The 89475-nt window shown below is 33.4% G+C and carries 78 protein-coding genes and 1 pseudogene (1 of these 79 only partly in view); 40 read left to right on the forward strand and 39 right to left on the reverse strand.

Annotated features, from left to right (window positions below):
* From Q0910_RS15645 to Q0910_RS15665, 5 genes are all read left to right on the forward strand, one after another.
* Positions 1-964 carry the 3' portion of an RNA-binding domain-containing protein gene (locus Q0910_RS15645; RefSeq protein ID WP_299218424.1) on the forward strand. Its footprint begins 488 nt before the window's first position, so only the last 964 of its 1452 coding nucleotides appear in the window; the start codon falls outside the window, past its left edge; the stop codon is at positions 962-964.
* 156 nt (positions 965-1120) lie between these two features.
* Positions 1121-3025: an AAA family ATPase gene (locus tag Q0910_RS15650; protein WP_299218426.1), complete on the forward strand. Its 1905-nt coding sequence runs from the start codon at positions 1121-1123 to the stop codon at positions 3023-3025.
* Positions 3026-3056: 31 nt separating this feature from the next.
* Positions 3057-3482 carry a hypothetical protein gene (locus tag Q0910_RS15655; protein ID WP_299218429.1) on the forward strand — a complete coding sequence of 142 codons (426 nt, stop codon included), beginning with the start codon at positions 3057-3059 and terminating at the stop codon, positions 3480-3482.
* Positions 3483-3502: 20 nt separating this feature from the next.
* A complete protein-coding gene (locus Q0910_RS15660) occupies positions 3503-6220 on the forward strand; it encodes an AAA domain-containing protein (RefSeq protein ID WP_299218431.1) in 2718 nt (905 codons plus the stop codon).
* Positions 6217-7125 (forward strand): 2OG-Fe dioxygenase family protein, encoded by a 909-nt coding sequence (locus Q0910_RS15665; protein WP_299218433.1) that lies wholly within the window; start codon positions 6217-6219, stop codon positions 7123-7125. Before Q0910_RS15660 ends, Q0910_RS15665 begins: the two co-directional genes overlap by 4 nt.
* Here the strand turns inward: Q0910_RS15665 and Q0910_RS15670 are convergent.
* Entirely contained in the window at positions 7117-8412 is a 1296-nt protein-coding gene (locus Q0910_RS15670) for a hypothetical protein (protein ID WP_299218435.1), read from the reverse strand. The genes Q0910_RS15665 and Q0910_RS15670 overlap by 9 nt on opposite strands.
* Before the next feature lie 8 nt (positions 8413-8420).
* Entirely contained in the window at positions 8421-9305 is an 885-nt protein-coding gene (locus tag Q0910_RS15675; protein WP_299218438.1) for an rRNA adenine N-6-methyltransferase family protein, read from the reverse strand.
* Positions 9306-9482: 177 nt separating this feature from the next.
* On the opposite strand from Q0910_RS15675, the gene Q0910_RS15680 reads away from it, so the two are divergent.
* Entirely contained in the window at positions 9483-10772 is a 1290-nt protein-coding gene (locus tag Q0910_RS15680; protein ID WP_299218440.1) for a T9SS type A sorting domain-containing protein, read from the forward strand.
* A 242-nt stretch (positions 10773-11014) separates the two neighbouring features.
* On the opposite strand, the gene Q0910_RS15685 is transcribed toward Q0910_RS15680, so the two are convergent.
* From Q0910_RS15685 to Q0910_RS15710, 6 genes are all read right to left on the reverse strand, one after another.
* On the reverse strand, positions 11015-11560 hold the full coding sequence (locus Q0910_RS15685; protein WP_299218442.1) for a 3'-5' exonuclease: 546 nt from the start codon (positions 11558-11560) through the stop codon (positions 11015-11017).
* Positions 11561-11615: 55 nt separating this feature from the next.
* Entirely contained in the window at positions 11616-12161 is a 546-nt protein-coding gene (locus Q0910_RS15690) for a tetratricopeptide repeat protein (protein WP_299218444.1), read from the reverse strand.
* A gap of 4 nt (positions 12162-12165) precedes the next feature.
* Complete coding sequence (gene prfH, locus Q0910_RS15695; protein ID WP_299218446.1) at positions 12166-12861, reverse strand: peptide chain release factor H; 696 nt, start codon at positions 12859-12861, stop codon at positions 12166-12168.
* Between the two features lie 81 nt (positions 12862-12942).
* Positions 12943-14334: an RtcB family protein gene (locus Q0910_RS15700; RefSeq protein WP_299218448.1), complete on the reverse strand. Its 1392-nt coding sequence runs from the start codon at positions 14332-14334 to the stop codon at positions 12943-12945.
* A gap of 988 nt (positions 14335-15322) precedes the next feature.
* Positions 15323-18457 carry a carboxypeptidase regulatory-like domain-containing protein gene (locus tag Q0910_RS15705; RefSeq protein ID WP_299218450.1) on the reverse strand — a complete coding sequence of 1045 codons (3135 nt, stop codon included), beginning with the start codon at positions 18455-18457 and terminating at the stop codon, positions 15323-15325.
* Positions 18458-18708: 251 nt separating this feature from the next.
* Positions 18709-19398, reverse strand: coding sequence for a DUF2064 domain-containing protein (locus tag Q0910_RS15710; protein ID WP_299218452.1), 690 nt, complete (start codon positions 19396-19398; stop codon positions 18709-18711).
* A gap of 200 nt (positions 19399-19598) precedes the next feature.
* Here Q0910_RS15710 and Q0910_RS15715 point away from each other — a divergent pair, with 200 nt between their 5' ends.
* Positions 19599-20729: a DUF6569 family protein gene (locus tag Q0910_RS15715; RefSeq protein ID WP_299218454.1), complete on the forward strand. Its 1131-nt coding sequence runs from the start codon at positions 19599-19601 to the stop codon at positions 20727-20729.
* 130 nt (positions 20730-20859) lie between these two features.
* Entirely contained in the window at positions 20860-21285 is a 426-nt protein-coding gene (locus tag Q0910_RS15720; protein WP_299218456.1) for a hypothetical protein, read from the forward strand.
* Positions 21286-21349: 64 nt separating this feature from the next.
* Here Q0910_RS15720 and Q0910_RS15725 read toward each other — a convergent pair whose 3' ends face one another.
* The 16 genes from Q0910_RS15725 to Q0910_RS15800 form a co-directional block, all read right to left on the reverse strand.
* Positions 21350-22231 (reverse strand): aldose 1-epimerase family protein, encoded by an 882-nt coding sequence (locus tag Q0910_RS15725; protein ID WP_299218458.1) that lies wholly within the window; start codon positions 22229-22231, stop codon positions 21350-21352.
* Positions 22232-22304: 73 nt separating this feature from the next.
* Positions 22305-22967, reverse strand: a complete 663-nt coding sequence (locus Q0910_RS15730) for a hypothetical protein (RefSeq protein WP_299218460.1) — start codon at positions 22965-22967, stop codon at positions 22305-22307.
* Positions 22964-23176 carry a phosphate ABC transporter substrate-binding protein gene (locus tag Q0910_RS15735; protein ID WP_299218462.1) on the reverse strand — a complete coding sequence of 71 codons (213 nt, stop codon included), beginning with the start codon at positions 23174-23176 and terminating at the stop codon, positions 22964-22966. Before Q0910_RS15735 ends, Q0910_RS15730 begins: the two co-directional genes overlap by 4 nt.
* Positions 23177-23242: 66 nt before the next feature.
* Entirely contained in the window at positions 23243-25810 is a 2568-nt protein-coding gene (locus tag Q0910_RS15740; protein ID WP_299218464.1) for a polynucleotide kinase-phosphatase, read from the reverse strand.
* Positions 25800-26486 carry a hypothetical protein gene (locus Q0910_RS15745; RefSeq protein ID WP_299218466.1) on the reverse strand — a complete coding sequence of 229 codons (687 nt, stop codon included), beginning with the start codon at positions 26484-26486 and terminating at the stop codon, positions 25800-25802. Before Q0910_RS15745 ends, Q0910_RS15740 begins: the two co-directional genes overlap by 11 nt.
* Positions 26487-26493: 7 nt before the next feature.
* A complete protein-coding gene (locus Q0910_RS15750) occupies positions 26494-27885 on the reverse strand; it encodes a 3' terminal RNA ribose 2'-O-methyltransferase Hen1 (RefSeq protein ID WP_299218467.1) in 1392 nt (463 codons plus the stop codon).
* A 174-nt stretch (positions 27886-28059) separates the two neighbouring features.
* A complete protein-coding gene (locus Q0910_RS15755; RefSeq protein WP_299218469.1) occupies positions 28060-28851 on the reverse strand; it encodes a hypothetical protein in 792 nt (263 codons plus the stop codon).
* Positions 28852-28866: 15 nt separating this feature from the next.
* A complete protein-coding gene (locus tag Q0910_RS15760) occupies positions 28867-29925 on the reverse strand; it encodes a nucleotidyltransferase domain-containing protein (RefSeq protein ID WP_299218471.1) in 1059 nt (352 codons plus the stop codon).
* A 147-nt stretch (positions 29926-30072) separates the two neighbouring features.
* Entirely contained in the window at positions 30073-30810 is a 738-nt protein-coding gene (locus Q0910_RS15765) for a nucleotidyltransferase domain-containing protein (protein ID WP_299218473.1), read from the reverse strand.
* A 129-nt stretch (positions 30811-30939) separates the two neighbouring features.
* Positions 30940-31578, reverse strand: a complete 639-nt coding sequence (locus Q0910_RS15770) for a hypothetical protein (protein ID WP_299218475.1) — start codon at positions 31576-31578, stop codon at positions 30940-30942.
* A 314-nt stretch (positions 31579-31892) separates the two neighbouring features.
* On the reverse strand, positions 31893-32456 hold the full coding sequence (locus Q0910_RS15775; RefSeq protein WP_299218477.1) for an RNA polymerase sigma factor: 564 nt from the start codon (positions 32454-32456) through the stop codon (positions 31893-31895).
* 517 nt (positions 32457-32973) lie between these two features.
* A complete protein-coding gene (locus Q0910_RS15780) occupies positions 32974-33639 on the reverse strand; it encodes a response regulator (protein WP_299218479.1) in 666 nt (221 codons plus the stop codon).
* A gap of 12 nt (positions 33640-33651) precedes the next feature.
* On the reverse strand, positions 33652-33858 hold the full coding sequence (locus Q0910_RS15785; RefSeq protein ID WP_299218482.1) for a hypothetical protein: 207 nt from the start codon (positions 33856-33858) through the stop codon (positions 33652-33654).
* Between the two features lie 39 nt (positions 33859-33897).
* Positions 33898-35880, reverse strand: coding sequence for a tetratricopeptide repeat protein (locus tag Q0910_RS15790; protein ID WP_299218484.1), 1983 nt, complete (start codon positions 35878-35880; stop codon positions 33898-33900).
* Positions 35881-36024: 144 nt separating this feature from the next.
* Positions 36025-36180, reverse strand: coding sequence for a hypothetical protein (locus Q0910_RS15795; protein ID WP_299218486.1), 156 nt, complete (start codon positions 36178-36180; stop codon positions 36025-36027).
* Positions 36181-36653: 473 nt separating this feature from the next.
* Positions 36654-36884: a hypothetical protein gene (locus Q0910_RS15800; protein WP_299218488.1), complete on the reverse strand. Its 231-nt coding sequence runs from the start codon at positions 36882-36884 to the stop codon at positions 36654-36656.
* Positions 36885-37250: 366 nt separating this feature from the next.
* Here Q0910_RS15800 and Q0910_RS15805 point away from each other — a divergent pair, with 366 nt between their 5' ends.
* Complete coding sequence (locus Q0910_RS15805) at positions 37251-38261, forward strand: WYL domain-containing protein (RefSeq protein WP_299218490.1); 1011 nt, start codon at positions 37251-37253, stop codon at positions 38259-38261.
* 4 nt (positions 38262-38265) lie between these two features.
* On the opposite strand, the gene Q0910_RS15810 is transcribed toward Q0910_RS15805, so the two are convergent.
* From Q0910_RS15810 to Q0910_RS15830, 5 genes are all read right to left on the reverse strand, one after another.
* The gene (locus Q0910_RS15810) at positions 38266-39507 is read right to left on the reverse strand and encodes a sodium:proton antiporter (protein ID WP_299218492.1); all 1242 of its coding nucleotides are present in this window, start codon (positions 39505-39507) and stop codon (positions 38266-38268) included.
* A gap of 5 nt (positions 39508-39512) precedes the next feature.
* Complete coding sequence (locus tag Q0910_RS15815; protein WP_299218494.1) at positions 39513-40259, reverse strand: hypothetical protein; 747 nt, start codon at positions 40257-40259, stop codon at positions 39513-39515.
* A 37-nt stretch (positions 40260-40296) separates the two neighbouring features.
* Entirely contained in the window at positions 40297-41907 is a 1611-nt protein-coding gene (locus tag Q0910_RS15820; RefSeq protein WP_299218496.1) for a glutamate synthase-related protein, read from the reverse strand.
* A gap of 106 nt (positions 41908-42013) precedes the next feature.
* Positions 42014-45547: a metallophosphatase gene (locus tag Q0910_RS15825; protein WP_299218499.1), complete on the reverse strand. Its 3534-nt coding sequence runs from the start codon at positions 45545-45547 to the stop codon at positions 42014-42016.
* Positions 45548-45563: 16 nt separating this feature from the next.
* On the reverse strand, positions 45564-46244 hold the full coding sequence (locus Q0910_RS15830; RefSeq protein ID WP_299218501.1) for a Crp/Fnr family transcriptional regulator: 681 nt from the start codon (positions 46242-46244) through the stop codon (positions 45564-45566).
* A gap of 271 nt (positions 46245-46515) precedes the next feature.
* Here Q0910_RS15830 and Q0910_RS15835 point away from each other — a divergent pair, with 271 nt between their 5' ends.
* Positions 46516-47016: a nicotinate-nucleotide adenylyltransferase gene (locus Q0910_RS15835; protein WP_299218503.1), complete on the forward strand. Its 501-nt coding sequence runs from the start codon at positions 46516-46518 to the stop codon at positions 47014-47016.
* 42 nt (positions 47017-47058) lie between these two features.
* On the opposite strand, the gene ssb is transcribed toward Q0910_RS15835, so the two are convergent.
* Positions 47059-47391 (reverse strand): single-stranded DNA-binding protein, encoded by a 333-nt coding sequence (gene ssb / locus Q0910_RS15840; RefSeq protein ID WP_299218505.1) that lies wholly within the window; start codon positions 47389-47391, stop codon positions 47059-47061.
* 230 nt (positions 47392-47621) lie between these two features.
* Between ssb and Q0910_RS15845 the strand changes: the two genes are divergently transcribed.
* The 12 genes from Q0910_RS15845 to Q0910_RS15900 all read left to right on the forward strand — a co-directional run bounded on the left by Q0910_RS15845 (position 47622) and on the right by Q0910_RS15900 (position 57848).
* Positions 47622-48077, forward strand: coding sequence for a DUF1572 family protein (locus Q0910_RS15845; RefSeq protein WP_299218507.1), 456 nt, complete (start codon positions 47622-47624; stop codon positions 48075-48077).
* 55 nt (positions 48078-48132) lie between these two features.
* Positions 48133-48738 (forward strand): hypothetical protein, encoded by a 606-nt coding sequence (locus Q0910_RS15850; protein WP_299218509.1) that lies wholly within the window; start codon positions 48133-48135, stop codon positions 48736-48738.
* Positions 48739-48794: 56 nt separating this feature from the next.
* The gene (locus Q0910_RS15855; protein WP_299218511.1) at positions 48795-49385 is read left to right on the forward strand and encodes a Crp/Fnr family transcriptional regulator; all 591 of its coding nucleotides are present in this window, start codon (positions 48795-48797) and stop codon (positions 49383-49385) included.
* Positions 49386-49460: 75 nt separating this feature from the next.
* Positions 49461-50762 carry an amidohydrolase gene (locus tag Q0910_RS15860; protein WP_299218513.1) on the forward strand — a complete coding sequence of 434 codons (1302 nt, stop codon included), beginning with the start codon at positions 49461-49463 and terminating at the stop codon, positions 50760-50762.
* A 101-nt stretch (positions 50763-50863) separates the two neighbouring features.
* Positions 50864-51709: a hypothetical protein gene (locus tag Q0910_RS15865; protein ID WP_299218515.1), complete on the forward strand. Its 846-nt coding sequence runs from the start codon at positions 50864-50866 to the stop codon at positions 51707-51709.
* Positions 51710-51737: 28 nt separating this feature from the next.
* On the forward strand, positions 51738-52187 hold the full coding sequence (locus Q0910_RS15870; RefSeq protein ID WP_299218517.1) for a GNAT family N-acetyltransferase: 450 nt from the start codon (positions 51738-51740) through the stop codon (positions 52185-52187).
* A 118-nt stretch (positions 52188-52305) separates the two neighbouring features.
* Positions 52306-54585 carry an aminotransferase class III-fold pyridoxal phosphate-dependent enzyme gene (locus tag Q0910_RS15875; RefSeq protein ID WP_299218519.1) on the forward strand — a complete coding sequence of 760 codons (2280 nt, stop codon included), beginning with the start codon at positions 52306-52308 and terminating at the stop codon, positions 54583-54585.
* A 13-nt stretch (positions 54586-54598) separates the two neighbouring features.
* Complete coding sequence (gene modA, locus Q0910_RS15880; RefSeq protein WP_299218521.1) at positions 54599-55366, forward strand: molybdate ABC transporter substrate-binding protein; 768 nt, start codon at positions 54599-54601, stop codon at positions 55364-55366.
* Positions 55366-55767: a TOBE domain-containing protein gene (locus Q0910_RS15885; protein ID WP_299218522.1), complete on the forward strand. Its 402-nt coding sequence runs from the start codon at positions 55366-55368 to the stop codon at positions 55765-55767. Before modA ends, Q0910_RS15885 begins: the two co-directional genes overlap by 1 nt.
* On the forward strand, positions 55767-56438 hold the full coding sequence (gene modB / locus Q0910_RS15890; RefSeq protein ID WP_299218601.1) for a molybdate ABC transporter permease subunit: 672 nt from the start codon (positions 55767-55769) through the stop codon (positions 56436-56438). Before Q0910_RS15885 ends, modB begins: the two co-directional genes overlap by 1 nt.
* Positions 56435-57313 carry an ATP-binding cassette domain-containing protein gene (locus Q0910_RS15895; protein ID WP_299218524.1) on the forward strand — a complete coding sequence of 293 codons (879 nt, stop codon included), beginning with the start codon at positions 56435-56437 and terminating at the stop codon, positions 57311-57313. Before modB ends, Q0910_RS15895 begins: the two co-directional genes overlap by 4 nt.
* Before the next feature lies 1 nt (position 57314).
* Complete coding sequence (locus Q0910_RS15900) at positions 57315-57848, forward strand: DUF2867 domain-containing protein (RefSeq protein ID WP_299218526.1); 534 nt, start codon at positions 57315-57317, stop codon at positions 57846-57848.
* Here the strand turns inward: Q0910_RS15900 and Q0910_RS15905 are convergent, their stop codons facing one another.
* The 4 genes from Q0910_RS15905 to Q0910_RS15920 all read right to left on the reverse strand — a co-directional run bounded on the left by Q0910_RS15905 (position 57849) and on the right by Q0910_RS15920 (position 60546).
* Positions 57849-58976, reverse strand: a complete 1128-nt coding sequence (locus tag Q0910_RS15905; protein ID WP_299218527.1) for a T9SS type A sorting domain-containing protein — start codon at positions 58974-58976, stop codon at positions 57849-57851.
* Between the two features lie 89 nt (positions 58977-59065).
* Entirely contained in the window at positions 59066-59671 is a 606-nt protein-coding gene (locus tag Q0910_RS15910) for a DUF4230 domain-containing protein (RefSeq protein ID WP_299218528.1), read from the reverse strand.
* Between the two features lie 91 nt (positions 59672-59762).
* Entirely contained in the window at positions 59763-60293 is a 531-nt protein-coding gene (locus Q0910_RS15915) for a DUF4136 domain-containing protein (RefSeq protein ID WP_299218530.1), read from the reverse strand.
* 82 nt (positions 60294-60375) lie between these two features.
* Positions 60376-60546, reverse strand: a complete 171-nt coding sequence (locus Q0910_RS15920; protein WP_158597013.1) for a DUF5522 domain-containing protein — start codon at positions 60544-60546, stop codon at positions 60376-60378.
* 28 nt (positions 60547-60574) lie between these two features.
* Between Q0910_RS15920 and Q0910_RS15925 the strand changes: the two genes are divergently transcribed.
* From Q0910_RS15925 to hemL, 4 genes are read left to right on the forward strand one after another with little or no spacing between them, the layout of a single operon-like run.
* Positions 60575-60901: a hypothetical protein gene (locus Q0910_RS15925; RefSeq protein WP_299218532.1), complete on the forward strand. Its 327-nt coding sequence runs from the start codon at positions 60575-60577 to the stop codon at positions 60899-60901.
* A 6-nt stretch (positions 60902-60907) separates the two neighbouring features.
* Complete coding sequence (locus Q0910_RS15930) at positions 60908-61849, forward strand: pyridoxal-phosphate dependent enzyme (protein WP_299218534.1); 942 nt, start codon at positions 60908-60910, stop codon at positions 61847-61849.
* 1 nt (position 61850) lies between these two features.
* A complete protein-coding gene (locus tag Q0910_RS15935; protein WP_299218536.1) occupies positions 61851-62717 on the forward strand; it encodes a glucosaminidase domain-containing protein in 867 nt (288 codons plus the stop codon).
* Between the two features lie 6 nt (positions 62718-62723).
* Positions 62724-64010: a glutamate-1-semialdehyde 2,1-aminomutase gene (gene hemL, locus Q0910_RS15940; protein ID WP_299218538.1), complete on the forward strand. Its 1287-nt coding sequence runs from the start codon at positions 62724-62726 to the stop codon at positions 64008-64010.
* Between the two features lie 93 nt (positions 64011-64103).
* Here the strand turns inward: hemL and Q0910_RS15945 are convergent, their stop codons facing one another.
* Positions 64104-66080 carry a tetratricopeptide repeat-containing sensor histidine kinase gene (locus Q0910_RS15945; RefSeq protein WP_299218540.1) on the reverse strand — a complete coding sequence of 659 codons (1977 nt, stop codon included), beginning with the start codon at positions 66078-66080 and terminating at the stop codon, positions 64104-64106.
* A gap of 251 nt (positions 66081-66331) precedes the next feature.
* On the reverse strand, positions 66332-66583 hold the full coding sequence (locus Q0910_RS15950) for a GrpB family protein (RefSeq protein ID WP_366142670.1): 252 nt from the start codon (positions 66581-66583) through the stop codon (positions 66332-66334).
* A 143-nt stretch (positions 66584-66726) separates the two neighbouring features.
* Here Q0910_RS15950 and Q0910_RS15955 point away from each other — a divergent pair, with 143 nt between their 5' ends.
* Positions 66727-67881, forward strand: coding sequence for a glycosyltransferase family 2 protein (locus Q0910_RS15955; RefSeq protein ID WP_299218543.1), 1155 nt, complete (start codon positions 66727-66729; stop codon positions 67879-67881).
* 79 nt (positions 67882-67960) lie between these two features.
* A complete protein-coding gene (locus Q0910_RS15960; protein ID WP_299218545.1) occupies positions 67961-69262 on the forward strand; it encodes a hypothetical protein in 1302 nt (433 codons plus the stop codon).
* Here Q0910_RS15960 and Q0910_RS15965 read toward each other — a convergent pair.
* Complete coding sequence (locus Q0910_RS15965) at positions 69259-70755, reverse strand: hypothetical protein (protein ID WP_299218547.1); 1497 nt, start codon at positions 70753-70755, stop codon at positions 69259-69261. The genes Q0910_RS15960 and Q0910_RS15965 overlap by 4 nt on opposite strands.
* 180 nt (positions 70756-70935) lie before the next feature.
* Here Q0910_RS15965 and yiaA point away from each other — a divergent pair, with 180 nt between their 5' ends.
* From yiaA to Q0910_RS15990, 5 genes are all read left to right on the forward strand, one after another.
* Positions 70936-71412 carry an inner membrane protein YiaA gene (yiaA, locus tag Q0910_RS15970; RefSeq protein ID WP_299218549.1) on the forward strand — a complete coding sequence of 159 codons (477 nt, stop codon included), beginning with the start codon at positions 70936-70938 and terminating at the stop codon, positions 71410-71412.
* Between the two features lie 123 nt (positions 71413-71535).
* Positions 71536-71922 carry a hypothetical protein gene (locus tag Q0910_RS15975; protein ID WP_299218551.1) on the forward strand — a complete coding sequence of 129 codons (387 nt, stop codon included), beginning with the start codon at positions 71536-71538 and terminating at the stop codon, positions 71920-71922.
* Positions 71919-73217, forward strand: coding sequence for a DUF2157 domain-containing protein (locus Q0910_RS15980; RefSeq protein WP_299218553.1), 1299 nt, complete (start codon positions 71919-71921; stop codon positions 73215-73217). Before Q0910_RS15975 ends, Q0910_RS15980 begins: the two co-directional genes overlap by 4 nt.
* Positions 73214-73765: a GDYXXLXY domain-containing protein gene (locus Q0910_RS15985; protein WP_299218555.1), complete on the forward strand. Its 552-nt coding sequence runs from the start codon at positions 73214-73216 to the stop codon at positions 73763-73765. Before Q0910_RS15980 ends, Q0910_RS15985 begins: the two co-directional genes overlap by 4 nt.
* Positions 73766-73835: 70 nt before the next feature.
* Positions 73836-74180 carry a DUF6515 family protein gene (locus Q0910_RS15990; protein ID WP_299218558.1) on the forward strand — a complete coding sequence of 115 codons (345 nt, stop codon included), beginning with the start codon at positions 73836-73838 and terminating at the stop codon, positions 74178-74180.
* A 288-nt stretch (positions 74181-74468) separates the two neighbouring features.
* Here Q0910_RS15990 and Q0910_RS15995 read toward each other — a convergent pair whose 3' ends face one another.
* A complete protein-coding gene (locus Q0910_RS15995; protein ID WP_299218561.1) occupies positions 74469-75086 on the reverse strand; it encodes an SPOR domain-containing protein in 618 nt (205 codons plus the stop codon).
* Between the two features lie 420 nt (positions 75087-75506).
* Here Q0910_RS15995 and Q0910_RS16000 point away from each other — a divergent pair, with 420 nt between their 5' ends.
* From Q0910_RS16000 to Q0910_RS16010, 3 genes are all read left to right on the forward strand, one after another.
* Positions 75507-79883 carry a T9SS type B sorting domain-containing protein gene (locus Q0910_RS16000; RefSeq protein WP_299218563.1) on the forward strand — a complete coding sequence of 1459 codons (4377 nt, stop codon included), beginning with the start codon at positions 75507-75509 and terminating at the stop codon, positions 79881-79883.
* A gap of 35 nt (positions 79884-79918) precedes the next feature.
* Positions 79919-80917: a type IX secretion system membrane protein PorP/SprF gene (locus tag Q0910_RS16005; RefSeq protein ID WP_299218565.1), complete on the forward strand. Its 999-nt coding sequence runs from the start codon at positions 79919-79921 to the stop codon at positions 80915-80917.
* A gap of 148 nt (positions 80918-81065) precedes the next feature.
* Positions 81066-82796, forward strand: a complete 1731-nt coding sequence (locus Q0910_RS16010; RefSeq protein WP_299218567.1) for an alkaline phosphatase D family protein — start codon at positions 81066-81068, stop codon at positions 82794-82796.
* A gap of 133 nt (positions 82797-82929) precedes the next feature.
* Here Q0910_RS16010 and lysS read toward each other — a convergent pair whose 3' ends face one another.
* Positions 82930-84639 (reverse strand): lysine--tRNA ligase, encoded by a 1710-nt coding sequence (lysS, locus tag Q0910_RS16015; RefSeq protein ID WP_299218569.1) that lies wholly within the window; start codon positions 84637-84639, stop codon positions 82930-82932.
* A gap of 655 nt (positions 84640-85294) precedes the next feature.
* On the opposite strand from lysS, the gene Q0910_RS16020 reads away from it, so the two are divergent.
* The 4 genes and pseudogenes from Q0910_RS16020 to Q0910_RS16035 form a co-directional block, all read left to right on the forward strand.
* Complete coding sequence (locus tag Q0910_RS16020; protein WP_299218571.1) at positions 85295-86383, forward strand: hypothetical protein; 1089 nt, start codon at positions 85295-85297, stop codon at positions 86381-86383.
* Complete coding sequence (locus tag Q0910_RS16025) at positions 86376-87551, forward strand: tail fiber protein (protein ID WP_299218573.1); 1176 nt, start codon at positions 86376-86378, stop codon at positions 87549-87551. The genes Q0910_RS16020 and Q0910_RS16025 overlap by 8 nt, the downstream gene beginning before the upstream one ends.
* 9 nt (positions 87552-87560) lie before the next feature.
* Positions 87561-88604 (forward strand): tail fiber protein, encoded by a 1044-nt coding sequence (locus Q0910_RS16030; protein ID WP_299218576.1) that lies wholly within the window; start codon positions 87561-87563, stop codon positions 88602-88604.
* A gap of 296 nt (positions 88605-88900) precedes the next feature.
* Positions 88901-89475, forward strand: a pseudogene (locus tag Q0910_RS16035) (hypothetical protein); the annotation flags it as partial.

The raw sequence follows: 89475 nt of genomic DNA on the forward strand, positions 1-89475 counted from the left end.
AGTTGCTAAAGAAAATATTGATGCAGATTCAGTAGTTTCTTTTTTAGATACCCAAAGTTATTTTGATTTATTGAAATTACCTTATCCGTCTAATAGACAAGGTGTAATAGATAAATTTATTTCCGAAAATCTAATTGAAAAAAAACAATCTAATTTTTCTATTACAAATTTAGGAGCCATACTTTTTGCTAAAAAGTTAGAAGACTTTCCAGAACTAAAGAGAAAGGCAATTAGAGTTATTGTTTACAAACATAATAACAAGATTGAAACTATACGTGAACAAATTGGAGGCAAAGGGTATGTTTCTGGTTATCAGGGATTAGTTGATTGGGTAAACAGTCAATTGCCTGCAAATGAGGAAATAGGAAAAGCATTCAGAGATGATAAAAGAATGTATCCTGAAATAGCTGTTCGAGAATTGCTAGCAAATGCTATAATTCATCAAGATTTTGAAGAAAAAGGATTTCCAATGGTGGAAATATTTTCAGATAGGATTGAAATAACAAATCCAGGAATTCCATTAATAACTCCAGAAAGATTTATTGATGAATATCAATCCAGAAATGACACTTTAGCTGATTTAATGAGAAGACTTGGTATTTGCGAAGAAAAAGGAAGCGGAATTGATAAAGTTATTTTCTACAACGAAATGTATCAATTACCAGCACCTGATATACTTATCCAAGAAAAGCATACAAAAGTTATAATGTATTCTTATAAATCGTTGAATCAGATGGATAAAAAAGATAAAATAAGAGCTTGTTACCAGCATTGTTGTTTGAAATATGTGTCAAATGATAAAATGACAAATCAATCTTTGAGGGATAGATTTCAGATTGAAAGTAAGAATTCAGCTATTGCATCTAGAATTATAAAAGAAGCTCTTAATGAAGGTGTTATTGAAGAAGATGATCCAGAAAGTAATTCAAGAAAATATAAGAAATATATCCCTTTTTGGGCATAATTCTTATTTGACGGTTATTTGATAATAGACTTAGAGTAAAATGTAAGTTGCTTAAAAACAAAGCATTGTTATTTGATTAATTGTTATAAAATATATTAAGAATAGACATTAGAATTTGAATAATTCTAGTCTTATTATTTTGAATTTTAAAAAACCATGACCAACAGAAAATACCATAAAGCCACAGATCAGTTTTTTTCAAAATTAACTCAAGAAGATAAAGCTTCTTTTTTTAAAGGAAAATCAGTCAATCCATTAAAGATACTGTCTATTTCTTCTGCGTTTCCGACGTTGAGAATTAAAGATGAAGATTTGTTGGTGTTGTATTCTTTAAAGGAGTCAATTGACGAATTGGATTTTATTATCACTACACAACATATTCATATTTCGGAAAGTAAAATTCCACTAGCTACAGATGTTTTTCAGGATGTGAAATTTAGTGCTTTTCCAAAAAAACATGTCTCTTTATTAAATGATTTGATAGATGATTTGTTGTTGACAAAAAAAGACGAAAAAAAGAGTCTATCCGATTTTACGAATAAGTTTAAGGATTTTGTAAACCAAAAAGAAGATACTACTCAGGAGTTTGATATTGACTATGAGTTTCTTCAGATATTAAAAAATGAAGGCGAAAAGATTCAGAATCTTGCTGAAGATCTGAACAATAACAAACGGTTTTCTAATACAATCAATGCTATAGTTCATAAAACAGATGATGCATTAGAGTTTAAAGCAGAACATGTGATTCTTCAGGATATCATTAGGGTATTCAATATGATTTATCCATTGAGTGATAAGAAGAATACAGTTTCCGATGCTAAAGTGAAATTTCTTCTAGCCTTTATGTTCGAGAAGTTACAAGGCAATGACATCATAGCTTCTCTTTCTATAGAACGGATTAATAAGTTCGTGCAGTCAGACAAGTTTGATGAAAATATTGAAGTAATCAAAACAGCCAGTCTTTTTGATTTAGGTGAGGAATACAAAAATGAATTTTTGCTGCCATCGCTTTTAAAGCGATTGGATAGCCAGCATTTTGCTAATTCAGCTTCTTTCTTATACCGAATAGCTTCTTTAATAACCAAAGCGGATGGTACTATTTCTGAAGAAGAAACCACACTCCTAAAGAAGATCAATGGTAAGTTGCAACATCCTAAAGAAAAATTAGAAGGAGTCAAACAAACAGAGATCGATGAGAATGAGACATTGGATGATGTGATGGATGAATTGAATGAACTCATAGGTTTAGACAATATCAAAACTGCAGTAAAAGAGCTGTCTAATTTTCTTAAAGTTCAAAAGCTAAGAGAAGAAAAAGGACTGAAGAATGTAAATAACTCACTACATTCAGTTTTTATGGGACCTCCAGGAACAGGTAAAACAACCGTTGCACGCTTGGTTTCTAAAGTATACAAACACTTAGGATATTTAGAAAAAGGACATTTGGTAGAAACCGACAGAACCGGAATGGTGGCGGGATACGTTGGTCAAACTGCTCTAAAAGTAGAAGAAGTTATAAAGACTTCATTGGATGGAGTATTGTTTATTGACGAAGCATATTCCTTAGCGAAGGATAATAAAAAGGATTTCGGAAACGAAGCAGTAGAGGTATTACTGAAGAAAATGGAAGATCACCGAGATCAATTAGTGGTGATCGTTGCGGGATATCCTGATGAGATGGAGGAATTTATAGAATCTAATCCAGGACTACAATCACGATTTAATAGATACTTTACTTTTGATCACTACAAGCCCAAAGAACTGATAGGAATCTTTGAATTGTTTTGTTTGAAAAATGATTTTGTATTGGCAGGCGAAGGAAAAGAAAAGCTAGAATTCATCTTTGATAAGTTATACGAAAAAAGGCATAAGAGTTTTGGGAATGCAAGAGTTGCCAGAAACTTATTCGAAAAAATAATCGAATATCAGGCCAATCGTATAGTCTCCATAACACCACTCACAGAAGAGTTACTAAAAACGATTGTTGAAGACGATATTCCTCCGGTAAATCAAACTGTAGATGATTATTTAAGGTTTCAGAAAGACGAGGAAGAGGTCTAATTTACTGATGTCATATAAATCCATTGGAAAAATGAAAAGTACATCTTTGGTAATATTCCTTTTAATTGGATTAATGGGAAATGGAATAGCTCAAGAAAAAATCGATCAAAAAGAAATGATTGGGTTTGCCTGTTTCTTTGGAGGAATGCCCACTGATCCGGTATTAAAAGTGACTAAAAAACTTTACGAAAAAAAGTATAAAACTATTGCCAAAATGCTTCAATCCAAAAATAATGCGGAACGATATATGGCAGCAGTGACTTTAGAGAAATTAGAGGAATCAAATAAATACACCCTTTCGGAAAAAGATAAAACAGAAATAGAAAAGATAAAACAATCTTCAGAAGTAGTTTCTGTTTGTTCTGGATGTTCATACTTTGATGTTATTGAGTTAAAAAAGATGTTTTCCACCGAAATGAAATTGGGCACAGAGCGTTGGTTGGACAAACATTTTTGATAAAAAGGAGAAGCTAGTATATGCACATAGAAAAAGTCTTATCGTATTATCAGGATTGTTATAAACAAGAATTCAGAGATAATGATGTACTTAATTTTTTAGGTACCAAAGTTCATAAACGTTTTTTCTTAAATGACGTTTCTAGCTTATATAGAGAAGAGGATACAACTTTTATGAAAACCGATTTTGGTGAAGAGTTGTACAAGTATCTTGAGATACACAGAAAAGAGAAAACATTCATAGCTTGTAGTTTTTTTATTACTGGGAAACTTACTTTTCTAGGAAAAAAGAGAACGATCTGCGCTCCTCTAATCGTTACACCTGCCACATTAGAAATCAATAGTGAAGCACTGTATCATATCGATTATAATTTTGATGAGAATAGGGCGAATGACGCTTTATTAAATCTATTGAAATCTAATTACAATCTTGATGATTCGTTTGTTCTGGAGATGAAATCATTGATCAATGATCAGGAACCTGGCAAACAAGATATAAGAGCAATTGCCAGAAAGCTCAAAGAAAATATAAAAATAGATACCATTGCTCTAGAAGAGTTACCAGAGCTTATTTCTGGAGAAAAACTAAGAAGTCATCTAAAATCTACGGCTCTAAAATTGCTTCCTGCGATAGCCTTAGGGATCATCGAGAAATCAAAATCAAGTCGTAACGTATTGCACGAAATCGATGAGATAAAAGAAAGACACTTATTTAATAATACGCTTCAAGGATTTTTTTCGAGAAGAAAAATAGAAATCAATTCAGATAGAAAATCAAAAGAGACAGTATATGTTCCTTCTAACCTTAGTGAGTCGCAGTTAGCTATTATTCAGGCAGTAAAATCAAATGATGTCACTGTTGTGATCGGTCCTCCGGGAACTGGTAAATCATATACAATTGCATCTTTAGCCTTAGATCAAGTATATCACAATAAAAGTGTATTGATATGTTCTAAATCGGACCAAGCAGTAGATGTTCTGCAAGATAAAATTGTAAACGATTTAGGTGTAAAAGGACTTTCCATAAGAGCTGGTTCCGGACGAAGTCATCGGGCTACTTTGAGAAAAAAAATAGAATCTATTACTAGATTCAGAAAAGCTGGTGGTGATTATTACATTCCTAAGAAGCAAAGCGAAATTGACTATGCACAGGATAAGATTAAGGAAATAAGTGAAGAAATAGAGGAAAGAGAGCATCGTGAAATCAAAAATGCGGAGCTATTCCTGGATCATAAACCTTCTTTTTTCAAAAGATTAAAGCGTAAGTATGTATCCAGACAGGTACTAAAAGAGTATCCTTTTTGGCAATTGATTGAATTACTAGATCATTATATTCATCAGAAAAACAAATTGATTAAAGAGATCATTTCCCTAAAATATCAGGATAAGATTTCTAATCTGTTGCAAAAAGACCAGACGTTTTCTCAATTATTAAAGCTGATCAAGACAAAAGATGTTGTAGAACGAGAACGGCTGTTTCAAGCTATAGATTTTCCATCGTTGTTACAATGTTTACCTATTTGGATTACAAAGTCGACCGATGTAAGTGACGTGTTTCCTTTAGAGGATAATATTTTTGATGTAGTAATTATTGATGAAGCTTCTCAATGTGATATTACAACCATGATTCCGGTATTGGCGAGAGCTAAAAAAGTGGTGGTAGTAGGAGATCCAAAACAACTAAGGCATGTTTCTTTTTTATCCAGACAGCTAATGGAGAATACGGCTAACAGCTATGGTTTGCTAAAAGGTGAGGACGTGATGAACTATAGAGAGACCAGTTTCTTAGATTATGCGATGGAACGATTACCTTCTCAAAGCAATGTACACTTTCTGGATGAACATTACCGCAGTGTACCGAGTATTATACGATATAGCAATCAGAAATTTTATTTTGATAAGCTAAAAGTAATGTCGGACTTACAGATTCATAACAAATCATCAGCTGTACACTGGGTTTTTTGTGAAGGTGAGAAACTAAAAGATGGTAGAAATCTAAAAGAAGCTGATAAAATATTAGAAGATGTACAAAAAGTAATTGATAAAGAACTTCAGGTAGCTTCTAGTGTGGCGACTACAATTGGGATTCTTTCTCCCTTTAGGGATCAGGTAAATTATCTAAAGGATAAGATAGAGGAATACGATCTTTCTGCCATAAAAAAGCATAGAATCGCTGTAGGAACTCCTTTCGAATTTCAGGGTGAGGAACGAGATCAGATGTATATTACGTTTACCATTGATAATGATATTAGTACTTCAGTATTTCAATATTTGGATAGAGAGGATGTCTTTAATGTGAGTATCACACGTGCGAAACACAAACAATTTTTATACTATTCTTTTGACGCGAAAAACTTTAAGAATAAACATTTGTTGATCGATTATCAGTCTGAAACAAGAATACATCATCAACATAGTATGACTGAAGAGCATGTTGATAATTTTGCAACAGAAGTACACGAAGAATTGATCCAGTTGGGGGTAGAAGAAGAAGATATTATTGTTAATTATCTGTTAGCAGGATATGTAATGGATATTTTATTAACTTATAACCAAAGAACAATCTGCATCGATTTGGTAGGATATCCGGGAGCATTGGAAAAGACATTTTCTATTGATCAGTACAAAACATTGTTTAGGACAAAGGTTCCTATCATAACGATACCTTATGCATATTGGTTGTTTAATAAAAATGCTTGTTTAGAACATATTAGTAAAAAAGTAAGAATCAAAAAGTGATCACAGAAAAAAGCATATCTAAATCCTTAGGTCGACCTATTAAATCTCCAATTCGAGTGGGGAGTGTTGCTGATTTAGGAATAGATATAAAGTCTTTTTTACATTTTTTTAAACCTTTTTTCCAGGAATTACAAGATGATGTATATCTGGTAAGAGGAAAACAAATTACTTTTTTAAAAGAAACGTTTCCTTCAGATTCAATAGCTATTGAAAAGCTGCATAAACCTTATTTTGAAGGCACAAGAACAATAGACGCATTAGCGTATTGGATACAGCAATTAGATGCGAATCAAAAACAAGAATTTGGTCGATTATCTACCGTTACCAGACAACGAAATATTTCCTCTTTTTTAATCGAGATATGGGATGATCAATATTTTGTAGAAAGAATGGTACAGCAAGGTTTTGAACAGGATGTAGATGATTTTAGAGTATGGAAACGCGTTTTTAAGCAAGCAACAAGGGAAGCTGTAGAGAATGACTTATTTTTTGAGTTGCTTAAAAAAATGGCAGGCCTTGTCAAAAAAATACACCCAGAAGTTCGAAAGATTCAGATTACGAGTCATTTTATGAGAACGATTTCTAAGGAAAAAATAAAAGGAGAAAATGCTCCAGAAGGAGTGCATGAAGATGGCGCTCAATATATCATGTCAGCATTGGTGGTGAATCGCCAAAATATTACAGGTGCTGAAAGCCAGGTTTATGAGAAAACAACTTCGGATACTAATGAACTCATCTATAAAAAAGTACTAAAGCCAGGAGAATTTATTTTTCAGGCAGATACAGGTGAGGAGTTTACTTTTGGTAATGACCTTTGGCATTATGTGACTCCTATTGAACCAGAAGATATTACAAATCCCGGAATACGAGATATTATAGGATTTGATATGGATATTTTAGAATAATGGCGTTCCAAAATGTTCTTCTCGCATTTTTGAATGCATTAAAATTTCTTTTTTGATGCCTTTATAGGTTGTTTCTTGGTAGAGTTTTTTGAGTGCTTCTTTTCCTTTTTCATCATATTGATAGGCCAGCGTATATATACAAAGTTTACCTAAGGACTGAGACGTTTCTCCTAATCTAAGAGCATTCGCATTAGAAAAAGAACGTTCCGTGATTTTTATAAGATGCGGAATTGCGCTTTTTTTATTATTAAAAGTTGCAATGGATAAAATCATGCTTTTTAAAACTGCAATGTTTTCTTTTTTTATGTATTGACAATTGTATTGAACTTCATAGCCGGTATTATAGGTTACTTTTTCAACCCTTAGATTACTCATTTTGGGTTTAAATAATGAGGCTTTTTTAATGAAGTCTAATACTTGTTTTTTATAATCATTTTCTCCAATATTATCTATATGTTTTTGAATAAGTACAGATAGTTTAAAAGGGTTAAGGAAGTTCTTATTCGTATCAAAAGTTTTTAATATTTCACAATAAGCATCTTGCTCTTTTTGGTTAATACTTCTAAGATATTTATTGATATAGTCTGCAAAAGGATCTGAAATAAGTAGAAAAGAAGGTTGATGTTCGTTGTTATTGTTAGCATGAAGGTGAAGTATTCTTTGTATCGTATTTCTTGGAGTTTTGTAATAATTGTAGAACTCATTATGGAAATTCGGATTCTTCAGAACCTTTTTTAAAAAAGTATATAATTCTTCGCCGATTCCATCCTTTTTTACTTTCTGTCGGAGTCTTGATGTTAGTGAACCTAAGGTTATATACGTTGGATGTTTTACCCAAAAATTTATAAAATATATAAAATCCTCTTCGGTGAAATAAAGGTTAGATCTTAATGTAAGGTTTAAAATTTCCTGTAGATACTGAGCTTTTTGATTATTGGAATTTACCCCTTTCTTAGCATTGAATTTAATGATTTCTTTTGTGATCCAGTATGTAAAATCTCTCTTAAAAGCGACCTGTTGTTCTGATAGAAACTTATAAGAATCAAGGCTTGTGAATTTAGGAGCCCAATAATTATACCTGTTAATTTTAAATTTTTTAGTCGCTTCTTTAAAAATAGTATCTGATAATCCTTCAAAACTATCTTTAAATAGAGGAGTGGTATCTACATTAATAGCCTCTTCATTGTTATCAATCTTATCAGATATTTTTTCTAATTCTCGTTCAGTAATCTGAAAATTAGATTTTTTAATACCAAATATAAAAGAAAGAAATTTGTCGAATTTCATGATATTATTTAAGACAATACACAACTAATATCATCCAAAGAAGAACCGTAATCAAAACTAAAATCAATATGAACTAAATCTCCTGCTTTTACTTCTTGCGTGTTGGTTGTTTTTAATACTGTTGGAGGCATTAAACTATCCGTACCGGTAAAATTAGATCCCTCCGTAATTTCCACATAAGACTCTAGATATAGGGCATTCACCGTTCCTGAGAAGAGCACCGGAACAGAAAAACTAAGTTTTACACCTTGTTTTTTTTCTTTTAATAGCTCAATTTCATTAACCAAAAATTGCTGGGTTAAAAACATGGGTTGATGTCTGGTAAAATTAACCGGATAATGATGAACATCTGCATCAATTTCTGCTTCACAAAGTCTCGCAAAATTTACAATACGATTAGGGAATAATTTCCCACCAGGTTTTAAGAATTCTCGCATATGCTGAAAAATCTGTACCTGAAATTCATTGGCGCAATAGATGCTCATTAATTCTCCTACTACAAAATCTACTTTTTCTGGTAAATCTACGGTCAATGCATCGGCATAGATAACCTCTACTTTATCTGCCCAAGGATATTTAGCAATCTCTTTATTAATAAAAGGAATCAGATCAGGATTATTTTCAATTAAATATGCTTTTTTTACAAAAGGCATGTATAATTTAGTAAGAGGAAGTGTTCCTACACCAATTTCACAAACGGTAGCATCTTTAAAATTATTATTGAGTTGAAATGCTTTATGAAAGGCATCCACACGTTGCTTGTCGGTTTCCATAATCTTATAATAGATTTCAGGAAAACCAAAATGTGATTCATCAAATGTTTGTGCTTTTAACAGGCTGTATTTTAGCGCATCGTAATTGTCAATTACTTCCTCAAATAATTTGTCTTTCATTCTTTTAATGATTGTTTTAGTAAATATAATAATTATGAGTGTTATAGATATGAATAGGGATAAAACTTAAAAACGAAAAAAAACTTGCAAAAACAGGAATGGAAGGGTAGGGTGTTTTTAATTTTATGCGTTCTAACATAAGGAGGTCTTATAAATTGGATCTAAAAGATGTGTGTTATGAATCTGAAAATTACTAAAACTCATTTAAGAAACATTTTTAATTCTACGCTAACATTAGTACTGTTATTATGTTGTCAAGTAGGTTCTTCTCAGACAAATAATAACTCTTATATTTTTGGACATAGTTTGGTAAATCATAGCGCCAATCAAGCTACCCAGAATAGAAGTAATATTCCTGATTGGATGTATTTGCTTGCTCAGCAAGCTGGCAATGACTATTCTGTTGATGGTCAGTTTGGGTTTTTACCGCTTCAACAATTACCACCTACATTTCAATGGGGTTTTATCAATGCGCCTAACACCAGAACAAATGAAGCCAATGAAGATTTTGGCAGCTGGGATTATAATAATGTGATTATTACTTTGGCCAATTTTATACAACAGACTTCAACTCCTTCACAGAACGCATTTTGTGATCAACAATATATAGAGGATTGTAATCTAGATCCTAATGCACTGAGTTCTGTAGAAGCAGTTGTTCGAATTTTGGATTATGCAAGAACTGAAGAATCAGGTATTGATTTTTATATTTATGAAAACTGGCCAGAATTTAACGGAACTTTTCCTACTGTTTCTGAAGAACAAGAAGCACAAGAATTTGGAGCATATTATGGATATACAAAAGGAGAGTTTCACGACTGGTGGATCACGCTTCAGGATGAGGTATTAGCAGCAAGACCTGATTCTAATGCAAAATTGATTCCAGTTGGTCCAATTCTAGCCGATTTACTCTCGGATGCAGGAATTTTATCAGATATCCCTTCCAATGTTTTGTATGAAGATGGAGCACCTCACGGATATCCTGTTATATATTTTCTAACGGCATTGATACACTACTCTGTTATATATGGAGAGCAACCTCCTGCTAACTTCCAGTTTCCAGATGCTGATTTAGCAGCGCCTATTCGAATCCCTGATACTGTAAAAAATAACTATACCGCTATTGTAGATTTTATCTGGAATAGCTTACAAACATATCTGTTTAATAATGGCGAAAGTAGAGTGTTTTTACCAAGTCAGGTGTTATCCGTAAATGACATAACAGTAAATATCCCAAAACCAATACTATATCCGAATCCCGGAAACGGTATTTTTAATCTTGAGCTACCAAATTCGACGATTTTTCCGGTAGAACTAAAGGTTATAAATACGATCGGTCAAGTGATCGATGTTGTTTCCATTACTGATCATCAATCAACGAAGTTTAATTTAGATAAAAAAGGGACGTTTTTTCTAAAAATTATTGGTGATCAGTATTCGGATATTGTAAAATTAATAGTGAAGTAAACTTTACGTATTAAAAAAATAATCATGCTGAGCTCATTGATGAATTTGTGTTAGACTATTTTATTTGGGAAATAGTTTTCAATGAGCCGTAGCATGATTTTTATTAGTGAAACTCTGTTTTGAAAAGTTGCATAGCAATGCATTCAAAATAGATAGTTGAACTAATCCCGCTTTTTCTGCGGGATCTCAGGTTTAATACCTCGAAGCTTGTCTCGAGGTAGTTTATTAGTGACTACTTTTGGTTAAGTATTTAAGCACCAATCCAAAATTTTAGCAATGTTTTTGGCATCATCAACACCTCTATGATGCGTTCCTTCTAAAGAGATGTTCAATATGCCTAAGGCGCCTTTCATTCCGACTTTTTTACGTAAACCTTTGGTCTGAGTAAAAAGCTCTTTTACATTGATATGGTTTTGTGATAATGGATACTCTATTTCTCTGAAATTGCATTGTTGTTTCATCATATTCAGATCATATTGACCATAACTCGCCCACGTATGCTGATGTCCTTGATATTCAGTTCTTAAAATTTCGCAAGCTTCTGTAAAAGAACCCCCTTCTTGATCCAGCAATTCTTGTGTAATAGTCGTCAATTCTGTGCAGAAAGGACTTACTTCAGACCGTTCTGGTTTGATCAGGATTCCTTGATTTTTAGAAATCTCTCCGGTTTCTGTAGTTAATAAACAGATACCTATTTCTATAATTTCGTTTACTTGTCCTTTTGGAACAGAACCATTCCAGCAAGTAGCTTCCAGATCTATAATTATAATTGTATTTGTTGTTTTCATGTTATTATTTTTTAGACCTACCAGTCTGCCAAGGCAGACAAACGAGTCTGGTTGTTTACTTCTTTTTGTTTTTTGACTTTTTAGAAGATTTCTTGTCTTTTTTAGACATTCTTTTTTTCTTTTTAGGCATTTTGTCTTTTATCCTTTTTTCGTCACCTTCGATATCGCTTATGAAATAGTTGTTATATGCATATACCTTAGCAGTTTTTAAGACTTTAAGTGCGGCTTTATATTCTTTTTTTTGTTCAAAAAGAATTCCTTTTTTCAAATACAACACTGCTTTATCGGTTCCTTTTAAAGTCAAGGCAAAGTCAATTAGCTTTTCTGCTTCGTCATAATCTTCATTCCAAAGCAATACATTGATATATTTAGGATATACATCCAAACTATACATGTCTTCTGCTAGTGCTTGCTGGTAATATTCTTTTGCAGTTTCATAATTTCTAAGGTTTTCTGCATAGATCTGTCCCATTAAACAAAGCGCAATTGGATTTTTATCATCGTACGACAATGCATAGTTCAATGATTCTACAGCTTCTTCCAGGTTATAAGGATACGCATCCAATGCCTGAAATAGATATTTATCTAATAAATTTCCCATGATACTAGTTTTTTAATTCGTTGCGCAAATCTTTTTTTAATTGTTGTCGATTGGACGCATACGATTGTTTTTTATGATTTTTTTTAAAATCAGTACCCTTAAATGTTCTGATTGGGTTACCACGCTGAATATTTAAGTGATTTTCCCATTGATCAGATAACGATTTTTGTAATTTGGTAAGCTGACTTTGATGTACTTTTTCTTTTAATCGTTCTATTGCGATTTTTTTGTTTTGATGTTGTGATCTGCTATCCATTACTACTACTTGATCACCTGTTGGATTATAAGTAGCGCGAACAGCAGAGTTTACTTTGTTTACATTTTGGCCTCCAGGACCGGAACTTCGCATTGCCTGAAAGGAAATATCTTTTTCCTTTAGAGCGACCAGTTGAGTCTGTTTGACTTCATACATTCCGATAAACCAGTTTTTTCGTTTATGGTGCTTCCGAAATTTAGAAGTACCAATCCACTGAATGGTTCCTAGCCACGACGCTAAAAAAGTGTCTATTTCTTTCCCTTTTAGTTGTATGGTAACAGATTGTACGGTTCCATTTTCAGAACCTTTATCTCTCTGCAGTATGTCATAAGTAAATCCGCTATTTTTAATTTCTTCTAGAAATAGCTTCAGTACTTGGGCTACTACCCAGCAACATTCTGCAGGCCCTCTTCCGGCCGTAATTTGAATTATTTTAGTTTTCATTGTTTTTACTTTTTGGCAATTAGCTTCTAGTAATTAGCTTTTGAAAAATTAAAAGCTAATTGCTGATAGCTTATGGCTCTTCTACTTATCCATTCGCACGATTTTGGGTGTGAATGTTCCAACTACCTCAACCAATTCTTGTTGATTTTCCATTACTTTATTAATATCCTTGTACGCCATAGGTGCTTCATCAATTCCTCCGCCAATCAGCGTGACATCATTTGCTTTTAATTGCTTTTTGATATCACTTTTGGTGAATTTCTCTTTACACTTTCTTCTGGAATGTAATCGTCCAGTTCCGTGTGATGCGGATTGCAAACTTTCAGGGTTTCCTAATCCTCTCACTATAAATCCTGGAGCTGTCATAGATCCCGGAATAATTCCTAATTCGCCTTTGGCAGCAGGAGTTGCTCCTTTTCTATGAACAATACACTCTTCGCCACTTACTTCTTGTTTCCAAGCAAAATTGTGATGGTTTTCAATTTTGGCAACAGGTCTCGATCCTAATAATTTTCCGATTCTGGCGTGAATATCATCGTGACACGCTTGCGCATAATCTCCGGCAAGATTCATTGCCAACCAATATTCCTGACCATCGTGTGTATTTAGATCCAACCAAGCTAATTGTTGTACATGCTTTGGTAAAGGGCATTGTTTGGTTGCCAAATAAGTATAGTGTTTTGCAATATTGGCTCCCAATCCTCGAGATCCACTATGTGATAATACACCTATATAGGCTCCTGCATCCAATCCCCATTCATTCTTCGTATCTGTAATATCAACGGTTCCAAATTCTACAAAATGATTGCCACCACCAGAGGTTCCCAATTGCTTATACGCTTTATCTTTTAATCTTTTTACCAAAGGAATATTTTTAAACTCCTCTCGTTCAAAGATTTCATGATCATGCTTTATTTTGTGGGTTTCATACATTCCGAATTTGGTGTGTTCAGACAATATGTTCTCCAATTGATGTTTTTTCCCTTTCAGATAAGAGACCGCAATTGGATAGATGGTCAAACACATTCTACATCCAATATCTACTCCTACACCATATGGAATCACTGCATTTTTTGTAGCAAGTACTCCACCAATTGGTAAACCATAGCCACTATGTGCATCTGGCATTAATGCTCCTGCAACTGCTACTGGTAATTTGAGAGCATCGTACAATTGGTATTTTGCCTGTTCATCGATTTCATTTTCTCCATAGATCTGAAACGGTGATCTGGTGGTTTTTAAAGCGTGTTTTTTTACTTCCACAGGCTTTAGTAAACTCTCGGCAATCTTACCCCAGATTCCATCACCTTGATATGCTTCTGGATTTAATAATACTTTTTTGGCTTCTATTAATATTTGTTCTTTTTTTACTCTTCTTTGATATCGATTAATCTGACCTAGTGTCACATTAATACTATTGTTTTTTGGAAAGCCTAATTTGATTAAGTCTTTTCCGCTTAATTTCTTTCCCATGATATTGGAATTTGGGCGTTTTCCGCCGCGGCGGATCGGGCTTTCGCTCATACTCCTCGATAGTCTACACTTCGACAACACTTCGGTAAGCTCAGTGTAGCAGCTCAGTGTGACAATCTGCGGGGTAACCGCTCTATCCCTAACGCGATATATGATTTATTGGAAATATTTCGGAACACTCTAAATTGATATGCTTTACAAGAATATAGATCCCGCTTTCTGCGGGATTAGTTCAACTTGTTATTTTGAATGCCAGCCAAAAGACTGTTTTCAAAAATAGAGTTTCACTAAAAATCCGAAACTTTTTTCTGGCTTCGGACTTTAAATCAAACTGTTGTAATCAGTTTATGAGTTATAGAAGTCCCGAAGCATACGCATAAAAGAACCTGGTTCTCTTAGTGTATCTGTGTATATGTTTGTAAAGGTCATAGTACTTCGGTTATTAATAGTTATTATTATGTTCTGTTACACTTCGACAATGCCTGTCCTGAGCTTTCTCCAAAGGCGGACACGTGTCGAAGGGCTCAGTGTTGATATTGCGGTGCAAATATGAAATCTATTTTTTAAGTATGCAAATTATTTTTTAATTTATTTCACTGATTATCAGTTGGTTATATTTGAGTTTAGACAAAGGAATTCCTGTCCGTTTCATAACGAATATTGATCTATTAGGTAACTAACTGTAGTTCTTATGAGTATCGTTCAAACAACATTTTATTGAGTGTTCATAGTTTCTAAAAAATAATACATAAAAAAAGCGTCCAATTTTTTTGGACGCTCTTTAGAATATATCTTTTCTAGTTTTTTATCTATGCTTTCGATTTGAAAACAGCTTTACAGCGTCCTTTTTTATGTGTACAAAATAGATTCATGGATACTTAAAACTTGTTTTTGGTTCTTATTTATATTGCAAATATGAGTTTTATATTAAATAAGTTCCAAATTTTATGAATAATTCATTTTGATTCTGAATAAGTAATTGGTTTTTTTAAAACCCATATTTAATACCAATTTGGGCTCTCCACCTAGAATTTTGTAAATCTATGTTCCAGGGCTGCTCATCTGGATCAACATTAAATTGATATTGTGGTTGTTCATTTTCTATCCCTACAAAATTGAGTAAACTAAAACTAGAGTTCACTACATTAGGCACAAATACCAGGCGTCCCCAATCACGATTAATAAAATTAAATACATTGAGCATATCTAAAGAAAGTGTGATACTATGTCCATTTTTTAGTTGTTTTCCATATTGCAATTTCATATCTAATTCATGATTCCAGGGAGTTTTTGCTCCATTCCTTTCTACATAATTACCTCTTCTACTTCTTAAATAAGAATTGTTTTTTATATAATTATTCAATTGTTGCCATTGCTCATTTGCAGTGCTTGTAACCAAACCATTACTGTCTACAATATCTACTAGCTGTATTTCTGATTGATCTCGAGGTACGTATATCAGATCATTTCTAGATGAACCGTCTTGATTAGGATCTCCTTGATAAACAAATGAGTATGGACTTCCGGAGCGACCATTATATAAAAATGAAATTGATGCGGTATTGATTTTCCCAAAATTGATATCATAAGAATGTGTAGATATAATCTTATGCCTTAGATCAAAATTAGAAAAAGAAATAGCAGGTTCATTCCCAAAAATAGTCTGGTTCCATTCGAAGTTAGCAGCAGGAGAACTTCTAACTGTACTGGAAATATCTTTACTTTTACCATATGTATAGCCTATGGCTCCTCTGTAATTTCCTATTCTTTTAGAAACATTTGCTGTTATATTGTAACGGTATCCCTTATCAGTATTGGTTAACAGAAACACGTTGGTGAAATTTGGATTGATTTTTATATCCTGACCTGTTTGCAAAAAGTAAGGGCGATTATCTGGGCCGGCAAAATTTCCAAGTTCATTTCTTCGATTAATAGATTGAAAAAATAATCCATTTAATACTTCGGTATATGTTCCTTCTAAGTTAACGGTCCATTGATGAGGTAGTTTTGCTTCTAACGCGAGATTCGTTTTCCATTCTCTAGGTAATGTAAAATCATTATCAATTAAATTAATTTCGGTTAGATTTGGTTGTACACTTCTCAGATCAGCGAGGTTTTCGGTAAGCGGAGTAGTATCTGTAGGTCGTAAATCAATATTAAAATATTCTGTTCCGGAGATATATTCTACATAAGCAAACCATAAATAAGGGATTCTACCAGAAAATAATCCAGTACCTCCACGTAGCTTATAGTTGTTATCAGTATCTAGTGAATAGTTAAAACCTATTCTTGGGTTAAATTGAGGGGCATTGGATATTTTGTTATCAAACTGACTAAATTCTGGTGTATTTATTACTTCTCGACTAATTGGTAAATCACTTGGTAGAAACTGTGCATCGAGTCGAATACCTGCGGTAACAGAAAATCGGTTAGAAATCCTAAATTGATCTTGTAGATAAAGCGCTGTTTCTATAATCGAAACCGTTGCTGATGGTCGACTAGTTACAAAATCAAAATCATTATTATTGATATTATACACTCCTCGTACACGACTAGGGGTGTCGTCTAGAAAGTCTTGCACAGATCGGTATTCCCAACGTCCATTCCAGGCAGATAAAAAACCATAATCTACATCATGAAATTGAGCTAATCCACCCGCTGTTATTGTATGTCTTTGTGAAGTGTACGATATTTTATCTGCTAATTGTAGTGTAGAGAAATCAGTACTATATACTGAAGCTTCTCGATAGGTTCCCGCAAATATGCGATTACTAGAATTAGAAGCTATCTGAATATGTGGAAATACACGACCATCAAAATCTCTATCTTCTTTCACTGTATTATATCCTAATGTAAGTTGATTGTTAATTCCATTACTAAGATTGGATTTCAATTCTAGTGCCAAGCTATTAGCAATACTATTGTGACGATATCCTTGATTTCCAAAGTTAAATATAGAAGAACTCCATTCTAAATTATCTGCAAAACTATTTACATAATTGTTGCGTAATGTAATTTTGTGCTGATCCGACAAATTATAATCCAGTCGAGCAAATATTTTAGTACTTGCAGTTTTAATGGAAGCATCTGTAAAAGAACCAGGGTCATAATTATATGCTGAGATTAAACGATCCGAAATTAATTGTACATCTTCTGCGGATATATTAGAAGTAGAGCTTCCAGGGGCATTCAATACAGGATTATCAGAAAGTGCTTGTTCGACATTTACATAATAAAACAATTTATCCTTTATAATTGGACCTCCGATTCCACCTCCAAACTGAACGTCATAAAAATTAGAACTTTCCTGCTTAATCCCGTCCGCATAGTTTCCTAATAAGATCTGATTATTTCCGTAACCATACACTTCTGCTTTTGTGGTATTGGTTCCATTTTTAGTTACTAAATTAATACTTGCACCACTAAAATTACCGATACTTACATCAAACGGAGCTAATTTTACCGATAGTTCTTTTACAGCACCCAGACCAATAGGTTGTGTTCTTGACAGACTTCCTGGTGTTCCGTTGGCAGATGATCCAGCTGCTCCACTAGCAGGTTCTTGAAAACCTATCACATCATTATTAGCGATACCATCGATATTGAGATTATTAAAACGATTACTAGCACCACCAAAAGAATTAAGATTGTTTTCGGTTAGATTTTTAGTAAGATCTTGAATACTTCTACTGATTGTTGGGGTTGTCCTGAGTTCTCGTTTTCCTAGTAAGGTTTCGTTACCGTTTTTTTGACTTTTAGAAGAACCATTTACCACCACAGTTTCTAAGGATACACTATCCTCGGACATCACAAAATTTTTAATCGTTGTATTTCCTAATTGGATAGTAATATTTTCTTCTATGATGGTTTGATAACCAACAAATGAAATTTGTACCTTATAAGTGTTAGAAGGAGATAGATTGGTAATATTATAAAAACCATTTTCTTCAGAAATAGTTCCGTATTTATAATTAGTAGAGGTATCAATACATTGAATAGTTGCGAATGGTATTGGGTTGTTCTGAGTATCTGTAAGTGTTCCTTGAAGCGTTCCAGTAGTTTCTTGAGCAATTGCTATATAGGGAATTAAGCATATAAAAATGACTTTAAGAAAAAGTTTCATCTGTTTGTATTTATTGTTTTTAATTGTCAGATGGAATTCGCCAATAATCTTCTCGGTAAGTACCAACAAAGTTTTTATGGCTCATTTCATAAATTAAAATATAATTGAGTGTATAATTATCCATATGAGATAGGTGTTTACCGAAACGCTCAAAAAGGATTCAAACGGATCAGTACACTATATTTCCCATAGAAAAATTAGTATTGTTTTTAATTAAATAAGAATGGATGATATTGAACAAATATCTTTAACTAGTTGATGGGACTAGGAGATCCTTTGTTGTAATATATTTGCGAAGAAATGTAAGATTGAAGTACTTGTAGCTTAGCAACTGCCTTTTTTCCTTTTTGAAGTATTCTTTGAAGCTCACTTCTTAATTTTTTAAATAGAAATGGAAGTGTTTTATAGATACAAATGATATCAGAAAACCGATCTAAATCGTGTAAAAAATCTAATTGAAAAACGGCTTTCTTGTTTGACTCCAGATAGGTATAAAGTTCTTGTCTTACTTTAGAAGTATTCCAGGAAAATTGAGCAAATTCTTTTTTATGAAAAGTCTCTTTATGAATTCCTAAAAGATAGAAACCTCCATCATAAGAAGGGCCAATTGCAGCGTGTCCTTTTTGTATGGTTTCAACTGCTTTTAATAGGTGTGTTTTGTTCAGATTAGGAGTGTCATTTCCTACAGAAATTACTGCATCATATCCTTTTTCGTAAATATCATTAATTGCATTCGAATAACGCTCTCCAAAACTAGTTCCTAATTGTTGCTGTTCACTGTATATAAAGTAATCTAGTCCCGTTTTTTGAACAGTAGTAATAGTTTTTGAAGTAAGATCTGATTGTAATGAACTGTTCTTTAGAAAAGGTTTTCTCTTTATTTCTTCTTCTTGCGAAAGCGCAAAAACCAGAATCGCAATATTTCTTTTATTACAGATCAAAGAGGTGCTTTAGGGTATTAATTGTCATACTCAGTCAAGATAAAGAAATAAAACTTACAAAAGAATGTGGATTATTTTTTTAATGTGTTTCTTTTATGAGTTGCCTCAACCGTAAAAGTAATTCCCTAAATGAAAAGGTCATCTCACTCGATACGTGTTGAGGATTGTCGTTTAACTAGATACTTTTGAAAAAAACAATCATGAAGGCATACTCAATTATTTTATCCGTTTTTAGTATTTGTATTCTATTACTTGGTTTCAAAAAAATCGAAGTTTCAGAAAGCCAAAAGATTACTGGTGATCCAAGTAATGAACGGATTACAGAAGGAATTAAAATTAAGGAAGGAATACGTGTTCAGAACCTTACGCTATTTATGATTACAGGTGAAGAAAAAATATCTGGTGATATTTATAAAACGTTATCTGAAGCAATGAATACAAGAGAAGTGACGGTAAAAGAAACAGGAAATGTAAATCAATTGCTATTGGATAATAATAGTGATGATTATATATTTATTCATTCTGGAGATATTGTAAAAGGGGGAAAACAGGATAGAACAATAAGTTATGATGTAATTATTCCTCCAAAGGCTAAGAATGTAGAATTGCAAAGCTTTTGTGTAGAACAAGGCAGATGGAGACAACGTGGTAATGAAACTCTTTCTTCTTTTGCATCTAATACCAAAATGTTATCATCGAGAGAATTAAAACTTGCTGCAAGACACGAAAAAAATCAGAGTAAGGTTTGGGGAAAAGTAGCGGAACAGCAAGATCGTTTAAACGATAACCTTTCCAGAAAAAATGGAAAAACGGTAAATGTAGCCAATAACGCATCCAATACGAGCTTGCAATTAGCACTAGAGAGTGATGAATTGGATAGTGCAAAAAAAGAATACTACAATAAGCTTAAGGACCTAATAACAACGGACAATACAATTGGATATGCATACGCAATCAATGGAGAAGTTTACGCAGTAGAGATCTATAATAATCAATGTCTTTTTAAGAATTTGTGGGATAAAATATTAGAATCGATTATTGTTGAAGCTATTAGCGAACAAAACGATAAAGATTATGAGGCTTGTACAGTAACAGATGTAACGACATTTATGGATGCAGTTAAAACCGAAAATAAAGGTGTGGTTAAAAACATCAATAAAACAACCAATTTCAGAACTGTTGAGAATAACAAAGGAAATATCGTTTTTACTACGGAAGATACGGATAAGAAAAAATGGATCCATAAAAGTTATATGAAAAATGAAAAGACAAATGCTGCTCAATCTAAAGAAGATCTTCCTTATAGAAGAATACAACAACGCAATCGTTAGGTGTTTAGCTATCTTTAGTTGTATTGAAATCTGGATTGTAAAATAGCAATAGTTAGTATAAAACTTTTGTAGAATTTACCGCAACCAATTGGATAAGGTTTCATCTATAAAGTAACATAGAACCTTAATCATGAAAAATATACTTATCCTTTTGTTAATCACAATTACAATTTTGAATTGTTCAAATGATGATGATACTGTAAATCCAAACAATTGTGATTTTACAACTTTAATAAGTGCTTCGGAATATACGAATGCACCTTCAGATCAAGTAACCATTAATAGTATAACAATAGCTGATAACTGTTTGAAAATTAATTTTGGGGCGTCAGGTTGTGATGGAAATACGTGGGAACTAGTTTTAATTGATTCTGAGAATGTATTTGAATCCAATCCACCACAAAGAAATTTAAGATTGTCATTGAAAAATGAAGAAGCTTGTCAAGCTTTTATTACCCAAGAATTGGATTTCGATGTTTCTAATCTACAAGTTGCAGGAAATCAAGTCTTGCTGAATATTACGAACTCTGACCAAACTGTTTTATACGAATACTAGAAGGTTTTAAAGCAATTTTAGCAATGATTGATACAGATTAGTTGATACTAATATTTACTTTATATCATTTGCAATTGGTTATGGCAATTGTATAACTACTGTTATGTGTTTTTCCTTCATCTAGCTTTTGAATTCCTTCTTTTTCTTCAATATTTTGTGTGGTTTCCTCTACATCAGCATATCCTAACCAAGGTTCTATGCAGACATAAGGAGCTTTGGGTTTTGCCCAAATTCCAAGATCTGGAAAGTCGTTAAAATCCATAGATAAAACTGGACCTTTGGTTTTATGGGTAAGTGTTGCTTTTTTGGCATGTATATTTTTGAAAATTAAAGCGTCTTGATCAAATAAGGTATCGTTTAACCATATTTTATGATCATTTATGACTGAAATAGTATTCTTAGAAATAAGTCCTTGATCATTTAGAACGTAGCTTTTAGAGTTCTCTACATTTTCTAGCTCGATATAATAATCTTCATAAGCTTCATATGAATTCAGAGGACAATTAAAAGCCGGATGCCCTCCAATCGAAAAAAACATGTGCTGTGAATCTTTATTCTCTATGGTATGAGAAACAATGAGCTGATTATTGATAAGCTCGAAGATTATAGTAAAACTAAATTCAAATGGATAACCATCCAATGTCTCTTCTGAGGAGGATAGTGTACATGAAGCTTTAGTCGCTGAATGTTGAGTTCCAACTATATTCTTATTATACCGTATAAATCCATGTTTTGGAAGTGAATAGCTCTTTCCTTTATAAGTATACGTTCCATTTTTTAGTCCACCAATAATTGGGAAAAGTACTGGTGCCTGACTTGCCCAGATGGCTGGATCTCCTTGCCATAAAAATTCTCTGTTATTTTTTTTGGTTTTGATACTTGTGAGTTCTGCTCCTGTAGTGTCAATACGAACTATTAATTCATCGTTTTCTATGGTATGGATCATTGTGAGTATTGGAATGGTTAATGGTCAATGGTTAAGACAAAGGTATAGAAAGATGCTGCTAAAGAACATCAATCTATAAAAAAGGTTCTAAAAATCCAATTAACTTTGTTCCTGTTGCATTCCATCGGATGCCGTGTCCAGTGGGAACTCGAATTTCATATACCAGTTCGTGTTTATAGTGATAAAAGATATTCCACCAGGTCTTGTTTTCTATGATTTCCAGAATACGTTTTTTTACTTTTTCTTCTTTCTCGTTTGGATTGCCTTTCATTTCTCCCCAAAAATCATCTTCTGATCTTCCGATGTGCTTTTCCCAGGCTCTTGTTGCAATACAGATTTGATCATTAAATGGTGTAAAACAACTATCCAATAAGGTTTGTTTTAGAGGAGGAATTGCTTGCTCATTTTTTAAGGTTGCTGAGGTCCATCGTTGTCCAATCAATATCAAAAGATACTCGAACGGAGTTGTTTCGATAGCTTTTGCCCAATCTTTTGGTGTTGTGTTTTTATCCACCAATAACCCTTCGAAATTCATGAATGCTTCAGATAATGTTGGTGTTATCTCTTCGTCAAAATGAGGTAGTGGATGTGTGTCAGGAACTCCAAACTGATGATAGTGCTCTAGATTTTTGGCAAGAACCACTAGATGTTCTTCATGTAAAAAACCAACATACTGTTCCTTCCAGGAATCTGAAAGGAATGCTTTACTGTTTTGTATGGTTTCAAATAAATTCATTTCCACTGTTTTTTTCTTTGACTTTTCCAGTTTCGTTCTGGAATGGTGCAATTGATTGTTTCATATCCGTGTGGAAAGCACCAGGAACAACCTGATTCTTCACCAATTTTGATTCTGGAAATTCGAATTCCTGATATCTTTTTCGGAAAATCAATCATTTCAAGTTTGTTTAGTCCGAATACTTTTTTGAAGCGTTTGAACTTTTTCATCTGTATTAAATTTTGAATTAAAAACTTAATACAGGGTTCCTTTTCTTGTTGCCATTTTAGTTGTTTTTATAGTCTAGGATCTACAGGTTCACTTTCCATTGCCAGCACCCCAAAAACACATTCATGAACATCTCTCAATGGAGCTTTATTCACAAATCTATCCAGCGCTTCAAGACCTAAACTAAATTCTTTAATTGCCATAGAACGCTTTTTAGATAATCCTCTATTGCGAAGGTTTTTTAAATTCTGTTCTGTATCATAATCTGCTCCATAAATAATTCGCAAATATTCTTTACCTCTACATTTGATTGCAGGTTGTATTAACCCTTTCTTTCCTTTAGTAATAAATTCAAAAGGTTTTACAACCATTCCTTCTCCACCTTTTTCGGTAAGTTGTACCCACCAATCTATAGCATCCATGATTTCTTTTTTGTTATCCAAATGAATCACTTTATATGGTGTTGCTATTAATAAGCTGTCCTTAATCGCTATATCTGCAATGGTATCCATATGCCATTGATGATCTTTATCTGTATGTACTTTTCCTTCAGTTGCCAAAAGATGAAAAGGAGCAATCTTATAATCCTCTATGGATTTTACATCCCAACAGTATTGATTATATGCTTTCCTAAATTTAGCATTCAAATTTGAATGCTGCTTTGTTTTGTTCAATAAATCATTTAATTCAGGATGCTTTGACACTCCATTCTCTAATTGCCTGGAAATAGCTTTTATAGCAATTTCACCGGCAGAACCTACTGCTGCATATTGATCTTCTATTAATTGCATTGCTTTTGCAGACCAAGGCATTAATTCGCAATCAAAAATTGCCCAATCAGAACTAAATGTATTCCAAAAATCACTTTGGTTCATTGCATCTCTAAACCTTCTGAGAATCGCTTGTTCTAATTCTAAATCCGTAAAAAAATCTCTTCCAGTTCGAGTATATATTTTCCCAATTCCTTCTCCAGTAATGCCGAAACCTTTGGCAATAGTGTTTTCATCCTTACCCACAACAAATACTGCTCGAGATCCCATATGCTTTTCTTCGCAAACAATTTTATGTACACCTCTGGATTGATAATATTTGATGGCTTCTTCAGGATGTTCAAGATAATCCGAAATAGTACTCGTTTCGCTTGGTGACATTGTAGGTGGTAAATACGCTAGCCACTTTGGGTTTACTGCAAATCGACTCATCACCTCTAATGCTGCAATACTGTGTTCTTCTCTTATCGTAATGGTTTCATTATACTTAGTTTTGATATGTCTTTTTCCAGATACATCTTTAATATCAATGATATCATCATTTTCATGTTGTGCAGATAGATTGTTTGTTTCTGGAACTAATGGTTTTTTAGATTCAGCATAGGCTTTGTTTGCTTTCACTTCTACCAATTCTCTTTCTGGATATCTCAGCGCAGTAAGTTTCCCTCCAAAAACACAACCTGTATCAATATCAATTGTTTTGTTCAACCATTCTGCTTCTGGCACTGGAGTATGGCCATAAACAACCATTGCCTTGCCTTTGTAATCTTTTGCCCAATCTAATCGAACAGGTAGACCAAACTCATCAATTTCTCCTGTAGTATCTCCATACATGCAGAATGATCGTACAGCTCCTGATCCTCTACCTTGCATTTCTTCTTTTAACCCGGCATGAGCTACAACTAATTTACCATCATCAAAAACATAATGACTGATCAATTTATCTAAGAATGTTTTTAACTCGTCAATAAATTTCTGAGGTTCATTTTCTAATTGTTCCAAAGTCTCTGCCAAGCCATGTTTGATTTGCACATTTCTACCAATTAGTTTCTTGTATAGTTTACTATCATGGTTTCCACAAACAACATAAGCTTGATCATTTTTGACCATAGACATTACTAACCTCAATACCTCATTGGATGCTGGACCTCTATCTACTAGATCACCCACAAAGATTGCTTTTCTATCAGCTGGATTACTAACAGTATATCCATAATTCTTATCTCTATCTTTATGCTTAGTGATTTTATAATCTAGTTTTTCCAATAATTCTTTAAGCTCTGTAAAACATCCGTGAACATCTCCAATGATATCAAAAGGTCCTGTGATATGTTTTTTATTATTCCATAATTTATCTTTGACAATTTCAATCTGTTCTATCTCTTCCGGAGAGTTAATAACATGGATATATCGAAAACCTTCTCTTTTTAATTGTCTTAATGATCTTTTTAATTGACTGTGCTGGTTTCTAATCACATGGCCACCAAAATTTCTATCTGGACGTTCTACATTTCTTTCTTGACAAATCTTTTTATCAATATTTAAAACAATCGCTACAGGAAGTGTATGGAACTCTTTGGCTATTTGCAACAATGGTTTTCTGGCATCTGCCTGAACATTGGTTGCATCCACAACCGTAAGGTTTCCTCTTTTCAATCGCTTTTTGATGATATAATGCGCCAATTCAAAAGCATCACCCGTGGCTTCCATACTATTTTCATCATCAGAAACTATTCCTCTACAATAGTCGGAAGAAACTGTTTCTGTTGGTAAGAAGTTTTGTTTTGCAAAAGTAGATTTACCAGAACCAGAGGTTCCAACTAATACCACTAATGATAATTCTGGGATATGTATTTTATTTCTCATTCTTAGTATAATATTCTTTTTTAAAGTCTAGTCTTACATCAATATTTTTAGTTATTGTATAAATACTCTTGAAATATGTGTAAGCAATAGATTTTGAATGATCTTCTTGGATTAAGGCTTGAATTCCTAATTCTTGAGTAGATATATTAAGCTCCTTACCTTTTGGTACAGTAGCAGTATTAATAATACTTTTTTGAACTTCATTTATGTTAAAGGAAAACATTTTTATTCTTTCGGGCTTTCCTTTATTTATTTTATCCATTTGAGCGTGTGAAAATGCATTTCTTATATCATCCCTTACTTTATTGATATAGTTGAATTCATCCTTATTTATTATGTCTATTTCTAAAGCACTATCAATCGATTGTTTTAATGTCTTATCATCATATTTCTTGTATGCTTCCTTTAATTTCAAATTAAGTTCATCAGAATCGGAAAACTTTAAACCTTCAATATATTTAGAGATCAAAGCTGATTTCAACATCTTTTCAAGAAAGTGATTTGTTATTGTAATTGAAGCTTGAAATTGCTCAATCATCAAACAATTAATTATCTCATATTTAACTGATTTCAGATTGGACAATATGTGGAGGTTATCGTTTATGAAAAAACTGAGCTCATCATAATTTTTATTCACTCTCTTTTCATACTGTATTATATACTCTTCTTTTTCCATATTCTCATTAATCTTTTCTCATTTTAAAAATCGCCATTTGACTTGGGCCTCCGTACTTCTCATTAACTTCTCCTAAAGGTTTATATGAAACCGTATAGTCAAATGTTTCTGCAATTCTATCCCCCCAGGTTTCAAACTCTTTTCTAGTCCATTCGAATCTATGATCCGCATGACGCATTTGTCCTACTGACATTCCTTCGAACAAGACATTGTATTCTTTGTTTGGGGTGGTGATGATTACATTTTTTGGTTTTGCATATTTAAAAATCACTTTTTCTAAAGCTTGTAACCTCGGTTCATCAAGATGTTCAATAACTTCCACCAATGCAGCTCCATCAAAACCTGAAATCCGATCATCTTTATAATTTAAAGAACCGTGGATCAAATCAATTTTATTTTTTTGATATTCTGACATTCGATCCCAATACAATCTTTTTTTTGCTATCTCCAGACTTCTGTAAGAAATATCCATTCCCAACACCTTTTCGAACTGTTTTTCCTTAAGTAATAACTTTAATAATTTTCCTTCTCCACATCCCAAATCTACTACGGTTTTGATTTCAAGTTTTTTGAGTTCTTCTGCGACAGTCTCCAATCTAATTTGATGTAATGATATCTTTTCTTCAGTTTCAATAGGAATGATTTCATCATTTTCTTCAGCTTCTCCAATAAGTTGATCAAATGCCAGTCTCGTGTAACTTTTTTTAAATTTCAGGTACTTTTTAGTGATCAATTCTTTTGCGGGATGGTCTTTTAACCATTCACCTCCCTTATCTAATAGCTTTTGAACTTCGTCTTCACTCACATAATAATGTTTGTTATTATCTAAGACAGGAAGTAAAACATATATGTGAGTCAATGCATCTTTTAAGGTAACTTCTGTATGCTGTAGTTTCACATTAAAATATGGGCTGATTCCCCAATTTGGGTTTGAAGCATCCAACTGCTCTTCTTCTACATCTACTTTGTAACCCAAAGGTTCAAAGAAATCAAGGATTTGTGATTTTCCTTTTCTTGATTTAACTGCTGCTATTTCTATTTCTAAAGAAAGTTTTTCATCAACCAATTCTGGTCTTTTGTTACATTTACCATTAAGTGCACTCCCTAAAAACTTTGAAATAGCTGTAGTAAGAAAAGACGAAGCAACGTAAGATCTGTCATTTACATAATGCCCTAGTTTAAACGACGCATTGTAATTCTCTTTAGTCGTCCTGGCAAGATTTACACTATTAATTTCTATGTACAATACAAAACTGCAATGTTCTTCTGTAACTTTTGGATATAACATATGAACGGTTCCATATGGTAGTTGTTCCGTTTGATATCTATCTGGATGTTTATGTAGTAAGAAACCTAAGTTACTTGCATTATTTCCTTTTGATGTTATTTTTAATATCATATTTTATTCTTTAATAAATCCAACGTTTTACCCTAGTTTAAACTACCGCGACTTATGGGTTGCGCAGATGGGATTCGAACCCATATCTTTGGATTATTCGGTAAAGGTGTACTATTACTACGCGATGATTTTACGTAGTAAAAATTTAAATTACATTTAATAGTTGTTTAAATTTTAAGTTGCGTTAAACATTATCTTAATGGTTGAATTTAAATGATTTTTTAAAGCTTCCATTTTTCCCTGTTCCTGATATTTTGGTTTCAACTCTTTAATAGCTCCTTCTTGATCCAAATATTGATAAAAACCAATTATAAAAAAGGTTTGTAGGATTAAGTTATTATGAATAATAAGTTCTTCCATATCTGATTTAAATTCTTTTGACTCAAGTTGTATCTTTTTTGAACTGTTTAAATGTTTAAAGAAAGAAGGGATTGGCTCTTTTAACGGATATCCATCTTTGTGCTTGACGCAGTTGCATATCCAATTTACCTTGTATGTTATAGGGAAATTATATATTGTTTTTCTTAATTCGATATCAAATTCTTTTTTCAGATAATCTTTGATTGGAATAAAATTGTTATCAAAATCTAATTCCTTAAAAAATTCATCCATTAAAACAGGGAGTCTCTTGATATAACTTTCATATTTATGATATGCACCTACATATCCCAATCGAATAGTTTCATAATAATTTTCATTTAATTCCTCTTCTGTGATATGAAAGTATTTTTTGTATTTGGAGTGTTTTATCTCTTTTTTTACCGCAATTGTTGATTTTTTAGATGCTGGAACATAATACTGAACAAATAATTTTTGATATGAATCGAATTCTGAAACTAACTTAACTACAAAATTAAAAAGTTTATTTCCTAAAGGGTCAGTTTGGGTCAGCTCAAAATTTCTGATTTTAGAAAATTGTTCTACTAGATTTTCAAACAATTTATCAATTGAATTTTCTTTTCTCATACTCTACTTTCCTTTTTACTTTGAATCATAATATTCATTCCTAATACTAACCAGCAAATCAGTTGCTTGATCCAAATCAGGTCGTTCTCTAAGTTCAGAGTTAGTATACAAAACATCTAAACTTTCTTTAAGTTCTTCAGCTTTGTTTACTAAATCATCATACTCAAAGTCTCCGTTTTTAATGCCTAATAAATAATCTCGATCCGTTCTTCTTACATTTACGGCACCTTCTTCTGCAATTTCTTTTGCCATATGTAGCAACCTGAAAGTATGCATCATATTTTTAGTATCGTAATTCTTTCCGTGTGCTACATTATTATTATAGCGGGCTTCATTTCGTTTTTCTACCCAAGTCCAATACTCTTTATATTTTTTACAATAGGATGAATATCCATCTACATTAAAATATAACATCGCTATGGGTTGTTCTTCTTTGGGGACAGAACTTAGGCAAACTTCATTTGCGTTTTCTCTCGCGATTCCTTGATATCCTTTTTCTGAATTATGAAATAGATTATAACAATCCTTCATATGTGGGATTTTAACCAATCCACAGTTACTCATTTCTAAATTATTTTTAGCTAGAAATTCTGTGCATAATGTGGATTGTTTGTTAGTTCTAATATAGCAGAAATCGATGACAGTTTTCCTTTCTTTATCTACTGGATTTACAATCTTTTTATTGAGTCCTCTGGCTTTTTTGATTTGAGTATATGCGTAATTTGCAAACGTATCTTTACACAACCTGGATAAAAAGTATTCCATTTTGATTTGATCAAAAATTGGATGCTTTTTTAGAATACATGCCGAGGGGACATTAAGTAATTCCAGTATGTTCGGATTGTTTTTTAACAATAATTCGATAAATTTTCGTAATTCATAATATACGATATCATTGGTTTCATTGTTGATTTGTCCAACATATTCTAGTGAATAGAATTTTTCTTTTGGTAAAATAAATACACCTCTGATATCTGTATCCGAAGTAGCGGTATCCAAACCATAAGCGCGACTACCGCTAATACATTCGAATATGATATTTCCTGATGCTTTAAGTTCTGCTATGGTTTTCATTTTTAGGTCTAATTTTATTTTTTACTTACGTCCAGTCGAGTGATTTTTTGAAGCATTTTCTGTAAAAAAAATTGTATCGAGACCCATTCTGGATGCATCTCGATACACCACGCCCAAAAAGCGTGGCACTCGATGTGACGTTTACTCTTAATTTTCGGTGATACACTTAAATAAAAATGCATCTATTCTTTCGTGATCAGGTTTTCCTGATGGAAGGGATTTTGCATAGTTGTTATTGGTTGCGATGGTTTCAGATATGAATCGTATTACTTTTTCATTTCTGGCATGTACATAGCTTTCACCGTTTTTCGATTTTATTTCCATTAAACTTTTGATTTCATCTGCGATTTCATCTGCTACTAAAGATAACATTTCACTGAAGACTACAGGAGGCATTGTTTTATGCTCTAATATCCAAGTCCCAGCAATAGAAGTCCGTAAGGCATAAAACAAACTTTTTAATTTTATAGTTTCGTTAGTTAACTTTTCTTCGTATTTCTTACTCATACTTAGGTAATGAAACATACAAGCGATAGGAGAGAAGCATTCGTTTGCGATACTTCTTAATTCTGAAACAACGACATCTTCTCCAAGATATAGTATTGGTGAAAATAAATGTTCAATGGCTGGTACATTTGATTTCTTAAGTAGTTGTAAGCTTTTACGTAATTCCCATCCTACTGCATCAAAATCTCCATCCATGATATCAATTGTATCTCGTTTTTCGGACACAGAAAGATACCATGCTAATGGTTTTGTATACAGGAAACGGACATCATAGTCACTATCTGGTGATGCAAAGCCCCAAGCTCTGCTTCCGGATTCACAAGCGTAGTTTATTTTAACTCCGCGTTCTTCTTCTATTTTTTTAAGTTTTGTTTTCATCTTTATTTCAATTACAGTACAAAGAAGGAATAGTATTACGCAGTAATTTTGCGTAATAAGAAATAGTTTCAAAAAAAATCCTCAAATGAAAACTTCACTTGAGGACTGTTTAGTAATTATTGTTATTATTTATTGTCTGATAAAAATCTTGAGATCATCGCTTTTTTTCATAGCGTACGAAAGGGATTTATTGCTAAATGATTTCTCCGGTTTGTAATTAGTAAGCGATAGTACATTGGGTAATTTCATATCCCAGGAGCCTGATTTTTTGCTATCTCCAGGTACAATCATTACTATGTGACCATACGTTTCTGCAGTGTCAATAATCAAAGCTAAACCACCTCTATTGGTATGCGCCAATGCCTGATCAATGGTTTCCTGAGTTACCGTTCCTAATTGTAACCAGTTCTTGGATCGTTCTGCGATTGGGCGTATACTGTCATACACTACATAACCTAGTTTAGGGTCGCTAAATTCGGTAAGTTCAAAAGCTTTAGAAATTACTTTCGTAATACTGTTTCTACAGTCGTTTCGTTCAGTACTCGCCTTTTTACAGGTGATAAAATTTTCTACATCTTGGGCTAGATCTACGTCGGTTAGTTTAGAACTTGAATTGATAGGGTCTACACTATTTGTTTTAGAATCTTTGTCTTCATTGTTTTGAACGGATTCTGTTTCGTTTTCCGTATCAGTAGTTTTTTGCTTTTGATCATCTTTGCAAGACATCAAGCACAAGATCGATACAAGTAGGAGTAATACTTTTTTCATAGTTGATTGGTTTTAGTGTTATAATGATAGGGAAATTTTTCTTGGGTTCAAAGTGATCTTTAATTCCAGTATCCAATTATTTAGTATTCTGTAATAATTTTAACTATAAACTAGTAGGGTTTTTTTATAGAAAACTGTTTATCATATAAAAGTGCTATAAAAAGAAGAATGGGGTTATATCTCAATTCATACTCGACTAGTCAGTCGTCAGTGAATATGTTTTAACGCAGAAAACCAGGTCAAGAGACCTGGTTTTCTTTTTATAGCGATTTTTCTGAAAAGTTGTTTTCAAATTAACAGAGATATTTATTGTACTACGCAGTGATTCTTAGCTCATTGTATAGTGGATCTTTTTCGATCATTGTCAATAGTTGTCTTTTGACATCAAATTTCTTTTTTCTTGCATATCCCTCAGAATACCCAGTCATTCGTGAAATTTCTTTAACAGATTTTCCTTGAAAATATAGAAGCATTAGATTTTTATTATCGCTACTTAATTTTTGGAAATGTTTTCGGTATAAGTGTTCACGATCTTGATTTTCGATATCATTGATGACAGAATATACTTCCTCTTTATCCATTAGATTGGTTTCATCCGTAACGATCTTATGTCTGTTACGCAATCGAGTTCTCCAGGTATTTTTACAGATTCCATAAAAATACGTTTTTACAGGCACGCGTATTTCTAAAGTTCCCGACTTTAGTTTTTGGTATAAAACTACTAATGCATCCTGAAAAATATCTTCTACATCTTGCATGGTCCCATCATTGCGAAGAATATATCCCTGAATGTATCTGATGTTGTCTCGATAAAAAACCTTTAGTACCCGTTCATCCCCTTTAATAATCCCGGATATTACTACTTGATCTGTATTCATTTTTCCCGTTACTTTTTTTGTTTATACTATTCGTTTTCTGACTAGAATCTTTAAATACAACGCTACTTTTTTTTGATGGTACAAACATAGATGTACTACAGATAAAGTCCTTACAGATTTCCGTAATCGAGGGAATTTTTTTAGAAAAAAGTGATAAAAACAGGGTTTGACTGCTTTGTTTAGATCTTGTTTTGAGTGTATTATTGAAATGAAATTATAAAATGAGCTAGATAGATTTTTTTTAACCTTTTTGTTGGTTTTTACTTTTGCCAGTAACATCTCTCTAAATCTCCTCGCCGCGGCGAGGAGACTTTCTAACCTGAGTTCGACATAAGAAAATTTACGTCAGTTTGAGTGATCCGCCTCAGGCGGATTGTATCGAAGACGAGTAAATTTTAATCAAAAGCCTAATTTCGATACCCTCCACAGGCGGGCAAGCTAATTTTTCTTCGTTTCACTATGAAAAATCACTCAATTTGATGGCTTTTTTAAACCAAATCCTTAGATCGAATTGAAATTATAACAACCCTAAATCCTTCACAATAGCTACTAAATGTGTGGTGTTTTTAGCTTTGAAATCATCAAAAAGTTTACTCACTCTTTTATCGATAGTGCTTTCGCTATTGGGAGAGATTTTTTGTTTTTTTAATTTTTGTACAATCTCTTTTTTGGTAAACCCAAGGGCCAATTCCTCTAAAAGCATGATGTCAAAATCATCTAGATTGATAATGTTATCTTGATTAGCATCTTTTACTTCTGGAGGGAGTACAATATTTCCTTTATATACGCCTTGAATACAGTGCACTAGTTCTTTTATGGCATGCTGACCTTTGCATACATAGCCGTTTATATTGAGTTTTTGGAATAACATATTAATTTTATCAGGTCGGCTTTCTTGAGAATATACGATTACGTTAATATCAGGTTGTATTTTTCTAATATCTTGGATGAGTTCTATACCAGAAGTTCTGGTTTGTACTTTATGATTTTCTTTAAAAGAAAGATCAGTAATTAGCAACTCAAACGGTTCTTCCTCCTGATGTGCTTTTCTAAATTTTAAATATGCATCATCACAATACTGAGCTTCGTGAATGTTATAAATTTTAACTTCATCGTTCAGTACTTTTACAATACCTTGATTAGCGATTTCATAATCTTCTGCTACCAATACTTTTGTAAACATATTTGATCCTTTTTAGCACGGGATTTTAATCTCAGCTTTAAAGCCTTTATCTATTTCTGAGTCAAAGATAATAGTTCCTTTAATAGCTTGAATACGCTTTTCCGTATTACAAGTCTGTTTTTGCGTTACTTTACCCAGAAATGGATTCCAGCCTTCGCTGGAATGACAAAAAAATAAAAACCAAAATGACTTGTCATTCTTGCGTAGGCCAGAATCCATATTCGTAAGACGGTTTTCTTGTAATTACTTTGCCGTTTCCTATGTTGGGATTTTAATCTCAGCTTTAAAGCCTTTGTTTTTTTCTGAGTCAAAGATAATAGTTCCATTGATAGCTTGAATACGCTTTTCCGTATTGCGGAGTCCATTTTTTGATTTTATATCCTCTTTTTGGATGCCTACGCCGTTGTCAGAATACTTTATGATCAATTTGTTCTTTTCGTTTTTAAACACAATGGCTACCAAATCTGCCTGACTATGTTTTTGCATATTGGTCATCAGTTCTTGTAGTACTCTATAGATGGTAATTTTTAGATTTTTGTCTACCGTATCCCAACTAATTTTTTCTATACCTCTAAGAATGAGTTTGATGTTGTTTTTGGTATAATTGGTCAACATATCCGTTAATTCTTCTAGATAGGTTTCATCTACTTCGAATTCACTATTTTCTCTAGAGATATCTCTGGCTTTGGTATAAGCAGTATTTAGTTTTTTGGTGATTTGTGGATCGTGCGGATCGTTTTGATATTGCATCATCACCTGAAAAATGTCATTCCCTAACTCATCATGTAATCGTTTAGAAATCCGGGTTTCTGTTTCATAAGCCGCCTGGAATTCTACAATTTTGTTTTGTTGCGCTAGATATCGATTACGTTGCCTAGAAAAGTATATCAAAAACCCAATAAATGTAACTAGCAATAATAATCCAAGAAGATAGATAGTATTTTGGTTTTGGACTTCTATGATTTCCTTTTTTTTCTGCTCATTTTCTTTTTCTAGGTTTTCACTTTCGAAACGTATTCTGGCAAATTTATCTCTAAATAAATTATCTCTTTTGGTCAGACTGTCACTTAGCTTAATATATTTCATAGCATATGTTCGTCCTTTTTCTGGTGGAGAAACCTGCGCTAATAAATCATAGGCTTGGAGGAGTTCTGTGTTCTCATTGATTGTATTAGCAGCTTGTTTGGCTTTTTCTGCAAATTCTTTTGCTAGATTATGATCCCCTTTTGATTGATAATATTCCGCCAAATGTAGACTGCTTGTGGAAATACCAACTATATCATTTATACTGTCTCTTATCCTATAGGCTTTGTTAAATAAATAGAGAGCACTGTCATTATTTTTATGTGCAAGAAATTTTACATAACCAAGGTTGTCTAATAGTCTAGCAAGCCTTTTGGGTCTTTTGTTTAAGAAGTCTTTATAAGCTAACCCTTTTTTATATTCTCTAATAGCTTTGCCGTATTGTTTCTGAGATTTATACGTAGTGCCTGTATTGTTATGCATTAGTGTTCGATAAAGCGTATCTTTTCCAGTATTTTTAGCATATTCCGCGGCTTTCGAATGATACTTTATTGCATCATCATATCGTTCTAACTGCTTCGCTATTATTCCTAAATTATTATAGGATAAAGGGATATATTGTAGGTTTCCAGATAATTCAAATTTTTGAATTGCTTGTATTGTTAGATCTTCACTTTCCCTATAATTCTTTACGATTCTGGATAATTTTGCAAGATCTATTAATGTCCTTCCTTGATCAAATGTATATTCAATAGGATCATTATTCTTATTTTTTTCTAATTGAATATATATTTTATTCGCTGCATAAAAATATTTATATGTACTATCCAATGTTCTGTTTCTATACCAAATAGCCTTGTAATTATAAGATTTTGCTATTCCAACAGAATCAGAGAGGGATTTTGATAATTTTAACGCTTTTTCGTTTATTCTATTTAATTGATAGTAATTTTTCATGTAATAATATGAACTGGCTATCTCTTGCAGTTTATCTACTTTAAAATGTGAATCATCAAAAGTGTTAACAAGCTCTAAAGCTTTTATTAAGTTGAATTCACGTTCTTTTAGGGGCAGTGATTTGATTTCTGATTCTTTTATTAATTCATTTATTAAATTGGATACGGATTTTTCGTTGTTTAGAAGTTCTTCGTTTCGATTACAACCAATGAAAACATAAAAAATGAATATTGCTAAGGATTTCCACTTCAAGAAATTCATATTAGGATTAATTAAACATCTAAATTAAAAATTATCTATTAAAAGGAGGAATTATTTTTTATGATAACCCCTCCAGTTAGATTAGTTTTTAAAACTAAATATTAATCAAGCAGTTTGAAATTTTAAGTTTATATAATATTAAAATTAAGTACCTACATCCTCATCCTCATCTTCCGTTGGTTGTAGACTACTTGTCTCTACTTGCTCGACTCCAACTTCCTCTTGGAGAGTAGGAGGGTCGCAAGAAACGAAGTTTAGACCTAATAATACGGCTAATAGTAAAAATTTTAAAGTTTTCATGTTGTTAGTTGTTTGATATTCCAATTGTTGGGGTACGCCCATAGGTTGCAACCCCAGCTAGTATGTGGATACATACCTAGTACCTATGGGAAATGATCAATAGGGTTGGGAAAGTGATCCTATTACAGTTGCGATACCTTACTTTCCCCTTTTCGGGTAGCGGCAAACTGTAGTTCGATAGACTCCGTGTGATATATCAGATTGTTAGTTAGGATCTGGTAGATCTACGTGAGTCTTCGATAGGCTCAGATTGACAAAACTAATTTTGTAACCTTGTTTCAATAAGCGTCATAGAAAATAATGACAGATAATGCTCGATAAGTGGATCTTGTACTCTTACAATAAGTGATTTATTAGGTAGCTGTTTTAAAAAGTTTTTAGAGTTCCTTCTCCTTGGGGAGAAGAGACTTTTACTTTGATAAAATTGCAACTAACTTTTGATCTTTACCATCACTCTTTGCAGCTTACTAGATCTACACTATATGCGAAGTATAGCTATCTGTTACTAGCACTTCAAGAATGTTCTTGCTAAGTAAATTCAGCGCTTTTTCCAGCTCTGTAGTACCGTTTACACTTGGCATTTTTTCTGGAGTAGCATTAACAACCGAAGTGTGTAATCCTATTCCGTCGAAGCCTGCAAATGCATCGGCTAACAGATAATTTCTGATCTCCTGCTTCTTTTTAGAAAATTGATTAAACTTCATTGTTGTTTTTTTAAAATTGTTATTTTTTTTTGATTTAAAATTAAATAGAGTTCCTTCTCCTTGGGGAGAAGGTTAGGATGCGGGGTTCTTATATCGAAAGCCCTCACCTTAATCCTCTCCCAGAGGGAGAGGAAACTTAAATTATGAATACATAATATTTTAATTTCTATAATAATCTTTATTGTTTTATTATTTATAGTACAAATATGCGACGTCAGTACGCATTCTTTTTGCGTAGTTGAAAATAAAACGTATTTTTTCGAATTATTTTTGATATTGAACTATAAAGCATAGTTTGTTTGTTGTGTACCTTTCGACTCCGCTCAAGGTGACAGAAACATTCGTGTTTTTCTAAAAAAAACTAAAATGGCTTCTAATAAAAATGCATTAATCCGGTATAAAACAATTGATCAATGTCTACGTAATAAATTTAAACAGTGGGTGTTAGACGATCTTATTGAGGCATGTTCTGACGCATTATATGAATATGAAGGAAAAGATGTATATGTAAGTAAAAGAACCGTACAGTTGGATATCCAGATGATGCGTAGTGATAAATTAGGCTATAACGCACCCATAGAAGTGTATCAGCGTAAATATTATAGGTATGCAGAAGAGGATTATAGTATAATGAATATTCCTGTCACGGATCATGATATTAAGATCATGAATGAATCCATACAGATATTGAGACAGTTTAAGGATTTTTCTCTTTTTAAAGAAATGAATGGCGTATTAGAACGATTAGAAGATTCCGTATATGCAACTCAGAAAGATAACATTCCAATTATTCATTTAGAAAAAAATGAACAACTAAAGGGGTTAGAGCATATCGATAGATTGTACCATGCCATACAAAACAAACAAGTATTGAAGATTTCATATAAATCTTTTAAGGCAAGAGATGAAACTGAAATCATTATCCATCCTCAGTTATTAAAAGAGTTTAATAACCGATGGTTTTTACTAGCAATAGGACACAAACGAAAGGTGTTGACGACTTTCGCATTGGATAGAATCGTTAACATCCAAAATTCTGAGGGAAGTATTACGTATATAGATCAACATATTGATGGTGATGTATATTATAAAGATGTGGTGGGTGTAACAGTTTCAGAAAATGTAGCGCCTGAACTGATAAAATTTAGAATAGATAATCGTAATGCTCCGTATGTGATAACAAAGCCATTTCATACTTCACAGGAAATTTTATCGCAAGATGAAAGAGGAGCAACTTTTAGTATTAAAGTGCAACTAAATTTTGAATTGGAGCGGTTAATTCTAGGTTTTGGAGATAGTATAGAAGTATTACAGCCAGAGCGATTGCGTGACAGGATTCATGGAAAATTAAAACGAGCTTTAGGAAAGTATGAATAGCAGTTTATGAATACAATTTTTTAACTAATTTCCCAATACTAAGTCCTTGCACAATTATTGAAAAGAACACGACCACATAAGTAATATATAGTATAACTTCTGAAGAAGGGTTATCTGCTAAGCTTAGTGCCAATGCCAGAGAAATACCACCTCGTAAACCACCCCAAGTTAGTATAGTTACTGTTTTTATAGGACTTGTCTCTGAATGCTTCAATAAAGAATACGGTATAAAAACTGAGATGAATCTTGACAAAAGCACAATAAAAATAGCAATAACTCCAAGTGTTAAATGGCCAGCATCAAATTTTAGAAGATGAATTGCTAAACCGATCAGAACAAATAAAATACCATTAAAAACATCGTCCAATACTTCCCAGATTTCGTTAATGAGTTTTCTTGTTGGTCCTTTATTGGTCGCTACATTTAATTTATTACCAATGATCATTCCTGCTACTACCATTGCTAAGGGTCCTGATACATGGATTAAAGATGCAAATGCATAACCACCCATGACAATGGCAAGACTAATCATTACTGATAATTGAGGATTTTCTTTTACAGACTTAATGCTTTGATATCCTAAAAAGCCTAGCAATGCACCATATATAATTCCACCAACAGCTTCTTCTAGAAATAGCTTACCAATTTCTGCGCTTACAGAACCTTCTCCGTGATGTTCTCCCATTCCTGTGAGGATTAGTATTCCAGAAAATACAACAACACCGATTCCATCATTAAACAGGGATTCTCCTTCAATTTTAATTCCTAAACTCTTGGCAATATTTGCCTTTTTTAAGATCGCCATTACTGCTATTGGATCTGTTGGAGAAATTAATGCTCCAAAAAGAAGCGCGTGTAAAAATGGTAATTCAAGCTTAAGTAGTTGGGCTGCGCCAAACGTAAGTCCTCCCACCAAAAAAGTAGAAATTAAGACTCCAAGAGTCGCAAATAAAATAATGGGCCATTTTTCTTTTGCCAGCTCATCAATGTTTACGTGAAGCGCTCCGGCAAAAAGAAGGAAGCTTAAAATTCCATCCAATAATAAGCTCCTAAAATCAGAATTGGCAACCATATCACAAAAGAACTGGTAGAAATCAGGTGCTATACTCTTACTTAGGGTAATGATTACAACCGTTACTAAGCTCATCAACATTAACGCAATGGTTGCAGGCATTTTAAGCCATTTGTAGTTTACGTAACTAAAAAAAGCAGCAATGGAAAAAACAATACTGAAGGACTGTAACATAGTTTCTAGTTTTTATATGCAGTCAATGCTTCTTCAAAAAAAGTAACACCATTATTTTTATTCACACCCGTAACAGGTAAAACAGCACCTTTAAAACCTTCGTTCTTCCATTCCCCAAGAGATAATGGTTTAAAATTTATTGTTTCTACGCTATCATGACCTTGGTAAGCACTTATATAGAAGTAGTATTCATTGTGAGCTTCATCAGGAATCGCTAAACCTAATCCAATAGCAAGACCAGCTTCGTCTTCCAAAGGAGCAAAAGCTCCAGTGTCAAAATGATGAGGCCATATTCTAATCTCAGAATAAAGTTTATTCCGATCTAAAAACTCTCTTATGATTTCGTATGCCAATACTCTATACTTTTTTAATTGCTGAAGCGCTGAAATATCTTGTAATTTAAACACATAATCATCGGTAATTTGATAGGGTAATTCGTAATGAATATCATAAGAATACGGTTTACTCATTTCACTATTCGCAGTCATTCTTTTTAGCCATTGTAATACTTCTGCATGGGATGTACCATCTAGTTTCAAAGTGTTTTTAGAACTAGTATTATTCCATTCTAATTCAAAAAGGTCATAGTTAAGAGAAAGTACGATGGGTTTATTATCTAAATTTCTTGTGTACAATATTCCTTTTTCTACAGAAAACCCAAGGTTTGTATGACTATCATCATCTTTTTTATCAACGAAACTTATTCCGGCTGCAGCAAGATATTGAGCTGCAAAGTGCATTTGAGTTGTCATATTGCTGGTTTATTAGTTTATGTTATTGGTTGTGTTGTTATAAAACACCTGCATAGTTGATACCTGTCAATCTGTGCATGTCCTGATCAAAAGTGGATAAGTCATCTAGATTAAATTTAGATACGTCATCATATCCACAAGCTCTTGCAATAACTTTAATTAAGCTATTGGTTGCGTCAAAATAATTGTGTAATTGTTTTGCTGATGATTCTATAATCAATCTACTTCTTAAAGATTCTTTTTGCGTAGCGATACCTACTGGACAGTTGTTACTTCCACAAGCGCGCATTCCTAAACAGCCAATAGCTTGCAATGCTGAGTTAGAAACAGCAATAGCATCGGCTCCTAACATCATTGCTTTGGCAAAATCCTCTGTTATTCTTAATCCTCCAGTGATAATTAAGGTAACATCTGTAGCACCTACTTTATCAAGATATTTTCTAGCTCTTGCCAATGCGGGAATTGTGGGAACATTAATATTATCACGCAGAATAGTAGGAGCAGATCCCGTTCCACCACCACGACCATCTAAGATTATATAATCTACACCGACATCCAGCGCAAATTGAATATCTTTTTCGATATGGCTGGCGGCAATTTTAAAACCAATTGGAATACCACCGGTTCGTTCACGAACTTGTTCTGCAAAGGCTTTAAAATCTTTTACCCCATGAAAATCAGGAAATGTTGCTGGAGAAATAGCAGTTTCGCCTTGATTTAAACCTCTAACTTCTGCAATCTCTTTGCTTACTTTGTTTCCTGGTAAGTGACCTCCTGTACCCGTTTTTGCACCTTGCCCTCCTTTAAAATGAAATGCTTGCACTTTATCTAATTTATCCCAGGAAAATCCAAATTGAGCGGATGCTAATTCATAAAAATATTTAGTGTTACTTTCCTGTTCTTGTGGTAACATTCCACCTTCTCCAGAACAAATTCCTGTTCCGGCCATTTCTGCACCTTTAGATAAAGCAATTTTGGCTTCTCTAGACAAGGCTCCAAAACTCATGTCACTTACAAATAATGGAATATCTAGGCTTAACGGTTTTTTCGCTTTGGGCCCGATTATCACTTTGGTGGCTACTTCTTCATGATCTAATAAGGGTCTACTTGCTAATTGAGCTGGCAAAAATTGGATATCATTCCATTTAGGAAGTGTATTTCTATCCACACCCATTGAGGCAGAAAATCCATGATGACCAAGGTTTTTTAAACCGTTTTTAGCCAGTTCTTTGATATATCCTGTATATGGCTCTGTGTCTTCTGGATGTGTATCAGCATAAGCTCCTAAATATTCATCTCTATTGAAGGGTTGTGGATGATCATGAAGATAATCGTTAATTTCAGTTTCGTCAACGTATAAAGTATCTCCATCGATTTTAGTACTAAACTTATGTAAAACTTCTTTGTTGTTATATTCCGAAACACCAGTGTCATATCGATAATCCCAACCATGAACGCCACAGATAAGATTATGCCCATCTATATGACCGTCAGCCATCAATGCACCTCTATGTAAGCATCTACCATACAGCACCGAAATTTCTTCGTCAAATTTTACAATAACGAGATCTAATCCATTAACCAATGCGGGAGTTGGTTTTTTGTTTTCTAAATCACTGATCTGGACAATTGCTATAGGTTTTTTCATAAGTTAATTCAATTTTGATGTTAGTGGAGTTTATTATATTCTTAAAAGGAACAAACATTTTGTTTGGTCTCAATGTTTTAAAGGAACTTTCATAAATGTTGAGGTTTTAAAAAGCAAATCCGAGAACGAATACTATTCTTGCCCCGTCAGAACTTGCGTAATACCCTAGGTTTGCCGCAAAAGAATCTAATCCACTAATCCAGAAAGATCCTCCTACACTGTTATGCCATTTATCTGAGTTGTCATTTTCTAACCATACTCGACCATAATCAAAGCCTCCTGTCATTCCATATTTAACAGGAATAAAACTAGTCTTAAATTTACCAAGTTTAAGTCGTAAATCGGTATTTTGATATGCAGCATATTTACCTAAAAATCTCTCATTTCTAAAACCTCGTAAGCCTTTTATTCCGCCAATTTGCGCACCGTGATAAAATTCGAAATTATCACCTAAAAGGATTTCCCCTCCAATTTCCGTAGCAAATACAAGGTTTCCTCTTTTATTTAATTTATGGTTGATATCAATTTTAGGCTCGATATAACCAAAACTATTATCGTTATCTCCTCCATCAATCAACGTTTTATATCCTGCCGTAATTCCTATTTCCATCCCCAGCGTTGGAAATGCTATATCATTTTTATTTTTAAAATTATAAGTAACTTCAACCCCAGCATAGGTTTGCTGATCAAAAACATCATTAGTGATGGGTATAGTATTAACAAAGCGACCATTTGTATTTTCTAATTCGAAGGATTCTATAAGAGGTTTAAACTGGAAATACCCTCCATCTCTTCCTCTCCAAATTAAAGAGATTGCAGCATTCCATTTTCTAAGTCTAACTCGATTAAAATCTAAATCTACAACATCTCTGTCATAATCTGTTTCATTACCAAAACCAAAGAAGTTTTGGGCAAAACTTGGACTGGTGTACAAACCTTCTACACCAAAATTCCAATTATGGAATATGTGAGAGAATTCACCTTTGTAAGAGACATCAAATCCTCCTGAACCGCTATAGAAAGATGCGCTAATAGAATGTTTCTGGGTAAATGGATTTCTTTGTAATCCATAATAGGTGAAATTATCTAATACACCAACTCGTAGCCCATCATCCGGATTATATGCTATTAATGGAAGTATTTGATTAAAGGAGTATTTTGTTTTTTTGTAATCATAATTATTAACATCATAATCGTCTACAAGCCATTTTTTAGAGCGTTTATTTACAATAGTGTTATTTTTATTTTTATAATCATATAACTTAATTTTTTTTGTGTTTTTGAAGTCATAGATGTCATTTTTCTTACCTCCAATTACTTTTATATCAATTAGGTTGTTACCTTTTCCTTCTACATTAAAGGTATCATTACCATCTAATCCATATAGCCAAATTTCCTTAGTTTCTTTTTTATTAAAGGTTCTATTCAGGATACCAATATCTTTTCTTTGGATTTCTATATTGGTCTGGCCATTTGGTAATCTTTTTATATTAAAAATATCATCTTTTTGAGTGCCTGTTATTACTTCAAAATTGTTGAGGTGTTTATAATATTTTTGGGCAATATCGACAATATTAGACCTTCTTCCTTTCAGTTTCTTTTTGATATCATCAATGGTCTCACCTTTCATTTCCTGAGGAAGATTTTCAAAAGCATTTTCTATTACTTCATCCGTAAGATTTTCCTGAATATAAGTAGCTTGTTCTTTCCATTTAGACCAGTCCGAACCATTAATAAAAGTTATATCTAATGGATATGGAGTCTGACCAAACCATTTGGGGCTACGTAGTTGGTCATCATAAGATTGCATTTTTCTTAAACCAGGTATGGCATGAGTTAAGAAGCTAACAATGGCACCATCAAAAACAGAAAATGCCTGATCTCGATCTCTGGGAATTGGTTTGCAGATTTCTGTACCATCTTCTTTTTCGAATAAAGCCCATCTCCATTGATCTGGATGTCGATCCCAGTCACCAATTAACATATCAAATAATCGCGCTCGGATATAAGAGGGTTCATCTACTATGGATTTACCAGTTTTATGTACTTCCTGTAATACATCATTAGAACTAAGAATCTTTTTAGGTTTCCCAAAAGATGCCAAATCACTATGACTGGATTCTGCTCGTTCTTCTACTAAATATAATTCATCTCCAAAACCGGTATTGAATTCACCAAGGGTTTCTTGTTTTGGAATATAATATAAACTTGGGTTGGTATGAAATACATCAACGGCATCTGATAATGTTCCTATAGCAAAAGGGGTATAAGGATGTGCAGTAGTATAGAAATCTAATAAAAATCGATCTGCATAACTATCTTGTAGATCTTCTTTTACATATTTATCAAGAAACGCTGTCGACTGAATAAATTTTGTAGCGCTTTTCCGTAGTGCACGCATTACATATTGTTTACCGTCTTTATCGACTAATCTAAGTGAGTTGGATTGATGCCCTCCTCCTTTTCTGACAGGTGTTAAACCTCCTTTAAGGGTGTCTAAAAGAGCTACCTTGGCTTGTACCGGTTTACTATAATATGTTCTGTAATGTTGTCCCCATAAACCTTTGTATAATTTACTTTTCTTAGTTTCGTCAAGACTATAAACAGATGAACTCTGAGTTGCTGGAAAACTAGTAACAGGCTTTAGTATATATGAAGTTTTTGCTTTTTCATTTCGTAATACAGTCGTGTTAAATAGGGGAGTTGTATTTCCATTTTCCAAAGAGTAATAATAAACATTAGCTTTACCATCTGTATAAATATCTAATTTAGCATATCCTTTTTGCGTACTTGCAAAATCTCCTTCGAGGGCTTTTTTAACCCGTTCAGTTTTTCCGATAGCACCACTTATAATTTGTGGGATTCCATATTTATTTATGTATTGTAGGTTTTTATCTTTTCCGGATACAAAGATTACATTTTCATTTTGTCGAGCCATGGTGGTAATTCTATTTCTAAAATTACGATACTGTTTATTTTCAAAATCTTGTATAGAGGCACCTGCCGTATTAGATAATAGTCCTTGTTTAGAATAGGTGTGTATTGGGTGATGAATGGCTATGATTTTGATTTTATCCTGGTTCTTTTTCAGAATACTTTCAAATTCTAGAAAAAATTGTGTTCTGTTTTTGATATCGCAATCATCATTGATGTAGATGTTTTTATTCCAATTTTCTAGATACCATTGGGAATCGATTGCCACTAAGACTACATTTTTAGATATGTCTTTTTTCTTGATAGGACAGCCATCATCTGGGTAATATTTAGCTTTACTATTTTTTTGAATAAATTTTTCAATTCCTCTTACATTTTTATAACCTGCGGATTTCCATTCATTATAACCTGGAGTAAAAATAATCTCTCCATTAAAATCAGCAATGATGTCTAATTGTTTTCCAACAGATGTTTTGGAAGAACCTTTTTTAATACTTTGAGGATCGGCAGTGTTACCTACTATTAGTAAGGTAGCATTTTTAGTTTGATTAGAAATTGATTCTATATTTCTTAAAATACTTTGATTTTCATCTTCACTGGTATTAGCAGTAATAAAAATAGAGGTTTCTATTTCTTGAGCATTAATAGATTTAATAGAAAATAAGAAGAGAATAATTAAGATGATTTTTGATTGTGTGTGTTTCATATCTTAATAGATGAGTTTATATATTATCCTGTTGCTTTTGAGTCTTTGGTAGTGAAATATTTTGCGAATTATAATCTATAGTGGCATCTTTTCTTAGAGAGCTTAACACGTTACTTACAGTTTGCCTGGATGTATTTGTTAGATTAGCAATATCTTTATGTGACAAGAGATTTTTGGCAATTATTCTAGTATTGTTTTGTTCGCCAAACTCTTGGATATAGTCAAAAATGAATTCTTTAATTCGCGTAGCACTATCTTTATAGAGTAAGTCCTGTAATCGTCTTTCTAATTTTTTGATACGTAAACCATAGACTTTTAGAACACCGTTTTTAAGAGATTTATGTTTCTCCATAATGCTTTCCATTCGTTCAGACTCTATATAGCAGACGATGCAGTCTTCTAAGGCGATAGCTTGTTCTTCTGTTGCGGCTTGTTCATTATAAAGTGATAGTTCACCAAATATGTGTCCTTTTTTGACAATGTATTTTACATTTTTGTTAACGGTATCTATGATTTTTACAGTTCCCTTTTTAAGGAAAAAAATACTTTTTTTATCATTATTAAGTAATTGGATGGTAGTTCCTTTATCAATACTGTCCATTTCCAGGATTTCACACATGCGCATCATGGTGATTCTTCCTAGTTTGTTGAAAAGGTTAAAGCCTTCCAGAAACCAGTATTTAGTATATGTATTCAATTAGGCGAGGTTTGATTAGTGTTGTTAAATGTAATAAATTTTAATAGTACTGACTATGAATTAATTAGCAGAAGTTACTTCAGACGACAATCTGGTGTTATTTGCTGTTTTTTACCCTATTAGAAGATACTTCTATAAAGTCTCATATATCTACAGAGGATATCAAGTTGAGTTTGTGATAAAGCCTTATAACTGATAATTATCATAGTAAAATAGTTATGTCTATAATAATTTGAGCATAGAATATTTTATTAATTATAATGGATATGTCATGAAAAAGATCGTTGTCAGTTTATTGTTTTTAGGGTTAACGATTCCTTCTTTTTCGCAGAAAACAGAAGAATTACCAGAGGTTGTTATTATTGCTACAAACTATAAATACTTAAGGGCTTTGGACTCTGGTGATGAGCCTTTATCCGTTGATTTATTACAAAAAGAAGTAGCTTCATATGATTTGAAGAATTCGGATGTTTATGAAGACGAGTATGAACTATATCATGTGTCTTTTTATATTCCTGATGGTAAGATACTAGCGGCTTATGATAAAAATGGAAAAGTCTTACGTACTATAGAGAAATTTAAAAATGTGAAGCTACCAAGAAATGTAATAGAGGCAGTAACAAAGAGATTTCCTGGTTGGGTAATCGCAAAGGATGTTTATTTAGTCAATTATCATAGCGAAAAAGGAGTCACTAAAAAGTACAAGCTTAGATTACAAAACGGTAAAAAACGTATAAAGGTCAAAACAGATGAGTTTGGTAAATTTCTCTAAAATAGAAAGGAGCTGTATGAATTTCACACAGCTCCTTTCTAACTATTTCCCTAGCATCAAAAACTCATTACAGACTACTTCTGTGATGTACCTTTTATTACCTTCGTTATCATCATAACTACGTGATGTAAGTTTGCCTTCTATAGCCACCTCCTGGCCTTTATTTACATATTTTTCGATGATTTCTGCCGTTTTTCCCCAAGCTACAATATTGTGCCATTGTGTATCGGTAACTTTATCACCTGCTTTATTGTAGTAGTAATCGTTTGTAGCGATAGAGAATTTTGCTAATTTTCTTCCAGAATCCAGGTTTACGATTTCTGGTTCTTGTCCTAAGTTTCCAATTAACTGTACTTTGTTTTTAAGTGTGTTCATAATTTTAATTTTTAAGAGCCTGTCTATAACAGGTAGATTAAAGAATTCATAGTATCGAGTTCTTATGTTTCGATGATGCAAACTTAGAATCAGACGATCACTAGATTCGGTTAGGAAGTGTTTATTTTCGGTTGTAAGCGTTTGTAGTCGTTTGAAAACAATTAAAAAAAGTAGTTTTGAATAAAAAATTGATACCTTAGAAATATTAATAAAACAGTATATAAAAACTTATGAATGATTCAATTATAGCGGTCTTGAAAACAATCTTTGATAGAGATTTGACAAAATTGAAAGCAGAAGTGAATGCGTATTCCAAAGAAGAAAATCTATGGATCGAAACAAAAGATATCAGTAATTCTGCTGGAAACCTGTGCTTGCATCTTGTCGGTAATCTCAATACCTATATAGGTGCAGAATTTGGTAAAACCGGATACATTAGAGAAAGAGATAAAGAGTTTTCGTTAAAAAATTTGCCTAAATCACAACTGATATCTATGGTAAATGAAACGATGACCATTGTACAAGATTCATTAGATGAAGTAACTCAAGAAGATCTACAAAAAGAATATCCCAGAGTACTGATGGATAAGAATCCAAGTACGCTAAGGTTTTTTATACACCTCACTACACATTTAACCTATCATTTAGGACAAATAAACTATCATAGAAGAATACTAGACGTTTAGTTTAGAAAAGTAGATATGATCATAGAATAAAAAAGAGTTTTGATATACTATTGTTATGCTAAAAAAACTACTGAAAATATTACTCGTTTTAATAATACTAATCGTTATAGGTGCCGGATATCTTTATTTCAGATTACATAATAATATAAATAATGTTCTTGAAGCAAAAAATGATTGGCGCAGCGAAGTATTAGAGTTCCCATTAATATTTGCAGGGGATTTAGATTATGAAGGAGAAGAACATATTCGATTTGCACCAGGTTGGGGAGAAACAAATACTGAAGATTATTTTTCTTATGTTTTTCTATGGGTCTTAGAAGAAGACCCAACATTAAATGAGGCGACATTAGAAAACATCATGAATATTTACTTTGACGGACTTATGAATACTGGAGCCATCACGAATTTTAGTTTCTTTAAAGACATTCCTGAGACACAATCTTCGATGCAGAAAATTGAGCATAATCATTACAAAGGTTCAATAAAACTTTATGATGAATTTTTTGCTAAAGATATGATTACGGTAAATGCAAACATTAAATATGAATATTGTAATGCTAGAAAAAAACATTTGGTTTGGTTTTACTTGTCTCCTAAAGAAGTGAATCATCCTATTTGGAATCAGCTTAAAGAGGTGCATTTAAATATCAACTGTGATTAAAATATAGTTTTCTTTTTGTGTAACATTTTGTTGAAAGTATTTAAAAATAGAAGAATTTGAAAGAAGAATACCAGGAATATTATAAATCTTATATCAAATTATTTCCTGATTTGAACTTAGAAGAATTGAAGTTTTTACGTTCATATCTCACTATAGAAGAATATGATAAGAAAGAATTCTTATTCAAGAGCGGAGAAGTTCAGAAAGAAGTTGCATTCGTATGTAAAGGTCTCTTAAGACGATATTATATTAACGAAAAAGGAAATAAGATAACGACAGGTTTTGTAAACGAAAATAATTATGCCACAGATTACCCAGCTTTTATTAGACAAATACCATCTAAGTATTTTATTGAATGCTTGGAACCGTCTGTCATTATAAAGTTACCTTATGATAAAATTCAAGAAGGATATAAGAAGTATAAGAGAAGTGAGATGTATGGAAGATTAATTGCCGAATATGTATTGACTTTCCAAACAGATAGAGTAGAGAGTTTTCTATTTAAAAATGCCGAAGAAAGATACTTAGACTTTGTAGCGCATAATAAAGATATTATTAATAGAATAAGCTTATCCCATTTATCAACTTATTTAGGTATAGAACGCCAATCTTTGAGCAGAATACGAAGTAAAATTGCGAAAAGATAATTTTTGTCACATATGTGTCAGGTACATTATTTAATTATATCACATTTTTACAGCATAAATTTAAATACAGTAAAAATGACTTCTTATAAAAACTTACTGAAATCTGCAATAACGATACAATTTCTTATTTGTGGATTAATCGCTTTAGGACAAAATACAAATAACACATCTTCAATTCATCAAGATATACAACAACAGACGGATGATATTTTTGACGATCTTGTAAAAATCCGTAGAGATTTTCATATGAACCCTGAAGTGTCAGAACAGGAAAAAAGAACAGCCCATAAAATAAAAGAATATCTACTCTCTATTGGATTAGAGGTTAAAACGGATATTGGAGGAAATGGTGTTGTTGGTATTTTAAAAGGAGCAAAAGAAGGAAAGAAAATTGCATGGAGAGCAGATATTGATGCGATGCCATCTGATATACCAGATGTGGTAGATTTTAAATCAAAAAAAGAGGGTGTTCGCCATATTTGTGGACATGATGTGCATGCCACTATCGCATTAGGGATTGCTAATGTACTAGCGAGTCAAAAAGATCAATTAGAAGGAACGGTTTATTTTATTTTTCAACCTTCTGAAGAGAATTATAAAGGAGCACAGGCAATGATAGAAGATGGCTTATTTGATATTATTAATCCAGATGAAATATATGGAGCACATATCGCTCCACTACCTGCAACAATGATTTCAACCAAACCAGAATGGCTATTTGCTGATTATAAAATGATAGAAGTGGTTTATAAAAACTCAGCTGATAATGACGCTGTGCTTGAGTACACCAAAACATTGCTTAAAAGCTTTCAAAATGTAGTGGCTGGTAGTGAGTTTTTTGATCCACAAAGTTTGTTAAGTCCTACTATTGGTTTAGCAAATCCGAATACCATTTTTAAAGATTATATAACGGTGTATGATAATTTTAATATTAAAAAGACGGATGATCTAATATCAATTAAAACGTATGTTGGCTCTAGTATCTTTAATGAATTAGCTAAAATTTTGCTTCAAGTAAAACAGAAGATTCAGTCATCAAAATATTCAGAGAAGTTGATAAATGTATCGTATTCTGGGGATCGAGCGAATCTTATGAATAATAAAAAGTTAACGAATGAAGCTATGAATTCCATTTCTGCAGTTTATGGACAGCAAAATGTAATCAGGCTATATGGAGAAATGCCAGACGGTCGTGGTGATGATTTTGCTTATTTTCAAGAAAGAGTGCCTGGTGTATATTTTTTCTTAGGAGGTTCTAATTTTGAAAAAGGAATTATCTCGATGCCGCATGCTCCAAATTTTGCGATTGATGAGAACTGTATTAAGACAGGCGTAAATTATTTCTCATCAATGATTGTTGAAAGATTGGATCAATAAGTACTCATAAATCTTGAAAAAAAAATGATGCTTCCTTGGCTTTGTGGTCATTATGAGTATGAAATAAATATAGTATCTTCATAACAAATCCTTAGTTTGTCATGAAGATATTATATGTAATAATTATTCTAGCTTTTTGTATTGCTTGTTCCAGTAATGACGATACTTTGATAGAAACTGCTCCATCCTTTTTGTTTGAAGACGGATTCGAAACTCAGAGCAGTAGTGTTGATGAGCTTTTTCTTTCAGATAATAGTAGATGGTCTAACATACAGCAATCAAATCCTTCAGGTCAAACAAATGAGATTACGATTTCTAATACTAGGTTCTCAGAAGGAAACAATGCATTGAGAATATTCGCCTTTAAGTCAGATAATCTATTGTCAAAAATGGATATTGAGAAAGGTGGATTTAAAGCTTTTGTAAGTGATAAAGTGATCATCCAGGCGGATTTTTATCTTAACTCCACTGCCAATTTAGAAAACTTGTTTTTGATTGATTTAGAATGTTGCTCTTGCTGGGATCCATCTGTGGATGCTGATCCATCATCAGATGGGGATAACCAATGCCCGGGAGTACGTTTAAAAATGTCAGGAGGAAATGATTTCTTGTCAATAGAAAGAGGAAAAATTTCTGCAAGTACTCTTACTCAAACAACATTTCAATTTCCCAGAAACGAATGGGTTTCTGTTCGTTGGGAATTAACTTTATCCGATAATGAGGATGGAGTGAATAAGCTAGTTATAAATAATAATGAAGTTATCACAAGTAATGGCATGAATATGCCCAATGCAGCAATTTTTAGAGATGTTTTTGCTGAAAATGGAATTGATTTCAATTTACAAGAACCTGCTTTTTACGAAAGAATACAAATCGGAGCTACAGCTAATCCAACAGCTGAAGATATGGAATTTTTTGTGGATAATTTTTCGATTCAGATACATTAAGAATTGTATTGTTTTTAAGATGTTAAGTATGATACGACCGTACGAGTTACATGATAAAAAAGAATTAGTTGAGATTTTTAACCTCAATACGCCAATATATTTTGATCCAAAAGAGGTGAACGATTTTGAAGAATATTTAAAACAACATAGTGCTACTTATTTGGTAATTGAATATGAAAACAAAATCGTCGGAGGAGCAGGATATGATTTTCAAGAAAAAGATAACGCCGGTCGAATAACTTGGATATTTTTTCATCCTAATTATACGGGATTGGGATTAGGGAAAAAGATGGTAGAACGTTGCTTGTCAATTTTGAAATTGAATTTAGCATTAGAAAAAGTAGTGGTAACTACATCACAACTTGCATATAAGTTTTTTGATAAGTTTGGGTTTATATTAAAAAAATTAGAAAAGAATTATTGGGGACCAGGCTTGGATTTGTATCTAATGGAATTACAGATAGATAAAAATTCTTAAGTGACTAAAACTGTCAAAATTTATAATGGATTCTTTTCGTGAATGCAGGTTGGATACAGTATATTTATAGTAAGATTCTAAAAACTCATTTGCAAGAAACACTTTTCTCATTCACACAATGATAAATAAACTCTTAGAAACTGAATTCGGATTTGATACCGCTGAAATCAAAAGATTGAATGGCTATGATAATGTCAATTATATTGTCAAAACTAAATCTACACAGTATATTTTTAAAACGTATTCTTATACTAAAGAATTACTGGCTATTCTTGAAGCGGAAAACGAGGCACTTCTCCACCTTGAGAAAAAAGACACGGATATATTTCCGAAACCCATTTCCTTTACGGATGGTAATTTTATAAAAGTATTAGAAATAGATGGGTCTAAAACGATCTGTAGAATGCTTTCGTTTTTGGATGGTAAATTTTTAGGTGATATAGAATCTACAGAAGAACTATTTTCGTCATTGGGAACCTTTCTTGCTGAAATGGATATTAAATTCCGAAAATTTGATAGCTATGTGTTGAAAGCAAGACAATGGGAATGGGATATTCAATATTTACATTTAAATAAAAAATACCTGGATGATATTATTGATCCACACGACAGGAATGTAGCACGCTATTTTTTTCAGCAGTTTGAAGAAAATATAGTTCCATTATTACCGGAATTAAGAAAGCAAGTAATCCATAATGATGCGAATGAATGGAATGTTCTGGTAGAAAATGGAAGAGTTTCGGGAATCATTGACTTTGGAGATTTAGCACATTCACATGTAATTAATGAATTAGCGATTGCCATTACCTATGCGTGTTATGATAAAGAAAACCCATTAGGTTGGGTGCCAATTATTATAAAAGCGTATCACAGCGTTCTTCCTTTGGAAGAAAAAGAGATTAAAGTCTTGTATTACCTGATCGCCGCAAGACTTTGTACGAGCGTATGTAATTCTGCACATTCTCGAAAAATAAATCCTGATAATGCATATGCTACTGTTAGTGAAAAATTCGCCTGGCAGATGTTGTACAAATGGTTAAGAATTAATCCGATCGGAGCAGAGAACGTGTTCAGGAAAGCAATAGGATTATCGGTTCATAAAACACCATCCACCGAAGAGGAGATCAAAATAAGATATCAGTATATAAGTCCTATTCTGTCTTTAAGCTATAAAGAACCTGTTTTTATGAGTCGTTCGGCTTTTCAGTATATGTATGATGCCGATGGTAATACCTTTTTAGATGCTTATAATAATATTCCACACGTCGGACATTCACATCCCAAAGTAGTGGAAGCTGGGCAAAGACAAATGGCTCAATTGAATACGAATACCAGATATCTTTATGACCTGTTACCTACCTATGCCGAAAAGTTGTTGTCAAAATTCCCAAAAACACTCAACAAAGTGTTTTTTGTAAACTCAGGAAGTGCAGCCAGTGATTTGGCCATGCGAATGGTGTATGCGCATACCAGACATAAAAACATAATGATCATGGAACACGGATATCATGGCAATACCCAGATTTCTATTGATATTAGCGATTATAAATTCAATAATCCAAAGGGACAAGGACAAAAAGAATACATTCTAAAAACTCAAATTCCGGATACTTACAGAGGTAAACATACCGGACAAAATGCAGGTAAATTATATGCTGAAGAAGCAGTGAAACAAATAGAAGATACTGATCATCCTATTGCTGCTTTTATTACAGAACCTGTCGTAGGATGTGGAGGACAAGTACCTCTTGCAGAAGGATATCTAAAAGAAATTTATCCGGTAATCAGGAAGCAAGGTGGAATTTGTATTAGTGATGAGGTTCAAACAGGCTTTGGTCGTTTAGGAGATCACTTTTGGGGATTTGAAGCGCAAAATGTTATTCCGGATATGGTTATTGTTGGGAAACCAATCGCGAATGGGCATCCAATGGGTGCAGTTATTACTACTGATGAAATAGCCGAATCTTTTGGTAAAGGAGTGGAGTTTTTTAGCTCTTTTGGAGGAAATCCTGTTTCTTGCGCCATTGGATTATCGGTGTTGGAAGTAATTGAAGAAGAAAAATTACAAGAGAATGCTAAAGAGGTTGGTGATTATTATAAATCCATCTTATCCGAACTTCAGAAAAAGTACGATTGTATTGGTGATGTGCGAGGATCCGGTTTGTTTTTAGGAATCGAAATCATAAAAGGAGAAAATCGTGAAACCAATAGAGTTCTAGCACATCATATTAAAAATGAATTACGAGATAAATTCATACTCATCAGCACGGATGGACCTGATGATAGTGTACTGAAAACGAAACCACCTTTATGTTTTACAAAAGAAAATGCTAAAGAAGTTGTGGGTGCTATTGACAGTGTGTTAGAAAGTTATTATCAAACACAAAAAAGATTTTAAAGAAAGAATACAAATGCCTAAACCAACAATAATCATTACAATTAGTATCATAACCCTTTTATTGCTTTTAGGGTGTAAACAACCTGAAAGAGATGTAATCACGATCGCTGCAGCTGCTAATATGCAGTTTTCGATAGCCAAAATTTCTAAAGCATTTACAAAACAAACCGGAATACAATGTGAACTTGTTATCAGTTCCTCTGGTAAATTGACTGCACAGATTAAAGAAGGGGCTCCGTATGATATCTTTGTTTCGGCTAATATGAAATATCCAAATGAAATTTATGCAAGTGATTTAGCTGTTCATCCTCCTAAAATCTATGGGTATGGTCAATTGGTATTGTGGTCTATGTATGATAGTATAAGACCTTCTCTAGGGATACTAACTAATGAAAGTTTACAACACATTGCTTTGGCAAACCCTAAAACTGCACCCTATGGACAGGCAGCAATTGAAGTGTTAGAAAATAATAATATTTATAATCAGGTCAAAGACAAATTGGTATATGGAGAAAGTATTGCGCAAGCCAATCAGTTTATTACCTCAAAGTCTTCGGAGATTGGCTTTACAGCAAAATCTGTGGTATTATCTCCTAAAATGAAAGGAAAAGGACATTGGATAGCATTAGATGAAAAGATGTATCTACCAATTGAACAAGGAGTGGTTATGATTAAAACGGAAAACCGGGATTTCGAGGACACTCGGCAATTTTACAATTTTCTTTTTTCAAAAGAAGCTAAAGAAATACTGGAAGAATTCGGATATTTAGTAGCTCAATAATGAATACTTTCTCAGGACATATATCAGATATACAGGTAAACGAAAGTTTATCAATGGTTTCAGTTCGGATAAATGAACAGGTTGAGCTTAAAACTATTGTAGTAGAAACTCCAGAAACGGCTTCTTACTTGAAGATAGAAAATGCTGTAGAAGTTTTGTTTAAAGAAACAGAGGTAATCATCAGTACAGAAGATACCCTTTCGATAAGTATTCAAAATAAAATTAAAGCTACCATTAAGGAGGTTAAAAAAGGAGTATTGTTAAGTAAGTTACTATTGAATTCGGAGATAGGAGAAATGATTGCTATTCTTGCTACCGAAGTACTGGACGAACTGATGTTAGCAGAAAATCAAGAAGTAACTGCTATGATTAAAGTGAACGAAATTATGATTTCCAGATGATGGATTGGAGCCCGATCATATTGACAGCTAAGCTTGCTTTGGTAACTACAATGATTCTATTGATAGTTTCTATTCCCCTTGCGTATTGGTTAGCATATTCTAAATCTCGAATCAAACCAGTTATAGAAACTTTGGTGAGTATGCCTTTGGTATTACCTCCAACGGTTTTAGGATTTTATTTATTAATGACTTTTAGTCCAGGAAATGCTTTTGGTAGTTGGTTGCAAGATTGGTTTGGAATTCGATTGATTTTTTCGTTCTCGGGATTAGTGATAGGATCTGTTATTTATAGCTTGCCTTTTATGGTTAATCCCATTCAATCCGGCTTAGCAAGTTTACCTACTTCGCTAACAGAGGCTTCATACGTATTGGGTAAATCCAAAATAAAAACACTATTTAGCGTATTATTGCCTAATATAAAACCCTCATTACTAACAGGAATTGTATTGGCTTTTGCGCATACTGTTGGAGAATTCGGTGTTGTTTTAATGATCGGAGGAAACATTCCGGAAAAAACCAAAGTGATTTCTATTGCTATTTATGATGAGGTAGAAGCATTAAATTATAGTAATGCGCATACGTATTCTCTGATTTTGGTCATTATAACATTTATAGTCTTGTTGTCTGTGTATTTGATTAATGGTGGATATCTTAAAAGGTTTTGGAGATGATAGAAGCCCATATTCATAAAACACTCAGTACCGCTAACGGAAAGATGCTTCTCGACATTCAACTCAATATTAAAAAGGGCCAATTTGTTACTTTATATGGACCTTCTGGTGCTGGAAAAACATCTACTCTTAGGATACTAGCAGGATTATTATCGGCAGATAAAGGGCAAATTGTAGTTGATGATAAGGTTTGGTTGGATAGCAAAAAAAAGATAAATTTTAGCCCACAACAACGCAAGATTGGATATGTTTTTCAGGATTATGCGCTATTTCCTAATATGACCGTAAGAAGAAACCTGGAGTTCGCTCTAGAAAAAGGTCAAGATAGAAGTATTATCCAAGAGTTGATTACCATAGTAGAGTTAGAGGAATTACAGGATAGAAAACCTGAAACATTATCTGGAGGTCAACAGCAAAGAGTTGCGTTGGCACGTGCTCTGGTTCGTAAACCTGAGGTCTTACTGCTAGACGAGCCACTTTCTGCACTGGATATTAAAATGCGAGCTAAGTTACAGGATTACATTCTAAAAGTACATAGACAGTATGGACTCACAACAATTTTAGTAAGTCATGATGTGGGAGAGATCATAAAAATGTCTGATGAAATATACTGCCTTGAGGCTGGCAAAATCAGTAAACAAGGTAATCCGTCAGCCATTTTTACTAATGATAGACTCAGTGGTAAGTTCCAGTTTACCGGTGAAGTGATTGCTATAGAGCAAGAAGAAGTAGTCTATATTGTCACTGTTCTCATAGGTAATAATGTAGTAAAAATAATTGCTCAAGAATCAGAAATTACTGACTTAGGAATTGGAGATAAAGTGATTGTAGCTTCTAAAGCTTTTAATCCTATTCTTCTTAAAATTGAGAAATAGTATGAGAGTCCAAAAAGTATACATCCCTTGTGAATCATTACTCTCGAAAGATAATTATGATTATTCAGATAGTTTTAAAGCTGAGTTTACCGATAAAGAAGATACTATTGACATCATCACTATAACCAAAGCTTTCTTTTCGGCTTCACCAGGGTGGATTGGAAAATTATTTGTTTTAAGAAATAAGATTGTTTCGATTTTTGGTTTGAAAACTGGGGATAAGATAAAGGCGGGAGAAGAAGTATTAGATAATTTTAAAGCTGATATCGGAGAACAAGTTGGAATTTTCAAAGTGTTTGAAAGAACTGAGAATGAAATTATTTTGGGTGAAGATGACACCCATCTTAACTTTAGAGTTTCGCTGTTATTAGATCCAAAGCTAGATGATAAGAAAGATTTTAGTATTTCTACAACGGTAAATTTTAATAATTGGTTCGGAAAATTATATTTTCTTCCTGTAAAACCATTTCATAAATTGATAGTTCCAGCTATGTTAAAAAGTGTGATTAAAGAAGTAAAAAAAGGAGCTCTTTAATTATTGTACAACAATTTTAAGCGATTTCTTGGCACCTAAAGAAGTGATAATTTTAGCTATATATATTCCAGATCCATGTGAAGTTAGATCAATTACTTCATTGTTCGTTACCATACGATTATATATTTTTCTTCCGATTGTATCATATATTTCTAATTTTTCTTCTAAATTCTTTTGAGTTTCAATTATAATACTACCAGAGGTTGGATTAGGGTAAATTTTTGTTGATACGGTTGCAAACGCTTCTGTACTAAGGGTATTTAGACGTTGTGCAAATAACCAATCCCACACATCTTGATTATTATATGTTTTGGTCCATGCATCGTGACCCCCATTCCGATATAAAGTAAATGACATTTTATCAGAAGGACTATTAATTCCAATCGCAGATGACCAGACTTTGTTTGTAGTATCAAATTGCATAGTCTGATCATTATCAGCAACGGTGCCTCCAGAACCGTATGGGTATACTTCCATAACGGAGTTACCAGTATTAGCAATTCGATTCATATTGTTTATGGTTTGCCCTCTTCCGACGGTTCCATCGCTAAAATTATGATGTGCCCATATGGGAGTTTGTTGCAAAAAATCTGATGGATTATTTACTCCTCCTGCACCACAGATAGGTATTGCAGCTGCAATTTTAGTATAATCTGCTTTTAATGCATTCCAGGTACTACCTCCACCAGCGCTTAAGCCTGTAACATATACTCTATTCAGATCTATAGGATAATTTGCAATTATATAGTCGTACAGATTGGTAAAATCAGAAGGACTAAAAGTACCACTGCTTTTTGGAGATTGAGCAGAAATAACTATTGCAGGAAAATCGGTTCCATTTTCTATCAATTTAGGAGGACCATGCTTTAAAACCTTATCTAGATTACTATTTCCGTCTCCTCTTTCTCCTTTTCCATGAAAAAACAATACCAATGCATAAGTATTTCCGGAACTTTGATCAAAGTTCGTAGGTAAATACTCATAATACCCATTAGGAGCATCTGCGCTTTCTAAAGTAACAGCCGTATGATCACCAGCATTGCCATAAGGAGCTTGAGCAATTATAAACTGACTGAATAATAGAAAGAAAACAAAAATATTGGATTGGGATATGGGGATAGATTTCATGAAAATAATCGATTGGTTTATAGTATGAATTATAGCTAAATTATGCATAAAAACTACTTGTTTTCCTACCCAAAAAGGGCAGTATTTCTTTAGAGCAATAACTGTTCAGAGTTAGTAATTGAATTACCTTTGTAAACCAATTTCCAACCTAAGGAATTTGTAAGTATATATATTTTCTGAAGTTCACTAATTAAACGATTTTCGGCATTCTTTTTTAAAGTAGAAGCTTCTATCTTTTTATTAAGTTGGCGAATAACCTCTTTTTGAATAAGATTATGATCTTCGGGATTAAATTGATTAAAAAAATCTTCTTCCAGATCGTGATATTTAATATCGGGGTTGATATTGATTTCTGCTTCCGGAATACTGGTAATCGTAACTGTTTTATTAGATTGATTTATAGTGTGTTCGATCATACTTAAATCATAAGAAACCGTTACACTGGCATTAACTACGACAATAGCTTTTTTCTTTGCAGTAAGGATATCAAGGTAATATTTTTTAGCATCCTTATAAGTGATAACTTCAGAGAAATGTCCTTCAGTAACCACTAGTTTGCCTACATTTTTTATTTGATCTAAAATAAGATCAGAGGACTGTATTTCAGTTTTTTGAGTTTTAGATTGAATGATAAAATAACTAATTCCTAAAGCAATGAATGCAGCAATTAATGCACCTAGAAGAAAATTACGCATATTTTTATTGGTCAAGTTTACTATAAATGTACGTAAAAAAATAGCCTTTCTGTTAATAGAAAGGCTATGGTGTTATTAAGTATTATGGTAACTATTTAATTTCAGGTGGATATTTTTCTAGTATTGCAGCGACAATCTGATTCATTTTTTCCTGTTTTTTGTCTACTTTTTCGGTTAAAGCAGCTGTCCCCATACCTTGCCAAATCAATTCTTTTTTTGAGGCATCGACCAAGTCAATATATAGGGTGCCTTCAGTAGTTCTGGAGACAGTATTTTGCCCTGCTCCCCAAAACCAAGGGTTCCATCCCCATCCATAACCAAATCCAAAGTTATTCTGGTAAATGTTTATATTTTCTTTAGTTTTAGTAAAGATACTAACCAATACATCTGGGTTTTCGGATTTTATAAATCCTTTAGCAGCCATATCTGTTTCTATAGCTCTTAGAATACGTTTTTTGTCTAGGTCGCTAATTTCGGCTTTATCAATTCCTGGTTTAAAAAAGGCGTAGCTTTTGTAACTACTAAAATTAGCTTGTTTATCATAATCAGAAGCTACCCTAACACTCGAGCAGGAGCTAAGTGTTATAATAAGGATTAGCGATAAGAGAGAGTAAAATTTCATAATCCGGTATTTTGTGTGTTCAACAATATTTTTTTAATAAAACAGGCACAATAATCATACCACGAGTGCTATAAAAACTACTCTAGGTATACTTGTTTGTCTTTTTATCATAGCCATAGGGACAATGTCTGCAGCCACTCTCACAACAATACCCTCTTTTTAGGTGATATTGTTCTGTAAAACATCGATACCCTTCAGGAGTAAGATAGTAGTCTCCTTCCTCAGGTTTTAGTATTTTTTTTGGGTTGTTCATCGCTACAAAAATACTATCTTGCGGTAAGATGCCAATTGTAGTTAACAAATATTTGATAGGTCGTCATTTTGTGGGAATCGCACTTTGGCCTTTTATAGTGGTAAAAGATCACCATCTAAAGGAAGATGAGGTTTTTATAAATCATGAAAGAATTCATCTAAGACAGCAAGCAGAATTATTGGTAATCCCATTTTATTTTGTCTACTTTACAGAATATATCATTCGATTGCTTCAATATAGAAATTCTCAGGCAGCTTATCGTAATATTTCTTTTGAACGAGAAGCATATGAAATGGAAACAGAACTTTCCTATCTAAAGAACCGAAAACTTTGGAGTTTTACTAAATTTTTATAGGATATTATGCATTTTTTTTCTTCGGAGGTAAAGGAATCGAAAAATGAAGAAATAGTTCATCCTATTCTAAAAGAGGCTGAGGTATCGCTATATATAAAACGTGAAGACCTTATTCACGACCACATTTCTGGTAATAAGTTTAGAAAATTAAAATATAATCTGCAGGAAGCTAAAAGAAAGGGTTTTGATACCATTCTTACATTTGGAGGGGCTTATAGTAATCATATTGCCGCCACAGCGGCGGCTGGAAAACTAGTTGGATTACAAACTATTGGTGTGATCAGAGGTGATGAGTTAACCAAAGATTTAGATCATACGTTATCAGAAAATGATACACTTCGGTTTGCTTCGGATAATGGGATGAAATTGAAGTTTGTTAGTAGAAGTGATTACAAACAAAAAACATCGGAATGCTTTTTGGAATCGTTAAAAAAGCAATTTGGTTTGTTTTATTGTGTTCCTGAAGGAGGGACTAACGATTTAGCAGTACAAGGATGCGAAGAAATTTTAACAAATGAAGATGAGATATTTGATTATATCTGCTGTGCCATTGGCACTGGTGGGACAATTTCGGGGATTATTAATGCAAGTTTAGTACATCAGCATATAATCGGATTCCCTGCCTTAAAAGGAAATTTTCTTTCTGATGAAATTAAGAAGTATACTGATAAAACTAACTGGAGTTTAGCAAAGGATTATCATTTTGGAGGATATGGTAAAATAAATACAGCGTTAATAGAGTTTATAAATACATTCAGGGAAGAACAGCATATAGCATTAGATCCTATTTATACAGGAAAGATGATGTATGGTCTTTTTGATAGTATTCAGAACGGGGCTTTTACAAAAAATACTCGTATTTTAGCCATTCATACCGGAGGTTTACAAGGTATTTTGGGTATGAATAAAAAGCTAAGTAAAAAGAAGCTCCCGCTTATTACAATTTGATATGGACGTGAGGAAAATTATAATGTTGTTTTGTGTCACTACACTTTTGATTTCTTGTGGTGGTAGTAAAAAGGTAACGACTACTAGAAAGGATAATACTCCTTCTCCAAGAAAAACGGAGATAAGTAGAGAAGTAAAGGAAGTAAAAGAGCCCAAAAAAGAAATCAAAAAACCACTTAATACGGTTTCCTACAAGGAAAAGGTTCAGAATTATATATTTGAATATGCAGGTATTGCTAAGCATGAGATGACTGAGTATGGTATTCCGGCAAGTATCACATTAGCTCAGGGAATCTTAGAGTCCGGAGCTGGTTATGGTGAACTCACAGGAAAAGCCAATAATCATTTTGGAATAAAATGCCATGACTGGACTGGAGATAGAGTATATCACGATGATGATCGCTCTCAGGAATGTTTTAGAAAATACGAAAAAGCAAGTCACTCATTTAGAGATCATTCTTTATTTCTAAAAAACAGAAAGCGCTACGCAAAGCTGTTTACCTATAAACAAGATGATTATAAATCTTGGGCATATGGATTGCGTGCTGCTGGATATGCTACAGATAAAAAGTATCCGGCTAAACTTATAAGTATTGTAGAAAGATATAAGTTAGATAAATATGACGCTGAGGTTTTAGGAAAAACATATGTAGCCAAAAAAACTAAAAAGCAAAAAAGGCCAGTAGTCTCCAAAGCAGAAAAAGGAGAATATGTTGTTCAGAAAGGAGATACCTTATATTCTATATCCAAAAGATATAATATTAGAGTTGCTGAACTTAAAGCGTATAATAATTTAAAAGATAATGCAATTGCCATCGGACAAGTTCTAAAAGTGGAAGAGCCTGATGATGATTCTGAAGAATTTTAATTCAATATGATTTATAAAAGAAGTAGTGCTCTTTTTGCAGAGGCTCAAAAAGTAATTCCAGGAGGAGTTAACTCACCAGTACGTGCATTTAAAGCGGTAGGAGGAGATCCAATTTTTGTAAAAGAAGCAAAAGGGGCCTATTTGTATGATGAAGATGGAAATCGCCTGATCGATTACATTAACTCCTGGGGACCAATGATTCTAGGACATGCGCATCCGCCAGTGGTGAACGCTGTAATCGAAAAAGCAAGAAAAGGAACTAGTTTTGGAATGCCAACCGAAATTGAAACTAAGATTGCAGAATTAGCCGTATCGATGGTACCTAATATTGATAAAATACGATTTGTGAATTCTGGTACAGAAGCCTGTATGAGCGCTGTGAGATTGGCTCGTGGTTTTACAAAAAAAGATAAGATCATCAAATTTGCCGGTTGTTACCATGGACATAGTGATTCCTTTCTGATTCAAGCGGGTAGTGGAGCAGTAACCTTTGGTAGTCCGAATAGTCCGGGTGTTACAGAAGGAACTGCAAAAGATACATTGCTTGCCAGATATAATGACCTAGAGAATGTAGAAAGTATTATTAAATCTAATAAAGGAGAGATTGCTTGTATCATCATAGAACCTGTAGCGGGTAATATGGGATGTATTCCACCGGTTAAAGGTTTTTTAGAAGGGCTACGATCTCTTTGTGATGCTCACGATATTTTGTTGATTTTTGATGAGGTAATGACAGGATTTAGATTAGCAAAAGGTGGTGTACAGGAATTATTAGGAGTGGATGCTGATATTGTAACTTTTGGTAAAGTAATCGGAGGTGGACTTCCTGTGGGTGCTTTTGCGGCAAGAGAAGAGATTATGAATCATTTGGCACCTTTAGGTCCGGTTTATCAAGCAGGAACATTAAGTGGTAATCCTTTGGCCATGGCTGCAGGCTTGGCTATGTTAACCGAGTTAAATGATAATGCTGGGATTTTTGATAGTATTGACAAGAAGACCGAATATTTACATAAAGGAATTGCTAAGGTTCTAGAAGAGAAAAAGGTAGTACATACCATCAATAGAATTGGATCTATGATTTCAGTTCATTTTTCTGAAAATCCTGTTGTTGATTTCGAAAGTGCTGCAGAAGGTAATAATGAAACTTTTAAGAAATTCTTTCACGGAATGCTGAATCAAGGGATTTATATTGCACCAAGTGCTTTTGAAACCTGGTTCATTACAGAGGCGCTTACCTATGATGATCTTGAGGACACTATAAAAGCTGTTTCCATCACTGTAGAAAGTTTATAAAAGTAAAAGCCGATCTGAGTGGATCGGCTTCTGTATATGTTCTTTTAAGATTAGAATTAAACTTTTGATCATAAAGCTTTTGAACTTTACTATCTAGGATGCTTTTGGTAATGTAATGCAAAAAGTACTTCCTTCACCAAGTATACTTTTTACTTTGATTTCACCTTTGTTAAGTTCTATAAGTTCCTTGCAAATTTTTAACCCAAGTCCGGTTCCTGTTTCTTGTTGTGTACCTTCCGTAGTAAAAGTATCTTCGGCAAAAAGTTTACCCAGATTTTCTTTGGGTATACCAACTCCGGTATCCTGGAAACAAATCTCATAATGTTCTTCCTTTTCCTCAGAATGCAGGGTAATTGAATCTCCGGGTTTACAAAATTTAATAGCATTGGCTATTAGGTTTTGAGATACTATAGAAAACATGTCTTTATCTGCAAACACCATAGTAGAATCTAATTGATTATCGAGTTTGATTTCTTTAAGCTCTGCTTTAGGTTCAAAAAAGTTAAACTTACTGTTGATCACATCTTTAATATTAAACTCGGTTGGTTTTGCATTCAATTCTTTCATTTGTGATTTAGACCAGTTTAGCAAATTATTAAGCATAATAGAAGTCTGATGCGTCTTATTAGCAAGTAAGGGAATGATTTCCTGAAACTCTTTTATAGAAATAGCATCTTCTTTTAATAGGTTTAATGTGCCATCTAGACCATGGATTTCATTTTTGAGATCATGTGATATGATAGAGAACAGTTTGTTTTTTACCTGATTAGACTCATTTAATTCTTTTATATATCTTTTTCTTTCTTTACGTGTTTTTATAACGAATATTAAAAAGACAAATATAAGAATCGAAACTCCTAAACTTATAAAAGTAAATATTCGATACCTATATAGTTCTTCTTTGGTTTGTAATTCTGTTTTTTCCTGTGCTTCTAGGAGTTTCAGTTGTTCCAATTCTGATTTGAAGCGAGCTTCAGCTTGCGTGATTTTTTCCGCAGTTTCATCAGTGGAGTTTTGATCAGCTATCTCTTGATATTTTTTTTGCCATGCAAATGCTTTGGCAAAATTATTTCTTGCCGAATCTAGTGTCGCAGAATATTTATAATTAGTAAGTAAAAGAGGTTTGGTTTTTAGCTTTATTAATTCTTCACGAGCTTCTTTTAAAAGACGTTCTGCATCTTCATATTTCTTAGTTTTTATAGCAATTAGGCCTAATTGCTGCTTTACATTTGCCGCAACTTTATTGTTTTGTGTTTTTACCGCGGTTTGGTAAGAAGTGTCGTAGTATTTTTTGGATTTTTGATACTCTCCTTTATCTAGTGCTAAAGATGCTAATCGGTTATAAGCTAATGATTCACTTAATAGATTTTTGTTTTTTTTACTGATTTTTATAGCTTCTTTGGTTAATACTTCTGCACTATCAATTCTTTTTTGTTCGATATAGATCAAAGCTAAATTACTAAGCGAAGCTCCTAATCTTTTTGAATTATGTTTCTTCTTAAGCGCTATAGATTTTTTATAATATTTCTCTGCCAGTTCTAATTTGTCAATATCCGAGTATATATTAGCCATATTATTATATGTACTGGATAAAACCAAACCGTCATTTACTCTTTCAAAGTATAGGTTGGCTTCTAAAATATAGTGTATAGCTAGTTCTGAGTTCCCTCTTCCTTGCTCTATAATGGATTTATTATTGCTAATGACTGCTAGGCCTCTGGGATAGTTAGCTATTTTATAATATATAATTGCTTTATCATAATTATGAAATGCTTTTATATGTTTTTGTGTATGGTTATAAATGTTTCCAATTTGGGTGTACACGTCTCCAATACCTCTGGTATGATGTATTTTTTTGGAAAGGTATAGTAGTTTATCCTCGTAGGATAATGCGATTTCAAATTTTCCTTGGATCCAAAGTTCTTTGAAATGTTTCATAGCATCATCAAAAACGACAGAATCTTTTTGCGTTTTGATTATGGGAAGTATACTATCTAAGGATTTTTGTTGCGAAAAACCGGAATAACTTAATAGCATAAGTAGGCCAATAATAAGAGTAGTTTTTTTCATATATTCTATTTTGGAGAAACAGATTAAATGCAGTTTAGGACTGCAAAATACTAATAATTTACTAATTAACTATTTATTTGTAGTATTATTCTTTCAAAAATATACTATTTTTTTATGGTTTTACCATAAGCGATGCGTTTTTCGGGTTTTAATAGTGAAGTTTACTCGTGGAAATGAGTGTGTATAAAATCAATAAAATGTTGATTACGATCCATTTATTGTAATCAACATATACACAATATTTTGGTGTCTTATGCTTTTTTCTCCAGATCAATGATCGAGTTGATAAATTCTGTAGCAAAAACTTCTTTAAGCGTTGCATACATTTTTTTGTTTTGGTTGGCTTTTTCTGCTAGTTCATATTTAAGATTTTGATACTTTAATCTGGCACTTTCATTTTTTCTTAAATGATTTCTAAATAGTAGATGCCTTTGCAATTCTGTACTGTCTTTTGGACAAACGTATAGGTGATGTATCAGATTATCTAGTACTTCGTTATAAATAGTTCAATGTGAATATTTTTTAAGTGTAAAATTATTCGTTTACTAAGTATCCAATAAACAGAATATTTTATTTTAGATGAATTCAGTTATTGTGAACTCTATATTTTCTATTTTTAGGCAAAAATGTAAAATGATGTTCATCCATGCCAATTAAATTGTCTATAGTAATGCCTTGTCTCAATGAAGCCGAGACTTTGGCTATTTGTATCAGAAAGGCCACCACTTTTTTAGAAAAAAGTAAGTTAGACGGAGAAATTATCGTAGCAGATAATGGAAGTGATGATGGGTCCGCAGAAATAGCAATTGCAGAAGGAGCTAGGGTGGTAAATGTTTTGGTAAAAGGGTATGGAAGTGCTCTTAAGGGTGGTATTGATGCTGCACAAGGAGATTATATTATTATAGGAGACTCTGATGATAGTCATGATCTAGAAAATTTAGAATTGTTTGTTGAAAAAATAGAACAGGGGTTTGATATGGTAATAGGCAATCGTTTTCTTGGAGGCGTCCAGAAAGAAGCCATGTCTTTTTTACATAGGTATATAGGTAACCCTATTCTTACATTTGTCGGAAGAACGTTTTTTAATTCTAAAATTGGGGACTTTCATTGTGGTTTGAGAGGTTTTACTAAATCTGCATATCAGAAGTTATCTATTACTACGACAGGTATGGAATTTGCATCAGAGTTGATTGTCAAAGCTGAACTTGCAAAGTTGAAAATAACAGAAGTTCCAACTAAAGTGTTCCCTTCAGGTAGAAGTAGAGAACCGCATCTTAGGACATGGAGAGATGGTTGGAGGCATTTAAGGTTTCTCTTGTTATACAGCCCCAGGTGGTTATTTTTATTTCCGGGCGTTTTTATGTTTGTGGCAGGTTTTATAGGATCCCTGGTTTTAATTTTGACTCCTTTTGATGCTCAAAACTATCTCTTAAACCTGAAATTTTTATTGTATGCTTCCGGATTAACTTTAATAGGTTTTCAATTTATTATTTTTTACACTCTTATAAAGATATTTGCCGTAAGTAATGGATTATTACCTAGAAGTGATCGATATGGCTCGATTTTTAAAGTGATCAATTTAGAAAAAGGATTATTCATAGGGTTTGTATTGATACTATCCGGTATTATACTTGCCATCGTGACATCTTTAGATATTGAGAATAGTGATGTAAATATGTTTAATTATGTTGGCATAAAAAAGACGATTGTTGCTATTGGTACTATATTAATCGGTTTGCAGATAGTACTGTTTAGTTTCTTCTTTAGTATTTTGGGATTGAGTGATAAATATAATGTATAATGGTTAAGATTTTTTTAGCAGAACTAGCGAAGATTATAGTAAATAAATTACTTTTAGTTCTATAAATTCATAATTGATTATGAATAAAATGTTATGTTATTCTGTTTTTAGGAGTTTAGTTTATGCTTTAACAATAGTTTATGTGTTGTTTTTAGGAGCTATTTTAGAATCTGACTCATCTAGTTATATTAACTTAAGTATTATTGCAACACCTGGATACCCCTCCTTTTTGTTTTTCTTTAAGAAAGTTTTTGGACAGTCTTCTTTTCAAATGCATGTAGTGATTACGCAACTTTTGATAAACATTTTAATAATCTTATATGTTGTTAAGGTGTTTAAAAGGGTGTTTGATATTACGAGATTCTTACTTATAGGATTAGACCTTGTCTTATTAAGTCCTTTGTTAATCCCTAGCCTTTTGGTAGCTAATAGGATAACCACAGAAGCTTTGGCTTATCCAATATTTATACTAATAATAGTGTTATTTCTTCGTGGTTTTTTGGAACAAAGTCAAAGATATTTAATTTATTGCTGCATAGCAGTTTTTTTTGGATTACTTGTTAGAACACAGTTATTTTTTATACTACCAGTTTTTGTTATAATTCTCTTATATCAATTATATAAAACGAGAAGATTCAAACTTTTTGGGATACCCTTGTTTTTAGTTTTATTAATACCAATTCTTGTATCCTTAGTTGATAAATCATTTCATTTTGCTGTTCACAATCAATTTGAGAATACATCAAATACTGGGGTGCAGGTTGCCATGATACCTTTTTTTGTTGCAGATAGGGAGGATTATAAAGTTTTTGAAGAAAAAAAAGTACAGGATTATTACAAATATCTTTATGATAATGCAGTACAAGTAAAAATGTTAGATGAATACTACACACCTAAGTATGGTGATAATGTATATCATTATTTTCATGATAACTATGCAACATTATCTTATGGTGTTCTTTCTCTAAAAGGAAGAGAATTTTTACATCCAATGTCACCGGAAAGTGTTGATGCTATCATAGAAAATGATAAATTACTTACCTCTATGGTGATACCGTTGTTCTTTCAGAATTTTAGTAAGTGTGTGGATTTATATTTTAAAAATGTGATTCACGCTTTTAGAGGTATGTATTCGTTTCTATTTTATTTAATTCTACTGATCGGGTCTTTAGTTTTCTGGTTAAAAGCTTCGAATAAAATAGCTTTTTTTACTGCTTTTGTAGCTTGTATAACATTTAGTAACATAGCATTAGTTTGTTTAGTTGAGCATAGTTTGGATAGGTATATGTTTTATCATCAATGGATGCTTCCTGTTTTACTTATTTTGATGCTCAATGAGATTAGTAAAAGATTATCCCATACTTCTGCATCCGAAAATTAACCTTTATTAGATTGAGCTATGACTTCTAGTGTGGTTTGATATAAATCGGATTTTAATACCCATGCTTTTAGCCAGGCATAAAAGCTCATCGCAAAAATATCTTCCTGGTCAGGATTGTTTTGGATTAGAGAATCTTTGATTTTAGCTAAAAACTCTTTTGTGTTTATAGTGTCACTATGTAAGTAAAAACTCATTGTTAATGATAGAAACTCTAAAACTCGATCTTCATTATTGTTTTTAAGATAACTACGATGCTTTTTTCTAAAACCTTTTACTCTTGATTCTACTATGTCCATATGATCTAGTTCAATATGTAATAATATTTCTGTTAGGTTTTTTTTAATCACCCAGATGATTCCCGCTTTTTCTGTATACCAAGTATCACTGTGGTGTAATTCATTGAGTAATTTTAATGCTTCCTTACATCTGGATTGCTGGAAATAGAATACAATTAAGGTTAACTTTAAGTCTAAAATATAGGTGGTTTGACCTTTTGTCTTACTGAAGTCAAAGCTTTCTAAAGACACTATTGCTTTTTCTGCTTCGCCAGTATAATTATTGTTCAGAGCTTTCAGGAGTTCTAGTTGTGGGAGAAATCTTTTATAATACTTCCCTCTTTGTTTTGTCATCTGTTGCTCCATTCTTTTTAGATATTCTTGAGATGTGACAAAGTTTTTATTTCTAAAATATGAATTAGCAACATAATATAGTATCTGAATATGGTAGAATAGGTGCTTATCAGTAAATTGTTCTTTTGATTCAATTTGCTCATATGTCTTTTCTACAAAAGATAGAATCGAATGAAAATTACGAGCTGCATTTGCTGCTTGATTTATGATTTCGAGTATCTTGAATAATGATCTAAAAGTCAGGTCGTTTGTAATCGAAAGGTCGAAGTTGTCTAAAGAATCACGAATTGCTTGAGTAATATCGCTCCTGTTTTGCGAAAGCTTATTCTGAATATTAGCGTAAAAAAGATTTAAGTTCTCTTCCTGTTGTAATAACTTTTGATTGTTTCTGAAATCATGTATTAAACTTTCCAAAGATGTGTTTAGATCTACATGAGCATATTGAATTTTAGTATAATAAATCTCGTGAAGTATGCTAAACAGATCATAGGTTTTAGCTTTTAATTCAGCCTTTTTTATGGTTTTTAAAGCAATCTTATATTGTTTTTGTTCAAAGAAAATTCTGCTGGCTAGCAGTAGTTTCAGGATTTCCATCTCTTCAGATGTTTCGCTTTCAAAACTTTTGGTAGCAATAAAATCGATTAAGGTATCATGCAGTCTTTTGCAGAGTGCGTGAAAAGCGCCTTTAGCCCTTTTTCCGTATAGCTGTATATCTAAGTCTTTACTGTCTGGAGTAGTGTCTAACAGTCTGAATAACTGAATATTTTTAGTGTCGTTTCTTTTGTTTTTTTGTTTGAGGTTACTTATAAAACTTCTCTTTTCTTCAGAAGATAAGGTGGCGATTATTGAAGAAAGTGTATTCATTATATCATAAGTATATATGGCTTAAAAGTATTATAAATATTGATTAAATTTCTTAAAAATCACAAATATATCATAAGTTTTTTGTGAATATTGAGTTTTTTAACTGATCAAGTCGTTGCAAATTTGTCCTGTTCAAAACAAACAATTGAAATAAAAATTTAATCATCAAAATCAATTATTATGGACTATAAGTTTAGTAACGATGTAACGGAAGAAATTAGTAAAGACAACATCGATAAAAAAGAAATCAAAGTATATGATCAAAAACCAACACCAGCGTTTATAAGCGCTTCGTGGGTAGCATTGTTTGCTGGTATGATTTCATTCTGTACTGGTTTATGGAATGCAGAAATGCTACTGAATGAGAAAGGGTATTATTTTACCATTTTATTATTTGGGTTATTCTCTGCGGTATCGGTGCAGAAAAATGTACGAGATAAACTAGAGGGATTGCAGGTTACAGAAATCTATTATGGAATCAGTTGGTTTGCTGCATTAGCATCCATTGTGTTATTGATCATAGGATTATGGAATGCAGATCTGGATCTTAGTGAAAAAGGATTCTACGGGATGTCATTTACGCTCAGTTTGTTCGCAGCCATCGCAGTGCAAAAAAACACCAGAGATAAAAAATTCATTGAAAGTAAGGATGCATAATTGGAACATTAATCAAAAGGAGGAACTACAACTATGTAGTTCCTTGTTTTGATGATTAGAAAAGGCAGCCGCTGCTGTGGCTGTCTTTTTTTTTAATTTATAAGAACCATTTAATCGAAAAAGATGAAAAATATACTTTTTATAGTTCATAGTATTGTTTTAGTAGTAACTATCATTCTACATATGAAATCAATTTATTTTAAGACAGCAATGGTAGAGGTATTAGGATTAATAGCACAATCATTTTTAGGGGTATTTCAGGTTGTTACTGCATTATGTTTTTTTATTGGTTGGAAAAAACATCATAAAATTTTGAAAAGAAATTTGATGTTATACTGGATTATTGTTTTTGTGTATGCTGCATTTGCTTATGTGTATTATAATACAATTTCTTTTGATATTATTGATGAGAAGTTTGTAGCAGGAGTTATTCCAATCTGTATTGCTTTGTATTTCGTGATGATCACATATATTAATAAAAAAAATACTAAAAATGCAATTATATCATGAGTTCGAAATTTAATAAGGAATTAAAAGAACTGGTCAGAGACCAAGTGATCTCATCTGAGATTTCAGATAAGATATCCCTATATTATGACCAGAAGCAGGCTGCTAAACCTAATAGATTATTTACCATATTTGGGATTTTTGGAGCATTGCTTGTAGGGTCCGGTATTATCCTGATGCTAGCACACAATTGGGATGATTTCTCAAGAATGACAAAAACAATGTTGGCATTCATTCCATTGTTAATCGGGCAATGTGCGACAGGCTTTTCTATTCTGAAAAATAAAAGCCGAACTTGGAAAGAGGCCTCAGGTACTTTCTTATTTTTTGCTGTTGGAGCCAGTATATCTTTGGTGAGTCAGATTTATAATATATCCGGGGATTTAGGTTCTTTTTTGCGCACCTGGATTATACTTTGTCTACCATTGATCTACCTGCTTAGATCTCATGCAGTTGCATTACTGCTGATATTATCAAGTACTTATTATGCAACAGAGGTAGGCCTCTGGAATTATAGAAGTAATGAAACACCTTGGTTATATGTGGGCTTTGTTTTGGCAATCATACCGCATTACTGGGTACTAGTAAAGAATAATCTACTCAGCAATACAACAACAATTTTTAGCTGGATCATACCAGCAAGTATTGCGGTTGGTTTAGCAGCATTTGTAAAAGGTAATGAGGAATTAGGTTTTGTTATGTATATGACCCTTTTTGGAATATTCTATAATATAGGGAGATTGCCGGTATATAGAGAATTAAGAACATTAAGGAATGGACATCTAATTATAGGTTCATTAGGAACTATTATTTTACTAATGATATTTACATTCAGATGGCCTTGGGGAGAAATGTATGATACAACAATGTATGTCTCTCAGGAATTCTATACATCATTGTTTTTAGGAGCTATAGCGATAGCTGCTTTGATATATGCCATCATCAAAAAAGGAATTCGAACGATAAATCTGTTTCAAGTTTCATTTTTAATATTTTGGGGACTATTCTTCTTGCTTTCCGGTAAGACTACATTACCTATGATCTTAACCAATGTATTGGTATTTGTATTAGGAATTACTGCTATCAAGATGGGTGCTGATACATTTAATTTTGGAATTCTTAATTATGGATTATTAATTGTTTCCATACTAATAATATGCAGATTTTTTGATACGGATATGAGTTTTGTAATACGAGGACTGTTGTTTGTCATTGTAGGTGTTGGGTTTTTTATGACCAACTATATGATGCTAAAAAGACAGCAAAAAAATAAGCACACTAAAAATATATTGAAATGAAAATCATCTATTTATTTATACTATTTATTATAGTAGCGTTGGCTCAGATTTTTGTTCCTATCCAAATGGTTATGGATAGTGAGGATGCAATAATTTCTGGAGAAGCTTATAAGTTTAAAACCAGACCGATTGATCCAACCGACCCTTTTAGAGGTAAGTATATTACATTACAGTATGAGATGAATCATTTTAATACAGAAGATTCCACCTATGTAGTGGGAGAGGAGATCTATATTTATCTTAAAAATGATAGTGAAGGTTTCGCAGAAGTTTCTCAAATCAGCAAAACACCTTTGCAAACCGAAGCAGATTATGTGACCGCTCGAGTAACGTATTATTATAAAGGCAAAGTGAATTTTCAATTACCTTTTAATACTTTTTATATGGAAGAAACTAAGGCGTATGATGCAGAGCTGGCGTATACCAAAGCCAATAGGGATAGCATATCCAATAATGTATATGCGTTGGTATATATCAAGGGTGATGATGTAGTTCTCAAAGATGTATTCATAAATGATGTTCCTATACAAGAGTACGTAGATAAATAAAATTCTGGATTAAGATTAAACCTTTTTTGATAACAATAGTCATAATAACGAAGAACAAAAAAAGATTATTATGAAGACATTATTGAGAACATTAGTATTTGGTATTTTGCTGTCTACACTAACAGCGTCTTGTGCGACTACAGTAAAAGTGAACCCCGCGAATCGCGTAGTAGTTACTAAAGTGCATAAATCAAAAATTGTAGTTCATAAGAATGTAAAGTATTATAGAAGTGCAGGTATTTGGTATATAAAAAAGAATAGAAGATATGTAACCGTTGCAGCACCTATTGGGGCACGTATAAGTGTATTGCCTACAGGATATAAGTCGGTTAAGGTAAAAGGTGTAAGATATTACAAGCACAAAGGAGTGTACTACAAAAAATCCGGTAGGAGTTATGTAGTAGTAAATGTATAATAAGTTTTTAGATTGAGTTGGTTAGTTTAGTTAAGGAAAATTCCTTGAGGTTTTTATAAAATAAAATCTCGAGGAATTTTTATTAGTGAAACTCTGTTTTGAAAAGTTGCATAGCAATGCATTCAAAATAGATAGTTGAACTAATCCCGCTTTTTCAGCGGGATCTCAGGCCCGTCTGCCGAGCCGGGTAGATCTAATACCTCGAAGCTTGCTTCGGAACTTTAAAAATTACTTTCCGTTGAATACCTCGTATGCTTGCATCGAGGTATTTTATTTCAAGAACCGGTATTACCAAGCTTCTTCGATTTTTATACGTTTTCCATTTTGATAAGAAGCTATAAAAGCACCTCTAAAACCTAAACGAACTAATTCCCTACGGAATTTTTTAGCCTCGGACAATGAGGCAAAATTACCAAGTGCATATTTATTAAAACTACCTGCTTTGATTTCTTTAAAATTCACAAAATTATCCGAATATAGAGATAAATCTTTTTCCTCAAAAGCCCCAATTTGTACTGCGTATATCAGTTCATCTTGTAATGAAGCTTTCTCTTGTTCAGTATCAATTTCATTCCCTGAAGCATTGATCTCTTGATCCATCGATAGGTTCTTGATCGTTTCTTCCAGTTCTGTGATTTTATTCTTAAGCATTGCAGACTGTTTATTAGACTCACTTTTAGAAATCATCCCGTCAGAGGTACTAAATTTCATAAAATATACCGTTCCTGCAACTCCCAAAAGAGCAATAATTCCTAAAATGATGGTCGCAATTTTAAACTTTCTAGCGTTCTCTTGCTCGTCTCTAAGTGCTTTAGTATGAGCAAAATTGGAAACACGTTTTTCTTCTTTAGCTTCGTCTATTTGAACCTGGAAATCCAATAGTTCGTCATCACTAATATAAGGCATGATTTGTGGTTTTAATATGTTCAAATATAGGAGATTATTGCTTTACCCAAAAATTAAATTACTGATTAACCGTAATTGGTTCGATGTGCTGATAAATTTTTTATTGATTGTGATGTAGAAATAATCAATAAATTATGAAGTAAAGAGGATGGAAACAAAATGAGTAATAAATCCTATAAAACCAAACTGTCTTGGTTGTAAATGAAACCTATGTAGGATTTTCTGTCAAAATAAATAAATAAAAAGTCTATTAATGCGATGATAACGATTTTTAGCTACGCCATATCGAATATTTTTAAGACTCAAAAATATTATGCTCAATAGTGCGTTATCTTTTTTTCGGTATTCTATTTTAACGATCCTCCCACCCTAATCGAAATAGAGTACAGTTGTTATTACCATACTCAAAACTTAACCATCGTGAGCACAAAAAAATACCTAAGGGCACAATTTTTATTGTTTTTTCTTTTATCCAATGTAATATATTCACAATCTAATCTTGTTTTAGAGGTAGATGGTGGTGGACCTACTTCAATATGCAGAGGTTCAAGGATCCAGATTAATGCTATTGCAACTCCGCCTAATAATGCCTATCTATATGTATGGAGGAATGTTAATACCGGACAAGAATTAAAAAGAGAAACTGGAGACGATGGAACTTTCCTTGTCTTCGATGCATTACAGCAATCTGTTACGCTTGAAGTTCAGGTATCTGGTGGTGGTGGATTTGCACAAGAAAGAATCACAATACAAATAGAAGATCCCGGAAATCCAGGTCTCAATACAACAATATTTTTATGCGGTAGAACAGGTGTTATTAATTTGTTCGATGAATTAGATGGAGGCCCGGACCCAGGAGGTACATGGGAAAATGGGATTGATACATATGATACTTCCGATCCAAGCGGTGGGGCATTTACGTATACGGTTGGTGGAAGTGGTACTTGCCCGACTGTAAGTGCAGTTATTACGGTTAAACCATGTGGGGATAATGATACAGATAATGATGGCGTTTCAAACGCTGATGATGCTGATGATGATAATGATGGGATTCCGGATACAATAGAAGATGGTTTTTGCACTGCAGCCACAACAACTCCCATTTTTGTGTTAGAAGAAGATTTTGGTTTTGGAGGTCCTACCAGGAGTCGATATGCCGAAGGTTTAGGTTTGACATATCAACCAGGTTTGCCACAAGATATAAGTAATGATGGGGAATATAATGTAGCGACTTCCACATATTTCCGAACAGCTGGTGGTTTTGATGCAACATTTTTATCAACGGATCTTATTGGAGAAGAAGACGCTAATGGAGATTTAGATGGTAGATATTTAGCTATAAATATGAAATCCAGCGTATTCGCAGATGCCCCTATTTTTGTAGCAGATAATTTACCAGTTACTCCAGGTATAGAGTATACTTTTAGTATGTCTATTGCTAGTTTAAATAATAATGTGGGAGAGCGACCTGCTAATTTAACAATAGAAGTAGTAGATCAAAATACAGGGATCGCGATTTTTAGTGAAGATTCAGGAGAAATAGCTAATGGTACTGATACTTGGAACCTAGTAGAAGATGTATTTACACCAGATCCCGGAGTCACAGTGGTAACCATAAGAGTAATTAATAGACAAAATATAGATGGTAATGGTAATGATATTGGAATTGATAATATTTTCCTTTCTACTACAGGTTGCGATTTCGATAGAGATGGAATCCCTAACTCTCAAGATTTAGATGCTGACAATGATGGTATTTATGATATCGTAGAATCGGGAAATGCTGCAGCAGATGGAAATAGAGATGGACAATTTGATGGAGGAATCAACACCGATGGAACGTCTACTACAATCGTACATAATGTTATCAATTCTGATAGTGACTCAAATCAAGATTTTCTGGATATTGATGCCGATGGTGATGGTATTATTGATAACATAGAAGGGCAGTCTACTGCTGGTTATGTTGGGCCAAGCGGTATCGATGGAGATTTTAATGGAGTGGATGATAGTTATGATACGAATGGTTCTGCAATAACACCAGTAAATTCTAACACTACGGCAGCCCCTGATTATATAGACACAAACTCAGATCCGGTAACTGGTGATTGTTTGGATGATACTATAGAGGGATATGATACTGATCAAGATGGAATCTCTGATATAATTGCTACAGGAGCAGATAGTGACGGTGATGGGTTGGATAATGCGTTCGATACCGTTGCATTGGATAGGGTGACTGTACAAATAAATGCAAATAACGGAGGGACAGTTCCTACTGATTTCCCAAATAATCATAATCCTTTAACAGAAGAAAGAGATTGGAGGGAAGAAATAGGAGATGTAGATGTGGATCCACTTGCTATTATGATATGTGATCCTGTCAATTTATTTGATGAATTGCCAATGGGAACATTAACGACAGGAACTTGGAGTGTGCCAGCAACTGGTACTGCTCTAACGGGAGGTCATTTAGGAACACTGGATCCTAGTGCCACGGGTATTTTGGATGGAGAATATATTTATACGCTTCCGGTGTTAGCCGCAGGATGTCCACCGATTAGATATCTAATAGATATTACGATTGATGATACTTGTCAATGCCCGGATATAGACGAGCCTGTCGTGCCAGCAACACCCATAGCTACCTGTATAGATGCAATGCCTTTACCGTCTGTGACTGTTACGCTTGCACCTGGTTTAGAAGGGCGCTGGTATTTAGCTGATGGAGTAACTCCCATAGCAAGAGCTCAAAATACGGACACATTCACGCCTTTAAGATCCGAGTTGGTATTAGGTGATAACATATTTAGAGTAGAAGCTTACGAACCCGTAGGGATGTGTGCGAGTGATCTTGTAGATGTGATCATTACGGTAACAGCTCCACCAGAAGCTGGAGAACCTAACGATATGCCACCAGTACCTGTTGCTCTATGTGAAGGAGATAACATGATTATTGACTTATTCGAAGAATTAACTGGAGAAGATACAGGAGGTGTTTGGACAGATTCAATGAATACAGTAATTCCAGGCGGTGGAATTACTGCAAATGCAAATATTGCGGGAGACTATACGTATACGGTAACTAGCAATGGGTGTACAGATACAGCAGTAATAACTGTGACTATTAGTACAATACCCACTTTGGTATTTGGTGCTACAACCTGTGCCGCTGACCGAGCTACCTATGATGTGTCTTTTACTACCAATGGTACATGGGATATTTCTGTAAGCCCGGTTAATGAAGGAACTGTTGATATAGCTAATTCAATGATTACCGGAATTACAGATGGAGTTGATATTACAATAATCGCCACTAATCCAAGTAATGATACTTGCGAAGCGATGCTTGCTGTTACTGCACCAGACTGTAGTTGTCCAGATATTGCGGAACCTACAAACCCAAGTAATGAGAGCATATGTGTTGGTTCCACAACACCTGTTTTATCCGTAGATGTATTGCCAGGACAGACAGCAAACTGGTATGATGAAAATGGAGATCCTTTAATTACAAACAGTACGACATTTACTCCTACAGATACAGCAGTGGGAAATTATGTATATAATGTAGAAGCTTTTGATACAACAGAAAACTGTCCTAGTGATCGTATAGAGGTTTTATACCAAATTCTTAACGTTCCGGTTATTGATCCTATAGATCCAGTTGCTGCTTGTGAGTCATACGAATTGCCAACACTAGAAACTGGGAATTATTTTACCCAAATGAATGGAGCGGGTACTCAGCTCAATGCTGGTGATATCATTGATATAAGTCAGGTGATATATGTATATGCAGAAACAGCAACAACGCCTAATTGTTTTGATGAAGAAATATTGAATATTACCATTAACTCATTACCCAATCCTACAGCACCAGTTAATCCTGGAGATCGTTTTTGCGAAAGTTATACACTACCTGCATTACAGAGCGGGCAAAATTATTATACCGCATCTAATGGAGGAGGTACACAGTTAAATGCTGGAGATGCTATACGAACAAGTCAAACTATTTTTTTAAGAGAAGTAGATAGTAATGGATGTGAAAATGAAGTACAGTTTTTTGTAGAAATAACAAATATTGAAGAATTAGAAATAGAAACAGGAACGATATGTTTAGGGCCAACGACTGTAACTTCTTTTGTAATCGATACAGAATTAAACAATACAGATTTTTCATTTCAATGGAGTTTTGAAGGAACAGAAATTCCGGGAGCTACGCAATCTTTTTATGAAGCAACACAAGCAGGAGCATATACCGTTACGTATACAGATGTTGTGTCTATGTGTTCAGGAAGCTCAGAAGTTGCAGTCACTGGTGTTAACGATCCAGAAAGCTTAGATCTTCGATTGTCTGCAGGAGCATTTTCGGATAGTAGTGATATTATAGCTTCAGTCCTTGGAGATGGTGTTTATGAATATATACTTGATAATGGAAGTCCACAAGATAGTAATGTATTCACGAATGTGTCTCTTGGGTTGCACGAGGTAACCGCAGTAGATGTTAATGGATGTGGTTCTATTACAGCCTCTATATTCGTAGTTGGATTTCCTACTTTCTTTACTCCTAATAATGATGGGTCCAATGATCAATGGGGAGTTGTAGGAAATGCGGATACTCCAGAGATGGATATCTACATTTTTGATAGGTATGGAAGACTTCTTCAGCAATTGAATAAGGATAATAAATGGGATGGCACCTATGGAGGTAAACCTCTTCCGGCAACAGATTATTGGTTCTTAGCTGAATTCAAAGATGGATCAGCAACGTATAGAAGACACTTTACACTAAAACGATAATGGGAGTATTATTCCTCTATTTCAAAACAAGCAAGATGAAATTTATCAAAATAAATCTAGCAGCAATGATAATGTTGTTGTTTATAGGATTTGGAAATGCCCAAGAAGGCTTATCTATATATTCTGATTATCTCACTGATAATTATTATCTATTACATCCATCAATGGCGGGAGCAGCTAATTGTTCGCAAGTCCGGTTGACTGGTCGTAGAAACTGGGTTGGAGAAGAAGATAGTCCGGGATTGTATACCGCAGCATATAATGGAAGAATTGGTGATTCGCAATCAGGAATCGGTGCGATCGTTTATAATGATAAAAATGGATTTTCTTCTCAAACAGGAGGATATGTAACATACGCTCATCATTTGATGTTTTCTAGAAGTGAAGCAGATTTAAATCAACTGTCTTTTGGGTTAAGTGCAGGAGTCATTCAATACAGATTAGATCAAACCCGATTTGACCCTAATGACCCTTTGGTAGGACCAGGATCGATAAGTGAAAGTGAATTTAATTTAGATGTTGGTTTTTCATACAATCTATATAATTTTTATACACATGTTACGGTAAAGAATCTTTTAGAAAACTCTGGGGTTAATAATGATCTACAAGTAGTTAATAATTTAAGAAATTATCTAGTATCTGTTGGGTATGTTTTTGATCGTCCAGGAAAAACTTTTTCTTACGAACCATCTATATTATATTCTTACAGAGATGGAGTACAGCAATCTAGTATTGATTTTAATCTAAAGGTTTATAGTGATATGAATTTCGGAAAACTATGGGGCGGATTATCCTACAGAAGAAGTTTTGACTCTATAGATTTTGTGGAAAATTCTGAAATACAAAGTCAGAGCTTGAATTATGTAACTCCTTTTGTTGGTGTTAATTTCGGGAAATACATGTTCGCATATACCTATTCATATCAATCAAATCCGGTAACGTTTAATAATGGTGGTTTTCATCAAATAACATTGGGGATTGACTTTTCTTGTAGATCGAAAAAGTATGCGTGTTATTGTCCTTGGGTTGAATAGCTTTCTACTGTATTATGTTTTTTAATTAAATATTACATAATGGTTAACTTTTTTGCTTAGATGGAAAATAGTTTGATCTTTATTTAAAGCAGGGATAACATCAAGTTTATTGTTGTAAAATATTTTTGAAATAAAAATAATACACACAATGAATAGAAGAAATTTTTTCGAAAAATCTTTGTTAGTTGCAGGAGGCTTTATGATAGCTCCTATGTATATAAGCTGTAACAATGACGATGATATTGACGTCAGTATTCCGGATCTTAATACAGATAATTTTTTTGGAGGAGTAGCAAGTTTTGACCCTACAGACTCTAAAGTGATCATATGGACACGATTTACTCCAGATTCAGGTAATTCTAACATTACTATTAGCTGGCAAATTGCTTTTGATCAAAATTTTGAAGATATAGTACGAAGTGGTGAATTTATAACAGGAGCAGATAGAGATTATACCGTAGCAATAGATGTTCAGGAATTACCTTCTAATAGTGAATTTTACTATCGTTTCTTTGAATTAGAAACACAAACAATTTCAGTAATTGGAGAAACTATTACACTTCCTTCAGCGGCAGATACAATAGCCGATGTAAAACTAGCTGTCTGTTCTTGTGCAAACTTTGCAGCTGGGTTATTTAATGTATATGGGGCAATGGCTAATTCTGAAGCAGATGTTATTGTTCATTTGGGCGATTACATTTATGAATACGGAGAAGGAGAATATGGAACCAATGCGAATACCGTAGCCTTAGATAGAGTGCATAAACCGGCAAATGAAATTATTTCACTTACAGATTATCGAGCAAGATATAAGCAATATAGGAGTGATGCTCAACTACAATTAGCGCATCAGAAAAAGCCATTTATTTGTGTGTGGGATGATCATGAAGTCACAAATGATGCTTATAAAGAAGGTGCAGAGAATCATCAGGATTCTGAAGGATCTTACGAGACTAGAAAACAAATAGCAATACAAGTATATAGCGAGTTCTTGCCATTAAGATCAACAGATCGATCCAAAATCTATAGAACATTCGATTTTGGGAGTGTACTAAGTTTACATATGCTAGATACCCGAATTATTGGAAGAGATAAACAACTTTCTTATGATGACTTTTTTAGTCCCAGTACAGGATTGGATGCAGTTGCATTTCAGACAGCACTACAAGATCCTACTAGAACTTTATTAGGAGCAGAACAGTTGAATTGGTTATCTGGAGCAGTTTCAGCCAGTAATGCGAATTGGCAAGTTTTAGGTCAGCAAGTATTAATGAGCAAGATGTTTATGCCAGCAGAGCTTTTAATTTTAATAGGAACACTCGTAGCAGAAATTGGAGCTTTAGGAAGTGCAACTCCCGAGACAAATGCAATGTTTCAAACAGCTTTAACTGAGTTAACAATGATTAAATCAAGACTTTTAGCAGGAGATCCAACACTAACATCAGACGAGGTTGCTAGAGTACAAACAGTGATTCCTTATAATCTAGATGCATGGGATGGATATTTTATCGAGAGAGAACGACTATTTACACTATTAGCAGGAAAGAAAACAGTTTGCTTAGCAGGGGATACACATAATGCGTGGTATAGTAAACTGAAAGATGCAACTGGTAAGGAAATAGGAGTAGAATTTGCTACTTCTTCGGTTTCTTCTCCTGGGTTTGAAGGTTTATTAGGAGTGGATGCCAATCAAGCTGAAGGTTTTCAGAAAGCGTTAGAAGTATTAATAGATGATTTACAATATATGGATGCCACGCAAAGAGGGTTTTTGCAAGTTACCTTTACAACTAGTAGTAGCCAGGCACAATGGAACTTCATTAATACCATTGCGGCAGAAAATTATACAGTAAGTGTTGGGGAAACAGTTTCTTATAGCTAGAACATTTCAATTTATCACTGTTTAATCAAAACGCAACCTTTGTAGGTTGCGTTTGGTTTTATATTATTTTGACTGAAATTGATTTTTAACTATTCAAGAATTTTATTCATTGAATAGTTAAAAATAATATGTTTTACTCAGCGACCTCTACGATAAGACTATCATCAGTTTTAGTAACTTTAGTAAGACCAAGTTTAGAAAGACCTTTCATTCCTTTATCCCAAGCTTTATTACTTAATCCTGAGGCTGATTTCAGATCTGCTAATATCATACTTTGTTCTTTTTTGATAATCTCAAAAATAGCTTTTTCGTTATCGTTTAAAGATTCTATAATATTTGCCTGTGCGGCTCGCACTTCTGGGCGCATCTGCGGGAAGAACAATACCTCCTGTATGGATTGATTATTGGTTAAATACATAATCAATCGGTCCATACCAATTCCCATTCCGGATGTTGGTGGCATACCATATTCTAAAGCTCTGATAAAGTCATCGTCAATAAACATTGCTTCATCATCTCCTTTTTCACTAAGTTTTAATTGTGCTTCAAAACGTTCACGTTGATCAATAGGATCATTAAGCTCAGAATATGCATTAGCAATTTCTTTTCCACAAACCATCAGTTCGAAACGCTCTGTAAGTTCTGGGTTATCTCTATGTTCTTTACATAGAGGACTCATCTCTTTTGGGTAATCTGTGATAAACGTTGGTTGGATATAATTTCCTTCGCATTTCTCTCCAAAAATCTCATCGATCAACTTTCCTTTACCCATGGTTTCATCCACTTCGATACCCATTCCTTTTGCAGCTTCGCGAATCTCTTCTTCAGATTTTCCTGTGATATCAAACCCTGTAAAGTGTTTGATAGAATCAGTCATCGTTATACGAGCATACGGTGTCTTAAAGTTTATTTTATGTTCTCCAAAAGTAGCATCTGTCGTTCCATTTACAGCTATTGCACAATGTTCTACCAGGTTTTCAGTAAACTCCATCATCCAGTTGTAGTCTTTATAGGCTACATAGATTTCCATAGCAGTAAACTCTGGATTGTGGGTTCTGTCCATCCCTTCATTTCTGAAGTTTTTAGAAAACTCATATACTCCTTCAAAACCACCTACAATTAATCGCTTTAGATATAACTCATTAGCAATTCGCATATATAAAGGAATATCTAGCGAATTATGATGTGTTATAAATGGACGTGCAGCAGCACCACCAGGTATTGGTTGTAGGATTGGTGTTTCTACTTCAAAATATCCTTTGGTATTAAAAAACTCACGCATTGCGTTAAAGAGTTTTGTTCTTTTTACAAATACATCCTTAACATGCGGATTTACGACTAAGTCTACATAACGCTGACGGTATCTCAATTCTGGATCTGTAAATGCGTCATGTACATTACCATCGGCATCGGTTCTGGGTTGAGGTAATGGTTTTAGCGTTTTACTTAATAAGGTAAAGTCCTTTACCATGACTGTTTTTTCACCAACCTGAGTGGTAAAAAGCTCACCTTCTACACCGATAAAGTCACCAATGTCTAGTAGTTTTTTATAGATTTCGTTGTATTTGGTTTTGTCCTCACCAGTACAGATTTCATCTCGGTTAAAATATACCTGTATACGGCCATTAGAGTCTTGCAATTCTGCAAAAGAAGCTTTCCCTTGTATACGTCTGGACATTAATCTTCCTGCGATGATTACCTTTTTTCCTTCTTCGTATTGCTGTTTTATGTTCTCAGAAGTATGATCCACAGGAAATAATGCTGCCGGATATGGATTGATACCTAAGTCGCGTAGCGTTTTTAGTTTCTCTCTTCTTACAAGTTCTTGTTCTGATAATTGCATAATGCTGCCGTTTTAAGCGTGCAAAGATACGAAGTATGATATAATCTTTCAATTGATTTTTAAGGATAGTCAGGACAATCGCATTTAAGAATGTTCTAACACACTACAAAAATCGATTTTCTATGAATTAGGGCGTCCTGGCGGGCTATCCAATACAATTCCTCGCACCTCTCCGCCGCAGCGGATCAGGCTGTGGGATTTCCATTCCTATCCCTGACGCATATCCAATGTATAATCCGCGAAGCGTGAGATTCTCGAACCCTGAGCGTAGCCGAAGGGTGAGCTGTCATACTGAGCGGATTCGAAGTGGGAGTCGAAGCGTGAAATTACACTGCCAAAACGTAAACTTTTAAAAAAAATAAAAAAAAATGAATTTTGATAGTAACATAAGTAGACCATATGACACTATCTAGTATAGAATAGAATTTAATAGAGTGATTAGAAGTGTTTAAAAAGATAGTGTCAGAGATGAATTAATTGTAACCATATGATTGTCAGAGTGATAAGAAAGCAACATTTTACAAAACAAATTTGTTGATAACAATATGGTTTACAAATTATGAGGCTATCTCTAAAATTTTATTTTTGCGCCCTTCTTCTGCGCTCCAGAATAGAAGCGTTTTATTAAAATTTTTAATTATACAATTTTACGATTATGAGAAGATCATTGTTATTTCTTTGTGTTTTAGTGTCTAGTGTTGGTGTTTTTGGGCAATCTATCCCTGTATCCGATAATGGATATCATTTATATGGTCCAAATTCAAGTTGGGGAGAATATCTTAAAGTTGGAGGTAATGGTAGAGGCACTACCAAAGCCTCAATAATATCTACAAATGGAAACTTGCATTTAGATTCTAAAGATGGAAACGCTACCTATATAAATCACTATAGTAAAGGGAATACATATATAAATCCTCAAGGAGGTAATGTAGGTATTGGAACCACAAATCCAGGAGCAAAATTACACGTAAACGGTACCATAAGAGGTAACCTAAGGCACGATAATGGCTACTTCACAATGTATCCATATGGTTCTAGCTATGATGATGGGTCATATGTAAAGTCATTTTATGATGGTAATAAAAAACAAATAATATTTTGGAATTCAGACGCTAATACTGGTTTTACTAGATTACAAACAGGAGGCCTTACCATATCATCTAAAAACCCAATTTCTTCAGTTAACGGTTTCGCTAACAAAATTGAATTGACCGGGCAAAGTAATGGAGCAATTGTCTTTAAACCGGGAGATGCTAAAGAATTAATGTTCGGCATGCATGATAATGGTAATTTTTATTGGGGTACTGGTCAATCAGCGACTAAAGCTAATTATTATTCTATGTACCTAAATGGAAATAGTGGAGACTTAGGAATTAGAGGAAAATTAACTTCCAATGAGGTTAAAGTTAAACTTGGTGGTTGGGCAGATTATGTATTTAAAGAAGATTACAAGCTTCCTACCCTACAGCAAGTAGAAGATCATATCGCTACAAATGGTCACCTAATCAATATTCCATCGGCGGCAGAAGTAGCAGAAAATGGTATCCAATTAGGAGAAATGAATGCGAAACTCCTGGAGAAAATCGAAGAATTGACTTTGTATACGATTGCGCAGGAGAAGAAGATAATAAATCAAGAAAATCGAAATACGAAATTAGAAACAGCAATTCAAAAACAAAATACCAAGATCAATGACTTGGAACAAAAATTAAATACCCTCTTAAAACGAAGTAATTATGATTAAAAAGACAATTAGAATTATTGTAGTAAGCTTTTTTTTTACATCGAGTATTATTGCGCAAAGTTTAGATACTAATGCACAGAATAATGGAGCAATGACCATTGGAAATGGTACTGGCACATTGATGCAATTTGCAGGGGCTCAGGAAGGCTCGGATAATACGAATCAGGCGCAAGGTGGATTTGGTATTGTTACGGGTCCTCATCAAATTTCTCCAGTTGTATGGATGTATGGAAATACGGAGAAAAATGCTTTTCAGATTAAAAGAAAAAAATATGGAGCAACAGTACAAAATGGAGCGACCTTGTTTCAAGTAGGTGCAAATGGCAATGTTGCTATTGGAACAAATAACCCAACTCAAAAATTAGATGTAAACGGTACTGCAAAGGTTGGAGATGGAAATTGGGGTGCCCTAATTATAGACGGAAAAGATAAAAATGACTGGCTTTTAAATGCGCATAACGGAGGTGAAAGCTTTGCAATAAGGACTCAAAGGGATAATGGAGAAAATAGTGGGGCTTTTCAGGTAATGACCTTTCAACGTTCCACAGGTAATGTTGGTATTGGAACAACCTCACCTCAATCAAAATTGCAAATATCGAATGGATTGTCTGGTGGAACGGCGCATGGGTTTTCCGAATTAACTTTAGAAGATGATGACCACACAATGATGAATTTATTGTCACCTAATACTAAGATAGGCTACTATGGTTTCTCTGATACTGATGATGATTTTGTTGGAGGAATGCAATATTATCATAATAACGATAGGATGGAGTTCCGAGTAAATAATCATCAAGAAAGTGATATGCTTATAAATGCTACCGGTAATGTCGGGATCGGCACAAACACTCCAGACGCTAAACTAGCCGTAAACGGTAACATCCATACTAAAGAAGTAAAAGTAGACTTAATCGGTTGGGCGGATTATGTATTTAAAGAAGATTACAAGCTTCCTACCCTACAACAAGTAGAAGATCATATCGCTACAAAAGGGCATCTTATCAATATTCCATCGGCAGCAGAAGTAGCAGAAAATGGTATACGGTTAGGTGAGATGAATGCGAAACTTCTAGAGAAGATCGAAGAATTGACATTGTATACGATTGCGCAGGAGAAACGTATTAAGTCCCTTGAAGGAAAATTAGAAAAAGTTTTAGGAAATAATTAATCATTTGAAATGAAAAAAATCATACTACTAGTAATGTGTATTACCACCTTAGGGTTAAGTGCGCAAAATGTAATAAAAAAAACAGTTTCAGTAGATGGAGCTGGTTGGAAAAGAGTCGCCAGACTTGATGGAGGGGCTGGAAGAGGATATAATACTGTAACACTAACAACTAGGGGTGGTTCAACTGCACCAAGGGTGGCAACTATATCCTGGTTCAAAGGTTGGTCTCATTATGGAGGGTTAAATCTTCATACTGTTACAGACAATGGTCTTTGGTCAGATGCTAGAATTACATATGACAGTACTAATTCTTATTTGGAAATTAATTTCACAACAGCAATATCTTATTTATATATTCATTTAGACCAATCCGAATGGACAGGAGGAAATATATTAGAAGGGTCATTGCCCGATGGTCAAGGAACTGTACTATTATCGGCAAAGTTTGGGAGACTGAATTATGGAGAAAATGATTTATATCTAAGCTATGATGGAAAATTAGGAATTGGAAAATCTAATCCGTCAGGAAAACTGGATGTAAATGGTAATATAAAAGCAACAGAATTTATTACCATTAATAAAGGGGGGAGTTATAGAATTGCTCTTAATGCACAAGCGCATGGTTATATTTCTGGTAGAAATGATAACTCTGAAAATAAATTCTTAATTCATTCGAATGGGGTGTCATTTTTCAATGGAGGCAACGTAGGCATCGGCACCACAACTCCAGACGCAAAACTAGCCGTAAACGGAAATATCCATACCAAAGAAGTAAAAGTAGACTTGATCGGCTGGGCAGATTATGTATTTAAAGAAGATTACAATTTACCAACACTAGAACAAGTAGAAAATCATATCGCTACAAAAGGGCATCTTATCAATATTCCATCGGCGGCAGAAGTAGCAGAAAACGGTATCCAATTAGGAGCTATGAATGCGAAACTTCTAGAGAAGATCGAAGAATTGACGCTGTATACGATTGCGCAGGAGAAGAAATTGGAAGAACAAGAAGAACGTCTTAAAAAATTAGAGACATTATTAGTGAAGAAATAGAATCTCAATTGCTTCTAGTATATATTCATTCGTGAAATATGGAGATATACCAATGAATACATATCTAGAGTTACGGTTCCTATTCATATAATCGAACGATCCAGTGATATAATAATCCAACAATCGACCATAAATAAAAAAAAGTAAGAAAACAGAGGTAACAATTCTCCTTCCTAAGACACGTACAAGTAAGGAGACGAAATTCACCTCAGAAGTATTCTTAATCACATTAAAAAATTGATGGATTAAGAATCCAAAAAATTAAGTAAGGCAACAATTATTAAATAGTATTTTTTATGAAAAACATTTCATTATTTCTCACACTTTTTTTGATTACGAGTTTGGGATATGCACAGACTGGCGATGACGGTGGAGGCACTACTGCATTTGATTACACAGCAGAGCTTTCTAGAGCAGTTACGATTCCTAACTCTCCAGAAGCAGCAGCATTTATTAAATATGGAAATGTTCCATTAAACCAATATACGGGTACTCCTAATATTTCGATTCCGATTTGTGAGATCAAAGGGAATAGTATTAGTATGCCAATTAGTATGACCTATGATGCTTCTGGGATTAAGGTGAATCAATTAGCTACTAAGGTTGGTTTGGGATGGAACCTGAACTATGGCGGGGTAGTTTCTCGTCAGGTACATGGACTTCCTGATCAAGCGGATGGAACCTATGCTAAAATTACAGACCCAGGCACTCGAGCAGGTCTTGATGCTGCCTACAATAATGCATATATGGGTACTTTTTCTACCGTAGAAGCTATGGATGCTGCCGATGCTTTGTTAACCAATTATAGTATGAACAATATCGATATCCAGGCAGATACCTTTAGTTTTTCTATTAACGGATTATCAGGTAC

This window comes from uncultured Aquimarina sp., from assembly GCF_947495315.1.
GTDB lineage: Bacteria > Bacteroidota > Bacteroidia > Flavobacteriales > Flavobacteriaceae > Aquimarina.

What these genes read in the sequence shown, in the direction of transcription:
- Q0910_RS15650 (WP_299218426.1), top strand. Translation starts at nt 1,121, where the DNA reads ATGACCAACAGAAAATACCATAAAGCCACAGATCAGTTTTTTTCAAAA.
- Q0910_RS15655 (WP_299218429.1), top strand. Translation starts at nt 3,057, where the DNA reads ATGAAAAGTACATCTTTGGTAATATTCCTTTTAATTGGATTAATGGGA.
- Q0910_RS15660 (WP_299218431.1), top strand. Translation starts at nt 3,503, where the DNA reads ATGCACATAGAAAAAGTCTTATCGTATTATCAGGATTGTTATAAACAA.
- Q0910_RS15670 (WP_299218435.1), bottom strand. Translation starts at nt 8,412, where the DNA reads ATGAAATTCGACAAATTTCTTTCTTTTATATTTGGTATTAAAAAATCT.
- Q0910_RS15675 (WP_299218438.1), bottom strand. Translation starts at nt 9,305, where the DNA reads ATGAAAGACAAATTATTTGAGGAAGTAATTGACAATTACGATGCGCTA.
- Q0910_RS15680 (WP_299218440.1), top strand. Translation starts at nt 9,483, where the DNA reads ATGAATCTGAAAATTACTAAAACTCATTTAAGAAACATTTTTAATTCT.
- Q0910_RS15685 (WP_299218442.1), bottom strand. Translation starts at nt 11,560, where the DNA reads ATGAAAACAACAAATACAATTATAATTATAGATCTGGAAGCTACTTGC.
- Q0910_RS15690 (WP_299218444.1), bottom strand. Translation starts at nt 12,161, where the DNA reads ATGGGAAATTTATTAGATAAATATCTATTTCAGGCATTGGATGCGTAT.
- prfH (WP_299218446.1), bottom strand. Translation starts at nt 12,861, where the DNA reads ATGAAAACTAAAATAATTCAAATTACGGCCGGAAGAGGGCCTGCAGAA.
- Q0910_RS15700 (WP_299218448.1), bottom strand. Translation starts at nt 14,334, where the DNA reads ATGGGAAAGAAATTAAGCGGAAAAGACTTAATCAAATTAGGCTTTCCA.
- Q0910_RS15705 (WP_299218450.1), bottom strand. Translation starts at nt 18,457, where the DNA reads ATGAAACTTTTTCTTAAAGTCATTTTTATATGCTTAATTCCCTATATA.
- Q0910_RS15715 (WP_299218454.1), top strand. Translation starts at nt 19,599, where the DNA reads ATGAAGGCATACTCAATTATTTTATCCGTTTTTAGTATTTGTATTCTA.
- Q0910_RS15720 (WP_299218456.1), top strand. Translation starts at nt 20,860, where the DNA reads ATGAAAAATATACTTATCCTTTTGTTAATCACAATTACAATTTTGAAT.
- Q0910_RS15725 (WP_299218458.1), bottom strand. Translation starts at nt 22,231, where the DNA reads ATGATCCATACCATAGAAAACGATGAATTAATAGTTCGTATTGACACT.
- Q0910_RS15730 (WP_299218460.1), bottom strand. Translation starts at nt 22,967, where the DNA reads ATGAATTTATTTGAAACCATACAAAACAGTAAAGCATTCCTTTCAGAT.
- Q0910_RS15735 (WP_299218462.1), bottom strand. Translation starts at nt 23,176, where the DNA reads ATGAAAAAGTTCAAACGCTTCAAAAAAGTATTCGGACTAAACAAACTT.
- Q0910_RS15740 (WP_299218464.1), bottom strand. Translation starts at nt 25,810, where the DNA reads ATGAGAAATAAAATACATATCCCAGAATTATCATTAGTGGTATTAGTT.
- Q0910_RS15745 (WP_299218466.1), bottom strand. Translation starts at nt 26,486, where the DNA reads ATGGAAAAAGAAGAGTATATAATACAGTATGAAAAGAGAGTGAATAAA.
- Q0910_RS15750 (WP_299218467.1), bottom strand. Translation starts at nt 27,885, where the DNA reads ATGATATTAAAAATAACATCAAAAGGAAATAATGCAAGTAACTTAGGT.
- Q0910_RS15755 (WP_299218469.1), bottom strand. Translation starts at nt 28,851, where the DNA reads ATGAGAAAAGAAAATTCAATTGATAAATTGTTTGAAAATCTAGTAGAA.
- Q0910_RS15760 (WP_299218471.1), bottom strand. Translation starts at nt 29,925, where the DNA reads ATGAAAACCATAGCAGAACTTAAAGCATCAGGAAATATCATATTCGAA.
- Q0910_RS15765 (WP_299218473.1), bottom strand. Translation starts at nt 30,810, where the DNA reads ATGAAAACAAAACTTAAAAAAATAGAAGAAGAACGCGGAGTTAAAATA.
- Q0910_RS15770 (WP_299218475.1), bottom strand. Translation starts at nt 31,578, where the DNA reads ATGAAAAAAGTATTACTCCTACTTGTATCGATCTTGTGCTTGATGTCT.
- Q0910_RS15775 (WP_299218477.1), bottom strand. Translation starts at nt 32,456, where the DNA reads ATGAATACAGATCAAGTAGTAATATCCGGGATTATTAAAGGGGATGAA.
- Q0910_RS15780 (WP_299218479.1), bottom strand. Translation starts at nt 33,639, where the DNA reads ATGTTTACAAAAGTATTGGTAGCAGAAGATTATGAAATCGCTAATCAA.
- Q0910_RS15785 (WP_299218482.1), bottom strand. Translation starts at nt 33,858, where the DNA reads ATGGATTCTGGCCTACGCAAGAATGACAAGTCATTTTGGTTTTTATTT.
- Q0910_RS15790 (WP_299218484.1), bottom strand. Translation starts at nt 35,880, where the DNA reads ATGAATTTCTTGAAGTGGAAATCCTTAGCAATATTCATTTTTTATGTT.
- Q0910_RS15795 (WP_299218486.1), bottom strand. Translation starts at nt 36,180, where the DNA reads ATGAAAACTTTAAAATTTTTACTATTAGCCGTATTATTAGGTCTAAAC.
- Q0910_RS15800 (WP_299218488.1), bottom strand. Translation starts at nt 36,884, where the DNA reads ATGAAGTTTAATCAATTTTCTAAAAAGAAGCAGGAGATCAGAAATTAT.
- Q0910_RS15805 (WP_299218490.1), top strand. Translation starts at nt 37,251, where the DNA reads ATGGCTTCTAATAAAAATGCATTAATCCGGTATAAAACAATTGATCAA.
- Q0910_RS15810 (WP_299218492.1), bottom strand. Translation starts at nt 39,507, where the DNA reads ATGTTACAGTCCTTCAGTATTGTTTTTTCCATTGCTGCTTTTTTTAGT.
- Q0910_RS15815 (WP_299218494.1), bottom strand. Translation starts at nt 40,259, where the DNA reads ATGACAACTCAAATGCACTTTGCAGCTCAATATCTTGCTGCAGCCGGA.
- Q0910_RS15820 (WP_299218496.1), bottom strand. Translation starts at nt 41,907, where the DNA reads ATGAAAAAACCTATAGCAATTGTCCAGATCAGTGATTTAGAAAACAAA.
- Q0910_RS15825 (WP_299218499.1), bottom strand. Translation starts at nt 45,547, where the DNA reads ATGAAACACACACAATCAAAAATCATCTTAATTATTCTCTTCTTATTT.
- Q0910_RS15835 (WP_299218503.1), top strand. Translation starts at nt 46,516, where the DNA reads ATGAAAAAGATCGTTGTCAGTTTATTGTTTTTAGGGTTAACGATTCCT.
- ssb (WP_299218505.1), bottom strand. Translation starts at nt 47,391, where the DNA reads ATGAACACACTTAAAAACAAAGTACAGTTAATTGGAAACTTAGGACAA.
- Q0910_RS15845 (WP_299218507.1), top strand. Translation starts at nt 47,622, where the DNA reads ATGAATGATTCAATTATAGCGGTCTTGAAAACAATCTTTGATAGAGAT.
- Q0910_RS15850 (WP_299218509.1), top strand. Translation starts at nt 48,133, where the DNA reads ATGCTAAAAAAACTACTGAAAATATTACTCGTTTTAATAATACTAATC.
- Q0910_RS15860 (WP_299218513.1), top strand. Translation starts at nt 49,461, where the DNA reads ATGACTTCTTATAAAAACTTACTGAAATCTGCAATAACGATACAATTT.
- Q0910_RS15865 (WP_299218515.1), top strand. Translation starts at nt 50,864, where the DNA reads ATGAAGATATTATATGTAATAATTATTCTAGCTTTTTGTATTGCTTGT.
- Q0910_RS15870 (WP_299218517.1), top strand. Translation starts at nt 51,738, where the DNA reads ATGATACGACCGTACGAGTTACATGATAAAAAAGAATTAGTTGAGATT.
- Q0910_RS15875 (WP_299218519.1), top strand. Translation starts at nt 52,306, where the DNA reads ATGATAAATAAACTCTTAGAAACTGAATTCGGATTTGATACCGCTGAA.
- modA (WP_299218521.1), top strand. Translation starts at nt 54,599, where the DNA reads ATGCCTAAACCAACAATAATCATTACAATTAGTATCATAACCCTTTTA.
- Q0910_RS15885 (WP_299218522.1), top strand. Translation starts at nt 55,366, where the DNA reads ATGAATACTTTCTCAGGACATATATCAGATATACAGGTAAACGAAAGT.
- modB (WP_299218601.1), top strand. Translation starts at nt 55,767, where the DNA reads ATGGATTGGAGCCCGATCATATTGACAGCTAAGCTTGCTTTGGTAACT.
- Q0910_RS15895 (WP_299218524.1), top strand. Translation starts at nt 56,435, where the DNA reads ATGATAGAAGCCCATATTCATAAAACACTCAGTACCGCTAACGGAAAG.
- Q0910_RS15900 (WP_299218526.1), top strand. Translation starts at nt 57,315, where the DNA reads ATGAGAGTCCAAAAAGTATACATCCCTTGTGAATCATTACTCTCGAAA.
- Q0910_RS15905 (WP_299218527.1), bottom strand. Translation starts at nt 58,976, where the DNA reads ATGAAATCTATCCCCATATCCCAATCCAATATTTTTGTTTTCTTTCTA.
- Q0910_RS15910 (WP_299218528.1), bottom strand. Translation starts at nt 59,671, where the DNA reads ATGCGTAATTTTCTTCTAGGTGCATTAATTGCTGCATTCATTGCTTTA.
- Q0910_RS15915 (WP_299218530.1), bottom strand. Translation starts at nt 60,293, where the DNA reads ATGAAATTTTACTCTCTCTTATCGCTAATCCTTATTATAACACTTAGC.
- Q0910_RS15920 (WP_158597013.1), bottom strand. Translation starts at nt 60,546, where the DNA reads ATGAACAACCCAAAAAAAATACTAAAACCTGAGGAAGGAGACTACTAT.
- Q0910_RS15925 (WP_299218532.1), top strand. Translation starts at nt 60,575, where the DNA reads ATGCCAATTGTAGTTAACAAATATTTGATAGGTCGTCATTTTGTGGGA.
- Q0910_RS15930 (WP_299218534.1), top strand. Translation starts at nt 60,908, where the DNA reads ATGCATTTTTTTTCTTCGGAGGTAAAGGAATCGAAAAATGAAGAAATA.
- Q0910_RS15935 (WP_299218536.1), top strand. Translation starts at nt 61,851, where the DNA reads ATGGACGTGAGGAAAATTATAATGTTGTTTTGTGTCACTACACTTTTG.
- hemL (WP_299218538.1), top strand. Translation starts at nt 62,724, where the DNA reads ATGATTTATAAAAGAAGTAGTGCTCTTTTTGCAGAGGCTCAAAAAGTA.
- Q0910_RS15945 (WP_299218540.1), bottom strand. Translation starts at nt 66,080, where the DNA reads ATGAAAAAAACTACTCTTATTATTGGCCTACTTATGCTATTAAGTTAT.
- Q0910_RS15955 (WP_299218543.1), top strand. Translation starts at nt 66,727, where the DNA reads ATGCCAATTAAATTGTCTATAGTAATGCCTTGTCTCAATGAAGCCGAG.
- Q0910_RS15960 (WP_299218545.1), top strand. Translation starts at nt 67,961, where the DNA reads ATGAATAAAATGTTATGTTATTCTGTTTTTAGGAGTTTAGTTTATGCT.
- Q0910_RS15965 (WP_299218547.1), bottom strand. Translation starts at nt 70,755, where the DNA reads ATGAATACACTTTCTTCAATAATCGCCACCTTATCTTCTGAAGAAAAG.
- yiaA (WP_299218549.1), top strand. Translation starts at nt 70,936, where the DNA reads ATGGACTATAAGTTTAGTAACGATGTAACGGAAGAAATTAGTAAAGAC.
- Q0910_RS15975 (WP_299218551.1), top strand. Translation starts at nt 71,536, where the DNA reads ATGAAAAATATACTTTTTATAGTTCATAGTATTGTTTTAGTAGTAACT.
- Q0910_RS15980 (WP_299218553.1), top strand. Translation starts at nt 71,919, where the DNA reads ATGAGTTCGAAATTTAATAAGGAATTAAAAGAACTGGTCAGAGACCAA.
- Q0910_RS15985 (WP_299218555.1), top strand. Translation starts at nt 73,214, where the DNA reads ATGAAAATCATCTATTTATTTATACTATTTATTATAGTAGCGTTGGCT.
- Q0910_RS15990 (WP_299218558.1), top strand. Translation starts at nt 73,836, where the DNA reads ATGAAGACATTATTGAGAACATTAGTATTTGGTATTTTGCTGTCTACA.
- Q0910_RS15995 (WP_299218561.1), bottom strand. Translation starts at nt 75,086, where the DNA reads ATGCCTTATATTAGTGATGACGAACTATTGGATTTCCAGGTTCAAATA.
- Q0910_RS16005 (WP_299218565.1), top strand. Translation starts at nt 79,919, where the DNA reads ATGAAATTTATCAAAATAAATCTAGCAGCAATGATAATGTTGTTGTTT.
- Q0910_RS16010 (WP_299218567.1), top strand. Translation starts at nt 81,066, where the DNA reads ATGAATAGAAGAAATTTTTTCGAAAAATCTTTGTTAGTTGCAGGAGGC.
- lysS (WP_299218569.1), bottom strand. Translation starts at nt 84,639, where the DNA reads ATGCAATTATCAGAACAAGAACTTGTAAGAAGAGAGAAACTAAAAACG.
- Q0910_RS16020 (WP_299218571.1), top strand. Translation starts at nt 85,295, where the DNA reads ATGAGAAGATCATTGTTATTTCTTTGTGTTTTAGTGTCTAGTGTTGGT.
- Q0910_RS16025 (WP_299218573.1), top strand. Translation starts at nt 86,376, where the DNA reads ATGATTAAAAAGACAATTAGAATTATTGTAGTAAGCTTTTTTTTTACA.
- Q0910_RS16030 (WP_299218576.1), top strand. Translation starts at nt 87,561, where the DNA reads ATGAAAAAAATCATACTACTAGTAATGTGTATTACCACCTTAGGGTTA.